101 protein-coding genes, 7 tRNA genes and 1 riboswitch (2 of these 109 running past the window's edge) are annotated in these 112,393 nt (G+C 67.7%); of the genes, 66 read left to right on the forward strand and 42 right to left on the reverse strand.

Annotated features, from left to right (window positions below):
- The 7 genes in view from sufD to ACWF4Z_RS01115 are tightly spaced (at most 38 nt apart) and all read left to right on the forward strand, a layout consistent with a single transcriptional unit that may run on beyond the window.
- On the forward strand, positions 1-833 hold the 3' portion of the coding sequence (gene sufD / locus ACWF4Z_RS01085; RefSeq protein ID WP_452240860.1) for a Fe-S cluster assembly protein SufD. The gene continues 370 nt to the left of window position 1, outside the view; only the last 833 of its 1,203 coding nucleotides appear in the window; the start codon falls outside the window, past its left edge; it ends in the stop codon at positions 831-833.
- A 10-nt stretch (positions 834-843) separates the two neighbouring features.
- A complete protein-coding gene (locus tag ACWF4Z_RS01090) occupies positions 844-1,182 on the forward strand; it encodes a non-heme iron oxygenase ferredoxin subunit (RefSeq protein WP_452240861.1) in 339 nt (112 codons plus the stop codon).
- A 38-nt stretch (positions 1,183-1,220) separates the two neighbouring features.
- A complete protein-coding gene (sufC, locus tag ACWF4Z_RS01095; RefSeq protein WP_452240862.1) occupies positions 1,221-1,982 on the forward strand; it encodes a Fe-S cluster assembly ATPase SufC in 762 nt (253 codons plus the stop codon).
- Entirely contained in the window at positions 1,979-3,235 is a 1,257-nt protein-coding gene (locus tag ACWF4Z_RS01100) for a cysteine desulfurase (protein WP_452240863.1), read from the forward strand. Before sufC ends, ACWF4Z_RS01100 begins: the two co-directional genes overlap by 4 nt.
- A 26-nt stretch (positions 3,236-3,261) precedes the next feature.
- Positions 3,262-3,741 (forward strand): Fe-S cluster assembly sulfur transfer protein SufU, encoded by a 480-nt coding sequence (gene sufU, locus ACWF4Z_RS01105; protein ID WP_452240864.1) that lies wholly within the window; start codon positions 3,262-3,264, stop codon positions 3,739-3,741.
- The gene (locus ACWF4Z_RS01110; RefSeq protein ID WP_452240865.1) at positions 3,734-4,120 is read left to right on the forward strand and encodes a metal-sulfur cluster assembly factor; all 387 of its coding nucleotides are present in this window, start codon (positions 3,734-3,736) and stop codon (positions 4,118-4,120) included. Before sufU ends, ACWF4Z_RS01110 begins: the two co-directional genes overlap by 8 nt.
- A complete protein-coding gene (locus tag ACWF4Z_RS01115) occupies positions 4,117-4,740 on the forward strand; it encodes an acVLRF1 family peptidyl-tRNA hydrolase (RefSeq protein WP_452240866.1) in 624 nt (207 codons plus the stop codon). The genes ACWF4Z_RS01110 and ACWF4Z_RS01115 overlap by 4 nt, the downstream gene beginning before the upstream one ends.
- Here the strand turns inward: ACWF4Z_RS01115 and ACWF4Z_RS01120 are convergent, their stop codons facing one another.
- The 4 genes from ACWF4Z_RS01120 to ACWF4Z_RS01135 all read right to left on the reverse strand — a co-directional run bounded on the left by ACWF4Z_RS01120 (position 4,741) and on the right by ACWF4Z_RS01135 (position 19,471).
- Positions 4,741-11,112 (reverse strand): hypothetical protein, encoded by a 6,372-nt coding sequence (locus tag ACWF4Z_RS01120; RefSeq protein WP_452240867.1) that lies wholly within the window; start codon positions 11,110-11,112, stop codon positions 4,741-4,743.
- Positions 11,113-11,243: 131 nt separating this feature from the next.
- On the reverse strand, positions 11,244-11,801 hold the full coding sequence (locus ACWF4Z_RS01125; protein WP_452240868.1) for a hypothetical protein: 558 nt from the start codon (positions 11,799-11,801) through the stop codon (positions 11,244-11,246).
- A 3-nt stretch (positions 11,802-11,804) separates the two neighbouring features.
- On the reverse strand, positions 11,805-12,323 hold the full coding sequence (locus ACWF4Z_RS01130) for a hypothetical protein (protein ID WP_452240869.1): 519 nt from the start codon (positions 12,321-12,323) through the stop codon (positions 11,805-11,807).
- A 92-nt stretch (positions 12,324-12,415) separates the two neighbouring features.
- Positions 12,416-19,471: a hypothetical protein gene (locus tag ACWF4Z_RS01135; protein ID WP_452240870.1), complete on the reverse strand. Its 7,056-nt coding sequence runs from the start codon at positions 19,469-19,471 to the stop codon at positions 12,416-12,418.
- Between the two features lie 145 nt (positions 19,472-19,616).
- Here ACWF4Z_RS01135 and ACWF4Z_RS01140 point away from each other — a divergent pair, with 145 nt between their 5' ends.
- The 13 genes from ACWF4Z_RS01140 to ACWF4Z_RS01200 all read left to right on the forward strand — a co-directional run bounded on the left by ACWF4Z_RS01140 (position 19,617) and on the right by ACWF4Z_RS01200 (position 31,584).
- On the forward strand, positions 19,617-20,078 hold the full coding sequence (locus tag ACWF4Z_RS01140; protein WP_452240871.1) for a hypothetical protein: 462 nt from the start codon (positions 19,617-19,619) through the stop codon (positions 20,076-20,078).
- Positions 20,079-20,130: 52 nt separating this feature from the next.
- Positions 20,131-20,868 (forward strand): hypothetical protein, encoded by a 738-nt coding sequence (locus ACWF4Z_RS01145; RefSeq protein WP_452240872.1) that lies wholly within the window; start codon positions 20,131-20,133, stop codon positions 20,866-20,868.
- A gap of 41 nt (positions 20,869-20,909) precedes the next feature.
- A complete protein-coding gene (locus ACWF4Z_RS01150; RefSeq protein WP_452240873.1) occupies positions 20,910-21,674 on the forward strand; it encodes a hypothetical protein in 765 nt (254 codons plus the stop codon).
- The gene (locus tag ACWF4Z_RS01155) at positions 21,671-22,981 is read left to right on the forward strand and encodes a CpaF family protein (RefSeq protein WP_452240874.1); all 1,311 of its coding nucleotides are present in this window, start codon (positions 21,671-21,673) and stop codon (positions 22,979-22,981) included. Before ACWF4Z_RS01150 ends, ACWF4Z_RS01155 begins: the two co-directional genes overlap by 4 nt.
- A 4-nt stretch (positions 22,982-22,985) precedes the next feature.
- The gene (locus tag ACWF4Z_RS01160) at positions 22,986-23,891 is read left to right on the forward strand and encodes a type II secretion system F family protein (RefSeq protein WP_452240875.1); all 906 of its coding nucleotides are present in this window, start codon (positions 22,986-22,988) and stop codon (positions 23,889-23,891) included.
- The gene (locus ACWF4Z_RS01165; protein WP_452240876.1) at positions 23,888-24,808 is read left to right on the forward strand and encodes a type II secretion system F family protein; all 921 of its coding nucleotides are present in this window, start codon (positions 23,888-23,890) and stop codon (positions 24,806-24,808) included. The genes ACWF4Z_RS01160 and ACWF4Z_RS01165 overlap by 4 nt, the downstream gene beginning before the upstream one ends.
- Before the next feature lie 100 nt (positions 24,809-24,908).
- Entirely contained in the window at positions 24,909-25,130 is a 222-nt protein-coding gene (locus ACWF4Z_RS01170; protein WP_452240877.1) for a hypothetical protein, read from the forward strand.
- Positions 25,131-25,162: 32 nt separating this feature from the next.
- Complete coding sequence (locus tag ACWF4Z_RS01175) at positions 25,163-25,576, forward strand: TadE/TadG family type IV pilus assembly protein (protein ID WP_452240878.1); 414 nt, start codon at positions 25,163-25,165, stop codon at positions 25,574-25,576.
- 8 nt (positions 25,577-25,584) lie between these two features.
- Positions 25,585-26,022 carry a TadE/TadG family type IV pilus assembly protein gene (locus ACWF4Z_RS01180; RefSeq protein WP_452240879.1) on the forward strand — a complete coding sequence of 146 codons (438 nt, stop codon included), beginning with the start codon at positions 25,585-25,587 and terminating at the stop codon, positions 26,020-26,022.
- Positions 26,022-26,783, forward strand: a complete 762-nt coding sequence (locus ACWF4Z_RS01185; protein ID WP_452240880.1) for a TadE/TadG family type IV pilus assembly protein — start codon at positions 26,022-26,024, stop codon at positions 26,781-26,783. Before ACWF4Z_RS01180 ends, ACWF4Z_RS01185 begins: the two co-directional genes overlap by 1 nt.
- A gap of 13 nt (positions 26,784-26,796) precedes the next feature.
- Positions 26,797-27,420: a hypothetical protein gene (locus ACWF4Z_RS01190; RefSeq protein WP_452240881.1), complete on the forward strand. Its 624-nt coding sequence runs from the start codon at positions 26,797-26,799 to the stop codon at positions 27,418-27,420.
- A gap of 108 nt (positions 27,421-27,528) precedes the next feature.
- On the forward strand, positions 27,529-28,461 hold the full coding sequence (locus ACWF4Z_RS01195; RefSeq protein WP_452240882.1) for a hypothetical protein: 933 nt from the start codon (positions 27,529-27,531) through the stop codon (positions 28,459-28,461).
- Between the two features lie 24 nt (positions 28,462-28,485).
- Positions 28,486-31,584: a hypothetical protein gene (locus tag ACWF4Z_RS01200; protein ID WP_452240883.1), complete on the forward strand. Its 3,099-nt coding sequence runs from the start codon at positions 28,486-28,488 to the stop codon at positions 31,582-31,584.
- A 74-nt stretch (positions 31,585-31,658) separates the two neighbouring features.
- Here ACWF4Z_RS01200 and ypfJ read toward each other — a convergent pair whose 3' ends face one another.
- Entirely contained in the window at positions 31,659-32,561 is a 903-nt protein-coding gene (ypfJ, locus tag ACWF4Z_RS01205) for a KPN_02809 family neutral zinc metallopeptidase (RefSeq protein WP_452240884.1), read from the reverse strand.
- A 147-nt stretch (positions 32,562-32,708) separates the two neighbouring features.
- Here ypfJ and abc-f point away from each other — a divergent pair, with 147 nt between their 5' ends.
- Positions 32,709-34,307, forward strand: coding sequence for a ribosomal protection-like ABC-F family protein (gene abc-f / locus ACWF4Z_RS01210; RefSeq protein ID WP_452240885.1), 1,599 nt, complete (start codon positions 32,709-32,711; stop codon positions 34,305-34,307).
- On the opposite strand, the gene ACWF4Z_RS01215 is transcribed toward abc-f, so the two are convergent.
- Entirely contained in the window at positions 34,304-35,842 is a 1,539-nt protein-coding gene (locus tag ACWF4Z_RS01215) for a beta-N-acetylhexosaminidase (protein WP_452240886.1), read from the reverse strand. The genes abc-f and ACWF4Z_RS01215 overlap by 4 nt on opposite strands.
- A gap of 189 nt (positions 35,843-36,031) precedes the next feature.
- Between ACWF4Z_RS01215 and ACWF4Z_RS01220 the strand changes: the two genes are divergently transcribed.
- From ACWF4Z_RS01220 to ACWF4Z_RS01245, 6 genes are read left to right on the forward strand one after another with little or no spacing between them, the layout of a single operon-like run.
- On the forward strand, positions 36,032-37,987 hold the full coding sequence (locus tag ACWF4Z_RS01220) for an ABC transporter substrate-binding protein (RefSeq protein WP_452240887.1): 1,956 nt from the start codon (positions 36,032-36,034) through the stop codon (positions 37,985-37,987).
- Between the two features lie 3 nt (positions 37,988-37,990).
- A complete protein-coding gene (locus ACWF4Z_RS01225; protein ID WP_452240888.1) occupies positions 37,991-38,983 on the forward strand; it encodes an ABC transporter permease in 993 nt (330 codons plus the stop codon).
- Positions 38,984-40,057 (forward strand): ABC transporter permease, encoded by a 1,074-nt coding sequence (locus ACWF4Z_RS01230; protein ID WP_452240889.1) that lies wholly within the window; start codon positions 38,984-38,986, stop codon positions 40,055-40,057.
- Positions 40,047-41,066 (forward strand): ABC transporter ATP-binding protein, encoded by a 1,020-nt coding sequence (locus ACWF4Z_RS01235; protein WP_452240890.1) that lies wholly within the window; start codon positions 40,047-40,049, stop codon positions 41,064-41,066. Before ACWF4Z_RS01230 ends, ACWF4Z_RS01235 begins: the two co-directional genes overlap by 11 nt.
- Positions 41,063-42,073 carry an ABC transporter ATP-binding protein gene (locus ACWF4Z_RS01240; RefSeq protein ID WP_452240891.1) on the forward strand — a complete coding sequence of 337 codons (1,011 nt, stop codon included), beginning with the start codon at positions 41,063-41,065 and terminating at the stop codon, positions 42,071-42,073. Before ACWF4Z_RS01235 ends, ACWF4Z_RS01240 begins: the two co-directional genes overlap by 4 nt.
- Before the next feature lie 25 nt (positions 42,074-42,098).
- Positions 42,099-42,863 (forward strand): enoyl-CoA hydratase/isomerase family protein, encoded by a 765-nt coding sequence (locus ACWF4Z_RS01245; protein ID WP_452240892.1) that lies wholly within the window; start codon positions 42,099-42,101, stop codon positions 42,861-42,863.
- 4 nt (positions 42,864-42,867) lie between these two features.
- On the opposite strand, the gene ACWF4Z_RS01250 is transcribed toward ACWF4Z_RS01245, so the two are convergent.
- The 3 genes from ACWF4Z_RS01250 to ACWF4Z_RS01260 are packed head-to-tail and all read right to left on the reverse strand — an operon-like array spanning position 42,868 to position 44,111.
- Positions 42,868-43,314 (reverse strand): SRPBCC family protein, encoded by a 447-nt coding sequence (locus tag ACWF4Z_RS01250; protein ID WP_452240893.1) that lies wholly within the window; start codon positions 43,312-43,314, stop codon positions 42,868-42,870.
- Between the two features lie 21 nt (positions 43,315-43,335).
- Positions 43,336-43,668: an ArsR/SmtB family transcription factor gene (locus tag ACWF4Z_RS01255; RefSeq protein WP_452240894.1), complete on the reverse strand. Its 333-nt coding sequence runs from the start codon at positions 43,666-43,668 to the stop codon at positions 43,336-43,338.
- Positions 43,665-44,111: an SRPBCC family protein gene (locus ACWF4Z_RS01260; RefSeq protein WP_452240895.1), complete on the reverse strand. Its 447-nt coding sequence runs from the start codon at positions 44,109-44,111 to the stop codon at positions 43,665-43,667. Before ACWF4Z_RS01260 ends, ACWF4Z_RS01255 begins: the two co-directional genes overlap by 4 nt.
- Before the next feature lie 124 nt (positions 44,112-44,235).
- Between ACWF4Z_RS01260 and ACWF4Z_RS01265 the strand changes: the two genes are divergently transcribed.
- Positions 44,236-46,122 carry an ABC transporter ATP-binding protein gene (locus ACWF4Z_RS01265; RefSeq protein ID WP_452240896.1) on the forward strand — a complete coding sequence of 629 codons (1,887 nt, stop codon included), beginning with the start codon at positions 44,236-44,238 and terminating at the stop codon, positions 46,120-46,122.
- A 29-nt stretch (positions 46,123-46,151) separates the two neighbouring features.
- Complete coding sequence (locus ACWF4Z_RS01270; RefSeq protein ID WP_452240897.1) at positions 46,152-46,328, forward strand: hypothetical protein; 177 nt, start codon at positions 46,152-46,154, stop codon at positions 46,326-46,328.
- Here the strand turns inward: ACWF4Z_RS01270 and ACWF4Z_RS01275 are convergent.
- Together ACWF4Z_RS01275 and ACWF4Z_RS01280 are read right to left on the reverse strand one after the other, a co-directional pair.
- Positions 46,314-46,820 (reverse strand): hypothetical protein, encoded by a 507-nt coding sequence (locus tag ACWF4Z_RS01275; protein WP_452240898.1) that lies wholly within the window; start codon positions 46,818-46,820, stop codon positions 46,314-46,316. The two genes, ACWF4Z_RS01270 and ACWF4Z_RS01275, sit on opposite strands and share 15 nt — an antisense overlap.
- A gap of 232 nt (positions 46,821-47,052) precedes the next feature.
- Positions 47,053-48,129: an ATP-dependent DNA ligase gene (locus ACWF4Z_RS01280; protein WP_452240899.1), complete on the reverse strand. Its 1,077-nt coding sequence runs from the start codon at positions 48,127-48,129 to the stop codon at positions 47,053-47,055.
- An 86-nt stretch (positions 48,130-48,215) separates the two neighbouring features.
- Here ACWF4Z_RS01280 and ACWF4Z_RS01285 point away from each other — a divergent pair, with 86 nt between their 5' ends.
- The 9 genes from ACWF4Z_RS01285 to ACWF4Z_RS01325 all read left to right on the forward strand — a co-directional run bounded on the left by ACWF4Z_RS01285 (position 48,216) and on the right by ACWF4Z_RS01325 (position 51,995).
- A complete protein-coding gene (locus ACWF4Z_RS01285; RefSeq protein ID WP_452240900.1) occupies positions 48,216-48,938 on the forward strand; it encodes a hypothetical protein in 723 nt (240 codons plus the stop codon).
- A 70-nt stretch (positions 48,939-49,008) separates the two neighbouring features.
- Positions 49,009-49,560, forward strand: a complete 552-nt coding sequence (locus tag ACWF4Z_RS01290; RefSeq protein WP_452240901.1) for an FHA domain-containing protein — start codon at positions 49,009-49,011, stop codon at positions 49,558-49,560.
- Between the two features lie 41 nt (positions 49,561-49,601).
- Entirely contained in the window at positions 49,602-49,931 is a 330-nt protein-coding gene (locus tag ACWF4Z_RS01295; protein WP_452240902.1) for a hypothetical protein, read from the forward strand.
- Positions 49,928-50,263 (forward strand): YnfA family protein, encoded by a 336-nt coding sequence (locus ACWF4Z_RS01300; protein WP_452240903.1) that lies wholly within the window; start codon positions 49,928-49,930, stop codon positions 50,261-50,263. The genes ACWF4Z_RS01295 and ACWF4Z_RS01300 overlap by 4 nt, the downstream gene beginning before the upstream one ends.
- Before the next feature lie 170 nt (positions 50,264-50,433).
- Positions 50,434-50,769, forward strand: coding sequence for a hypothetical protein (locus ACWF4Z_RS01305; RefSeq protein ID WP_452240904.1), 336 nt, complete (start codon positions 50,434-50,436; stop codon positions 50,767-50,769).
- Complete coding sequence (locus ACWF4Z_RS01310) at positions 50,766-51,062, forward strand: hypothetical protein (protein ID WP_452240905.1); 297 nt, start codon at positions 50,766-50,768, stop codon at positions 51,060-51,062. Before ACWF4Z_RS01305 ends, ACWF4Z_RS01310 begins: the two co-directional genes overlap by 4 nt.
- A complete protein-coding gene (locus ACWF4Z_RS01315) occupies positions 51,062-51,403 on the forward strand; it encodes a hypothetical protein (protein ID WP_452240906.1) in 342 nt (113 codons plus the stop codon). The genes ACWF4Z_RS01310 and ACWF4Z_RS01315 overlap by 1 nt, the downstream gene beginning before the upstream one ends.
- Positions 51,397-51,660, forward strand: a complete 264-nt coding sequence (locus ACWF4Z_RS01320; RefSeq protein ID WP_452240907.1) for a hypothetical protein — start codon at positions 51,397-51,399, stop codon at positions 51,658-51,660. The genes ACWF4Z_RS01315 and ACWF4Z_RS01320 overlap by 7 nt, the downstream gene beginning before the upstream one ends.
- Positions 51,661-51,812: 152 nt before the next feature.
- A complete protein-coding gene (locus tag ACWF4Z_RS01325; RefSeq protein ID WP_452240908.1) occupies positions 51,813-51,995 on the forward strand; it encodes a hypothetical protein in 183 nt (60 codons plus the stop codon).
- A gap of 60 nt (positions 51,996-52,055) precedes the next feature.
- Here ACWF4Z_RS01325 and ACWF4Z_RS01330 read toward each other — a convergent pair whose 3' ends face one another.
- Entirely contained in the window at positions 52,056-53,030 is a 975-nt protein-coding gene (locus ACWF4Z_RS01330; protein ID WP_452240909.1) for a zinc-binding dehydrogenase, read from the reverse strand.
- A gap of 93 nt (positions 53,031-53,123) precedes the next feature.
- On the opposite strand from ACWF4Z_RS01330, the gene ACWF4Z_RS01335 reads away from it, so the two are divergent.
- Positions 53,124-54,344 carry an ROK family protein gene (locus ACWF4Z_RS01335; RefSeq protein ID WP_452240910.1) on the forward strand — a complete coding sequence of 407 codons (1,221 nt, stop codon included), beginning with the start codon at positions 53,124-53,126 and terminating at the stop codon, positions 54,342-54,344.
- Between the two features lie 48 nt (positions 54,345-54,392).
- Here ACWF4Z_RS01335 and ACWF4Z_RS01340 read toward each other — a convergent pair whose 3' ends face one another.
- From ACWF4Z_RS01340 to ACWF4Z_RS01365, 6 genes are read right to left on the reverse strand one after another with little or no spacing between them, the layout of a single operon-like run.
- On the reverse strand, positions 54,393-55,742 hold the full coding sequence (locus ACWF4Z_RS01340) for a GH1 family beta-glucosidase (protein ID WP_452240911.1): 1,350 nt from the start codon (positions 55,740-55,742) through the stop codon (positions 54,393-54,395).
- Positions 55,739-56,683: an aldo/keto reductase gene (locus tag ACWF4Z_RS01345; RefSeq protein WP_452240912.1), complete on the reverse strand. Its 945-nt coding sequence runs from the start codon at positions 56,681-56,683 to the stop codon at positions 55,739-55,741. The genes ACWF4Z_RS01340 and ACWF4Z_RS01345 overlap by 4 nt, the downstream gene beginning before the upstream one ends.
- A complete protein-coding gene (locus tag ACWF4Z_RS01350) occupies positions 56,680-57,456 on the reverse strand; it encodes a VOC family protein (RefSeq protein WP_452240913.1) in 777 nt (258 codons plus the stop codon). Before ACWF4Z_RS01350 ends, ACWF4Z_RS01345 begins: the two co-directional genes overlap by 4 nt.
- Positions 57,457-57,495: 39 nt before the next feature.
- A complete protein-coding gene (locus ACWF4Z_RS01355) occupies positions 57,496-58,335 on the reverse strand; it encodes a carbohydrate ABC transporter permease (RefSeq protein WP_452240914.1) in 840 nt (279 codons plus the stop codon).
- Positions 58,332-59,306, reverse strand: a complete 975-nt coding sequence (locus ACWF4Z_RS01360) for a carbohydrate ABC transporter permease (RefSeq protein ID WP_452240915.1) — start codon at positions 59,304-59,306, stop codon at positions 58,332-58,334. Before ACWF4Z_RS01360 ends, ACWF4Z_RS01355 begins: the two co-directional genes overlap by 4 nt.
- 4 nt (positions 59,307-59,310) lie before the next feature.
- Positions 59,311-60,621: an ABC transporter substrate-binding protein gene (locus tag ACWF4Z_RS01365; RefSeq protein WP_452240916.1), complete on the reverse strand. Its 1,311-nt coding sequence runs from the start codon at positions 60,619-60,621 to the stop codon at positions 59,311-59,313.
- A gap of 443 nt (positions 60,622-61,064) precedes the next feature.
- Here ACWF4Z_RS01365 and zapE point away from each other — a divergent pair, with 443 nt between their 5' ends.
- Genes zapE through ACWF4Z_RS01380 form a run of 3 tightly spaced genes read left to right on the forward strand, consistent with a single transcriptional unit; the run spans position 61,065 to position 63,655 of the window.
- Positions 61,065-62,126 (forward strand): cell division protein ZapE, encoded by a 1,062-nt coding sequence (gene zapE / locus ACWF4Z_RS01370; RefSeq protein WP_452240917.1) that lies wholly within the window; start codon positions 61,065-61,067, stop codon positions 62,124-62,126.
- Between the two features lie 30 nt (positions 62,127-62,156).
- Positions 62,157-63,020, forward strand: coding sequence for a PPK2 family polyphosphate kinase (locus tag ACWF4Z_RS01375; protein ID WP_452240918.1), 864 nt, complete (start codon positions 62,157-62,159; stop codon positions 63,018-63,020).
- A 35-nt stretch (positions 63,021-63,055) separates the two neighbouring features.
- The gene (locus ACWF4Z_RS01380) at positions 63,056-63,655 is read left to right on the forward strand and encodes a DUF998 domain-containing protein (protein ID WP_452240919.1); all 600 of its coding nucleotides are present in this window, start codon (positions 63,056-63,058) and stop codon (positions 63,653-63,655) included.
- Here ACWF4Z_RS01380 and ACWF4Z_RS01385 read toward each other — a convergent pair.
- The 7 genes from ACWF4Z_RS01385 to ACWF4Z_RS01415 form a co-directional block, all read right to left on the reverse strand.
- Positions 63,652-64,818, reverse strand: a complete 1,167-nt coding sequence (locus ACWF4Z_RS01385; protein ID WP_452240920.1) for a Clp protease N-terminal domain-containing protein — start codon at positions 64,816-64,818, stop codon at positions 63,652-63,654. The two genes, ACWF4Z_RS01380 and ACWF4Z_RS01385, sit on opposite strands and share 4 nt — an antisense overlap.
- Positions 64,818-65,045, reverse strand: a complete 228-nt coding sequence (locus ACWF4Z_RS01390; protein ID WP_452240921.1) for a ribbon-helix-helix protein, CopG family — start codon at positions 65,043-65,045, stop codon at positions 64,818-64,820. Before ACWF4Z_RS01390 ends, ACWF4Z_RS01385 begins: the two co-directional genes overlap by 1 nt.
- Before the next feature lie 86 nt (positions 65,046-65,131).
- Complete coding sequence (locus ACWF4Z_RS01395; RefSeq protein WP_452240922.1) at positions 65,132-65,926, reverse strand: sirohydrochlorin chelatase; 795 nt, start codon at positions 65,924-65,926, stop codon at positions 65,132-65,134.
- Positions 65,923-67,215: a sulfate adenylyltransferase subunit 1 gene (locus ACWF4Z_RS01400; RefSeq protein WP_452240923.1), complete on the reverse strand. Its 1,293-nt coding sequence runs from the start codon at positions 67,213-67,215 to the stop codon at positions 65,923-65,925. The genes ACWF4Z_RS01395 and ACWF4Z_RS01400 overlap by 4 nt, the downstream gene beginning before the upstream one ends.
- Complete coding sequence (cysD, locus tag ACWF4Z_RS01405; protein ID WP_452240924.1) at positions 67,215-68,144, reverse strand: sulfate adenylyltransferase subunit CysD; 930 nt, start codon at positions 68,142-68,144, stop codon at positions 67,215-67,217. Before cysD ends, ACWF4Z_RS01400 begins: the two co-directional genes overlap by 1 nt.
- A complete protein-coding gene (locus tag ACWF4Z_RS01410) occupies positions 68,126-68,812 on the reverse strand; it encodes a phosphoadenylyl-sulfate reductase (protein WP_452240925.1) in 687 nt (228 codons plus the stop codon). The genes cysD and ACWF4Z_RS01410 overlap by 19 nt, the downstream gene beginning before the upstream one ends.
- 153 nt (positions 68,813-68,965) lie before the next feature.
- Positions 68,966-70,657, reverse strand: coding sequence for a nitrite/sulfite reductase (locus ACWF4Z_RS01415; protein ID WP_452240926.1), 1,692 nt, complete (start codon positions 70,655-70,657; stop codon positions 68,966-68,968).
- Between the two features lie 409 nt (positions 70,658-71,066).
- Here ACWF4Z_RS01415 and ACWF4Z_RS01420 point away from each other — a divergent pair, with 409 nt between their 5' ends.
- The 4 genes from ACWF4Z_RS01420 (at position 71,067) to ACWF4Z_RS01435 (ending at position 76,152) form a co-directional block, all read left to right on the forward strand.
- A complete protein-coding gene (locus ACWF4Z_RS01420; RefSeq protein ID WP_452240927.1) occupies positions 71,067-71,633 on the forward strand; it encodes a helix-turn-helix domain-containing protein in 567 nt (188 codons plus the stop codon).
- 8 nt (positions 71,634-71,641) lie between these two features.
- A complete protein-coding gene (locus tag ACWF4Z_RS01425) occupies positions 71,642-72,835 on the forward strand; it encodes an MFS transporter (protein WP_452240928.1) in 1,194 nt (397 codons plus the stop codon).
- 86 nt (positions 72,836-72,921) lie between these two features.
- The gene (locus tag ACWF4Z_RS01430) at positions 72,922-74,757 is read left to right on the forward strand and encodes a glycoside hydrolase family 9 protein (protein ID WP_452240929.1); all 1,836 of its coding nucleotides are present in this window, start codon (positions 72,922-72,924) and stop codon (positions 74,755-74,757) included.
- A gap of 354 nt (positions 74,758-75,111) precedes the next feature.
- Entirely contained in the window at positions 75,112-76,152 is a 1,041-nt protein-coding gene (locus ACWF4Z_RS01435; RefSeq protein ID WP_452240930.1) for an amidase family protein, read from the forward strand.
- A gap of 924 nt (positions 76,153-77,076) precedes the next feature.
- Here ACWF4Z_RS01435 and ACWF4Z_RS01440 read toward each other — a convergent pair.
- The 3 genes from ACWF4Z_RS01440 to ACWF4Z_RS01450 form a co-directional block, all read right to left on the reverse strand.
- Positions 77,077-77,382 carry a hypothetical protein gene (locus ACWF4Z_RS01440; RefSeq protein WP_452240931.1) on the reverse strand — a complete coding sequence of 102 codons (306 nt, stop codon included), beginning with the start codon at positions 77,380-77,382 and terminating at the stop codon, positions 77,077-77,079.
- Between the two features lie 814 nt (positions 77,383-78,196).
- A complete protein-coding gene (locus ACWF4Z_RS01445; protein ID WP_452240932.1) occupies positions 78,197-79,645 on the reverse strand; it encodes a glycine hydroxymethyltransferase in 1,449 nt (482 codons plus the stop codon).
- Positions 79,646-79,673: 28 nt separating this feature from the next.
- Positions 79,674-79,755: riboswitch (ZMP/ZTP riboswitch) on the reverse strand.
- A complete protein-coding gene (locus ACWF4Z_RS01450) occupies positions 79,752-81,368 on the reverse strand; it encodes an acyl-CoA dehydrogenase family protein (protein WP_452240933.1) in 1,617 nt (538 codons plus the stop codon). Its footprint overlaps the riboswitch before it by 4 nt.
- An 18-nt stretch (positions 81,369-81,386) precedes the next feature.
- Here ACWF4Z_RS01450 and ACWF4Z_RS01455 point away from each other — a divergent pair, with 18 nt between their 5' ends.
- The 3 genes from ACWF4Z_RS01455 to ACWF4Z_RS01465 all read left to right on the forward strand — a co-directional run bounded on the left by ACWF4Z_RS01455 (position 81,387) and on the right by ACWF4Z_RS01465 (position 84,706).
- The gene (locus tag ACWF4Z_RS01455) at positions 81,387-82,727 is read left to right on the forward strand and encodes a YihY/virulence factor BrkB family protein (RefSeq protein ID WP_452240934.1); all 1,341 of its coding nucleotides are present in this window, start codon (positions 81,387-81,389) and stop codon (positions 82,725-82,727) included.
- A 151-nt stretch (positions 82,728-82,878) separates the two neighbouring features.
- Positions 82,879-83,946: a ribosome small subunit-dependent GTPase A gene (gene rsgA, locus ACWF4Z_RS01460; RefSeq protein WP_452240935.1), complete on the forward strand. Its 1,068-nt coding sequence runs from the start codon at positions 82,879-82,881 to the stop codon at positions 83,944-83,946.
- Positions 83,947-83,962: 16 nt separating this feature from the next.
- Positions 83,963-84,706, forward strand: coding sequence for an SDR family NAD(P)-dependent oxidoreductase (locus tag ACWF4Z_RS01465; RefSeq protein ID WP_452240936.1), 744 nt, complete (start codon positions 83,963-83,965; stop codon positions 84,704-84,706).
- Positions 84,707-84,720: 14 nt separating this feature from the next.
- Here the strand turns inward: ACWF4Z_RS01465 and ACWF4Z_RS01470 are convergent, their stop codons facing one another.
- From ACWF4Z_RS01470 to ACWF4Z_RS01490, 5 genes are all read right to left on the reverse strand, one after another.
- Entirely contained in the window at positions 84,721-85,722 is a 1,002-nt protein-coding gene (locus ACWF4Z_RS01470; protein ID WP_452240937.1) for a MerR family DNA-binding transcriptional regulator, read from the reverse strand.
- Positions 85,722-86,198, reverse strand: coding sequence for a hypothetical protein (locus ACWF4Z_RS01475; RefSeq protein WP_452240938.1), 477 nt, complete (start codon positions 86,196-86,198; stop codon positions 85,722-85,724). Before ACWF4Z_RS01475 ends, ACWF4Z_RS01470 begins: the two co-directional genes overlap by 1 nt.
- A 763-nt stretch (positions 86,199-86,961) precedes the next feature.
- Positions 86,962-87,033: transfer RNA gene (locus tag ACWF4Z_RS01480), tRNA-Val, on the reverse strand.
- 44 nt (positions 87,034-87,077) lie between these two features.
- Positions 87,078-87,148 (reverse strand) — tRNA-Cys (locus tag ACWF4Z_RS01485).
- A gap of 47 nt (positions 87,149-87,195) precedes the next feature.
- Positions 87,196-87,268 (reverse strand) — tRNA-Gly (locus tag ACWF4Z_RS01490).
- Between the two features lie 250 nt (positions 87,269-87,518).
- Between ACWF4Z_RS01490 and ACWF4Z_RS01495 the strand changes: the two genes are divergently transcribed.
- Positions 87,519-87,965 (forward strand): pyridoxamine 5'-phosphate oxidase family protein, encoded by a 447-nt coding sequence (locus ACWF4Z_RS01495; protein ID WP_452240939.1) that lies wholly within the window; start codon positions 87,519-87,521, stop codon positions 87,963-87,965.
- On the opposite strand, the gene ACWF4Z_RS01500 is transcribed toward ACWF4Z_RS01495, so the two are convergent.
- A complete protein-coding gene (locus tag ACWF4Z_RS01500; RefSeq protein WP_452240940.1) occupies positions 87,962-88,540 on the reverse strand; it encodes a CGNR zinc finger domain-containing protein in 579 nt (192 codons plus the stop codon). The two genes, ACWF4Z_RS01495 and ACWF4Z_RS01500, sit on opposite strands and share 4 nt — an antisense overlap.
- A 103-nt stretch (positions 88,541-88,643) precedes the next feature.
- Here ACWF4Z_RS01500 and ACWF4Z_RS01505 point away from each other — a divergent pair, with 103 nt between their 5' ends.
- Entirely contained in the window at positions 88,644-89,633 is a 990-nt protein-coding gene (locus ACWF4Z_RS01505; RefSeq protein ID WP_452240941.1) for a quinone oxidoreductase family protein, read from the forward strand.
- Between the two features lie 375 nt (positions 89,634-90,008).
- Here ACWF4Z_RS01505 and ACWF4Z_RS01510 read toward each other — a convergent pair whose 3' ends face one another.
- The gene (locus ACWF4Z_RS01510; RefSeq protein ID WP_452240942.1) at positions 90,009-90,992 is read right to left on the reverse strand and encodes an aldo/keto reductase; all 984 of its coding nucleotides are present in this window, start codon (positions 90,990-90,992) and stop codon (positions 90,009-90,011) included.
- A 159-nt stretch (positions 90,993-91,151) separates the two neighbouring features.
- Between ACWF4Z_RS01510 and ACWF4Z_RS01515 the strand changes: the two genes are divergently transcribed.
- The 3 genes from ACWF4Z_RS01515 to ACWF4Z_RS01525 all read left to right on the forward strand — a co-directional run bounded on the left by ACWF4Z_RS01515 (position 91,152) and on the right by ACWF4Z_RS01525 (position 94,641).
- Positions 91,152-92,009 carry a helix-turn-helix transcriptional regulator gene (locus ACWF4Z_RS01515; protein WP_452240943.1) on the forward strand — a complete coding sequence of 286 codons (858 nt, stop codon included), beginning with the start codon at positions 91,152-91,154 and terminating at the stop codon, positions 92,007-92,009.
- Positions 92,010-92,049: 40 nt separating this feature from the next.
- Entirely contained in the window at positions 92,050-93,621 is a 1,572-nt protein-coding gene (locus ACWF4Z_RS01520; protein ID WP_452240944.1) for a serine hydrolase domain-containing protein, read from the forward strand.
- 108 nt (positions 93,622-93,729) lie between these two features.
- Positions 93,730-94,641 carry a cyclase family protein gene (locus ACWF4Z_RS01525; protein ID WP_452240945.1) on the forward strand — a complete coding sequence of 304 codons (912 nt, stop codon included), beginning with the start codon at positions 93,730-93,732 and terminating at the stop codon, positions 94,639-94,641.
- Positions 94,642-95,280: 639 nt separating this feature from the next.
- Here ACWF4Z_RS01525 and ACWF4Z_RS01530 read toward each other — a convergent pair.
- Positions 95,281-95,352 (reverse strand) — tRNA-Val (locus ACWF4Z_RS01530).
- A 122-nt stretch (positions 95,353-95,474) separates the two neighbouring features.
- Between ACWF4Z_RS01530 and ACWF4Z_RS01535 the strand changes: the two genes are divergently transcribed.
- Entirely contained in the window at positions 95,475-96,035 is a 561-nt protein-coding gene (locus ACWF4Z_RS01535; RefSeq protein WP_452240946.1) for a CGNR zinc finger domain-containing protein, read from the forward strand.
- A 43-nt stretch (positions 96,036-96,078) separates the two neighbouring features.
- Here the strand turns inward: ACWF4Z_RS01535 and ACWF4Z_RS01540 are convergent, their stop codons facing one another.
- Complete coding sequence (locus ACWF4Z_RS01540) at positions 96,079-96,897, reverse strand: aminotransferase class IV (protein WP_452240947.1); 819 nt, start codon at positions 96,895-96,897, stop codon at positions 96,079-96,081.
- A 178-nt stretch (positions 96,898-97,075) separates the two neighbouring features.
- Here ACWF4Z_RS01540 and ACWF4Z_RS01545 point away from each other — a divergent pair.
- The 4 genes from ACWF4Z_RS01545 (at position 97,076) to ACWF4Z_RS01560 (ending at position 98,992) form a co-directional block, all read left to right on the forward strand.
- A tRNA-Gly gene (locus ACWF4Z_RS01545) sits at positions 97,076-97,148 on the forward strand.
- A gap of 47 nt (positions 97,149-97,195) precedes the next feature.
- A tRNA-Cys gene (locus tag ACWF4Z_RS01550) sits at positions 97,196-97,266 on the forward strand.
- 45 nt (positions 97,267-97,311) lie between these two features.
- Positions 97,312-97,383: transfer RNA gene (locus tag ACWF4Z_RS01555), tRNA-Val, on the forward strand.
- Positions 97,384-98,014: 631 nt separating this feature from the next.
- Positions 98,015-98,992 carry an NADPH:quinone oxidoreductase family protein gene (locus ACWF4Z_RS01560; protein ID WP_452241303.1) on the forward strand — a complete coding sequence of 326 codons (978 nt, stop codon included), beginning with the start codon at positions 98,015-98,017 and terminating at the stop codon, positions 98,990-98,992.
- Positions 98,993-99,181: 189 nt separating this feature from the next.
- On the opposite strand, the gene ACWF4Z_RS01565 is transcribed toward ACWF4Z_RS01560, so the two are convergent.
- The 3 genes from ACWF4Z_RS01565 to ACWF4Z_RS01575 all read right to left on the reverse strand — a co-directional run bounded on the left by ACWF4Z_RS01565 (position 99,182) and on the right by ACWF4Z_RS01575 (position 102,060).
- Complete coding sequence (locus ACWF4Z_RS01565; protein WP_452240948.1) at positions 99,182-99,784, reverse strand: formylglycine-generating enzyme family protein; 603 nt, start codon at positions 99,782-99,784, stop codon at positions 99,182-99,184.
- Positions 99,785-99,802: 18 nt separating this feature from the next.
- Entirely contained in the window at positions 99,803-101,263 is a 1,461-nt protein-coding gene (locus tag ACWF4Z_RS01570) for an ArnT family glycosyltransferase (protein ID WP_452240949.1), read from the reverse strand.
- An 86-nt stretch (positions 101,264-101,349) separates the two neighbouring features.
- Complete coding sequence (locus tag ACWF4Z_RS01575) at positions 101,350-102,060, reverse strand: SDR family NAD(P)-dependent oxidoreductase (RefSeq protein ID WP_452240950.1); 711 nt, start codon at positions 102,058-102,060, stop codon at positions 101,350-101,352.
- Positions 102,061-102,272: 212 nt separating this feature from the next.
- On the opposite strand from ACWF4Z_RS01575, the gene ACWF4Z_RS01580 reads away from it, so the two are divergent.
- The 4 genes from ACWF4Z_RS01580 (at position 102,273) to ACWF4Z_RS01595 (ending at position 107,353) form a co-directional block, all read left to right on the forward strand.
- A complete protein-coding gene (locus tag ACWF4Z_RS01580) occupies positions 102,273-103,343 on the forward strand; it encodes a GntR family transcriptional regulator (RefSeq protein WP_452240951.1) in 1,071 nt (356 codons plus the stop codon).
- A 47-nt stretch (positions 103,344-103,390) separates the two neighbouring features.
- Positions 103,391-104,956, forward strand: a complete 1,566-nt coding sequence (locus ACWF4Z_RS01585; RefSeq protein ID WP_452240952.1) for a sensor histidine kinase — start codon at positions 103,391-103,393, stop codon at positions 104,954-104,956.
- Complete coding sequence (locus ACWF4Z_RS01590; protein ID WP_452240953.1) at positions 104,953-105,618, forward strand: response regulator; 666 nt, start codon at positions 104,953-104,955, stop codon at positions 105,616-105,618. The genes ACWF4Z_RS01585 and ACWF4Z_RS01590 overlap by 4 nt, the downstream gene beginning before the upstream one ends.
- 154 nt (positions 105,619-105,772) lie before the next feature.
- Complete coding sequence (locus ACWF4Z_RS01595; protein WP_452240954.1) at positions 105,773-107,353, forward strand: AAA family ATPase; 1,581 nt, start codon at positions 105,773-105,775, stop codon at positions 107,351-107,353.
- 99 nt (positions 107,354-107,452) lie between these two features.
- Here the strand turns inward: ACWF4Z_RS01595 and ACWF4Z_RS01600 are convergent, their stop codons facing one another.
- Positions 107,453-108,103 (reverse strand): DedA family protein, encoded by a 651-nt coding sequence (locus ACWF4Z_RS01600; protein WP_452240955.1) that lies wholly within the window; start codon positions 108,101-108,103, stop codon positions 107,453-107,455.
- A 177-nt stretch (positions 108,104-108,280) separates the two neighbouring features.
- Here ACWF4Z_RS01600 and thrS point away from each other — a divergent pair, with 177 nt between their 5' ends.
- Both thrS and ACWF4Z_RS01610 read left to right on the forward strand, forming a co-directional pair.
- Positions 108,281-110,302, forward strand: coding sequence for a threonine--tRNA ligase (thrS, locus tag ACWF4Z_RS01605; protein WP_452240956.1), 2,022 nt, complete (start codon positions 108,281-108,283; stop codon positions 110,300-110,302).
- Complete coding sequence (locus ACWF4Z_RS01610; RefSeq protein ID WP_452240957.1) at positions 110,299-110,886, forward strand: HIT family protein; 588 nt, start codon at positions 110,299-110,301, stop codon at positions 110,884-110,886. Before thrS ends, ACWF4Z_RS01610 begins: the two co-directional genes overlap by 4 nt.
- A gap of 21 nt (positions 110,887-110,907) precedes the next feature.
- Here ACWF4Z_RS01610 and ACWF4Z_RS01615 read toward each other — a convergent pair whose 3' ends face one another.
- A complete protein-coding gene (locus ACWF4Z_RS01615) occupies positions 110,908-111,858 on the reverse strand; it encodes a hypothetical protein (protein WP_452240958.1) in 951 nt (316 codons plus the stop codon).
- 110 nt (positions 111,859-111,968) lie between these two features.
- On the opposite strand from ACWF4Z_RS01615, the gene pgsA reads away from it, so the two are divergent.
- A protein-coding gene (pgsA, locus tag ACWF4Z_RS01620) for a phosphatidylinositol phosphate synthase (protein WP_452240959.1) crosses the window boundary here: on the forward strand, positions 111,969-112,393 show its 5' portion. The gene runs 250 nt beyond the window's last position; the window shows 425 of its 675 coding nt (coding positions 1-425); its start codon is at positions 111,969-111,971; its stop codon lies beyond the right edge, outside the window.

Consider the following 112,393-nt stretch of genomic DNA (forward strand, 5'->3'; position numbering starts at 1 on the left):
AGCCCGTGCACGTGAACATCGCGAGCCTCGGCGCCCGTGGCTTCAGCCATGTCATCGTCGAGTCCGGCCGGCACAGCAAGGCGATCGTGATCATCGATCACACCGGTGCCGGTGAGCTCGGCGCGACCGTCGAGGTCAAGGTCGGCGACGGGTCCGAGCTGCGGGTCGTCAGCATCCAGCAGGGCGACCGAGAGTCGATCCACCTGGCTCAGCACGACGCGGTCGTCGGCCGGGACGCCAAGCTGCACCACGTCGTGGTGACGCTGGGCGGCAAGATCGTCCGCATCGGCACCAACGTCCGGTACGCCGGTCCCGGTGGCGACGCGGAGTTGCTCGGGGTCTACTTCGCCGAGTCCGGTCAGCATCACGAGAACCGGTTGTTCGTCGACCACGAGGCCACGAACTGCAAGAGCAACGTGCTCTACAAGGGCGCGCTGGCCGGTGACCAGGCTCGTTCGGTGTGGATCGGCGACGTGCTGATCCGGGCCGCGGCCGAAGGCACCGACACCTTCGAGCTGAACCGGAACCTGGTCCTGACCGAGGGCGCCCGCGCCGACTCGGTGCCGAACCTGGAGATCGAGACCGGCGAGATCGAGGGCGCCGGACACGCGTCCGCGACCGGCCGGTTCGACGACGAGCAGCTGTTCTACCTGCAGGCCCGCGGGATCCCCGAGGACGCGGCCCGGCGGCTGGTCGTCTCCGGCTTCTTCAACGACATCATCGGCAAGATCGGTGTCCCCGAGGTCACCGAGCACCTGCACGAGGTGATCGAGGAGAAGCTGGCGCGCACCGCGGAGCTCAGTGTGAAGGCCAAGGCGGCAACGGGCCAGTGAGGCAGACACCGTGAGCGATACGTTCGAGCGCGCCTGCGCCGTCGCCGATGTCCCCGACGAGGGAGTGATCCCGGTCGAGGTCGGCGGCGTGGAGGTCGCGGTGGTGAAGAGCGAAGGGCAGTTCTTCGCGGTGCGGGACGAGTGCTCGCACGCGCAGATCCAGCTGTCCGAGGGCGAGGTGGGCGAGTGCGAGATCGAGTGCTGGCTGCACGGGTCCCGCTTCGACCTGCGCACCGGCGAGCCGACCAGCTTGCCCGCGTACGACCCGGTGCCGATCTACCCGGTCCGGCTGGACGGCGACGACGTACTCGTCGACGTGAAGAACCCCTTGAACCAGCCATCCCTTTAAACGGATGGCCTTGTAAAGCAAACGGAGACGACAACCTCATGGCGACACTCGAGATCCGCGACCTGCACGTGTCGGTCGACACCGAGAACGGCCCGAAGCAGATCCTGCGCGGCGTCGACCTGACCATCGCCGGTGGTCAGACGCACGCGATCATGGGCCCGAACGGTTCCGGCAAGTCCACGCTGGCGTACTCGATCGCCGGCCACCCGAAGTACAACGTCACCTCCGGCACCGTCACCCTCGACGGTGAGGACGTGCTCGACATGAAGGTCGACGAGCGCGCCCGGGCCGGCCTGTTCCTGGCCATGCAGTACCCGGTCGAGGTTCCCGGCGTCTCGGTCGCGAACTTCCTCCGTACGGCGAAGACCGCGATCGACGGCGAGGCCCCGAAGCTGCGGACCTGGGTCAAGGACGTCAACAAGGCGCTCGGTGACCTGGAGATGGACCCGGACTTCGGCACCCGCAACGTCAACGAGGGCTTCTCCGGTGGTGAGAAGAAGCGCCACGAGATCGTCCAGCTGGAGCTGCTCGACCCGAAGATCGCGATCCTCGACGAGACCGACTCCGGCCTCGACATCGACGCGCTGAAGATCGTCTCCACCGGCGTGAACCGATTCGCGGAGAAGGGTGACAAGGGCGTTCTGCTGATCACCCACTACACGCGGATCCTGCGCTACATCAAGCCGGACTTCGTGCACGTGTTCGTCGACGGCCGGGTGGCCGAAGAGGGCGGTCCGGAGCTGGCCGAAGAGCTCGAGGCCAACGGCTACGAGCGCTTCCTCAAGGCAGGCGCGAAGTGACGGCCGCCCGGACGTTCAGCAGTCCGTTGGACCTGCAGTCGGTCCGGGCGGACTTCCCCATCCTGTCGCGCGAGCTGGCCGACGGATATCCCTTGGTCTACCTGGATTCGGCGAACTCCTCGCAGAAGCCGCTCCAGGTGGTCCAGGCGATGGAGGAGCACTACCTCAAGCACAACGCGAACGTCGCCCGGGCCATGCACCAACTCGGTGCCGAGGCGACCGCGGCGTACGAAGGCGGTCGGGACAAGGTCGCGGCCTTCATCGGCGCGCCGTCGCGGGACGAGATCGTCTTCACCAAGAACGCGTCCGAAGCGCTGAACCTCGCCGCCCACACGCTGGGTGCGTCGTTGAAACCGGGCGATGTCGTGGTGGTCTCCGAGATGGAGCACCACAGCAACATCGTTCCGTGGCAGCTCGCCTGCGAGCGGACCGGCGCGACACTGAAGTGGTTCGGCGTGACCGACGAGGGTCGGCTCGATTTGAGCAACATCGACGAGCTGCTGACCGAGCGGACCAAGGTCGTCGCGGTGACCTGGGTGTCGAATGCGCTTGGCACGATCAACCCGATCACCGACATCGCCGCCAAGGCGCACGCGGTCGGCGCGACCGTGGTCGTGGACGCGTCCCAGGCGGTGCCGCAGCTCCCGGTCGACGTCTCGGCGCTCGGTGCGGACCTGGTCGCCTTCACCGGCCACAAGGTCGTCGGCCCGACCGGTATCGGCGTGCTCTGGGGCCGGTACGACCTGCTCGCCGAGCTGCCGCCGTTCCTGGGTGGTGGCGAGATGATCGAGATCGTGCGGATGACCGGCTCGACGTACGCGCCGCCGCCGGCCCGGTTCGAAGCCGGGACGCCGCCGATCGCGCAGGCGGTCGGGCTGGGAGCGGCCGTGGACTACCTGTCCGGGATCGGGATGGACAAGATCGCGGCGCACGAGCACGCGATCGTCGAGTATGCGCTCGAAGGGCTGAAGACGGTCCCCGGATTGAAGATCCTGGGCCCGGCCGAGGCGGTCGACCGCGGCGGCGCGATCAGCTTCGAGCTCGACGGTGTGCACCCGCACGATGTGGCCACGGTCCTGGACACGCGCGGCATCGCCGTACGGGCCGGGCACCACTGCGCGCGGCCGGTGCACGAGCGGTTCGGAATGCAATCGTCGACCAGAGCGTCTTTCTATCTGTACACGACACCCGAGGAGATCGAGGCGCTGATCGACGGCCTCGGTTTCGTCCGTTCGTTCTTCAAGCTTGCTTGAGATTAGATACAGCAAGGTGGACTGATATGCAGCTGGAGAGCTTGTACCAGGAGATCATCCTGGATCACTACCGCAGCCCGCACCACGCGGGTCTCGCGGAGCCGTACGACGTGGAGGTGCACCACGTGAACCCGTCCTGCGGGGACGAGGTCACGCTCCGGGTCGAGCTCGACGGCGACACCGTCACCGGCGTGACGCACCAGAGCGTCGGCTGCTCGATCAGCCAGGCCGCGACGTCGGTGATGACCGATCTGGTCATCGGCAAGCCGGTCACCGAGGCGATGGCGACGTACGAGAAGTTCCACGAGATGATGCTCGGCCGCGGGAAGGTCGAACCGGACGAGGACGTGCTGGAGGACGCGATCGCGTTCGCCGGTACGGCGCAGTTCCCGGCCCGGGTGAAGTGTGCACTGCTGGGCTGGTCGGCCTGGCGCGACGCCACCGCCCAAGCCGTCGCCCAGGGTGCACAGCGTGCGGCCGCCAACGAAGGAGCGAACAATGCCTGACCAGACCGACGAGAAGATCGAGCTCCCCGAGGTCGACCTGGAGGCAGCGGGTGCGCAACCGGGCACCAGCCCGGCCGCGGTCGAGGACGTGACCGAGGCGCTGAAGGACGTTGTCGACCCCGAGCTCGGCATCAACGTGGTCGACCTCGGCCTGATCTACGGGATCACCGTCGACGACACGAGCACGGCGATCATCGACATGACGCTGACGTCCGCGGCCTGCCCGCTGACCGACGTGATCGAGGACCAGACGCGGATGGCGCTCGACGGCCTGGTGAACGACTTCCGGATCAACTGGGTCTGGATGCCGCCGTGGGGTCCGGAGAAGATCACCGACGACGGCCGCGACCAGCTGCGGGCGCTCGGCTTCAACGTGTGAGTCGCCGCATCGCGGTGGCACCGGAGCGGCTGGACAGGTGGCTGGCCGGCTTCGGTGACCGCCACGGCGAGCTCGCGTACGACGTGACGCCGGACCGCGCGACCGTGTCCGCGGCGGACGGGTCGGTCGCGGTTGTCGACGTACCGTTCGCGCCGCTGGCCGAGCTGACCCGGGACGGGTTGATCGCGCATGTGCTGGCCGATCACCGGCTCGGCGTGCTGCTCGTCCGGCGTGGTGGATACGGTGCCGGAGTGTTTGCCGGCGGCAAGCTTGTCGATTCGAAGGTCGGCTCGCGCCACGTGCAAGGCACGACCAAGGCCGGTGGCTGGTCGCAGCAACGGTTCGCGCGGCGCCGGGAGAACCAGGCCCGGGAGGCCTTCGCCGCCGCCACCGAGGTCGCAGTCCGGATTCTCGGGTCGGCGCGGCTCGAGGCATTGGTTTGCGGGGGAGACCGCCGTGCCGTCGACACCGTGCTCGAGGATCCCCGCCTGAAAGATCTCGTCCCGCTGGTGCGGCCGCCGTTCCTCGGCGTCCCCGACCCGAAACAGAAGGTCCTGGAACAGGCCGGCACCGACGCCCGCGCCGTCCGAATCGAGCTGACCGAGCCCGAACCCGAGTAGTTACTCGATGGCGACGCCGCCGCCGGAGGCGGCGCTGCGGCGGTGAGCTTCCTCGACGGACGGCTGGTGCGTGGCGAGCTGCCGGATCTGGTGCAGTGTGCCGGAGTCGGCCGCCGCGATCACCGACGCCGGGATCCCTTGCTCCTGCAGGGCTGTGGCCACGGCCCGGCTGAACCGTTCGCCCGGCTCGACCGTCGCGAACACCTCGCGAAGATCGACCCCGGTCGCTTCGGCGAGGCGGGGGAGATCCGGGTGCAGCGTCGCGAACGCCGCACCGAACCGGTCGTTGCCCGGCCCGGTCATCGTCCCGTCCTCGACGACGTACGTCTCGGCCTTCCCGTCCTCGGACCGCAGGGTCAGCTCGATCCGGACCCGCTCCGCCTTGGAACGGACGAGTGCATCCGACAGCGGCTGGTAGGGGTGCGCCGGGTCGAGCAGTTCCGTCGCACGGACCTTTCGGGCTGCCGGGACGGGTCCAAGCGCCGACGGCACCCGCTTGCCGGCCTCCATGTCGGCCATCATCGCCTCGTAGTCGGCCAGCGCCATGCTCACGGTCAGCGTGCCCGAGCCGAGGTCGTGCGCCTGGTCGGAGCGAACCACCTTGCCCCGCCGGAGGAGCTCGGTACGCACGGACGCCGTAGCGGTCACCTGTACGGTCACATGCTGGGACGACCCGAGCAGGCCGACCTCGTGCCGCGCACCAGTGCCGCTGCTGTCCTTCTCGGTCATCCGTTCGCTGCTGGTGGTGCCTGCGCTGAAGCCGGTAGTTGGGTCAGTCCCGCCGACCGTGTAGTCGGTCGGAACGCGCCGGTTGCTCTCGGTGCCCCACGACCAGCTGTTCGTCTGCCGAGTGCTCTCACCGGCCTGCACCAGGTTGTCGGTGATGGGGTTCGAGACGATCCGGGCATTCGTCACCTTGAGGAACAACGAGGCCTGGACGGCCTCCCGGGTGCTGCCGGGCAGGGCCAGCGGGGGAGTGGTGAAACCGCCGCTGACGAGCTCGTGCATCTTCGTGATCAAGGCCGATCCGCCGAAGAGGTTGCGCAGTGCCTGGTCGTGCATCCGCACGCCCCGCTCGGTCAGGAAGCCTCTCCGGCCGAGCTGCTGCACCACGGCCTGATGGAACTCGTTGACCGGAACGGCGTGATCGGATACCTGCTGTTCCGGGTGCGGAACGATGCTGGCCGGGATGAACAGATGCGGGAGCCGCGCCTCGCGGTGGTCGACGATGCCTGGACCGTCCGGCAGCGGCGGGTTGAGCTCGGCCCTGGGGATGAGCGCGGTCATCCGGCCGGTGACGACGTGTCTGGTGGCCTGGGTCGGCGGGCCGGGACTGCGGCGCGGCGGCTTTCCAGGGGTCAGGGGTTCGTCCCAGGTCTCGATGATCACCCGGAACCAGCGGAGCACGCGCTCGTTGTGCAGGCTCGCGCCCGCGGTGACGTGATAGCCCGTGCCGGCGCTGCCCGCGGTCGACGAGGTGGCGAACTCGGTCCCGGCGCCGACGTCGAGTCCGCCGTCGGCGGTCCCGCTGCCGCCGAGCGAGGCGTCGTACTCCTTGGTGCTCGTGGCGCTGTTGGCGTCGGTCCGGAGCCGCCAGTCCTGGCGCAGGGTGATCGCGTCCTCCGGCAGACCCTCGTTCGGGTCGCCGCCGTCGATCGTGCTCGGTCCGAAGAACTCCTGCCGGATCCGGAAGCACTGGTTCCACTGCGCGCCGGGAGGGCCGGCCCGGAACGAGCGGGTGAAACCCAGTGGGTCGGTGAAGTCGTGACTGTGTGCCCAGCCGCGCCTCTCGGCCAGGATGCCGTTCAGCGCGGCCGACAGGTCCGGATCCTCGTCCGGCAGCTGCGGATGCTGTCGCGTGATGGCGGTACTGACCTCCGCGAAGAGATCGAGGATCCGTCCGTCGCCGTGCCGCCAGGGACCATCGAGCCCGCCGAGGCCCATCGTGGTCTGGTAGTTGGACGGCAGCTGGACCGTGCTGCGCTGCCGGACGAGCTCGTCAGCGTCGGTCAGGACGTCCTGGAGCCGCCGATCCACGACCTCTTCCAGGCCGGTGACGCGGCGCGCGATCGCCGCGAGCTGATCGGGGGTGTGGGACGCGGCGCGCTCGTCGCCGCCTTCGTACTGATGCCAGCTGTAACGCCGCAGCAGCGAGACCGTGGTCGACCGCGGCAGACTCAGGTTGCCGTCACGCAACCGGGTGACGACGTCGGACACCTTGGACAGCGGCAGGTTCAGCCGGCCTCCGCCGTACGCGGCCAAGGCATCGGGTTCCGGGATCGTGATGACCATGCCGCCGCCGTCGACCTCGAACGTCTGCGCCTTGGCCCCACCTTCCTGCAGTCGCACGGCCAGAGCCAGGTCGCCGCGGAACTGGTAGTGCCGGCCCTTCCGCAGCACACTCTGCTCCGGACCGTCGGCGACGGCTCGGGTCGAGCTCCACGACGTGCTGGTGGCTCGGACCAGGCCGACGGTGCCGGCGGCCGACGTTCCATCGGCACCGGTGCCGCCACCTCCGGCGCTGACGCCGATCGACGCTCCGGCGAAGGTGCGTTCGGTGGAGCTCGCGTTGACCAAGGGGATCATCAGCTGGCCGATGAACGCGGCCGTGTCGTCGAGGTACTCGAGGTTGCTGACGCGGGCTCGCACCCCGACCGTGATTCGCCGCGGGGTGAGGCCGCGATGCACGAGCAGAGCCATCGGGTCCTCCGGCGGCCGGACCGCGAGGCTGTCGACGTGCTCGCTGGTCAGCAGCGACGGCCGGGTGGAGAGATTCCGGACCGCGAGGTGACCCGCGATCTGCTGGAGGACCGAGCTGTTGCCGCGGGCAAGCTCCGGCGCGGCGGCGATCACCTTGCCGAGCGGGTCGCGTCCGTCGAGCAGGTGGATCGTGGCGGTCGCGAGCAGGTCGGGTGCGACCTCGCCGGCGACGGCCATCGTCGGCGGCTTGCCGCGGTCGCACATCCGGCTGTCCAGGTAGATGGTGGCGGCGCCCTGCTGCGTCGACACCAGCCTGAACTCGCCGTCGGCCGTCTTCTCGGCGATGCTCTGCGTGTGCGGGATGCGGAACGCCGCGAGCCGCGTCTGCGACTCCGAAACCCACATCTCGTACTCTTCGTCGCCGGTCGAGGAGCTCGCGGATTCGCCCTGGGACGTCCGGCCGGCCTTGAAACCGGCCTGGGCGGTACCGCCACCGTGTCCGGACGTCGGTCCGATCCCGAGGCCGAGCTTGGCTGCCCACGGCACGCTCCGGGAGATGCCTTGCGAGCGGTTCACCGCGTTCTCCGCGAAGTCGACGTTGCCGATCACGTCGGCATCGGTCAGGCCGAGCAGCCGGCTCTGCTCGAAGTGCTGGTCGATCGTCAGACGGTAGATGTGGACCGACGGGGTCTCGCCCGAGCGGTGCCGAATCAGTTCGAACAGGACACCACCACCGGGCGGCTGCCCCTGGCTGGACGAGGAAATTTGGCCGGACGGGGAGATCTGGGCGGCGTGGTCGTAGCCGGTGGCCTGACGCCGGTCGTCCAGCGCGTGGCCGATCCGGGCCAGGTTCTGCAACATGCTGCGGACCAGCACCGGGTCCTTGCCGACCAGCCCGTGCAGGGACGGCCAGCCGGTCGCTTCGTCGATGGGCGGAATCAGCTCTTCGTCGGCCAGCTTCCGGTAGAAGGGAATCAGGTCCCGGTCGTCGTCCTGAACGTCGCGAACCATGGCCGGACCGGCGCCGCGCAGCTGCTTCGGTCCTGAGCCCAGCCAGATCGGGAGCCCGACCTGCTCGTCGGTCGGGACCGGATCACCACGCAGCAACACGCGGCCGTCCACGCCGCGCCGCAGCTCGCCCTGCTCGTCGCGGAGCACGGCGTCGGCCGGCACCGGCATCCCGTAGCGGAACGCGTCCCGCTCGACCAGCCGCATGGTCGCGTAGCCGTCCGATTCGATCGCGAAGCTCTCGTCGCGGTCCAGCCGCTGCACGGTGACGCGGTGGCGGACCGGTAGGCCGGCCGCGAGCGTGAAGCCGCGGCGCTGGGTGCTCCACCGGCTGCCCATGCTGTCGATGGTCAACGTGTCGTCGGTGCCGGAGCTGCGGCTGAATTGAGCAGACGGCCCGAGGGATGCGCCGCTGGAGTTCGTCAGGCCGGAACCGGCGTACCCGAGCGAGGCACCGAGCGAGCCGGAGGTGTCCATGCTGTAGCTGCCGGACGTACCCGAGCTGCCGACTCGCCACATCTCGACCATGTGCCGGCGCGAGGTGTCGCTCAACAGCTTGGCCGATTCGGGAGCCGGGAACGACTCGACCACGACGTACGCGACCAATCTGCCGCCCTCGGCGACCAGACCGTACATCCCACCGGGTCGGCTGGTTTCGTCCAGCCTGGTCAGGCCTTCGTCGGTGATCAGGCCGGACAGCTGGTTGTAGCCGACTCGGTCGAGTGAGCCGAGCCGCCGCTGCAGCTCGGCCAGTGCGGCGTCGCGGAGCTCGTTCAGGCCGTCGACGCGCAGACCGACGTGCTCCGGCATCGCCGACCTGCGCTCTGCGGCCAGGCCGAGCGTGTCCAGGCTGACCGTGTCGGTCGGTGCCGGCACGGTGTAGCTGTGGCTGTACGCCAGGGTGAGGGTCTGTGCGTCGTGCGGTTCGCCGGCCGCGACGATGTGCTCGGGGGACCACTCCGCGAGAGCGGACCGGCGTGAGCGCCAGCCGAACTTCGACGAGCGGGAGCTGTACGGCAGTAGCTCACCGAACAACGCCTCCACGGCACCAGGCTGATCGCTCTCCTTGCCGGTGCCGGTGATGGTGCCGCTCGTGCCCCGCTGCACCGAGACGTTCACGTCGACGAATCTGGACACCACTCGGGCCGGGTTGGATTCCGGCAACGGGTCCAGCAGCTGACCGGTACGCGATCCGGCGTTGACCGAGGATCCGGCACTGGCGCTGCTGCCAACGGTGAACGTGGTCTGCAACAGCTGGCCGCTGCGGGCCTCGTCGAAGTCGATCGCGTGGCCGAGCTGTTCGCGCAGCTCCCCGGGGTCCAGCTTCAGCTCGAACTGCATCAGGCCGTCGCTGCGATCGCCGGCTCCACCGCGGACGGTCAGGACCAGCCCGTCCGGCGCCAGCAGGCGGTGCGTCTCGCCGCGCAGCAGCCGGTGCATGGCGTCGGTGCTGAAGCGGAACGACGTACGCGAGCCGCCATTCCGCTCGAGTTCGTCGTTCAGGTCCCGGCACAGGGCCGACAGGTAGGGAAACGCGCCGTACGAATGAGCGGCGTTCTGCACCTCCTTGCGCGGCACGGCCGCGGCCGCGGCGGCCCGGAACGTTTCAGCCGCGCTCTGCGCGCGGTACGTCTGAGCCGCGAGCCCGGGACCCGGCTGCTCGCCGGTGGTCTGCAGCCGGTCGAGCTCGGGCAGCAAGGCGCGGTAGCTCGCGGCCGCCTCGCCGGCTCGTTCGGCGGCCGTCGTGGCCAGGGCTGCAATCGTGAGGTGGCGCTCCGACAGTGCGAGCCGCTCTTCACCCCACCGGCGAAGTGCATCGGCGCGTTCGTCCTTGGAGTCGTCCGTGCCGGCCTCTTGTTCCGCTGCGAGCCGCTGCGACTCCGTTGCGTCGCGTTGGGCCGTGGCGGCGCTCTTGGTACGTGCCTCGGCCCGTTCGACGTCCGCCGCGGCCGATGCTTCCAAGCCAGAGATCTGGAGCTCGATGTCCCGGCGGAGCCGCTCCAGGGGTGGCATGGCGGTCTGCTGCCGGAACTCGGCGTATCGGAGCTGGGCCTGCTGCTCGCGGGCGGCGCGGCGTTCGGCCCGGAAGGCGGCGAGGAACCCGGCCGGCGTCTGCTCCTGGGCCGCCGGCGCGGGGCCGACCGGTGTGGTGAGGGCCTCGGCCTGGCGGTGGATCGACTGCGCCGAAGCGATGCTGTCGGCGATGAGCGGCGGCGCATCCCGTGGCACGTCGGATCCCGCCGACAGGACCCGCGCGAGGCCGGACTCGGCCAGCCGCGGGTCGCCTTCCAGCACGAGCCGCAGCAGTGCCTGAGCGTTGGACCGCATGCGGTCCGATACGCCGGGAAGATCGAGCAGCCGGTCGAGTGCCTCGGTCGCGCCGTGGACCGGAACGCCACCGCGGGAGCGATGGAGCTCCGCACCCAGCAAGGCGACGGCCTCGACGGTCAGCCGTTCGTCGGTGACCTGTTGCTCGGCCCGCCGGGCCAATCGCTTGACGAAGCGGTGCACGATGCGGCGACCGAGACGGTCGCGCGAGTCCGGCAACCGGACCCGGCCGTCGGCCAGCGTGATGGCTCCGGGTGCGACCAGGCCGAGTGCACGGCCGATGGCCAGCTCGGCCCGCACTTCAGGATCGTCGGCGGAGGCGGTCGCTCGAGCCAATCCTGCATCTCCTCCCCCCTCGTCGTCGTGAGGCCACGACGGGCAATAGCTGCTGAGAGGGAAGGTAGCAAACAAACGGTTAACAGACGGCCACGGTTGTGACCCCTAATGTCTCATTCTTGCTAACAGTGTCACGCCGGGCCGTAGAGGGCACGGAAGTCGTTGAGGGTGCCTCGATAGGTTTGGAGGTCGTCGGTCAGCTTGGCTCGGGTCAGGAGGTAGGGGTCGTTGGTGCGGGCTTCGGTGCCGGAGGGGGTCCAGACCGCTGCCGCGGGGGCGTCGTTCGCACCATCGGGGAGGAACTTGAGCGCCTCGGCGACTGCGTCGGCGGCGAACTCCCAGTTCGCCTCGACCACGCGGCGGGCGTCGCCGGGCTCGCCGTTGTAGGCGAGGTCGGCGTCCAGCGCGCGCCGGGCGAACGTCGCGGCGACCATCGCCCACTGGGCGGCGTCGACCAGCTCTGACACACCGAGGCCGAAGTGCGCGCCCACTCGGCGGGCGGCGTCCTCGCTGGCGTACGGGATCGTCAGCTCGCCCGCGGACGTGGTGTAGGTCCAGGCATCCTGGCCCTCCGTGAGGTTCTCGCCGGGCTCGGGCTGCGGTGGCTCGATCGCCGGCGCGGCCGGATCGGCCGCCGTCGTCAGGCTCACATAGATCTGCGCCTCGGCCAGCGTCCTCGCGGTCAGCATCGCTTATCTCGCTCCTGTTTCTCGCGCCTGGTTGTCATAGCTGTCGCGGACCAGCAGCAACCGCTCGAGCCGGAACCGTCCTGGATCCGCGTCCCGGACCTCCCGGCCCGCAGGCGTCCAGAACTCGTCCTCCGGTACGGCGTCCTGCCCGGCGGGCACGAACTTGATCACCTCGTCGAGCGCCGCCCGTGCGACGCTCAGAACCCTACCCGCCTCGGCCGCACCCAAGGGCACCGCCGACGCGGCCCGCTCCGCCACATCCATCCACTCACCTGCGTCGAGCAGCTCGGACGGCTCCGGACCGCCGAACGTCGGCCAACCATCGACCCTGGTCTCGTGGGCCGGCAACCCGAACAGGTACTCGCGTTCAGCCTGGCAGCCCGCGCAGATCCCGGCGTAGCTGATCGTCAGCTCACCATCGACCTCGATGATCGCGTGCTCCCAGGGTGTATCGATCGAGCCGCAGTCCGGACAAGGACGCAGCTCCAGGTACAACTGCGCCTCGTCCCGAGTGCGCGCCACCGCGAACGCCACCCCGCCCCCTCTCGTCGTCCCATCACCCCGTGCCCCATCACCCGGCGCCCTATCACCCGGTGCCGCCATATCGCCCCGGCTCACATCGACTGTCCGGCACCGCCGTGCCCGGAGGGCGTGATGGTTCGGTTGGCGCCGGCGCTGAGGGCGCTGTTCGCCTCATGGCTCGACGGCGCCGACAGCAGCCGCTTGGTGGTCGCGTAGTCCAGGCCCTTCAGGACAGCGGCCGGCACACCCTGCTTCTCCAGTGCGGCGGCCACCCGGGCGCTGAAGTTGCCGTCCTGCGGCGTCGTGTTGAAGAGGTCCCGCAGCGGAACGTCATGGCTCTCGGCCCACCACACGAGCCGCCGGTCGAGGCTGAGCACCGCTGAAGCGAAGCCACCGTCGTGCTCGCCGGCCATCGTGCCGTTGGGGAACGCCCAGTACTTGCGGTCAGGCCCGTTGACCTCGTGCACCAGCAACGCCACGACCCGCTCCTCGGCCACGGCCTTGTCGACCGCGTCCAGCAGCGGCTGGTACGGCTGATGGACCAACCCGGTCAGGCCCTGCCGATAGTCCGACGTCTCCTCCACCGGGCCGAGGTCCGGCGGCACAGCCTGCAGCTGCATCCCAGCCAGTACGGCGTCGTTCGAGGCGCCGGCCTCCATCCGGCTGAGGCCTTCGAGGTACTCGTGTTTGAGCATCTTGACGTAGAACTCGCCCTTGGCCACCTTCGGCAACTGGGTCCGTTCCTTGAGCTTGGGGTCCCCGCGGCCCGTGTCGACGAGCTCGTCGACGGTCACGGTGTACTCGACCGGGATCCGGACCGTGACGAGCTGGCCTTCCTCGATCTTGAGCGTCTCCAGCCGCGTGCCGTACGCGTTCGACGACTGCTCCTTGGCCTGCTCGCCGAACGAGGCGGACGCCGAGGCGACACCGGCGTTGAAGCCACCGGTCACAGTCGCCGGCCCGAGGTGGTTGCCGCTCGACGAGTTCGACACGGTGTGCTGGCTTCGCTCGGAGGTGCCGACCTGCCCCTCGACCAGGCCGTCCTCGAGCTTGGAGATGAGTGGCGTGGCGTGGATCGTCACCTCGAACCGGGTAGCGCTGTTGCCGGTCGCCGCCAGCTTCGGCAGCGTGTACCCACCCGCGCTCATCAGTTGCCCGAATCTCGCCTTCAACGCCGGCTCCTTCAGCCGGTCGCTGATCATCCGCTCGTACTCGGCCAGACCCGCCAGGCCGAGCTGTGCAGGCTCGCCGAGGTGTCCGGTGATCTGGTCGTACAGCCGGTCGCTGGGCGGCTCGCCCGCCAGGTACGTCGCGGCCCGGTCGGGGACTGCGCTCTGCGGCAGCCGGAACGGGCGATGCTCCGGCGGACTCGCACCGACCTCGACCGCGGGTGCCGGTCCGTCCTTGAGCAACTCGTGCGGAACGATCGCGCTCAACTCCGCGCGCAGCTCCTGAGGCGCGGAGATCGACTTGATCTCGCTCGGATCGACCTCCCCGCGCTGCCACCGCAGCCTCGTCAGCTCGGCGGACCCGGCGTTGTGCAGCCGGACGACCCGGGTCCTGAAAACCAGTGACCGCTTCGTCATGGCCATCTTGATCAGGGTGGTCCGGTCGATGCCGGTGTGCTGGTGACCGTCGGCCGCAGTGTCCTGCCGGGTCCGATCGGTGCCCACGCCCCCCGACGCCGACACCCCGTCGGCACCGGCACCGCCGGCCGTGGCGCTGCCGGAGTAGGTCGTCGTATGCGTGACCGAGCTGTCGACCTGGTTGTAGTTGTAGGCCTGGATCGCACCGACGACGTCGAGCCGGGGGATGTCCGGCGTACCGTCCGGCAGCAGCGGGACGTCCTCGATCGTGATCTCGTCCTCGAAGTGCGCGTCGACCAACTGGAGCAGGACGTCGGGCTTCGCCTGACCCTGGACAGGCACCTCGATCGAGCCGATGTAGCCGCGTACGCCGAGCATCTCCTCGAGGCGTCCCCGAAACGCGCTCTTGCTCAGGTTCACGTCCAGGGCGGCGTCGAGCAGGAGGCTCTGCGGACGACCCTCCGGGTAGACCTCGTCGATCTGCGGGTCGATCAGTCCGAGCAGGTCGACCTCCTCGGACGGCAAGCCCTCGGGGGCGATCCACTCGATCTGCGAAGACCCGAGGCTGTTGTCGTACGAGCCGCCGGCCATGTGCATCGGGCGGCGACGGTCCGCCATCTGATCGGCTTGGGACAGCAGCTCCTGCAGACGTTCCTGCGTGGTCGTGGCCTGCGACTCAGGAGCCCGGAGCTGCCGGCGCAGTTTCGCGGCCAGGTCGTCATCGGAGTGTTCGGCCGCCAACCCGTCCGTAGCGCCGCGCTTGTCCTGCCGGTACCGGCGGACGAAACCACGGGCGGTCTGGGTGCTGAGCACCAACCGGTCGGTCTGCCAGCGCTCGGCGGCGTCCGCGACGACCTCGAGCGGCAGGTCGAGCTCGTTGCTCGCGTAGAGCTCGAGCGCCCGGCGTTCGGCCATCGTGGAGTGGACCAGCGCGTCGTCGAGCTCGATTTTCTGGACGACCTCGCCGTTCTGGTGGATCTCCGCGACCAGCTTGTGCCGGTCGATGAAGTCGTAGTGCGCACCGGTGTTGATCAGCAGGCGCTCTTCACCGGTGGTCTGGCCTTCGGTCGTGGACTGCGACGTACCGCCGGTCCGGCCGACCGAAACCCCACCCGACCGGCTGGAGCCGTCGGCCCGCGCCGGACCGAGCGACCCGTCCACACCGACACCGCCGGAGACGCTCGTACCGGAGGTGTAGCTGGCATCGCTCATCGTGAAGTTGATGTCGCCGGTGGTCCGCTGACTCGTCGCGACGTAGGTCCGGTCGACGGCAACACCGCGGATGACGACCTTGAACTCCTGCGGCAGCAGTGTGCCGTCCGCGCGTGCGCGGGTCACGTTCCTCGGGCCGGGTACGACGCTCATCGGCAGCTCGAAGGTGCCGTTCATCCACTCCGGGTTCGAGAGCAGGCTGTTCGGCGAGAGCTGCGTGTGCAGCTGCAGGAACGCGCTCGAGTCGGTCCGGATAGCGCTCACAGCCTTCGCGATCCGGTCGGCCGGTTCGCCCGCGTCGACCGCGAGCGCGATCGAGCGCCGGAGCGCGACCTGCGCGGGCGCCTTCGGATCCGCCGCGAACACCGGCTCCTTGGCCCTGGTGAGCGCGCTGTCGTACTTGACGTCGTAGCTGCCGGGCGCCGTCGCGATCGGCTCGGCGTCGCCAGTGTCGGTGATCTCCGCGAACGTGATCTCGACATCCTGCGTGAGCCGGTCCAGCGGCGCGGTGGGCTCGGCCAGCCAGACCCGGTTGACCCGTCCGCCGGTTGCCCAACTGACGCTCCGGCCGAGCGCGGTGCGGTTCAGCCGCCCGCCGATCCGGCCGGCCAGACCCCGGAGTCCCTTGCCCGGTCCGTCGCTGGCACCGGCCCCTGCGCCGACCGGCACCGACTTCGAGCGTCCGGAGGTTCGCTGGGTCGCCCGCGAACTGATACCGAGACCGACGCCGGTCTCGTCCTCCGTGGTCCCGCCCGGCGTGACGCCGCCGGCGACCGGGGTGACCAGCAGCCGGAACGGGCGAACCCGTGGCGTCCGGCCCATCGCCTCCTCGTCCAGCGGCACGACCAGGCCGCCCTGGACGGCCTGGTTGATCCCGGTCTCGATCCGCTGCGCGAGGAACGCCTGCCGGACCCGCTCGTAGTTCCGCTGCTGCGCGCCGCGACGAAGCCGATCGCCGCCGCGCTTGCCCCACTGTGGCTTGAGCGTGACCGGGTCGAGCGGCGGAACCAGTCCCAGGTCGCTCAACTCGAGCAGAGCCTGCCGCTGGGCGTCGTCGGCACCCTGCAGGTTCTGGACCATGCCCGTGCCGGGGCCGCGCAGCTTGTTCGCGCCGATGCCGTGGAACGGCGGCAGATGCTGATCCTGCTTGGGAGCCGGCGGATTGCCGTCGCCGCGCAGCAGGACCCGGCCCTGCTGGTCGAGTTTCAGGCTGTCGTCCGGGTTCCGCCGTACGGCGTTCTTGTCGGCCCGGGCGCCTGTGCGGAGCAGATCGTTCTCCGGGACCCGGAGCCGGCCCTCGCAGGTGCCCTCGACGACGATCGGCGCAGAGACTCGACCACTGACCTTCCGCAGGGAGGCCTTGACCTGAAGGCCGACCAACACACCCTGGGTCGGGCCCTTGTAGCGCTGCACCGACGGCACGATCGACGTCGTACTGACGTTCTGGCCGCCCTGGCGGCTGACGTTGCGTCCGACCGAAACGCTCGGTCCGCCGGGGACGGGCAGGGTGAGCGCTCCGGTGCCGGTGAGCGAAGCGGAGTACGTCTGGCTCGCGTTCGCACCGGCGAAGTCGACCAGGACCTCTTCCATCCCGATCTCGGGGCTCGACTCACCGTCGAGCGTGGCGTCGCGCCAGATCGGCACCACCTCGAGGGTCAGCTCGTAGTCCGGCTCGCCGCCGGCCCCGATCTGCCGGGTGATGCCTCCCGGCGCGGCGGCATCGCGCAGCAACCGGTACGGATCCTTGGTGATGAGCTGACTGATCTGGTTGTAGCTCGTCCGGTCGAGGTCGCCGAACCTTGCCTCGGCTTGCGCGACCAGCCGGTCGTTGATGCTCTGCAGCCCATTGATCCTGGTCACGGTGTGCCGCGGGAACTCGGTGGTGCAGTCCGCGGCGTGCCCGAGCTCTTCCAGCGACACCGTTTCGGTCGTCGCCTTGACCGAGTACGGACTCGGGACCCAGCTCAGCCGGCGACCGATGTCGACGGTTTCGACGGCGGACCACGGCTCGGTCGGGGACTTGCGGACCTCGATCTCGAGCTCGCCGTCGAACTCCGCCAGGACGGACTCGCCGCCGGCGACCTCGACCCACCCGTGCTGGTCGTACGCGCTGGCGCCGCCGGTCTCGGCCAGGCTGCGATTGCGCGACGCTTCACCGCGGACCGACACCGGCACGCCCGCCATCGCCAGGAGCGGGCCACCGTTGAAACCGGCGGTGAGACTCGACGCGTGCGTGTCAGTGGTGGCGATACTGATGCCGCCCTCGCCGAGCGTTCCGTTGTTCTGCTCGGCCAGGGCATAGTCGTGGTCGACGACCTCGGTGAGGTTCCGCGGCCGGAGTCGGATCCGGACCTCGGCGACCTCGGTGAGGGCGTCGTCCGCGTCGCCTCCAAGCGTGTATGTCATGCCGTCGGCCGAGAGCAGCCGGCGGTACTCCGCCATCGGCATCGCCAGGTCCGCCCCGGAACCGATCCGGGCCTGGATGCCGTGCGCGGCGAGCGCCGCGTTGATCTCCTGCCTCGGCCGCTGCAGCGTCTCGCCGGTCGGTACGCCGGTCTCGAGCGCGGCCTCGACCGGGAAGGCCCAGTCCAGGCTGTACTCGAAGGCCGCGACCCGGTGGCCGGCCTGCTTGGCGAGATCGGCGATCCGGCCCTCCGGCACGCCGCCGTCGAGCTCGGCCAGAAGGGTCTGGTAACCGTCCAGTGCGTGCCGGGCGCTGATCGCTGCCACCCGGTAGCCACTGGCGAGCTGCTCGTTCCGCTGCGCCATGGCGAGGGCGGTGACCGCTTCGGCACGCAGCGCTCGAGCTCGCTCGGCGGCAGCGCCGTCTTTCGCGCGCTCCTCGGTCTTGGCCGTCGACTCCTTGTCGTCGGCCGTCCCGCGCGCCTCTGCGGCGCCCTGCATCTTGGCGGCAGCCTTGGTGTCGAGATCCGTCGCTGACGCCTCCAGCTTTGCGATCTGCGCGACGACCTGCTGCCGGAGGTGAGCCGGGGTGCGCGGTGCCGGTATCGCCGCCGCCTGGGCGCGGCCGGCGGCGAAGCCTGCCTGGGACGCACCGGGCATCGCGATCGAATTCGCCACCCAGGGGAGCGCGGGCTCGCGGCCGCTGCGGCGGCGGATCGTCTTTGCCATGCCCTGGATGTCGCGTTCGAGCTCGGCCATCCGCCGTGAGCCGGCCGTCTGCTCATTGGGCTGATGAGTCGACGCGAACGTCGCCGCTCGCACCTGCTGCCAGTCGTTGACCAGCAACTGGTAAACGGCGTTGTCTGCGCGCAGCCTTCGATCCTGCCGGTCGGTGCTGAACGCGGACCGCAGTCGGTCCAGGACTCCGGCCGGCCGCTCGGCGCGAGCGGCAGCGAGCTGCTGTGTCATCAGCGAGAGCTGATGGGTCCAGACGCTCCGGAGCTGCTCGTCGTCGAGCTGGGGTGAGATCCGCAGGATGTGCGGCTGGTTGGCATCGCCCGTGCCGAGTCGGCCCTGCGCGACCACGCCGCCGACCGTCGGCTCGATCTCGACGCGGATGTGCTGCGGTACGTCGGTGCCCGCCATCATCACCACGGCCTGGAGCCCTTGCTCGTCCACGACCGGTGGCGCGGTGAGGGACGAGCCAAGGTCATCCTGCGTCATCCGTGCCAGGGCAGCGAGTGCCGTGCGCTGGTCGAGGGGTCGAGCGTTACTCGGACGGCCACCAGGCCCGGTCACGAGTCCGGTGCCGCGGGCTACCCGGGTGACGGTCTGACGGCGTGACGCGCGGCGATGGCTGGTGCCGACGCGGGCGCGTGCGCGCGTGGTCGGTGCTGGCGGGCCGGACGGCGTCGTCGTACCCAGGAGTTGGGCGTCGCGACCGATCTCCTGCGAGGCGGAGCGAATCTCGGCCTGGCGGACCGGTTGCGGAGTACCCGGGAGGGTCCTGAGGCGGGCGGCTGCTTCGGGGGAGTCCGCGGCCGCGTTGACCAGGGCGACACGGAGCTGGGCCTGGGCTTCGTCGCGCCTCGATTGGTCCACGCCTGGGGCATGGAGGAACCGGTCCAGGGCCGCGGCCGCACCCAGACCGAGGGAGGCGCCGCGCACGCGGGCGACCTCGGCGCCGAGGGACGCGACGGCTTCGGCCAGCAGCCGGTCGTCGCGCACGTGGTCGTCGGCTCGCCGGGTGAGCTTGGCCTCCAGGGCCTGGACGACGTCGACCGCCAGCAGGTCACGCCTGCTGGTCAGCCAGATCCGGCCGTCGCGCAGTGGGACGGCGGTGGGGAAGACAATGCCGAGAGCGGTACCGAGCGCGAGCCGGGCTCGGTCGGCCGGGGTACGGCCGGGTGTTGGGGCGGCATTTGCGGGTGCGGTCAGCAAAACCACCCCTCCCGTTACGTGCCTTGGTGCTCACCAGTTGTCACCAAGACCTGTTAGTTACGGAATTTAGCAAACTATCGGTTACTCGCCAGCAACTCGCACCACGCGAACTGTTAACAATTTTCGCCGGGTATCCACCTAGGATCGCCGCATGGACGACCGGTTGGGCTCATCGGAGTGGACCGTGCTCGAGGCCCGGAGCATGGTGGCGCAGCTGCGCCACGTGGCCTCGGACGGTCCGGAGTACGACGCTGTGGAGCTGTTCCTGGCGCTGTGCGACTACCTCGATGAGCTGTACGGCGGGTACGGGTTCGACCAGATCTATACCGGTGCGGAGCGGGCGGCGCTGGCAGACGTCGTACGGCGGGTTCGCGGGCCTGCCGTCGTACCGGATCCGGATGGTGAGCGGCTGGTGCAGCCAGTTAACGCCGCGGTCACATTGGTCCAAGGACGTGTGCTGGCCGTCGAGCTGGAGCGGCTGGGGGAGTGGCAGCGGGAGCTCGGACGGGCGCTGCAGGGGCTGTACAACTATCTAGACCAGTTGTACGGCGGACCCGGTGCCTTCAGCGAGTTGCTGACCACTCTCGAACGAGACCGGGTCGCGAGCCGGTAACGGCACCGCCCTTCTGGCTCGGTTGGCACCTAGCTGCCATTACGGTAGGCGCGTGAGTCTCTCGTCCTCCACGCGTACTTCCCCCCAAGGCACCCGCGGAGCGGGCCGATCGGCGGCTGGCGGTCCTACCCGCCTCCCCAGCAGCCGAGAGCGCCGGCCCGCGCTGGCCGCGCTGGCGGTGATCCTGATCCTGCTCGGCGCCGCCGGCTCGGCCCTGATCGCGCTGAACAGCGGAAACCGATCAGACTTCGTCGCGATCGGTGCCAACAGCCTCGAGCCCGGCCACAAGCTCGAGGCCAAGGACCTGTCCCGCGGCGACCTGGCCGGCGCGACCGGTGGTCTGATCCCGTGGTCGGAGGCGAGTAAGTACATCGGCCACTACACCACGACCTGGCTCTACAAGGACCAGTTCGTCACCCCGCAGAACTTCACCAAGGACACCAACAACCCCATCCCCGCCAGCGGCGCACTCGTCGGCATCACCCTGGAGGCCGGCCGGGCCCCGGCGGACGGGATCGACGTCGGTGACATCGTCCGGATCGTCAAGGTTCCCACCAGCAGCGACGGCGGCGCGGCCGTGCCCTTGGTCAGCGCGGCCGAAGTCACGTCGAGCGTCGGCGCTGTCGCCGGCGACAAGACGACCTCGACTCCGACCCTGAACGTGACAGTCCTGGTTCCGACCGAGAAGTCGACCAGCGTTGCCGCGGCCGCGGCGTCCAAGACGCTGGCGCTGGTGAAGCTCGCGGTCAGCACGAAGCCAGAGGTCTCGCGTACCGACGGGACGAACTGATGGCACTGGTGGCTTTTGCGAGCGCAAAGGGGTCGCCCGGCGTGACCACCGCAGGCCTGGTCATCGGTGCGCTCTGGCCGCGGCAGGTGCTGATGGCCGAGTGCGACCCGGCTGGTAGCGATGTGGCGATCCGGATGACCGGACCGGGCGGTACGGCGCTCAACTCCGACCGCGGCCTGGTCAGCCTGGCCGCCGCCAGTCGTAAGGGGCTGGGCGACGAGGTGATCCTTGCGCACAGCCAACAGCTCGACGGTGGGCTGGACGTACTGCTCGGCGTCCGTTCGCCCGAGCAGGTCGGTGGCATGGGCGGTCTGTGGCATCCGCTCGGCATCACGTTCAATCAGATGCAGAACGGCGACGTACTGGCCGACTGTGGCCGGATCGGTGCCTCGTCGCCGCAACTTCCGGTCATTCAGTCCGCGCGGCTCGTGGTGATGGTCTGCACGGCGACTGGGTCCTCGGTTGCACACCTGCGCGAGCGACTCTCGTCTTTGGTGCACCACGTCGACGCACAGCTCGGTGTGATCGTTGTGGCCGACCCGAAGCGCCGGGACGGGGTCAAGCAGGTGTGGACCGTGCTGGACGCGATGTCCGTGCCGGTGCGGCACCGGTGGCACCTGGCCTACGACCCGGCCGGTGCGGCGTTCTTCGACGGACGTGGTCACGGACGGCTCGAGAAGACACCGCTGATCCGTTCGGCGACCGACATCACCGCGGAGATGGCAGCGATCGTTTCGTCGCCGCAGGCGCATGACTTCGACATGGCAGAGGCCGCGTTCCCGCCGCTGCCCGGTGATCTGCGATGAGCGCTGATCAGGAGCTGGTCCGGAAGCTGCGGGTGCAGGTTGCGGAGCGGCTGAACGAACAACGCCGTCGCGACCAGGTCAACGGTGTGGCGCCGATGAGCGCCGACGACGAGCGCGAGTACGCGCGCTCGCTCATCGTCCAGGTGCTCGAGGACCACGCCCGCTACGAGCTTGCCGAGGGACGGACGCCGCCGACCCCGGACGACGATGCCCAGATCGCCGGCGCGATCCACTCGGCGCTGTTCGGTGTCGGCCGGCTGCAGCCGCTGATCGACGATCCCGAGGTCGAGAACATCGACATCAACGGCTGCGACCAGGTCTTCGTCCAGTACGGCGACGGCCGCGAGGAAATGCTGGGCGCGGTCGCCGAGAGCGATGACGAACTGGTCGAACTGATTCAGGTTCTGGCTGCCCATGCCGGCCTGACCAGCCGTCCGTTCGACACGGCCAACCCACAGCTGGACCTGCGGCTTCCGGACGGCTCCCGGCTGTCGGCCGTCATGGGCGTCACGTCGCGTCCTGCGGTGTCGATCCGGCGGGCGCGGCTCGGCCGGGTGTTCCTCCGCGATCTGGTCACCAACGGCACCATGACCGACGATGTCGGCTCGTTCCTGGCGGCCGCGGTCAGGGCCCGGAAGAACATCATGATCGCGGGTGCGACCAACTCCGGAAAGACGACGCTGCTGCGTGCCCTCGCGAACGAGATCGGCCCGAGCGAGCGGCTGATCACGGTCGAGCGCTCGTTGGAGCTCGGCCTCGGCGAGTTCAAGGACCTGCACCCGAACGTGGTCGCGTTCGAGGAGCGCCTGCCGAACTCCGAAGGGGTCGGCCAGGTCGACATGGCCGATCTGGTCCGCCGCTCGCTGCGGATGAACCCGAGCCGGGTGATCGTCGGCGAGGTGCTCGGCGACGAGATCGTCACGATGCTGAACGCGATGAGCCAGGGCAACGACGGCTCGCTGTCGACGATCCACTCGAACAGCTCGATGGAGGTGTTCAACCGGATCAGCACCTACGCGATCCAGGCCCGGGAGCGGCTGCCGATGGACGCCACCCAGATGCTGATCTCCGGCGCGCTCGACTTTGTCGTGTTCGTCCGCAAACACAACGACTACCAGCACGGTGGCACGCTGAGCCGCTACATCGAGAGTGTCCGCGAGGTCACCGGCTGGGACGGCCGGGTGCTGTCCGGCGAGGTGTTCGCACCCGGGCCGGACGGTCGCGCGGCCGCGCACGCGCCGATCGCCTGCATGGACGAGCTAGAGCACTTCGGGTACCAGCCGCTCGTGCACGGAACGTGGGCGTGAGCCGATGAGCACCCAGACCCTGCTGTCGCTGCTGTGCGGAGCCGTGGTGGGCGGCGCTGTCATGCTGCTGATCGTCGCGATCCGCGGCACCGAGCCGCGGGACGAGACACCGTCGATCTTCCATCGCACGAACGCCGACGGCCGCCGGATGCTGATCCGGCTGGGTGCCGGCCTCGGCGTCGGTCTGATCGTGCTGGTGGTCACCCGCTGGCTGGTCCTGGCCATCGCCTTGGCCCTGCTGGCGGCGATGGCCGACCGCTTCTTCGGCGGTACCGGTGAGGAACGCCGGGCGATCGATCGCCTCGATGCCCTCGCCACCTGGACCGAAGCCTTGCGCGACACCATCGCGGGTGCGGTCGGCCTGGAACAGGCGATCCCGGCCACCGCCGTGAACGCGGCCCCGGCGATCAAGCCCGGCTTGAACCTGCTGGTCGACCGGCTGCGCATCCGCGAACCGTTGCCCTCGGCACTCATGCGGTTCGCCGACGACCTGGACGACCCGTCGGCCGACCTGATCGTCGCGGCCCTGGTCCTCAACGCCCGGCTGCGCGGACCGGGTCTGCGTGAGGTGCTGAGCGCGCTCGCGGACTCGGCCCGCGAGGAACTCGACGTACGCCGAAAGGTCGCGGCGGAACGGCGATCCACCCGGCGCAGTGTGCAGGTGGTCGTCGCGATCACGCTCGTCATGGCGGCCGGTCTGGTGCTGTTCAATCCGACGTACATGGCGCCGTACCGCAGCTTCATCGGGCAGGTCGTGTTGACCGTCGTGATCGGGCTGTACGCGCTCGGTCTGATCTGGCTGCGACGGCTGGCCAAGATCGAGGTTCCGGAGCGGTTCCTGATCCGCGCCGGCGAGACGCAGCGGACCAGTCGGGCCGTCGATCAGCGGATGGAGGTGGTGGACCGATGACGTGGGCCTTCATCACCGGCGGCCTGGTCGGTCTTGGCGCGTACCTGCTGGTGCGGTTGTTCATCAAGCCACAGGTGAACGTGCTGTCGACCATCGCCCGGATCGACGCCGGCCGCGGTGGCTACACCAGCGGCGCGACGGCCAGCGCGGCCGGCGAGCGGGTGCTCGGCGGCGTGGACCGGGCCCGGCAGACCCTGGGCCGGCGGCTCGAGGCCGAAGCCAACGCGCGCGGCTGGGCGTTCGGCAAGCTCCGCCGCGACCTCGCGGTGATGAACCAGCCGTTCGCCGCGATGCTCGCCACCAAGGTGTTCTTCGCGCTCGGTGCGTTGATCCTCGTTCCGATCGTGCTGTTCCTGTTCTCCGCCATCGGGTTCTCCGCCCCGGGCGTGGCGCCGGCGATCGTTACGCTGGCGTTCATGACGCTGGCGTTCTTCCTGCCGGACCTGGCGTTGCGGCAGGAAGCGGAGAAGCGGCGCCGCGACTTCCGGCACGTGGTCGGCAGCTTCCTCGACCTCGTCGCGATGAACCTGGCCGGCGGCCGCGGCCTGCCCGAGGCGTTGATGACCGCGTCGACGATCGGCGACCACTGGGCGATGGCCAGGATCCGGCAGGCGCTCGCGAACGCGCGACTGATCGGCATCACGCCGTGGGACGCGATGGCGCTGCTCGGCGAGGACCTCGGCGTCGAGGAGTTGCGCGACCTCGCGTCGGCGCTCGCACTGGCCGGCGACGAGGGCGCGAAGATCCGCTCGTCGCTGCTCGCCCGGGCGGCATCGCTGCGGCGTAAGGAGCTGGCCGACGTGGAAGGCAAGGCGGGTGAGCGCTCTCAGTCGATGCTGGTTGCGCAGCTGGTCATGATCTCGGCGTTCTTCCTTTTCCTGGCCTTCCCGGCCGGTATGGCCATCCTCGGGAGTTAGGGAAAACGATGACGAGGGCACGGGATCCACAGGGCAGAGTTGCCCGTCGTACAAGGCATACTGAGGCCTCCTTCGACCTCACGATCTGGAAGGCAAACCGATGACCTCGGAGTTGATGTTCTGGCGGGCGATGGCCCGGTACGCGCTGGTACGGGCGCAGGCCCAGCGGGCCCGGGCGCGGCAGGGGCACACCGAGCTGGGCGCGTCCGCGCTGGAGTGGGCGATCATCTCGGGGATCCTGGTCGTCGCCGCCCTGGCGATCGGCGTCGTGGTGAAGAACGTCATCAGCAAGCACACCGCCGAAATCGACACCGGCAACTGACGGTTGCACCCATGCGTTCGGTGTGGAAGAGGATGTGGCGCAGACGCCGGGAGCGGGGTGTCAGCTCGATCGAGCTGGCGATCCTGGCGCCGGCGATCCTTGCGCTGATCTTCGTGTCCATCCAGACCGCCCTCTGGTTGTACGGACGATCGGTCGCGCTGAACGCTGCCCAGGAAGGTGTCTCCCGGCTCCGGCTGGTCCAGCCCCAGCTGTACACGACCGGGCTGGGGGAGGAGGTCCGCGCGGACATCGAGTCGTACGCGACCCAGATCGGCGGTACGTCGTTGCAGCATGCCGATGTCGCGCCACCGTCGTACAACAGTCCCGAAGGCATGGTGTCCTTCACCGTCACCGGTGAGACCGTCTCCCTGGTCCCCGGCCTGACGTTCAAGGTGAGTCGTACCGCCACCGGCCCGATCGAGCAGTTCGAGGCCGACGACAAGTGAGGCCGGAGATGACGCGGAAACTGGGGATCCGCTCGAGGCGTCCGGACGAGCGCGGTGCCTTGGCACTGGAACTCGCGATCCTGGCGCCGGTGCTGCTCGCCCTGTTCATGTTCCTGCTGGCGTGCGGCCGGTACTTCCAGACGAGTTCGTTGCTGGAGAGCGCGGCCCGCGACGGTGCGCGCTCGGCCAGCCAGGCGCGGTCGCTGAACGACGCCCAGGGCCGGGTCGACGAAGCGGTCGGCAACACGATGAGCCAGGCGATCAAGTCCTGCAAGGACAGCGCCTCCGGAACCATCACCACCGCGTTCACGGCTGGTTCGCCGTTGTCGGTCGAGGTCACCTGCACGATCAACTACCGAGATCTCGGCCTGCTCGGACTCGGCGGGGACACGACGATCACCAAGCGATTCACCTCTTCACTGGATCCCTACCGGGGAGTGCGCTGATGGCACCTCACGACCGGCACCGCTCCCGGATCGTCGAGTTCTTCCGGATCGATGCCCCCGGCAACCAACGCCCGATCCTGGGGCGCGGTGCGTTGAGCCCCGCGGTGGCGATTCTCGCGGTGATGATCTTCACGCTGGCCGGCCTGGTGATCGACGGCGGCCGCCAGCTCGGCGCCCGCTCGCGCGCCGTCGGCTACGCGCAGGAGGCGGCCCGCGTCGGTGCGGCCGCGATCCAGCTGAACTCGCCCGAGGCGAAGATCGACCCGGCCAAGGCCGCGATCGCGATCGCCGGGTTCTGCCAGCAGGTGATCGCGAACGATCCGAGCGTGAAGTCGTGTGCGCCGACCATCCTCAACGAGAAGACCGTCGACATCTCGGTCCGGATCGAGAACAAGACCACCTTCCTCGGCCTCATCGGCAAGACCACGCTGGGCGCCGCCGGCACCGGCCAGGCCCACGCCGAACAGGGCATCAAAAAAGCCGACGACAGCCCCACCATCCCCCCGATCGTCGTCGAGTCCCAACTCCCCGGCAAACCCGGCGCACCGGTCAGCACCGCCCGCCCCCCGATCGACTTCCCGTGCCCGACGTGGACCACGGGCTCACCCACGCCGACGTGGACGCTGTCGCCGTTCCCGTTCCCCGCCACCTGCTCCCCGAACGCGTCCCCAACACCGGACCCGACCGACACCGAGTCGCCGACTCCGACTCCGACTCCGACTCCCACCCCGACTCCAAGTCCGACCCCCAAGCGCCGCTGAAGGATCCTCACCTATGCGAAAACTCGCACTCCTCCTGGCCGGCGCCCTCCTCCTGACCAGTTGCGGCGGCAAAGACTCCAACGACGGCAGCCTGCCGGTCCCGGTAGGTGGCGACTCCGGTACGACGACCTCCACCACGCCGACCCCGAGTACATCCACCACGGCACCCACGACAGCAGCCACCACCAAACCCGCAGCCGGCCAGCAGGTCTACGTCGTAGCAGGGAACTACGCCGGCAACCCCGCCGTCCAAGGTCTCGTGGACAAGTACCCCCTGTACTTCCAAGCCCTGGTAACCAAGGACGACACGATCCTGAAGAAGTCGTTCCCGTCGTTCTTCTACGCCGATGTCTCGCAGGGGATCGTGGATGCCAAGCGCAACGGCTGGGTCATGCGCCCGCCGGGCAGTGTGGTGGTCGTCGGTACGCAGAGCCAGCCGGACGGCACAGTTCGCGTGAAGACGTGCCGCTCGCAGACCACCCAGTACTGGGATCCGAAGGCGAAGAACTGGGCATTCGTCACGCCGAAGGGTTCGGCGGAGGCGATCGACATGATCCGGACCGGGGTCGGCTGGCTGCCGTACAAGTTGGCGCCGGCGACCGGCGTGAACTGCGCGGGAGTGCACTATCCGGCCTAGATCAGAACGGTCGAATTCACATTCCGAATAGGTGACGGGCCACTGGGCAACGGGCATGATGCACCTGGTCGAAGATAACCTGCGGGTAGACAAGTCTGGGGAGTGAGGATGCACAACCGAGTGGGACGTGGACTGCTCGTGCTGAGCGCCGTACTCGCACTGCTGATGGCCGGACCTGCCGCCACAGCGTCTGCGGACACCATCCAGACCGGTAATTCGGTCTGCAGCATGTACGTGAACTCGATCGGTTTCGGCGCGTACTGCAGCTCTGGCAGCCCGTATCTTGGTGAGGGACCGCCCCCGCCGAGCTGGCGAATGAGACTTGCAGGCAGACCGTTCGTTCCCTGCCGTGACTTTGAGATCCCACTGGGAGTCCACCTGCCACCGGCGCCCGAGGGGAAGACCTGGTCGCTGCGGATCACGATCACGGACTACGACCTGGACACTTACAACGGTGGCGAGAACGCTCACCTCGAACGTGCCTACGTACCGGTGGACGCGGCCGATCGGGCCCAGTGTCCGTTCCCGCCGTACATGGTCCAGTTCTGGTGGCCGTTCAAGAGCACTTACCCAGCGCCGGCGCTCCAGATCATGCCTACCTATACGCCGCGCGTGAACGTACCGGCGTTCTTCACGCTGACGCCGGAGAGCGCGCAGGCAGTCAATGAGGACGGTCCGCAGAGCGGGTACTACAGCCCGGACCACAACCTGACCATGCGCGGCATAGTCATCCACATGAAAGTCGATCCCGGCGACGGGACCGCTCCGTTCGTATGCCCGGGAGGCGTGACCCCGATAGACGATCCCGATGGTTACGACCAGTCGCAGGATCCAGAGCACCAGATCAACACGTGCAAGCACACGTACAAGAAGTCCAGCGCGACGCAGCCGGACGGGATGTACACCGTCAAGCTGACCATCACCTGGGAGGTCTCGTACTGGATCGGACGGGACCTGGGTGAGTGGCACTCGATCGGGACAGCGAACGTTACGGCGGTGCAGCGGTTGCCGGTGCAGGAAGTTCAGGCCATTGGTGGCTGACGGTGGGGGTATGGAGGAGCAGCGATGGTAAGGACGAATGAACCGGTGCGGGCGGCGCGGTTGCCGCAGCGGCGGTCGGGGAGCCCGGGCGCGGACCGGCTGAAGGGCTTCGTTGCGCTGCTCGCGATCCTGGCGATCGTCGGTGGCGTCCCGTACATCCTGCTGCGTTTCTTCGGTACGCCGTGGCCCGGCACGATGCCGAACCGCGATCTGCTGTTCAGCGAACTGAGCATCCGGACCGTCCTCGGCATCATCGCGTTCTTCATCTGGATCGCCTGGCTGCACTTCGTGATCTGTCTGATCGCCGAGGCGGTCGCCGAGGCCCGCGGTCATGGGCTGTCGCCACGCATTCCGTTCGGCGGTGGGTCGCAGAGCCTGGCCCGCCGGCTGATCGGCACCGTCGTACTGATCGCCGCCGGAGCCGGTGTCAGCCTTCCCGTCGCCAGCGCGGTCACGACCAACCCGGTGATGCCGGTTTCGGTGTCGGTGGCGCAGGGCGGCGATCAGAGCACCCGGGACCAGTTCCGTCAGACCGAGGCCCGCAGCAGTGTCCTGAGCGGCAACCAGACCAAGCCGACGACGACGCACACCGGTGTCCGGACCAACAGCGACGAGACGGGCACGGTGATCAAGTACACCGAGGTCCGTCCGCCGGCAGGCCGGAATTATGACTGCCTGTGGGACATCGCCGAGCGGTACCTGGGTGAGGGCCGTCGGTACAAGGAGATCTACGACCTCAACAAGAACAAGCTGCAGCCGGACGGTCGCCGGCTCACGAACCCCGACCTGATCCTGCCGGGCTGGCAGGTCCGGCTGCCGCAGGACGCCAAGGGTCCGGGCGTGCACACGGTCCGCGTCAAGATCGACGACCACAGCACCGGGACGAAGCTCACGACCGGCACCACCACCACGGGTACGAAGACCACGAACGGCACCAAGACTACGAACGGCACCAAGACGACGACCGGCGGCACGACGACCACCGAGTCGGGCACCAAGACGCACACGGGGTCCAAGCCCACGGTCGGAGGCAAGACGACGACCGGGCCGACGGGGTCTCACACGACGACGCAGGGTCCGAGCCGCTGGTCCGAGCAGGGCGTCGAGGCCGGTTCGTCCGTCGTCATCGGCAGCGTGAAGGGCGACCCGGGCGCGAAGAACATCAAGCCGACCGAGCCAGGCGTCACGGTCAACCCGCACGGCCCCGGTACGGCGGTGTCCGAGCCGGGCGACCCCGCAGCCGGCGGCACCAAGGTTCCCGTGGCTGCACCTGTCGCGGCCGACGATGGCTTCAGCCTGAGGGACGCCGGGATCTACGGCTTCGGCGCGACGCTGCTCGCGGCCGGCCTGGCGCTGGCGCTGAAGCGGCGCCGCGGCTGGGCGCTCGGCCCGGGTCCGAAGGCGGCCAGCCACCGGCAGACCGAGATCGGTCTGCGGTTGGCCTCCGACATCCCGACCGCCCAGTTCGTCGACAACTCGTTGCGCAAGCTCGGTGCCGACATGACACAGATCGAGCGGCCGATGCCGCGGGTCGTCGCCGCCCTGGTGACGGACCGCGCGCTGACCCTCGTGCTCGACCCGTACGAGGCGCAGTCCCCGCCGCCGGCCCCGTGGCAGGCGATTGCCGAGGGCACCCGGTGGACACTTCGCCGCGCGTACGGCCCGACGAGTGACGTCAACGCGCCCGCGCCGTACCCGACGCTGGTGACGATCGGTCAGAACGCCGATGGTGCGACCGTGCTGGTCGACCTCGACACCGCGAACGGCATCGTCAGCTTCGGGGGCATGAACACCCAGTCCCGCGATGTGGTCGGTTCGCTCGCGGTCGAGCTCGCGACGAACCAGTGGTCCGAGGGTGCGCACGTCAGCATGGTCGGGTTCGGTGACGACCTGTCGACGCTGTCGCCGAAACGGCTGAGCTACTGGGTCCGTCTCGACGACGCGATCGCGCAGGTGGCTCGTCGTACCGATGCTCAGGTTCAGGCCTGTGCGCGGCGGAACGTCACCTCGGTCGCCGACGCGCGGATGGCCTATCCGGACGCGGCGTTGTGGGGGGCGGAGATCATCTTCGTGTCCGCCCCGCCGTCACCGGAGGAGCAGGACCAGCTGAACCGGCTGGCCTCGGACCAGAAGCGCAGCATCGCGGTCGTCGTGGTCGGCGACGTGATCAGCTCGCCGTGGCGGTTCGTGGTCGACGAGAAGAACCAGGCGGTCTGCCGGCTGCTCGGCCTCGAGGTCGATGCCCACAGCATCAATCCGGAGCAGTTCGCCGACCTGGTCGGGCTGTTCGACGCGGCCGAGTCGGATGCGCGGGACAAGCGCAGGGCCGAGCAGGACATGCCGGCGTACGAGTTCTCGACCACCGATCTCACCCGGTCGGCGCCGGTCGAGGTCGATCTGCTCGGGCCGGTCGAGGTGGATGCGCGGGGCGCGATCGACGACGGGCGGATTGCACTGTCGACGGAGATCATCGCGTTCCTGGCGAGCCAGGACTACGGCGTTCACCCGAACGTGCTGGCCGGCTCGATCTGGCCGCGCGGCATCAGCGACGAGCTGCGCGACGCGGCGTTGGAGCACACCCGCCGGTGGGTGGGTGTCGATGCGATGTACTCCGACGAGTCCGGCCGCTGGATGCTGAACCGCAGTGTGGTCCGGGTCGACTGGGACGTGTTCCGCACGCTGGCCAAGCAGGCCACGATGATGGACGACCCGCGCGGTCCGCTGTCGACGGCGCTCAGCCTGGTCCACGGCCCGGCCTGGTCCAACCTGCCGGCCGGTCGCTACTCCTGGCTCGCCGCCTCGGGTATCGAGCGGAAGATGGTCGAGGCGGTGGTCGACGCCGCGCTGCGCCTGGCAGAGGCCTCTCTCAACCACAACGACGGCAACCTGGCCCGCACTGCCCTCCAGACCGGCCTCAGCTTCTCGCCGGCCTCGGAGGACCTCTGGCGAGCCACCCTCCGCCTGGCCTCGCACTTCGGCACCACGGCCGACGTCAACAACGTCGCCGGCCAGATGTACGCCGCCCTGGCCAAGCACGGCGCCCCCCGAGGCGCCGAACCAGAAACCGACGCCCTGGTCGACGACCTCCTCCCGGGCTACCACCGCCCGGCCGCAGTCGCCTGACGAACACAGAACACGGAACCGCCCTGTGCCTTGAGCACAGGGCGGTTCTGTTTGACGTCCGTCGAGACTGAGGCTCAGAGTGGGTTGGCGGACCAGGTGTCGCAGGCGGTGAGGTCGCCGGAGTCCATGCCGCGTTTGAACCAGCTCATGCGTTGGTCGGCGGTGCCGTGGGTGAAGGACTCGGGGGTGACCTGGCCTTGGGTTTTGGACTGGATGCGGTCGTCGCCGACGGCTGCGGCTGCGTCGAGGCCGCGGGCGATGTCGTCTTCGGAGAGCTCGGTGATGAGTGGCTTGCCGCTCTTGTCGGGGACCGTGGTGGCGTGGTTGGTCCAGACACCGGCCAGGCAGTCGGCCTGCAGCTCGGAGCGGACCGAGTCCGACGACGGGCCCTGGCGGGTCTTGATGCGGTCCAGGTAGCCGTACAGGTTCTGGATGTGGTGACCGTATTCGTGGGCGATCACATAGGCCTCGGCGAAGTCCCCACCGCGAGCGCCCAGATCCGTCTGCAGCGTCTTGAAGAACCCGAGCTCCAGGTACACCTTGTGGTCCGGCGGGCAGTAGAACGGGCCGACCGCGCTGGTCGCAGGCCCGCAGCCGGTGTTCACCGAGCCGTCGAAGACCCGCATCGGCGCCGAGGTGTACTTCTTGCCACGCCGGGGGAGCTCAGCGGCCCAGAAGCTCTGGATCGAGTTCTGGTAGAAGACGAACCGGCAGTCCGAGTTCGACTGCAGGTCCGAGCCCTTCTTGCAGGAGTCCAGGTTCCCGGCTGCGGTGTTGCGGACGGCCGGATCCTCTCCGCCGCTCCCGCCGGGCAGACCGCCGTTCAGCAGCAGGATGACGACGAGCAGGATGATGCCGCCGATGCCACCGCCGACCGGGATCACCCCGCCGGGCAGGCCACCGCCGCCGCCACCACCGCTACCACGAGTGTCCTCGACACCGCTGGTGTCGAGATCCGCGTCCGGGTTGAATTTCACGCCACCTACACTAGTACCGAGGGCGGGGTATTTCGGCGTGCCGTGACACTGCGCCGTAACAGTACGCAGCCACGGCACCGACACCGCGTGCCCGACGCCCTCCGATCCGCTTGATCCCCCTGAGCTTAAGGACACCTGCGAACCCCGATGATCACTGTCTCCAATCTCGAGGTCCGCGTCGGTGCCCGTCAGTTGCTCGCACCCGCCTCGTTCCGGGTCGGCCCGGGCGACAAGGTGGGGCTGGTCGGGCGCAACGGCGCCGGCAAGACGACCCTGACCAAGATCCTGGCCGGTGAGGGCCTCCCGGCGTCCGGCTCCGTCAACACCTCCGGCCAGATCGGCTATCTCCCGCAGGACCCGCGCACCGGCGACCTCGAGATACTCGCGCGGGACCGGATCCTGTCCGCGCGCGGTCTGGACGACGTCGTACGGCGGATGCGCAGTGCGGAGAAGGCCATGGCGGCGGCTGACGAGAAGACTCGCGCAAAGGGCATGCGGCGGTACGAGCGCGCCGAGGCCGACCTGCACGCCGCCGGTGGGTATGCCGCTGAGGCCGAAGCGGCCCGGATCGCGGCGAACCTGGGCTTGCCGGACCGCGTCCTCGGCCAGCCGCTGGGCACGCTGTCGGGTGGTCAGCGCCGCCGGGTCGAGCTGGCCCGCATCCTGTTCGCGCAGGCCGAGATGCTGCTGCTGGACGAGCCGACCAACCACCTGGATGCCGACTCGATCGTCTGGCTGCGCGACTTCCTCAAGTCGTACTCCGGTGGCGTGATCATGATCAGCCACGACGTGAACCTGCTCGAGGAGACCGTCACCCGCGTCTTCCACCTGGATGCGAACCGGGCCGAGATCGACATCTACAACGTCGGCTGGAAGGCCTACCTGACTCAGCGCGAGACCGACGAACGGCGGCGTAAGCGCGAGCGGGCGAACGCCGAGAAGAAGGCGACCCAGCTCGTCGACCAGGCGAACAAGATGCGCGCCAAGGCGACCAAGGCGACGGCGGCGCAGCAGATGCTCCGGCGGGCCGAGCAGTTGATGTCGTCGCTCGAGGACACCCGCAAGTCGGATCGCGTCGCGAAGATCGCGTTCCCGACTCCGGCGCCCTGCGGCAAGACGCCGTTGATGGCCCGCGAACTGTCGAAGTCGTACGGTTCGCTGGAGATCTTCACCGACGTGGATCTCGCGATCGACAAGGGCTCGCGCGTCGTCGTTCTCGGACTGAACGGCGCCGGCAAGACCACGCTGCTGCGCGTGCTGTCCGGGATCGAGAAGTCGGACACGGGCGAGGTGATCGACGGACACGGCCTCAAGCTCGGGTACTACGCGCAGGAGCACGAGACCCTCGACGTCAACCGGACCGTGATCGAGAACATGAAGTCCGCTGCACCGGATCTGAACGAGACACAGGCCCGTAGCGTGCTCGGCTCGTTCCTGTTTACCGGCGACGACGCCGACAAGCCGGCGCGAGTGCTGTCGGGTGGCGAGAAGACCCGGCTCGCGCTGGCCACGCTCGTCGTGTCGGCCGCCAACGTCCTGCTCCTCGACGAGCCGACCAACAACCTGGACCCGGCGTCGCGCGCGGAGGTGCTGAACGCGATCCGTTCGTACACCGGGGCCATCGTCCTCGTCACCCACGACGAGGGCGCGGTCGAAGCGCTCGAGCCAGAGCGCGTCCTGTTGCTCCCGGATGGCGTCGAAGACCTGTGGACGCAGGACTACGCCGACCTGGTGTCTTTGGCCTAGTCCAGCCGTTTCAGTCTGCCGGTACCACCGGCCTGCCATGGATGCGGCCCGTCCAGCGGGCGGTAGCCGACTCCGAGCGCGTCGAGGCGATCCAGGTGCGGCCGCAGCCGCTCGAGGAACTCCGGGTACGAGCGGTTCCGGTCCGCGCGCCAAGCGGTCTCCGCGAACGCGCAGATCCGGGGAAACGCCATGTACTCGACGCGTTCCGGTGTCGGCATGTACTCGGTCCACAGCTCGCATTGCGTGCCGAGGACCCGAGCGGCTTCCTCGGTCGACAGCTCGGCCGGCACGGGCTCATGGCCGAGGATCACCTCGACCGTATTCGGACCGCCCATCGCCACCGGCTCGTCCGGGCTGTCCGACTGGTAGTAGTCGAGGTACGTCGACGTGTGCGGTGCCATCACCGTGTCCCGGCCGGCGCGAGCCGCCGCGATCCCGCCGACGGTGTCGCGCCAGGACATCACCACGGCCCCCGGCGTCAGGTCGGTGGGGTCGATGTCGTGCCAGCACACCATCCGACGACCGCGGTCGGCCAGCCAGCGGTCGACGTTCCCCATGAACCATGCCTGCAGTTGGACCGGCTGGGTCAGACCGAGTTCGCGCATCTTCGCCTGCGCGCGGGAATCGCGGAGCCAGGGTTCCGGTGGGACCTCGTCACCGCCGATGTGGACGAACTCGCTCGGGAAGATCTCGAGCACCTCCTCGAGCACCCCGAAGACGAACTCGAACGTGGTGTCCTCGACGTTCACGGTGGCCTGCCCGGGTGGCGTCGAATCGTTGCCCTGAGCATCCGGATCGGTACTGAGGACCGGATAGGCGTTGATCGCGGCCAGCGAGTGGGCCGGCATCTCGATCTCCGGTACGACGGTCACGAACCGGCGAGCGGCGTACGCGACGATCTCGGCAAGGTCGGCCTTGGTGTAGAAGCCACCGTGCGGGGTGCCGTCACCTGCCTCCACCCGGTACATCTTGGTCTCCTGGCGCCACCCACCGACCTCGGTCAGCCGCGGATAGCGGTCTGACTGGAACCGCCAGCCTTCGTCGTCGGTCAGGTGCAGTTGCAGCACGTTCAGCTTGTGGAACGCGAGGAGGTCGATCAGCTTGAAAACAAAGGTCTTCGGCAGGAAATGTCGTGCGACATCGAGCATGCACCCGCGCCAGCCGAAGGTCGGAGCGTCCTCGATCAGACCGGTCGGCATCGACCAGACCTGACCGGGGATCCGAGCGCGGCGGCACGCGTCGGCCGGAAGTAGTTGCTTCATCGTCTGAATCGCGTAGAAGGCGCCGGCGTCGGAGCCGGCCTCGATCGTGACGATCGTCGGCTCGACCCGTAATCGGTAGCCCTCGGCAACCAATCCGGAGTCCAGCGCCAGGATCACGTCCGGCCGGTCGTCCACCAGAACCTGTGACCAGACCAGACTCGGGAGCTCCTGGCGGACCAACTGGACCAATTCGGTCGGGCCGGCGATCCGTGGGGTGGCGGGGAGTTCGAACCTTCCGGCAGTGCCGGCGAACCGGTGCGGGAACGGGATCATCCGGCGACCCTAACGCCCTGATCACGGCCCCGGTCAGGGGTGGTTCCCGATCGGGCAGCCTTGGCCAAACCTTCGGGCAAGCGGCGATCAGGGTGAGTGCGCGGACCTAAGGTCGAGACCTCTTGTGCGAGTCGTGTTCGCTCTTCGAGGTCCCCCCAATTTTCTCGAACGCGAAGGAGTGTGGCCGCGGTGGAAATCGATATCCCACGCCGATCGATCCTGACGGCAGGCTTGCTGCTCGGTGGGTCGGCCCTCAGTTCGACACTGACCGGCTGCTCGTTCTTCTCCACCACTCCGGACAACGCCGACAAGGACGGTCAGACCGCGATCAGCGGCGCCAAGGAGTCCCCGATGCTGGCCGCGCTGGTCCAGCAGGGCAAGCTGCCGCCGTTGGCCGAGCGACTCCCGAAGAACCCGGCAGTGGTCCACCCGCTGACCAAGACGGGGGCGTTCGGCGGGACGTTCCGCAAGGCGCATGTCGAGCCGGCCGATGCCTTCCCCATGCGCAGCTACGGCCGGTCGTGCCTGGCGGAGTGGAACCTGGAGACGACCGGGCCGCAGCCCGGGCTGGCCGAATCGTGGGACATCGAGAACGGCGGACGCCGCTATGTCTTCCATCTTCGGCAGGGGGTGAAGTGGTCCGACGGCAAGCCGTTCACGACCGACGACCTGATGTTCGTCTATCAGCACGTCTTCCAGAACAAGATCCTGACACCGGTGCCGTGGGGCTGGTTGTCGCCGAAGGGTAAGCCGGCGGTCTTCGAGCAGATCGACGACCACACGATCGCCTTCTCCTTCGCGGACCCGCACGGCCTGCTGCTGAAGTTCTTCTGCTTCCCGGACCTCGGTCTCGGCCTGATGCTGCCCAAGCACTACCTGAGCCAGTTCCACCCCGACTTCACGAAGGCCGCCGACCTCGCGCAGCAGGCGAAGGCCGGTGGCTACAACAGCTGGAACGACCTGTTCGCCGCGAAGAACGACATCTGGCTGAACCCGGACCGCCCGGTTCTCGGTGCCTGGAAGGTCGCCCGCCCCGCCCGCGCCGGTGGTACGGCGATCGCCGAGCGCAACCCGTACTACTGGAAGGTCGACCCGGACGGCAGGCAACTCCCGTACGTCGACAAGATCAGCTTCTTCTTCGCGCAGCCGGAGACGATTGTGCTCCGCGCGGCGAACGGCGATCTCGATCTCGGCACCATCGCGCTGACGTTCCGGGACATGCCCGTGCTGCTGCGCACTGCCGAGGCCAAGAAGTACAAGGTGTATCGCTGGAAGGACGACGCCGCGCTGCCGGCGATCAGCCTGAACCAGAACCATCCGGACGAGGTGCTCCGCAAACTCTTCGGCGAGCTCGACTTCCGGGCCGCCCTCTCGCACGCGATCAACCGTCCCGAGCTGAACGAGACCCTGTACGTCGGTCAGGGCATCATCCAGCACCCGTGCGGTCAGGCCGAGGACATCTACTTCGAGAAGGGCATGGGTCAGCGCTTCATCGAGTTCGACCTCGCCAAGGCCAATGAGTTGCTCGACGGGCTCGGGCTGACCGAACGCGACGCCCAAGGCTTCCGGCTCCGACCGGACGGCAAGAAGCTCCGGCTCGAGTTGATGATCCAGGATCAGCAGTTGGTCGAGCTCTATCAGTTGATCGTGGGGTACTGGGCCAAGGCGGGCATCGACGCGTTCGCGCATTTGATCGCCGGTGAACTGTGGTGGCAACGGTTGCCGCAGGCAAAGTACGACATCGCGTGCAGCACCACCGAGACGTACATCTGGGACATCGACCCGGGATCCGTCGTACCGGCCGGGCTGAGTGCTTTCTGGGCACCGCTGTACGGGACCTGGTATCAGACGAACGGACAGTCCGGCGTCGAGCCGACCGGTGACATCCGCAAGCTGCAGACGTTGTACGACCAGCTGAAGCAGGAGATCGACGACAAGGCCCGGCTGGAGGTCGGTCGGCAGATCCTGCGGCTGCACGACCAGAACGTCTGGATCCTGGGGACGGTGATGACGCCGGCGCATCCACTGGTGGCGAACGCGGACCTGATCAACATCCGCGAGCACGCGATGGAGAGCTATCACGTGGGCAGCGAGATGGCCACGCTGATGGAGCAGGTCTCGTACCAGGACCCGGCGAAGCACTGACCGATGGGACCGTTCCTTCTGCGCCGGCTGGCGTACATGGTGCTGACGGTGTTCGGCATCTCGGTGGTCTCGTTCGTGATCATCCAGCTGCCGCCCGGCGACTACCTGACCACCCTGGCCGCGAACCTGCAGAAGTCCGGGCAGGGCGCGGATCCGGCCTACCTGGCCGCGTTGCGGGTGCGGTACGGGCTCGACCAGTCGGTGTTCGAGCAGTACGTCAAGTGGATCGGCAACATCGTCCTGCACGGCGACTTCGGGCAGTCGTTCAAGTACGGCCGGCCGGTGTCGGCGCTGCTCGCCGAACGGCTGCCGTGGACCCTCGTGCTCGGGATCTCGACCCTGGTGTTCGGCTGGCTCATCGCCTTGCCCGCCGGGATCTACTCGGCGGTGCGCAAGTACTCGGTCGGCGACTACGTGCTGACCGGACTGGCGTTCCTGGGCATCGCCGTACCAGGCTTCATGGTCGCGCTGACCGTGTCGTACCTGATGTTCCGGTACGCCGGGGTCTCGGTCGGCGGGCTGTTCTCACCCGAATGGGTGGACGCGCCATGGAATCTCGGCAAGGTCCTGGACCTGCTCGCGCATCTGTGGCTGCCGGTGCTGGTTCTCTCGCTGGAGGGCGTGGGCGGCACGATCCGGGTCCTTCGCGCCAACCTGCTCGACGAGCTGCACAAGCCGTACGTCGTGACCGCGCGCAGCCGGGGTTTGTCCGAACGGCGGCTCTTGCTCCGCTACCCGGTCCGGGTCGCGCTCAACCCGTTCATCTCGACGGCCGGTTGGGTGCTGCCGGGCCTGTTCGGCGGCGAGGTCATCGTGGCGCAGGTGCTCGGCCTGCCGAGTACGGGCCCGTTGCTGCTCGGGGCTTTGGAGGCCCAGGACATGTACCTGGCCGGCTCGATCATCCTGATCGTCTCGGTGCTGACGGTGATCGGGACGCTGCTGTCCGACGTACTGCTCGCGCTGGTCGACCCGCGGATCCGGATGGGGATGCTGTAGATGACCGAGGTCTCCTTCGCTTCGCCCCGGCGGCTGATGTGGATGCGCTTCCGCCGGCACCGGCTTGCCGTGGTGTGCCTGGTCGTCATCGGGGTCGCCTACGTCGTTGCCGCGACCTGTGAGTTCTGGGCGCCGGCGACCCAGCAGGCCTACCACTCCACCTACGCGTACGCACCGCCGCAACGTCTCCACCTGAGCTTCGACGGCCTGTATGTCAACGGCTACAAGTCCTCGGCGGACCCCACGACGATGGAACGACGGTTCACGGTGGATCCGGCCGACCGGACCGAACTGCGGTTCTTCGCCAAGGGGGACAAGTACCGGTTGTTCGGCCTGATCCCGTCCGACCGGCACTTCCTGGCGCCGGCCGAGGTGGGCCGTCCGTTCTACCTGTGGGGTGCGGATGCGCAGGGCCGCGACCTGTTCAGCCGCATCCTGTACGGCGCCAGAATCTCCTTGTCCGTAGGGCTTTTCGGCGTGGTCGTCGGACTGGTCCTCGGTGTCCTGCTGGGTGGTCTGTCCGGCTATCTCGGGGGAGCGCCGGACACGATCATCCAGCGGGCGATCGAGTTCATCATGTCGATCCCGACGCTGCCGTTGTGGCTCGGTCTTGCCGCCGCAGTGCCACCCGGCTGGGGCCCCATCAAGACGTACGCCGCAATCACGATCATCCTCTCGTTGATCGGCTGGACCGGTCTCGCCCGGGTGATCCGCGGCAAGTTCCTTGAGTTGCGTACGGAGGACTATGTGCTGGCGGCCGAGTTCGACGGCGCGAGTCGCGGCCGGATCATCGTGCGCTACCTGCTGCCCGGCATGACCAGCTACATCATCACCACCCTCACCCTCGCGATTCCTTCAGTGATCCTCGCGGAGACCGCCTTGTCGTTCCTCGGTCTCGGGTTGGTGCCGCCGGCGGTGTCGTGGGGAGTGCTGCTCAGTGACGCGCAGAACATCCGGGTGCTGGCCAGTGCGCCGTGGCTGCTGCTCCCGGGCGCGGCGGTCGTGGTGACGGTGATGGCGTTCAACTTCTTCGGCGACGGACTGCGTGATGCGGCGGATCCCTATGGCACCTGATCAAGAGCCACTCCTTCGCATCACCGGATTGGCGACACACTTCGAAGGCCCGGAAGGACTGGTCCGGGCGGTCGACGGCGTCGACCTGAGCGTTGAGCGCGGCGAGACGGTGGCGATCGTCGGCGAGTCGGGCTGTGGCAAGTCCGCGACCGCGCGGTCGATCCTGCGACTCGTCCAGCCGCCCGGCCGGATCGTGGCCGGAGAGATCCGCTACACCGGGACTCCGGCTCCGGTGGACATCGCCGCCTTGAATCCCCGCAGCGAGGAGCTCCGGCAGTTGCGTGGTGGCGAGATCGGGATGATCTTCCAGGAACCGATGAGTTCGTTGTCGCCGGTGCACACGATCGGTGCGCAGATCATCGAGAACATCAGGAATCACGAGCCCGTCAGCAAGACCGAGGCCCGCGACCGGGCGATCGACGGTCTGCGCCGGGTCGGCATTCCCCGGCCCGAGCGCCGGGTCGACAGCTATCCGTTCGAGCTCTCCGGTGGGATGCGGCAGCGGGCCATGATCGCGATGGCGCTGGCCTGCGGCCCGAAGCTGCTGATCGCGGACGAGCCGACCACCGCGCTGGACGTCACCACGCAGGCGCAGATCCTCGACCTGCTGCGCGAGTTGCGGGAGCAGCTGCAGATGGCCGTGCTGTTCATCACCCATGACCTCGGGGTGGTCGCGGAGATCGCGGACCGGGTCTCGGTGATGTACCTCGGCACGGTCGTCGAGCAGTGCGACGTCGACGAGTTGTTCCACAGCCCACGGCATCCGTACACCCGGGCGCTGCTCCGATCCGTGCCGGTGATCGGGGCTCGGTCGAAACAGCGGCTCGACACGATCGCCGGGACGGTCCCGAATCCGTACCAGCGGCCGACCGGCTGCCCGTTCCACCCGCGCTGCGACCGGTTCATCCCCGACCGGTGTGACACCGAGGTGCCGCTCGTCCTGTCCAGCCCGGGCGGCGACAGGTCGGTGCGCTGCCATCTCTACGACACCACGGAGGCCTGGGAGTGACGACACTGCTCGAGGTGAGCGGACTGTCCATGCGGTTCCGTTCGACGCGGGGTCTGGTCCGGCGACGCGTGCACACGGTCGATGCCTTGTCCGACGTATCGCTGACCGTGAACCGTGGCGAGACGCTGGGCCTGGTGGGGGAGTCAGGCTGTGGCAAGACCACCCTGGGCCGCTGTGTGCTCCGCGGGTACGAACCGACCGCCGGGAGCATCGTCTATCACCGTCCCGACGGTGATCCGGTGGATCTCGTCAAGCTCGGCCGGGACCAGCTTCGTCCGTACCGGCGGGAGATCCGGACCGTGTTCCAGGACCCGACCTCGTCGCTCAGCCCGCGCATGACCGTCCAGCAGATCGTGGCCGAGCCGCTCAAGATCAATGGGATGGCGTCCGGCACCGAGCTGGTCGACCGGGTGGAGGAGACGCTGCGGCTGGTCGGGCTGCGGCCCGAAGCGATGCGGCGCTACCCGCATGCGTTCTCGGGCGGCGAGCGACAGCGCATCGGGATCGCACGGGCCTTGGTGACCCGGCCGCGGCTGGTTGTCGCGGACGAGGCCGTCTCCGCCCTGGACGTGTCGATCCGCTCCCAGATTCTCAACCTGCTGGAGGATCTGCAGGAACAGCTGGATCTCACCTACCTCTTCATCTCGCACGATCTCTCGGTGATCCAGCACCTGTGTGACCGGGTGGCGGTGATGTACCTCGGTAGGGTCGTCGAGCTCGCCCCGACGGACGAGCTCTTCGCCGCGCCACAGCATCCGTACACCGAGAGTCTGCTGCGCGCCGTACCGCGCCCGGACCCCCGGATCCGTCGCGAATGGGTGCCGCTGGCCGGTGAGGTGCCGGATCCGTCGGAGCCTCCCAGCGGCTGTACGTTTCACCCGCGCTGCCCGTACGCCGAGGATCGCTGTGCTGTGGATCCGCCGGAACTCCGCACGCTCCAGCAGGGGCAGCTCTCGCGCTGTCACTTCGCCGACGAGCTGGAGCTGGCCGGCGTCTCGCTCATTTAAGTTAATCGCGGGTAATGTTCGCCGTATGGACGGACTGCGGCTGACAGTGGAAGGCCCGATCGCGCGGGTAGTGCTGGACCGGCCGGAGGTGCGGAACGCGCAGACGCCGGCGATGTGGAGTGCACTGGCGGAGTTCGGTACGACGTTGCCGTCCGACGTTCGCGTGGTGATCCTGTCCGGGGAAGGGCCGTCGTTCTCGGCCGGCCTCGACACGCGGCTGATCATGGGTGAGAACCCGGGCGGCGAGGAGCCGCTGCTCAGCCTGGGCGCGAAGCCGACCGCTGAGGTGCACGAGCTGATCGCCCGGTTCCAGGCCGGGTTCTCCTGGCTGCGGCGACCCGAGATCATCAGCATCGCCGCCGTCCAAGGACATGCGATCGGCGCCGGCTTTCAGCTCGCGTTGGCCTGCGACCTGCGGGTGGTCACGCCCGACGTGCGGTTCAGCATGCGTGAGGTCGGCCTCGGTCTGGTCCCGGATCTCGGAGGGACCCAGCCGCTCGTGCAGTTGGTCGGCTACTCGCGGGCGCTCGAGCTCTGCGCGACCACGCGCTGGGTGGAGGCCGATGAGGCGAAGGAGCTCGGCCTGGCGAACATCGTCGTACCGGCCGAGGAGCTGGCCGATACGGTCAAGGATTTGAGTGAGGCGTTGCTGACGCCGCTCGTGGGTGCGGTCCGCGAGACCAAGGCGTTGCTGCTTGGTGCCGCGGACCGCTCGTACGAAGAGCAGTTGAAGGCCGAGCGCGAGGCGCAGGAGCGTCGGCTGAAGGAGCTCATCGCGAGTCTGGGCTGAGCGCCTAGTGCCAGTTGCTGATCTGGAGGTCGCGCGGGGCCGGGTCGCCCTGGCCGGTTTCGGCGTACTTCTTCAGGCTCAGCAGGTACGAGCCCCACTTGGTGCTGCAGTGGTACATGAACTCGACCGGCTCCTTCCAGCCCTCGTGCTTGAACAGGACGATCGTGTAGTCGCCGTCGGTGCTGAGGTCGAAGCGGATCTCGGTGCCGATCCACTCGGCCGGACCGTCCACGACCTCCCAGCGGACGAGCTCGCCGGGCTTGATCTCCAGGACCTTCATGTCGAACCCGCCGCCGGCGACGGGGAACTGGAACCGGATCACGCCGCCGACGGACTCGTCGCCGTCGGTGTCGTCGGTCCACCAGCCGGAGAGCCCGGGGACCGTGGTGAGGGCCTTGGTGACGTCCTCGGGGGACGCCGTGATGCCGATGCGGTGCAGGATGTCGACCATTGGAGTGCCTTTCGTTGTGATTCAGGTGTTGTCGCGGGTGCGTTGAATGGTTTCGGCGATGCGCTTGATCCGCTGCAGCCGCCGGTCCCAGGCATCGGTGACGGTGGTGAGCTGCGTGATCGCCTCGGAGAGCTGTGATTCGTCCACGGTGTAGCGGCGTTCGCGACCCGCGGCCTTGGCGTGGACCAGGCCGGCGCGATCGAGAACGGCGAGGTGCTTGGCCACGGCCTGCCGCGTCACCGGGAGTTGTTCGCTGAGGCTGGTGGCGGTGCCGCCGCCGTTCGCGAGGAGCAGATCGAGCATCCGTCGCCGGGTCGGATCACCGACCGCGGACCAGAGCTCGTCGTCGATCACGGCCTCGACACCAGCCGGTCGACGTACGGCGCGATCCGGGGGAGGAAGTAGTCCCAGCCGCTGACGTGATCGTTGTAGACCGCGTCGGACTTGCCGGCTTCGTCGAATCCGGTCTCGGTGAAGCGCAACAGCGTGCCGTCGCCCTTCGGGATCAGGTCGAACGTCACCAGCGCCGAGTTGGCCGGCGTCGCGGCCTCGCCGTCGTAGTCCCAGCGGAACGAGAACCGGCGCGGCGGGTCGGCCTCGAGGACGGTGAGCGCGACGACGTTCTTCTCGTCCTTCCCGTTGAACGTGACGCTGCCGACTGCTCCCGGGGTGGCGTCCACGTCCGCGTCGTCCGGCCACCACTCGCGCAGGTGCTCCGGCGAGCTGACCACCTCGTAGACCACGCCGGGCGTAGCGTCTACCTGGATCTCGCGCTCGATGCTTCTCATCTCATTCATCCCTTTCGCAACCTTTGGTTGCCTATGACAGTAGCTCGGTCCGGCATCATGCGCAACCATTGGTTGCGGGAAGTTCGGGATGACCTCGAGTGTTGTGACGGTTCACGAAGAGAGAGGGGCCTGAATGTCAGGCATGGGGCGTCCCGCCATGGGCGCGATGAACTGGCGGCGGCAGGACTCGTCGGTGACGAGCCAGAAGCTGGCGAAGGGCACGCTGCCGCGGATCGCGAGATTCGCCAAGCCGTATCGCGTGCACATCACGCTGTTCCTGCTGCTCGTGATCGCGTCGGCGTTCCTGGTGATCGCGTCGCCGCTGCTGTTCAAGAAGATCGTCGACGACGGGATCAGCAAGGGCAACGCCGGCCTGGTGACCGCGCTCGCTCTGGTGGTCGCGCTGCTCGCCGTGTTCGACGCCGGGCTCGGTTTGGTGCAGCGCTGGTTCTCCGCGCGCATCGGCGAAGGGCTGATCTACGACCTCCGCACCAAGGTGTTCTCGCACGTCCAGCGGATGCCGGTCGCGTTCTTCACCCGGACGCAGACGGGCGCGCTCGTCTCCCGGCTGAACAACGACGTCATCGGCGCCCAGCAGGCCTTCACCTCCACACTGTCCGGGGTGGTCTCCAACGTCATCAGCCTGATCCTCGTGGTCGGCGCGATGCTCGTGCTGAGCTGGCAGTTGACCGTGGTGGCGATCCTGATGCTGCCGGTCTTCCTGCTTCCCGCCCGTATCCTCGGCCGCCGGCTGGCCGCGATGACCCGCGAGCAGATGAACCTGAACGCCGAGATGTCGACCGGCATGACCGAGCGGTTCAGCGTCGGGGGAGCGCTGCTGGTCACGCTCTTCGGCCGTCCCTCGATCGAGGACCGGGACTTCGGTGAACGCGCCGGCCGCGTTCGCGACCTGGGCATCCGGATCGCGATGCTCGGCCGGGTGTTCTTCACCGCTCTCACCCTGGTCGCCGCGCTGGCGACGGCTCTAGTGTACGGCGTTGGCGGCAACCTCGCGGTCCGCGAGACCCTGACCGTCGGGACGCTGCTCGCGCTGGTCGCACTGTTGGGTCGGCTCTACGGTCCGCTGACCGCGCTGTCGAACATCCGGGTCGACGTGATGACGGCGCTGATCTCGTTCGAGCGGGTCTTCGAGGTCCTCGACCTCGAGCCGATGATCAAGGACGCGCCCGAGGCGAAGGACCTGCCGAAGGGTTCTGCGAGCGTGGAGTTCGAGCACGTCGCGTTCGCCTACCCGACAGCGGAACAGGTGTCGTTGGCGAGCCTCGAGTCGGTCGCGGTCCTCGACAAGCGCGTGTCGGCGCAGGTGCTCGAGGACGTGAGCTTCGTCGTACGGCCCGGCCAGATGGTCGCGCTCGTCGGCCCGTCCGGTGCCGGCAAGACCACGATCACCAACCTCGTCGCGCGTCTGTACGACGTGACCGGTGGCGCGGTGCGGATCGGCGGGCACGACGTCCGGGACGTGACGCTGCAGTCGTTGCACGACACGATCGGGTACGTGACGCAGGACGCGCACATGTTCCACGACTCGATCCGGGCGAACCTGATGTACGCCAAGCCCGAGGCGACCGAGGACGAGATGACCGACGCGTTGAAGGCGGCGCAGATCTGGGCGCTCGTGTCGTCACTGCCGGACGGACTCGACACGGTCGTGGGGGATCGCGGTCACCGGCTGTCCGGCGGCGAACGGCAGCGGCTCGCGATTGCACGGTTGTTGCTGAAGGCACCGCAGATCGTCGTACTCGACGAGGCCACGGCTCACCTGGACTCCGAGTCGGAGGTCGCCGTTCAGCAGGCGCTCGACACAGCGCTCGAAGGGCGGACGTCGCTGGTGATCGCGCACCGGCTCTCGACCGTACGGAACGCCGATCTGATCCTGGTCGTTGACCACGGCAACATCGTCGAGCGCGGCACGCATGAGCAATTGCTCGCCGCCGGTGGCGAGTACGCCGATCTCTATCACACCCAGTTCACCGAATCAGGCACTGCCGCCGGGGTCTGATCGCGTACCGTTGTTCTGGAGGAGGGACCGTGATCAGATTCGGCTTGGTCCTCGCCGCGGGGTACGCGGGGTACAAACTCGCGTATCACTCCGAGGACGGACGACACTACGGTGAGACCGGCGAGCGCGCGGTCCGGCTCACCCTGTCCCTCCTGATCGCAGCCCTCGTCGGCGGCGTCACGTACGCGGCACTACTCTCGCACTGAGCTCGCTTGCGAGTCGTACTCGAGCAGGTGTAGCACCGGTACACCGAGGTGCCGGCGCGCCGAGTTCGTCCAGTCCAGGTGGAAGAACTCCGCCACGACGTGCGGACGGGTCAGAATGATGACTTCCTGTCCCTGCACGTGTTTGACGGTCTCGACCAGTGCGTCGATCGCGCGGTCGTGGGAGATCCCACCCTCGGCGGTTTGACCGAGGTCGCGAAGGCGTTGCACACTGCGCCCGCTGCAACTCTTGGCCTCGCTGTCGATCGCCTGCTGCGCCTCGGCGAGGTCTTCCCGCTGAGTGGCCAGCCCTGGTCCGTAGAGATCCGCGGTACCGAGCGCGCTGATCGAGGCCTCGACCCCGGCCTCCGCGTTGTGGCACGGCACGAGCACGTGATATTTCACCGGCTCAGCCATGTCCTCATGGAGCTCGACGACGCGTTTCGCGTCCGGCTCGGACAGCTCCTGTTCGACGAGCAGTACGACGTCGTACATCGCGCACCTCCGGTTCTTACCAGTCGGTACCCCCATGATGCCTCGCCAACACCCCACCGTCAGCTAGAACGATCCAGTTTCCTCCGGCCGTACGTCCGCAACGCCCGAAGCAGGTCAATCTCCCGGACGGCCTCTTTGAGGGATCGAGCCGTTGCATCAGGCAACAAGTCGAGCTGCCCGGCCACATGCAGCCGCCACCGCGAGTCACGCCGTACGTGCTCGGCGAGGAGTCTCAGCGTTTGGCGCTTGAGAGGACGTCGGCGAGGTCGAACTTCACTGCTTCCTCCAGTTGCTCGTACGTGCAGGACTCGGGCGTGCGGTCCGGGCGCCAACGGACGAACTGGGCCGTGTGGCGGAAGCGGAGGCCTTCCATGTGGTCGTAGCGGACCTCGACGACGAGCTCGGGCCGCAGCGGGGTGAATGAGAGGTCCTTGCCCGCCTGCCAACGGCTGCCCTCGGCGTTGCGCGGCGTACGAACGCCTTCCTCCTGCTTGGCCCACGCCCACGGATGGTCGTCGAACGTGGTCACGAGTGGCTGCATCTCCTCGAACAGCTCCTTGCGCCGCTCAAGCGGGAACGCACCGATCACGCCGACGCTCGCCAACGTCCCGTCCTCGTTGTAGAGCCCGAGCAGCAGCGACCCGATCCGGTCCGGGCCGCTCTTGTGCAGCCGATACCCGGCCACCACGCAGTCCGCCGTACGCTCCGGCTTCACCTTGAACATCGTCCGCTTGTCCGGCACGTAGAGCCCGTCGAGCGGCTTCGCGATCAGCCCGTCCAGACCAGCGCCCTCGAACTGCTCGAACCACCGCCCGGCGGTCGCATGGTCGGTCGTCGCGGGCGTGACATGGATCGGCGCCTTCGCACCGGCGAGCGCGTCGATCAACGCCGTACGACGCTCCGCGAACGGGCGCTCCATGTAATCTTCGTCACCCAGAGCGAGCAGGTCGAACGCGACGAAGCGGGCCGGAGTCTTCTCCGACAGCATGTTCACCCGGCTCGCAGCGGGGTGGATCCGCTGCTGCAGCACCTCGAAATCGAGCCGGTCGCCGGACTCACCGATCACGATGATCTCGCCGTCGACGGCGCAGCGTTCGGGCAGATTCGCCTTCACTGCTTCGACAAGCTCGGGGAAGTACCGGGTCATCGGCTTCTCGTTCCGGCTGCCGATCTCCACCTCGTCGCCGTCGCGGAAGATGATCGACCGGAACCCGTCCCACTTGGGTTCGTAGCTCAGGTTCCCGTGGGGAATCTCCTTCACCGGCTTGGCAAGCATCGGCTTCACCGGCGGCATGACAGGCAGTCGCATCCCGTCATTCTGACCCAACCCCAACTCTTGGGCGACCGGGCGCGTCGCACAAGCAGGAACGAATTGACCAACTCGGGAGGTTGATCATGAAGATCAAGGGTCTTACCAGGGCCGGCGGAATGGCGGCCGCACTCGCGGTCGCTACGCCGTTCGTGCTCGGTGGTTCGGCGGCGCCTGCCGCTGCGGCCTCCACGCAGACGGCGGCCTCGTGCGGGGCTTCCGTCGTACGGCTCGATCCCGGTACTTATGCGGACCGGTTGGTCCGTGCCTGGGGTCGCGGCGACACGAAGACTACGGCCTGTTACGGAACGTCGGCGACCGTCAAGGCGCTGTTCGGGCAGGCGACGCCGGGCGGCATCCACTGGCGCCGGGTCTCGTCTGAAGGCGCGGCCGGGACAATCTATGTGACGTATCACGACGACGCCCGCGGTGGGAATCTCGTCATCGGCGTGACGAACGCCGCGCCGGAGCTTCGCGGTCCGGGTGGCTGGCATGCCGCCCACTCCGTGCAGTTCGTCAACGAGCCGCGCGCCTGGAACGCGGTGCAGTGGTCCGACAACCTGATCCGCGCCTGGGGCCGTGGCGACACCAAGTGGACGTCGTACTACGCGACACCGGCGGCCGTGAAGGCGCTGCGTTCGGTGTCCACCAAGGGCGGCTGGCAGCGGATCGCCTCCGAGGGCGCCGCGGGGACGACGTACGTCACGTACAAGAACCTGAAGACCGGCCACCGCCTGGTCGTCGGGGTTTCGAACCTCGGGCTGTCGCAGGGTGACGCCCACGCCGCGTACCGGATTCAGTACCGCTGACCGTGATTCCCCCGGCCGCCCCCGGGGGTTCGGTGGACAGGTGAACCAGGTCGCACCGACAATTCGAGGTATGACATCGGTGCCGATGGAGGGGACGCGTCCGTCGGACGCCGAGCGGGACCGTGCCCTCGCCGTCCTGCGCGAAGGCGCCGGATCGGGCCGGCTGTCCCACGACACCTTCATCCGCCGGATGAACTTCGTCCTCCGCGCCCAAAGCCGCGGCGAACTCGCCGACGCCGTCCGCGACCTGCCCCGCACCGAACCACGCTTCACGCTGTGGGCCCGCAGTCTCCGCTCGCGGATTACCTCTCATGCTTGGGTCGCTGAGCTCATACGTCGGACTCCAGCCGTTCCGCTACCCGGTCTCGCACTACCGGCACCTGGTACGCCGACCGTCCGCATCGGACGCGGCCCCGGCGCGACCCTACGCATGGCCGACATCTCCGTCTCGCGTTTCCACGCCGAGCTGCGACACGTCGACGACGGCTGGATGCTCCGAGACCTGGGCTCTATGAACGGCACCTGCGTCAACGGCCTCCGCATCACCACCACAGTCCGGGTCCGCCCAGGCGACCGAGTCAGCTTCGGCGCCGTCGAGTACACCCTCATCTCGACCGACTGACCCTTGCATCCCGTACCCAGGTCCAGGTTTACCGTCGACCCATGACCGACGACTGGGTCCCGGAGTCCTGCACCCTCCCGACCGCGGACCGACCGCTGCGAGTCCTTGAGTTCGACCAGCTCTTTGCCGACCACCTCCGCAACGCTGCCCGGGTCGACCCGCAGACCCTAGACCTCACCCTCGACGCCTCGTCCCGCGCTGCGGCGGCCGACCTCATCGCTCGCGAAACCAAGTGCTGCTCGTTCTTCGACTTCACCCTCTCGCCGATTCCCGACCACGTACTTATGCCCAGCCACGTTCTTTTACGGATCAGCGTCCCGCCGACGCAGACCGCCGTACTAGACGCCCTCGCCGATAGTCTCCCGCGGTGACCGTAGTCCGCTCGATCGTCCTCTTCCTCGTCGCTGCCGTCGCCGAGATCGGTGGAGCCTGGCTCATCTGGCAGGGCTGGCGCGAACACCGCGGCCTCCTCTGGATCGCCGCCGGAATAGTTGCCCTAGGCGCCTACGGCTTCGTAGCCACCTTCCAGCCCGACCCCAACTTCGGCCGAATCCTCGCCGCCTACGGAGGTATCTTCGTAGCCGGCTCCCTCACCTGGGGCGTCCTCCTGGACTACTACAAACCAGACCGCTACGACCTCCTAGGAGCAGCTCTCTGCCTAGTAGGCGTAGCCGTCATCATGTACGCCCCTCGCACCCAATAACCCGGGCTCTGGCAACCCCCACCGGCGAGTTCTGCAACAAGCTGCGCGAACGACACCGGGCGCACGTATCGTTGCCGCGAACGGCCCAAATGCCGGGCCGTATCTTGGCGACCTGTGCCGGACCCGGATCTGCCCGATCTGCACCCTCCAAGTATCCCTAGGAGCGCCTTGTGAGTACGGACTTCGCCTTCTGGAAGGCGGCACTCGGAGATCCGGGGGAGATTTTCGACGACCTCGCCGAGGGTGTAGCTGACAGTCTTTCGGACAGCAGCGACGTGGTCCGGTTCCGGGAGGAGCTGCTGCATCGGCTGCCGGACGTCGTAGACGTGCTGGAGCCGGACAAGTTCGACCTCGAGAAGAGCCCGGAGAAGGTACAGAGGTACGTCCTGTTGACGCTTTCGTACCGGCAATTGGACTATCTCGACGAGATCCTGGACCTCGCCAAGGCCCACCGCCTAGTCGGCTTCAGCGGCGTAGCCGGCGAACCAATGTCGTTCGAGGAGTGACGCCGATCCCTGCGGACAAAGCCATCGAGCCGTTTCTGGTACTGGCGGAGGCGACCGCTCAAGGGCGGCTGGCGGCTGGTGAATTCATGCGGTTGTGCTTGCCGTTGTTCAAGCGCGGAACAGAGTCGTTCGAGTCGCGTGAGCGATTCGAGGCAGCGAAGGATCTTTTCTTTGTCGCGGACGACTATTGGGAGAGTCCGGGGGAGAGGCCGGCGGACTTGTTGACGGCTGAGCAGGTGCGGGAGAAGGCCGGGGCCATCGCCGTACGGATACGTGCGTTGCTGGAGGTTTGATGCGGGAAGCCGAATCGTTTGTGTCGCTTGCGGAAGCGGTGGGGGAGGGGCGGCTGTCGGCGCGGGAGTTCAAGGTGTTGTGTCGGCCGCTGTTCAGGAACTCATGGTGTCAATTTCTGGCGCGCGAAGAGTACGTGGCGGCGCGGGACTTGTTCTTCGTGTCGGATGAGTACTGGGATGGCGAAGGAGATCCGCCACCGGATCGACTGACGGCCGACGAGGTCCGCGCCAAGGCCGCGGAGATCGGCGTACGCCTGCGATCGAGAATGAACGAAGACGACGAGCGAATCCGCCTCCAGGAAGAGTCAGAAGCTCCTGATGTGGATGACGACGAATGGTGAAGTCCTTGGAGCCATTCCTCATTCTGGCCGAGGCGGTTGCGGAGAGCCGGCTGACGGCAGGCGAGTTCATGCGACTGTTGTCCCCGGCGGAATACGAGCTGGAGGACAATCCGGGAGACGCAGAGAAGTACGTTCTGCTCACACCGTCGTACGGACGCCTGCGCAACGACTTCGGTAAGGTCCTGGATCTGGCCAAGGCACATGGACTGGTCGGCTACAGCGGCGTGGGCGGCGAGCCCATCGCGTTTGGGGAGTGACGGGCGTGGGGGTTGATGTCGTGCTGGTGGAGGTGAGTCAGCCGGGGACCAATTCGAGGCGACGACGGGTGAGGCAGTTGGATGTTGTGTCGGATCGGGGTGAGGTGTTTGTGCGGATTTGTTCGCGGAGTTCGTTGCCGATGTTGGGGCGGGTGGATCCGTACAGCGATTTGATTCTGACGGCGGTGGAGATGGCGCAGTTCATTGCTGAGGTTGATGAGGAGCTGGCTGCAGCTGACACGAGCTCGGATCGCGAGTTCTTGAAGGACGCCCGACGACTGGCTGAGCGTTGTGCGGCCGGCCCGTCGATGGAACTGCATCTGGTTGGAGACTGAGCACGTGGCAGGCGGCGTGCGAAGGGAAGTGTCCAGGGAACAGCTCGCGGATTGCAGTGTTCAGGTGGTGAGGACGACTTTGCCGGTGGTTTCGCGGGTCTCTAGGGCTCGGTGGGCTGCGGCGGCTTCGGGGAGGGGGAAGGGGGTGATGAGGGCGTGCCAGCGGCCGGTGATTGTTTCTTCTAGGGCGGCGGATTCGAGGGTGCGGAGTTGGGCGGCTAGTTTGGGGCCGATGGCCCAGCCGGCGGTGAGGTTGCGCGAGCGCAGGTCGTCGTCCGTGTACTGGATGGCGCCGCCTGCCGACCAGCCGAACATGTGCACGCGGCCGCCGTTGGCCAGCAGATCGAAGGCGCGTTGGCCGTTTTCGCCGCCGACTCCGTCGAGGAGGGCGGTGATCGGGCGGTCGCCGAGGTCGGCCTTCAGTACGTTGGTCCAGTCGGGGTCCCGGTAGTCCACCGCGAAGTGCGCGCCGAGGGAGCGAACGAGTTCGACCTTTGCGGAGCCGCCGGCCAGGCCGATGACTGTTGCTCCGGTGTTGCGGGCGGCTTGGATCAGGTAGCTGCCGATTCCGCCTGCGGCGGCGGTGATGAGTACGACGTCGTCTGCGGTTAGTTGTGCTTCGCTCAGGATCCCGGCGGTGGTCCGGCCGGTGCCGATGGTGGCGACGGCTTGGGCGGCGTCTACGTGGTCGGGGAGTTCGTACAGCGATTCCACCTTGGCGACTGCGAGTTCGGCGTACCCGCCTGGGACCATGCCGAGGTGGACCACGACCCGCTTGCCGATCCATGCTGGGTCGACCTCCGGGCCGACGGCTGTCACTCGGCCGGCGACCTCGCGGCCGGGGATCGTCGGCAGCTCGGGGACCGGGATTGGGCTGCCGCCCGAGTTGCCCGCGCGGATCACCGTGTCGACGAGGTGGACGCCCGCAGCCTCGACCTGGACGAGTACTGTCCCTGCACCAGGGACGGGGTCCGGCACCTCCTCGTAGACCAGGTTCTCGGCCGGACCGAACGCATGCAATCTGATCGCCTTCACGTCCACCGACGCTATGACCTCAACAATAGTTGAGGTCAACACATCCCACTTTCTTACGTTGTGTATTAAAGTGCCAACCAAGGGAGGGGTGTCGTGGCGAGGATTCTGAAGGGCGCGAACGCACAGGAGACGCACAGCGCGATCCTGGACCTGATCCGCTCCAGCGGCACGGTCACCCGGGTCGACCTGGCGGACCGGTCCGGCCTGACCGGTGCGTCGATCTCTCGAGTGGTGAAGCAGTTGCTTGCCGACGGCCTCATCATCGAGACCGGGTACGGCGACCCCACCGGCGGCAAACGCGCGACGCTCCTGCAGTTCAACCCACGCGCCCGGCACGCCGTCGGGATCTCGATCGATACGCCGAGCACGACGTACGTCGTCACCGATATGAGCGGCCGCGTGATCGAGCAGTTGCAGTCACGGGGGATCGGCAAGGACGCACCGGTGACCGCGGTCAAGCGGATCACGGAGGAGCTGGAAGACCTGATCGTCAAGGCGGAGGTCGAGCCGTCGACGCTGGTCGGAGTCGGGGTCGCGTTGGCCGGACGCCAAGGCCGGGGCGGGACGCGGTTGTTGCGGACCGACTCCGAGAAGTACGCCTGGGAGCCATTCGCGGTCCGGGACACACTGCAGGCGGCGATCGACCACCCGATAGTGGTGGAGAACGACTCGACCTGCGCGGCGATCGGTGAGTTCTGGGCCGGGCGGATCCCGTCGGCAAACGACTTCGCGACTGTGTACATGGCGGCCGGCTTCGGGCTGGGCCTGGTGACGAACGGCGACGTGTACCGCGGCTCGTCCTCCAACGTCGGCGAGATCGGCCACATGGTCATCGACGCCGACGGACCGGATTGCTGGTGCGGTGGTCGCGGCTGTCTGGAGAGCCTCGCGGCGCCGGCCGCCGTCGTACGGCGTGCCGAGCATGACGGGATCCTGGTCGGTCGACTCGGCCTGCGTGGCCGGCCGCTGTCGGTGCGGTCCGACTTCGCCAAGATCGCGCGGTTCGCAGCGACCGGCGATCCCAAGTGCCTGGAGCTGATCGAGGAATCGGCAACGTATCTGGCAAAAGCCCTGCTGTCGATCACGAACTTGCTCGACCTGGACCAGATCATCCTGGCCGGGCCCGGCTTCAGTGAGGCGGGTGACATCTACATGCGGGTCGCGGCGGCCGAGATCAACCGGCTGTCGTTCGTTCGCGCGATGCATCCGACGCGCGTCGAGCTGTCGAAACTCGGCCCGAGCGCCGCTGCGCTCGGGGCCGCCTCACTGGTCCTGCACACCCAACTGACCCCACACCAGAAACTCGGCCGCTAACCAGAACGCCGCGGCCGAGCCGGATCGCACCCTCGACGCGAGTCGCGCTCAGCTGGTGAGGAAGTCCCTCAGCCACAGGCCGCTCTTCTTGATGATGCGCTTCTGGCTGGTGTAGTCGACGTACACGAGTCCGAAGCGACGACTGTGACCCCAGGCCCACTCGAAGTTGTCCATCAGCGTCCACGCGAAGTACCCCTTCAGCGGAAAGCCTTCGGACACAAGCTCCTGGCAGACCGCGACGTGCTGCTGCAGGTAGTCCAGCCGCTCGTCGTCCTCGACGGTCCGATCGGCAGTCAGAACATCCGGGTACGCCGAACCGTTCTCGGTCACGTACAGCGGCAGCTCCGGCGCCATCTTGTTGATCGTCTCCAAGATGTCCCGCAGCCCGCGCGGCTGAATTGGCCAACCCATCTGCGTTTTCGGCAGACCGGTGTCAACGGCAACAACATTCTCGCTACCGGGCTGCGTCGAAGGACGATCCGCGGAGATCGATCCGGCCGGGGCGGCGACGGTCGTCGGGCAGTAGTAGTTGACGCCGATGAAGTCCAGCGGTGCCGAGATCGACGTGAGATCGCCCTCCTGCTCGGCGAACCACTCCGACATCCCGGTGTCCTCGAGAACATCTGCCGGATATGTCCCGGTCAGCAACGGGTCCAGGAACATCCGGTTCCGCAGCCCGTCCACCCGTCGCGCCGCATCGACATCCGCGGCCGAATCCGACGCCGCGTGGATCGGCGCAGGGTTGAGCGCGATCCCATAGGTGCCCTGGTCCGACCGAATCGCGTCGAGCGTCAGACCGTGTCCAAGCAGCAGATGGTGGACCGCCTTGAGCGCGCCTGCGCCTTCAGTCCGTCCGGGAGCGTGTTCGCCATTTCCGTAACCCAGGAACGCCGAACACCACGGCTCGTTCAGCGTCATCCAGTGCTTGATGACGCCCGACAGCGCCGAGTGCGTGATCGCCGCATAGTCGCGGAACCGCTCGGCGGTGTCCCGCACGAGCCAGCCGCCCGTGTCCTCGAGCGCCTGCGGCAGATCCCAGTGATACAGCGTCGCGTACGGCGTCACGCCGTTCGCCAAGCAGGTCTCGGCAAGTCGCCGGTAGAAGTCGAGTCCGGCCGGATTGGTCGCGCCGGAGCCGTCCGGAACGATGCGCGACCACGCGATCGAGAACCGGTATGCCTTCAGCCCCAGGCCGGCCAGCAACTCGATGTCCTGGGCAAACAAGTGATAGTGGTCGTCGGCAACATCCCCGTTGGTCCCGTCGGCGATCTTGCCGGGTGTGTGCGCGAACGTGTCCCAGATGCTCGGACCGCGCCCGTCGGTCGCGACCGCGCCTTCCACCTGGTACGACGCGGTCGCCGCGCCCCAGGCGAAGTCGGCCGGAAAGCCGTTCGTCATCGTGTCCCCTCGCCTTCGACCCAGTACTGCTCCGACGGAAGAAGGCTACCTAACCGGTTAAGTAGCTCGTCCGGAAGGTCCGCGTTCACCGCTTCGAGCAGCGCGTCGACGCGTGCGGGTTTGGTGATGCCGACCACCGTCCCGGCGATCTGCGGGTTGTCGACCGAGTGCCGCAGGGCCGCGGTGGCGAGGTCGGTGCCGAACTCGCGGCAGGCCTTGTCCATCGCGTCGACAGCGTCCAGTACGGCGGGAGCCGCCTCGCGATACGCGTACTTCGTCGCGCCCTGCGGGTTGGCGAGAATCCCGCCGCCGTAGATGGCCGCGTTGATCACGCCGAGGCCGGCGTCGGCCGCTCGCTGGAACAGGGGACCAGCCGAGTGATCGGCCAGGCTCCATCGGTTGTGGACGAGCAACACCTCGAACCCGCCGAGGTCGAGGTACCGACCGAGCTCGGTCGTGTCCCCGCCGGCGAGTCCGACATGCCCGATCTCACCGTCGGCCCGCAGTTGCATCAGCGTGTCGACGGCATCCCGCATCGACTCGAAGTCGTGGAACTCGGGATCGTGCAGCTGAACCAGCGGCAGCTCGTCGAGTCCGAGCCGCTCCTTGCTCTCGGCAACACTCGCGCGGACCCGGGCGCCAGAGTAGTCGTTGCCACGAGCATCGACCTTGGTCGCGACCAGGAATCCGTCCGGGAGACCGCCGTACTCCTTGATGGCTTGGCCGATCCGCAGTTCGCTCTCTCCATCGCCGTACCCGTTCGAGGTGTCGATCCAGGTCAGGGGGCTCTCGAAGACGCGGAGGACGAGGTCGACGGCCTCCTGCCGGGTTACGTCGTACCCGAAGACCGCAGGCATGCCGGCGATCCCGCTGCCGCCGGCGCAGACCGCGGACACAGTCAGGCCGGTGGAACCGAGGGGGCGCAGCCAGTCGTCTCTCATGCCTCGGAGCCTACGGCGAACGCGAAGCCGTCGGGATCGACGTACACCTTGGTCCCGTCGGGTGCCGTCTCCGCGGTCAGGTCGGGCGGGTCGCCCGCGAGCTCGGCGTACGCGAAGCCGGCCACGTCGAGTTGCGGCGTTCGGGAGCTCTTCTCCACCTCGTACGTGAACACCTCGAGGACCGTGTCTCCGCCCTTGAGATAGCCGATGTGGAAGCCGCGGGAGTCGTGCGGCTGCTCGATCGTCCCGATGAACGAGAATCCGTAGTTGTCCCGGTAGAACGAGCTGGTCGCGTCCCGGTCCTCGATTGTGACCGCGACATGGTCGAACCGCGGCCGCTGCGGCACGCCGAGCGCGCGCTCCTTCGCAACCCCGTCGGCGTCAAGCACCTCGGCGTACTGAAGGTCGCCCTCGATCATCTCCAGCAGCGTGCCGTCCGGGTCGTAGAAGAAGCAGATCCGGACCTTGCCCTCGGCATCGAGTGGATCCAGCTTGAACTCGACACCGGCCGCTTTCAGTCCGTCGGCACGCTCGTCGACCCGGCCGACCTTGAAGCCGATGTGGCGAAACCCTTTTTGCAGATCGTCGGGAGACCAGGTGGTCCGGTCCCGGCCGTTGCCCACGGCCCGCAACTCGACGGTCGCCGTCACGGCGTCCAGGAGTGCACCTTCGAGCGTTGGCTCGCCGATGACGCGGAGCTCCAGGGACTTGGTGTAGAACTCGACCGAGCGCTGCACGTCCGTGCAGTTGACCACGACGTTCTTGATCGGCATAGGACCTCTCTCAGGTGAGTTGGTTCTTGATCGCGGGAGTCAGTTCTTGACGGCGCCGAGCATCATCCCGGCGACGAACTGCCGTTGCATCCGCACGTAGACGAGGATCACCGGTACGACGGACAGCGTGAGACCGGCCGTGAGCGCCGGCCAGTTGGAGGAGTACTGCCCCATCAGCGTGAACAAGACCGGCTGCAGGGGGAGTGAGTCGGTGTCGCGGAGCACGGTGTTGGCGATCAGGAACTCGTTCCAGGTTTGCAGGAACTGGAAGATCACCACCGTGGCGATCCCTGGCCGGGTCAGCGGCAGGATGACGCGGCGGAAGATGGTCAGCTCGCTGCCGCCATCCACCCGCGCCGCCTCGATCAGCTCATCGGGGAGCGTCTGGAAGAACGCACGCATCAGGAACATCGAGAACGGCGCCGACCCGGAGATGTAGAGGATCACCAGACCGGCCTGCGAGTCGAGCAGTCCGAGCGACTTGAGCTCGAGGTAGAGCGGGATGATCAGCGCCGTCGACGGCATCATCAAGGTTGTTAGCAATAAGACGAAAAGCGTGTTGCGGAAGGGGAAATCGAGTTTGGCGAACGCGTATCCGCTGAGGGTCGCGAACACGAGTACGCCGATCACTGTCACCGAGGTGATCCACAGGCTGTTCCAGAAGTGCAGTGGGAACTCGATCGACGTCCACACGCTGCTGTAGGCCTTGGCGGTGAAGTGCCGGGGGATCGTGGGGCCGTTGAAGATCGTGTTCTGATCGCGCAACGAGGTGAGCAGCATCCACACGAACGGGAACGCCATCAGCACGCAGAACGGCACCAGGATGAAGGTGGCGAACGACTTCCCAACCCAGGGGCGTCGTGCGTTGGTGATACTCATCGATCCGCCCTCCGGGTCAGCCAGAGTTGGGCGAGGACGGCCAGCGTGCACAGGATCATGGTCACGACGCTGAACGCGCTGGCGTAGCCGAGCTGTGGGATCGAGCCCGAGGTCGAGCCGAAGGCAAGCGAGTAGAGGTACGTGCCGAGCACCTCGCTCGCGTGATTCGGCCCGCCGCCGGTCATCACGAAGATCACGTCGAAGGCTTTGAATCCGTTCAGCAGACCCAGGCTGACGATCAGGCCGGTGACGACGCGCAGGCTCGGGACGGTGATGTGGCGGAACTGCTGGACGGTGTTCGCTCCGTCCATCGCGGCCGCCTCGTACAGGTTCGGGTCGATGCTCTGCAGGCCGGCGAAGTAGATCAGCATGTTGAAGCCGAGCCCGCCCCAGACCGTCACCACGACGATTGCCGCGAGCACGGTTTTGTGGTCGGCAAGCCAGGGGTGCTGCAGGCCGCCCAAACCGATTGCGTCGAGCAACCGGTTGAGGGTGCCGATGTTCGGGTCGTAGATCAGCTTCCACAACACGGCCGACACGACGAACGAGACGATGCCCGGGATGAAGAGGATCGTCCGGACCACGACGCCGACTTTCGACCAGACCACATTCACCAGTACGGCGGTGACCAGGCCGAGGAACGTGAGCACGACAGTGGTCACCGCGGTCAGCGCGAGCGTGATGATCATGGCTCGGCGGGCGACCGGATCGCCGAGCATCCGGCTGTAGTTGTCAAAGGCAACGAACCTCGGCGCGCCGAAGCCGCCCCAGGAGGTGAGACTCAGGTACGCCGTGTAGAGGATCGGCCAGAGCACGAAGCCCAGGAACAGCACGAACGTCGGTGCGACGAAGACGAACCCGGCGACCCGCTGGGATTTGCGCAGCGGTGAACCGAACCGATAGCGGGGTCCCCGCGAGAGCCTGTCCTGATCGCTCGCGGGGACGTTCTTGCTGGTGAGCGCTGTCGCCATCCGATCAGCCGCCCTTGGCGTTTTGCACGGCCTGCTGCATCTCCTTGGCGACCGCGGCCGGATCCCCCTTGCCGTCGAAGATCTTCGCGAGGGGGTCGCCGGCCGCGACCGAGCCCGGCCCGAACGGGATGTGCGGGCAACCATCGCCCTCGAGCAGCCAGGACGTCAGCTGCTTCATGATCGGCAGCTCGATCCGGGTCGCCGCGCTCTTGGTGGCCGGCATCGACTTCGAGTCGTTCATCGTGGGGGAGTACTGGTCGGCGGCGTACAGGAACTTCAGGAACTCGAGCGCGGCGTCCTTGTTCTTGCTGTTCGCCGAGACCGCCCAGCCGGCGCCGGCCTGGTTCGCGGTCCAGTGCCGCTTGCCCGCGGCGATCGCCGGTGTCTTCATCACCTTGTACGTCTTGTTGAACGCCGGGGTGGCGTTCTTGCTCAGCCCTTGCGGCGTCCAACTGCCATCGAACAGCATCGCGGACTTGCCCGTGTAGAAGATCTGCGGCGCTTGGTCGCCGCTGGTGCCCGTCGTACCGGGCTGGAAGACACCGCCGTCGACGATCTTCTTCTGCAGCTCGATCGCCTTGACGACGTTCGGGTCCTCGTAATTCGCGCCGTCCTTCAGCTGGTCGAGCTTGAGGTAGAAGGTCGGGTCGTCGGCAACTTGCGTTACGAGTGGAAGGAAGAAGTCCAGCGAGCTCGTTGTCGGGTTGCAGCTCAGCGCCACCGGGAACTTCCCGGTCGCCTTGATCTTCGCCGCGGCCGCGATCAGGTCGTCCCAGGTCTCGATCTCGTCCTCGCCGACCCCGGCCGCCTTCAGCACCGCCGGTTGGTAGAACAGGCCGAACGTCTGCGCCATCCAGCCGACCGCGTACTGCTTGCCGTCCAGGGTGTACTCCTGGTTGGCCGAGTCGAAGAAGTCCTTCAGGAAGTCGTCGCCGAGCTCCTTCTTCAGGTCGGCAGAGATGCCGCCGGTGCCGTACGTCAGCGCCCGCGTGTGCGGCGCGAAGATCTCCGGTACGTCGCCGCCCGCCACCGCGGCCTGGAGAGCCGGCAGGTACTGGTCCGGGGTGCCGAAGATCCGGTTCTCGATCGTGATGTTGCTGTTCGCCGCCTGGAACTTCTCGATCAGCTTCGGGAACTGGTCCTCCTGGTCGCTGTACCACGACCACATCCGGACCACGGCCTTCCCGCCGCTCGTGGTGCCGCCGCTGTCGCTTCCACCGCAGGCGGCCAAGGTGGTGCCGAGCGCGGAGCCCAGCCCGAGCGCGCCCACTGCTCCCTTGAGTACCGTCCGCCGCCGCACGTGCTGTTCGCCCATCGCCGACTCCCTAGTCGCTCACCTCGCGTACCTCACCCCAACTTCCTAACTGAAAGTAAGAAAGTGGTCAAGGTCATACTCACCTTTCCCTCCATTTCCGGATAAACCCCACCAACATCTCCGGATACTCCGGTGCCGGGGGTGCCGGGGGTGCCGGGGGTGCCGGGGGTGCCGGGGGTGCCGGGGGTGCCGGGGGTGCCGGGGGTGCCGGGGGTGCCGGGGGTGCAGATGCTCGAGCCGGTTCGGGGGGTGAGGTGGTTGGGGTTGGACCGGCTTGGGGACGCGGAGCTGGGGTGGTGAGCGTCCGGGTGGTGGAAGGGCTTGAGTTGGGTGGCGGGTGCTGAAGAGCGTCGGGGTGGTGGAGGGCTTGGGCCGGTTGGGGTGCTTCGGGCGGGTTGGGGTGGTTGGGCGGGTTGGGGTGGGTGGGCTCATAGGGTGGGGGCATGGTGGTGCGGTTGAGTGGGCGGTGGCCGGAGGTTGGGGCTGATCGGTTGCTGTCGGATTGTGTGCCGCCGCCTCGGTTCTCGGAGGTTCGGTTCGAGACGTACCGGCCGGATCCGGACGAGCCGTCTCAGCGGGAAGCGCTTGCGGTGTTGATCGAGCGGGCTCAGTACCTTGCTCAGCCGCGGTCGGCGCCGAGCATTTGGTCCCGTCTGCGCAGATCCACCAGGCCGGCACTGGGTAAGCCCGGGAAGCCTGAAAGGTCGGGGGAGGCGCGGAAGCCGGGGATTTATTTGGATGGTGCGTTTGGGGTGGGGAAGACGCACTTGCTTGCTTCGTTGTGGCATGTGGCGGCTGGGCCGAAGATGTACTGCACGTTTGTGGAGTTGACCAACCTTGTCGGGGCGTTGGGGCTGCGGGCGGCTGTTGAGGCGTTGTCGTCGTACCGGCTGATTTGTATCGACGAGTTCGAGCTCGACGATCCTGGGGACACGATGCTGATCTCGCGGCTGCTCGGGCAGTTGGTTGCCGCCGGGGTCGAGCTGGCGGCGACCTCGAACACGCTGCCGGACAAGCTGGGAGAGGGCAGGTTCCAGGCGCTCGACTTCCTTCGTGAGATCCAGGCGCTCGCCGCGCACTTCGACGTACGGCGGATCGACGGGCCGGACTACCGCCATCGCGGCCTCCCGCAGGCTCCCGAGCCGTGGTCGGACGAGCAAGTGGAACAGGCGGCCGCCGAACGACCCGGCGCATCCTGCGACCACTTCGTCGACCTGCACCGGCATCTGGCCGAGCTGCACCCCAGCAAGTACGGCGCTCTCCTCGACGACATCACGACCGTCGGCATCACCGACATCCGCCCGCTCACCGACGAGAACGTCGCACTCCGGATGGTGGTGCTCGCCGACCGGATGTACGACCGGAACCTTCCCCTGCTGGCCAGCGGCGTGCCTCTCGACCACCTGTTCTCCGACGACATGCTCAAGGGCGGCTATCGGAAGAAGTACCTCAGAGCGCTGTCCCGCCTGATCGCGTTGACCCGCGAAGCGACTGACCTCCGCTGAATCCCGGCGCGGATGAGGCACGATGGGTTGATGGCGAAGCAGAAGAAGGGTCAGAAGGACGGCGGGCTGCTCGAACAACTGCGGGTGCCGGCCGGCCCGGTGGACCTGACGAACTACGACACGCGGGCCACGACCGGGTTCGGCGGGAGCAAGGACGACGGTCGGGTGGCGATGGAGGCTCTCGGCACCGAGATCTCGGACTGGCAGGAGCGGCTCTTCGCCGAGGGGCGTAAGGGTGGTGAGCGCAGCGTGCTGCTGGTGCTGCAGGGGATGGACACGTCCGGCAAGGGCGGGGTGATCAGGCACGGCGCGGGGCTGATGGATCCGCAGGGGCTGAAGATCACGTCGTTCAAGGCGCCGACGCCGGCTGAAAAGCGGCGGGGGTTCCTGTGGCGGATCCGGCAGGCGGTGCCGTCGCACGGGCTGATCGGGATCTTCGACCGATCGCATTACGAGGACGTGCTGATCGCGCGGGTGCGTGAGCTGGTGACGCCGACCGTGTGGAACAAGCGCTACGGCCAGATCAACGACTTCGAGGCGCAGCTCGCCGCGAGCGGTGTGACGATCCTGAAGTGCTACCTGCACATCTCGCCGGAGGAGCAGAAGATCCGGCTGCAGGAGCGGCTCGACAACCCGACCAAGTACTGGAAGTACAACCCCGGGGACGTCGACGAGCGCGAGCTCTGGCCGGACTACATGGACGCGTACCACGCGGCGATCGAGCGGTGTAACACGCCCGAGGCGCCGTGGTACGTCATCCCCAGCGATCGCAAGTGGTACCGCAACTGGGCCATCACCACGCTGCTGCTCGAGACTCTCAAGTCGCTCAACCCGGAGTGGCCCGAGGCCGACTTCAACGTCGAGACCGAGAAGAAGCGCCTCGCCGAAACCTGAGTCGGCTGACACCCCAGGGTGCTTGAGTTGGCCGCATGGAAACGCTCTTCGCGGTCGTGGCCGCCCTGGGGATGGCCGGTTACCTGTGCATCTTCGTCACGCTGCATGTCCTGCCGACCGGGTACAGCCCGATCGGTCATGCCGTCAGCGACTACGGCGTCGGCCGCTACGCCGGCCTGTTCCGGATCGCCGGCGCGGCGTCGTCAGTCGGCATCCTGTGCCTGGCTGTCGCCCTCACGCTGGAGCCCGGTACGCCGACGGTCTCCGTCTTCGAGCTGGTCTGCCTCTACCTCATCCCGGTCTTCCGGATCGCCATCCTCCGCTTCCCGACCGACCTCGAAGGGCAGCGGCTGACCCGGAACGGTCGGCTGCACTACCTGTTCGCGATCCTCGCCTTCGCCGCCACCTACTCGGCCATCGCGGGCATGACCCCCGAGCTCACATCGATCGACCCGTGGAACTCCATCCACGGCCTGCTGCACGTGCTGCAGTTGATCGCCATGGTGTCGCTGATCCTGTTGGTCATCGCGATGATCCCGCAGCTGCGCAGGGTCTTCGGCCTGTTCGAGCGGCTGTTCCTCACCAGCACCAACCTGTGGTTTCTGCTCGTCGCCGCCTACCTGACCTTCAGCTAGCCCGGATCGATGTCATGCCTGCGCAGCAGGTCGCGGAGTCGCGCGACCTGCTCGTGCAGCCGTTCGTTCTCGTCGAGCACGGCGTTCAGCTCGGCCAGCAGGTGGTGGCGACGGCCGAACGCGGCCCAGCCGGGATTGTCGTCGGCGAGCATGCCGGTGACCGCGGTCTCGACGCGCTGCCGGTGGTCGATCCAGTCCTGGACCTTCCGGCGCAGCTGGTCGGGATCCGAGATGAGCTTCGTCAGGATCTGTACGGCGACGCCCTCGCCGTCCCGCAGGAGCCCGAGCAGCAGGTGCTCGGTGTCGAGCTTCTCGCAGTCGCGCCGCCGGGCCTCGTCCCACGCATACTCGAGCGTGGTCTTCGCTCGCGGCGTGAACGGGACCGCCCTGCCTGACCCGCGGCCACGCCCCAACATCTCCACGATCAGGTCGCGGACCGCGGGAGCGGTGATCCCGCTCGCGGCGCTGATCCCACTCTCCGCCGTGATCCCACCCGCCGCGGAGTGCGACGACCGCGGTTCCTCCCCGGCGAGCACCTTCGCGGCGATGCCGTGACGCTCTTCGATCAACGCGACCAGCAGATGCTCGGTCCCGATGTAGTCGTGCCCGAGCCCGCGCGCTTCCTCCTGAGCCAGGACCACGACGTGCCGCGCCGGCTCACTGAACCTCTCGAACATCTGCACCCCTCCGTACCACTCGTCCTCGATGTCCTGCACCGCGTTCTCGATCATCAGGTCGAGGTCGAGCCGGAGATGGTCCTGCAGCTCCCCGGCCGACACCGATCTGGACGACGCCGATCCGGACGACAGCCGGGCCGCGATGAACGCACCGACCTCCCGATCCGTGAGGCCCCCAGCGACAACGCCGTCCAGCAACTCGTCGACTTCCGCGACCGGCTCCAACCGCAGCTCGGCCCGGTTCAGCGAGACGAACTGCAGCACCACCGCCATCGCCACGACCCGATTCGCCCCGCCGAACGGTCGTCGCCGTACCAGTCCCGCCAGTAACACCCCAGCCGCCTCGGCCAACCCGCCGGCCAGTCGTACGTCGTCCAGGACACGGGTGACCGTGTCCAGATCGGTTCGTCGTACGGCGTCCTCCGACTCGCACTGCAAGATGCGAGCCACCACCGCGAGCACGTCGTACCGACTGAGGTATCGCATCAGTCGTCTCCACGGAGCCGCCGCAGCGACTCCTCGTGCCGCGCGAGATTCTCCTCCAGCAGCCGACTGAACTGCGTGTCCTGCCGTCGCTGGTCGACCAGCGCGATGATCGCCTCCCGCGCGACGTCCGACACCGACCGCCCTTCCACCGACGCCACCGTCTGCAGCCGGTCCGCCAACTCCGGATCCAGCCGCAACAGAATGTTCTTGGTCCCGTCCTTCGCCATAGCTAGCAAGATATCACGCTATCGAAGCCAGAAAAGACGAAGGAGGCGCCCCGTAAGGGACGCCTCCTTCAGTCAAGCAAGAGCGACTATGCAGTGCGGACCAACTCCGGCCGAGCGATGACCGGACGCGGCGCAGGCGCCAGCGTGAGCAGGTCCAGGCCCGCGACGCCGTACCGGAGCAGAACCAGCCGGGCGACCTCGGCACTCACGCCCAATGGCCGCGAGACCGCCACCGCCCCAGCGCGGCGGGCGGTCGACTCGGCGCGGTCCGGCAGTACGCCGGGAGCCAGGAAGAGCGACCCGACGGCCACGTGCCGGCGACCCTCGAGGCGCCACTGCAGCACGGCTTCGGCGGGCGACGGCGACGCGGCGCAGACGAAGGCCGCCGTCACCGGCAGCTTGTGCCGCTGACCCCACAGCCGCGCGAGCCGGGTGACGCTCGCGTTCGCCTGCGAGTCGCTCGATCCGGCGCATGCCAGCACGAGCGCGTCCAGTTCGCGCACGCGACCGTCCTTGAGCTCGGCGCGCATCCGGCGATCCAGTACGTCGAGCAGCGTCGCGTCGTACCCGAGCACGTCCGAAGCAATGATCTGCAGCCCCGGGAACCGCGAACGCGCCTCGTCCACGACGGCCGGGACGTCGACGCGGGCGTGGAACGCGGACGACAGCAGCAACGGCAGGACGACGACTTCCTCCACGCCCTCGGCGGCGAGCTTGCCGATCACCTGGTACGGCGTGGGCGGGCAGTGGTCGAGGAAGGAGGCTTCGATCCGGAGGTCGTCACGCATGTCACGCAGGCACTTGACCAGGGCGTGGACGGTGGCGGCCGACCGCGGATCGCGGCTGCCGTGAGCGAGGACTACGAGAGCTGGCGCAGTCATAGCAGTTCCCCTTCTTCGTCGTCGATCATTCCGGCTGCGAGTGTCCATCCGTCGTGGGCGTCGATGAGCAGGAACGATCCGGTGATGGTGTTGCTGGAGTACGGGTCGGCGGCGAGCGGTGCGGCGACCTTGAGCTGCACCTTGCCGATGTCGTTCAGTGCGAGCTCGGCGGCGTCGATGACGCCGAGCGTGTCCAGATCCAGCGCCCCGGTGATCTTGGTGACGATCGCCTGGGCAGTGGTGGTGGTGTGCTTGATCAGCACGCGGGCACCCACGGTCAGTGGGCGGTCCGCGAGCCAGCACACGGTGGCGGCGAGTTCGCGGCGGGTGCCGGGGGAGGCCTCGGCGGCCACGATCACCGAGCCGCGGGCGACGTCGATGTCGTCGGCGAGCCGCACGGTGACCGCCTCGCCGGCGACCGCGGACGGTCGTTCGGCGACCGCGGTCGTGGTCGCGGTGACGACGGGCCGGTCGATGCCGGCGATCGACGTACGCCGGCCGGCCGGCAGCACGATCACCTCGTCACCGACCGAAACGGTGCCGGAGGCAACGGTTCCCGTGTAGCCCCGGTAGTCGCGGTAGGCATCGGTCTGCGGCCGGATCACGTACTGGACCGGGAACCGCAGCGGCTGGTGCGAGTTGTCGATCCGGCCGGAGGCGTTCTCGAGCAGCTCGAGCAGCGTCGGTCCGTCGTACCAGCGGGTCCGATCGGAGCGCTCCACCACGTTGTCCCCGCCGAGCGCGGAGACCGGGATCGCCTGGACATCGGCGATGCCGAGCTGGTCGGCGACCTCGTTGACGTCTGCCGCGATCTTGGTGAAGACGGCCTCGTCGTAGCCGACGAGGTCGATCTTGTTCACCGCGAGGACGACGTGTGGCACGCGGAGCAGACCGGCTACGGCCAGGTGCCGCCGGGTCTGCTCGAGGACACCGTGGCGAGCATCGACCAGGATGATCACCACGTCCGCGGTGGACGCGCCGGTCACGGTGTTCCGGGTGTACTGCACGTGCCCCGGGCAGTCGGCCAGGATGAACGAGCGCTTGTCGGTCGCGAAGTACCGGTAGGCGACGTCGATCGTGATGCCCTGCTCGCGTTCGGCCCGCAGGCCGTCGGTGAGCAGCGCGAAGTCGAAGTCACCACCGCGTGCCTCGGACACCGTCTTCACGTGCGCGAGCTGGTCGGCCAGGATCGCCTTGCAGTCGTGCAGCAGCCGGCCGACCAGGGTGGACTTGCCGTCGTCGACCGACCCCGCGGTGGCGAGGCGGACGAGCTGTCGCTGGGTGCTCATCAGAAGTACCCCTCGCGCTTGCGGTCTTCCATGGCGGCCTCGCTGACCCGGTCGTCGGCGCGGGTGGCGCCGCGTTCGGTCAGCTCGCTGGCCGCGACCTCGACGACCACCTCGGCCGGCGACGCCGCGGTCGAGGCGACCGCGCCGGTGCAGGACATGTCACCCACGGTCCGGTAGCGGACGATTCGCCGTACGACGGTCTCGTCCGCGCGCGGCTGCGAGTAGGGGCCGACGGCAAGCAACATGCCGTCGCGCTCGAACACGTCCCGCTCATGGGCGTAGTAGATGCTCGGCAGCTCGATGCCTTCGCGGTCGATGTAGTTCCACACGTCCAGCTCGGTCCAGTTGGACAGCGGGAACACCCGCACGTGCTCACCGGGCTTGTGCTTGCCGTTGTACAGCGACCACAACTCGGGCCGCTGGTTGCGCGGGTCCCACTGGCCGAACTCGTCGCGCAGGCTGAAGATCCGCTCCTTCGCGCGAGCCCGCTCCTCGTCGCGGCGGCCGCCGCCGAAGACCGCGTCGAACCGGTGCCCGTTGATTGCATCGAGCAACGGAATCGTCTGCAGCGGGTTGCGCGTGCCGTCGGTGCGCTCGCGCAGCCGGCCGTCGGCGATGTAGTCCTCGACGCTCGCGACCTCGAGCCGCAGGCCCAAGGCCTTGACGGTCGCGTCGCGGTAGTCCAGGACCTCGGCGAAGTTGTGACCGGTGTCCACGTGCAGCAGCGTGAACGGCACCGCGGCCGGCGCGAACGCCTTCCGGGCCAGGTGCAGCATGACGATCGAGTCCTTGCCGCCGGAGAAGAGAATCACCGGCCGCTCGAACTCCGCCGCCACCTCACGAAACACGAAGATGGACTCGCTCTCGAGGGCATCCAGCTCGGTGACCGGCGGCACCTCGACGACGGCGGTCACGTGTGGAGCCCGCATTCGACCTTGCCCTGACCGGCCCAGCGGCCGCTGCGGGGATCCTCGCCCGGGGCGACGCGTTGGGTGCACGGCTCGCAGCCGATGGACGGGTAACCGTCGTACTGGAGCAGGTTGACCAGTACGCCGTTGTCCGTGATGTAGGTGTCCAGGTCGTCCTGGGTCCACGGAGCGATCGGGTTGAGCTTGACCATGTCCCGCTTGGCGTCGTACTCGATCACTGGGGTGTTGGCGCGGGTCGGCGCCTCTTCGCGGCGGATGCCGGTGACCCAGGCCTTGTAGCCGGACAGGTACCGGTTCAGCGGCTCGACCTTGCGGAGTGCGCAGCACTTGTCGGGCTCGCGCTCGTACAGCTTCTCGCCGTACTCCGCGTTCTGCTCCTCGACGGTCTGCTTGGGAGTGCCGTTGATCAGGTGGATCGGCAGCGTCGCCGCCACCGCGTCCCGGGTGCCGATCGTCTCGGCGAAGTGGTAACCCGTGTCGAGGAACAGCACGTCGACACCGGGGGCCGCCTCGGCCGCGAGGTGGGGCAGTGCCCCGTCTGCCATCGAGGCGGTCACCACCAGTTCGTCACCGAAGGTCTCCCGCGCCCACGCCAGCACTTCCTGCGCCGAGGCGTCGGCTAGTCGTTCGTTGGCCTCCTCGGCCAAGGTCTTCAGATCTGCGCTCATTGGATACTCACTCAACATTCACCCGCAGTCCGATCATCTTCAGCTGGAACACCCGTGCACACGGCCGGCACTCCCACGCGCCATGGCCTTCCTCGGCAGGACGAAGGTCCTCGTCCCCGCAGTAAGGGCAGTAAAGAGGTGCAGCGCGCTCGCTCATTGCAAAGCCTCCTCGTCAGCTCGGGTGACCCACTCGGCGAAGCGCTCGCCGTCGGTGCGCTCCTTCAGGTAGTTCTGGGTGAGGCGTTCCACGTAGTCGGTCAGGCCGTCGGCGGTGACCTTGTGGCCGCGCAGCTTCCGGCCGAAGCCGGCGTCCAGCCCGAGCCCACCGCCGAGGTGGACCTGGTAGCCGGGAACCTGCTTGCCCTCGGCATCCATCACCAGCTGGCCTTTCAGGCCGATGTCGGCGACCTGGATACGGGCGCACGAGTTCGGGCAGCCGTTCACGTTCACGGTGATCGGTACGTCGAGGTCCGGGATGCGCTCCTCGAGCTCGTCGATCAGCTGGGCCGCCTTCGCCTTGGTCTCGACGATCGCCAGCTTGCAGAACTCGATCCCCGTGCAGGCCATCGTGTTCCGCCGCCACGCGGACGGCCTCGCCTGGAAGCCGAGCGAGGCGAGCTCCGCGATGAGTGACTCGACCCGCGACTCCTCGACGTCGAGGACGAGCAGCTTCTGCTGTGCCGTCGTACGGATCCGGTCCGATCCGTGCGCCGCGACGACGTCCGCCACCTGTGCGAGCTTCTCGCCCGAGACGCGCCCGACGACCGGGGCGACACCGATGTAGTACTTCCCGTCCTTCTGCCGGTGCACGCCGACGTGATCACCCTGTACGGCGGGGACCTCGGGCGCGGGCCCGTCGATCAGCTTCCGCTTGAGGTACTTGTCCTCCAGCACCTCACGGAACTTCTCGACACCCCAGTCGGCCAGCAGGAACTTCAGCCGCGCGCGCGTCCGCAGCCGCCGGTACCCGTAGTCGCGGAAGATGCTCACCACACCCCACCAGGCCAGGTGCACTTCCTCGAGCGGAATCCAGGCACCGAGCCGCTGCGCGAGCATCGGGTTGGTCGACAACCCGCCGCCGACCCACAGGTCGAACCCCGGCCCGTGCTCCGGGTGGACGACGCCGACGAAGGCGATGTCGTTCACCTCGGGGACGACGTCGTGCGACGGGTGACCGGTGAGTGCGGTCTTGAACTTCCGCGGCAGGTTGGAGAACTCGGTCGAGCCGATGTACTTCTCGACGATGTCGTTGATGGCCGGCGTCGGGTCGATGATCTCGTCCGCCGCGATCCCCGCGACCGGGCTGGCGATGACCACGCGCGGCACGTCACCGCACGCCTCGGTGGTGTAGAGGCCGACCGCCTCCAGCTTCTGCCAGATCGCCGGCACGTCCTCGATCCGGATCCAGTGCAGCTGGATGTTCTGCCGGTCGGTGATGTCGGCCGTGTCCCGCGCGTACGTCGTCGAGATCTCGGCGATCACCCGGAGCTGTTCGGTGCTGAGCTGGCCGCCCTCGACCCGGATCCGGAGCATGAAGAACTTGTCGTCCAGCTCCTCCGGCTCCAGCGTCGCAGTCTTGCCGCCGTCGATGCCGGGCTTGCGCTGGGTGTACAGACCCCACCAACGGAACCGCCCGCGCAGGTCGGCCGGGTCGATCGAGTCGAACCCGCGGTGCGCATAGACGTTCTCGATCCGGGCCCGGACGTTCAGGCCGTCGTCGTTCTTCTTGTTCTCTTCGTTCTTGTTGAGTGGCTCGCGGTACCCGAGCGCCCACTGGCCTTCGCCCTTGCCCTTGCGGGGCCGGGCGGGTTTGCGGGCGGCGGGAGGGGACGTGACGCCAGTCATCGTGGGCGTGTCCTTGTCTTCGTGACAGGTGCTCACTCGCAGCGGCAGGATCGAAGCGTCGTCGATTCGATGCGTTCCGCGCGGTGCGCACCCAGCGGTGATCGGGGGAGATCAGGGGCCTTGGTCGGGCCCGGCGGGGTCGCTGTCAGAACGTCGAAGGACAACAGATGGCGCTGCGCATCCGCCCGAGGTCGACATGAATCCGACCTACGAGGTGAGTGGAGCGGGCAGCGAGCATGTCCACAAGCGTCAGCGCCAGAGCCGGACATTGCAACTGTCAATCCTACATCCTGAGATCGAATCTCACGATGTGGCTAACCCTAGCAGTCTGGTGTTCTTTGATTCGCGCCTGAAACGTGATCCACAAGAACTCTTGCACAAGAGCTCTTGTGTAATTTAGTCTGCCGTCATGACACCCGCCAACCGCCGCCATGCCGAGCCCTCGGTCATCGCCGCCATTCACCACCCGCTCCGTCGCCGCCTGCTCGACCTGCTCGGCGTCGAGGGGCCCGCCACCGCGTCCCAGCTGGCCGAGCGCACCGGTGAGCTGGTCGGCAACGTGAGTCACCACCTGAAGGTGCTGGCCGCGGCCGGCGTCATCGAGGAAGCCCCGGAGCTGGCCAAGGACCGCCGTGAGCGTTGGTGGCGCAGTGTCCGCAGTTCCTACTCCTGGTCGGTTGCGGACGCGGCGGGGGAGCCAGCCGGTGAGCTGGTCGCCACAGTCGCCGAGGAGAGGAATCTCACGTACCACGCGGACAAGGTCCGGCAATGGTTCGAGATCCGTTCGGAGTACGACGAGGACTGGGTCCGCGCGGCTTTCGCCACAGAGAGCTGGCTGACCCTGACGCCGGAGCGGCTGACCGAGCTGTCCGAGCGGATCGGTGCGCTCGTCCAGGAGTACTACGAGAGTCCGTCGGAGGAGCCCGCCGCGATTCCGGTGTACGTCTTCGCCCACGGCGTTCCGGCCCGGCCATGAGCGCCACGATGACTGCCCTCGACCTCCCGCCGCTGCGGCGCGACCGGCGCGTCCTCGCCTGGATTCTGTCCGCCGCGGTGTCTGAGGCCGGTGACGTCGCCTGGTACATCGGGCTGGCGTGGAGCGCGGCCCAGATCTCGACGCCGGCCGGTGCCGGTCTGGTGATGGGGATCGGCGCGGTGCCGCGGGCGCTGGTGCTGCTGTTCGGTGGAGCGCTCGCCGATCGCCTCGACGCGCGGCGGACGATGATCGTGGCCAACCTCGGCCGGATCCTCGTCCTCGGCTTGGCGGCCGGCTTGGTCGCGACGCGCGGGCTGTCGATGGCACTGCTGATCACGGTCGCGGTCCTCTTCGGCGTGATGGACGCGCTCTACAGCCCGGCTGCGGGCACCCTCCCGCGCCGGATGGTGGCCAAGGACGACCTCGTCCGGCTCGCCGCGGCTCGTCAGCTCACCAGTCGGCTGGCCGTGTTCGTCGGCGCACCGCTCGGTGGCCTGCTGGTCGCGCAAGGCGGTCTGGTGGCGGTGATGATCGCGGATGCGGCGTCGTTCGCGGCGATCGGACTGGCGCTCGCATTCGTCGTACGCCCTCGATTTCCGCGGCCGGCGCCGAGTGGCGAGTCGCTGCGCCGCGACCTCGTGGCCGGCTTCGGGTACCTGCGTCGCGATGCGGTCGCCCGGACGTTGGTGATCGCGCTGTTCGGGCTGAACCTGTGTGTTGCTCCGGTCCTGGCGGTCGGTCTGGTGCAGCGGACTCACCTGGATGGATGGGGGTCGTCGGCGCTTGGCTGGTTCCAGGCCTGTTTGGGGATTTCCGCGGCGGTCGGTGCGATCGTGGCGATGCGGTGGAAGCCGCAGCGGCCGGCTCGGACCGGGATGCTCCTGCTGATCGTGCAGGCGGCAGGGTGTGTGCTGATCGGTTCGGTGCCGCGCAACGGGATGTTCGTCGCGATGGCGATGATCGGCTTCACCGCCGGGCTCGCGTCGGCGCAGTTGTCCGGTGCCTTCCAGCAGACGATCGATCCGGCGTACCTCGGTCGGATGTCGAGCATGGTCAGCCTGTCCGACGACGCGCTGATGCCGGTGGCGATGACCGGGTTCGGCGCATTGATCTCGCTGTCCGACGTGGCCGTCGCATGTGGGCTGGTCGGGGGCGTGTTCGCCGCGCTGATGGTGTGGACAGCGTGGCGGTTGCGGGGCTGAGGCCTGTACTCCGGGGCGTGACCTGCGTTAGGTTGCGGCAACCAATAGGAAACATTCCTAACGGTTAGTCCGGGGAGGAGACGCCGGTGAAGTCCATACGTCGGGTCGGAAGTGTCGTGGTGGCCGCCGGCCTGGTGGTTGGGCCGGTCACCTCGGTCGAGGCGACGTCGGGTGGGCTGGTGCGGGTCAACCAGCTCGGGTACGGCGCTTTCGACGGGAAGTCGGCCTACGTGATGACGCAGGCTGCCGCGTCCGGAGCTCGCTATCAGGTCGTGGACAAGCACGGGCACCGGGTCCTGAGCGGGCGGGTCGGCGGTGACGTGGGGGCGTGGAATGCGACGTACCAGCACGTCTATCAGCTGGATCTGACCGCGCTGCGGGTGCCGGGGACGTATCGGTTGGAGGTGCCCGGCGCGGCGTCGGCGTCGTTCTCGGTCAAGGCCGATGTGGACGGTCTGCTGACGAGTGCGAAGGACAAGGCGGTCACGTTCTTCACGGAGCAGCGGGACGGGGCGAACGTCGGACCGGGGTCTCTTGGTCGGAAGCCCGCGCATCTGACGGATCGTTCTGCGCAGGTGTACGAGACGCCGGTGTTCGTTGATCCGGACAGTGATCAGACCGTGGGTGAGCTCCGCCGGATCGGTGGCCCGGTGGATGTCGAGGGCGGCTGGTACGACGCGGGGGACTACCTGAAGTTCACCCACATCGCGGCGTACTCGGAATCGTTGCTGTGGGCATCGACCCGGGATGCGCGCAGGCCGGACCGACGGGTACTCGACGAGGCTCGGCACGGGCTGAAGTGGCTCGACAAGATGTGGGACTCGAAGACGCGGACGCTGTACATCCAGGTGGGTGCTGGGGCCGGCAACGTCGAGGAGACGTTCGTCGGGGATCACGACGTGTGGCGGTTGCCGGAAGTCGATGATCATTTGACTGACCCGACGGAGCGGTTCCTGCGGAATCGGCCGGTGTTCCGGGCGGCGGCTCCTGGGCAGCCGATCAGTCCTAATCTGGCTGGGCGTACGGCGGCGGCGTTCGCGTTGGCCGCGCAGGTCGAGACGAATCGGGCGGATGCTCGGCGTCACCTTGCGACGGCTGCGCAGATCTACGCGCAGGCGAAGACCACGAACGTCGGGCAGCTCGTCACGTCGCTGCCGTTCGCCTTCTACCCGGAGTCGGCGTGGCGGGACGACATGGAGTTGGGTGCGACGGAGCTCGCGCTTGCTGCTCGGCGGTTGGGTGATCCGCGGGGTGGCGCTTGGCTCAAGCAGGCTGGGTATTGGGCTTCGCAGTACCTGCAGCACGAGGCTGGTGGCGACACGCTCAACCTGTACGACGTGAGCGCGTTGGCGCATGCGGATCTGATCAAGGCGGCGCGGTCGGATCGGCCGTTGGTGCGTCGGTTGGTGGGGGATCTGCGGGCGCAGCTCGAGGTCGGTGCCGGTCGGGCGGCGGCGGATCCGTTCCGGGCCGGAGCGCAGTACGACAACTTCGACGCCGTACCGCATGCGTTCGGGCTGGCTGCGACGGCTCGGCTCTACCGTCAGGCGACGGGGGATCGGCGGTACGACAACTTCGGCAATCAGCAGTTGGCGTGGAACTTCGGGGCCAACGCGTGGGGCGTCTCGTTCATGGTCGGTGTCGGCACCAACGCCGAACGCTGCCCGCACCACCAGATCGCCAACATCACCGGCAAACAACTCGTCGGTGCGGTAGTCAACGGCCCCAACTCGGCAGACCTCTTCGACGAAGGCCTGGGCGACCACCTCGACGGCATGACCCCCTGCCCAGCCGACGGCACCGACCGGTACGCCGCCTTCACCGGCCACAATTCCCGCTACGTCGACGACGTCCGCTCCTGGCAAGCCTCAGAACCAGCCGACGACTTCGCCGCCATAGCCGTCTACGCCCTAACCCGCTAACCGCACAGCGGACCTGCGCCACTCATCAACCGGCCGGGCCGGGAGCGCGTTGAGCCAACGTGAGCCTTGACCACCCCAGTTGGTGAGTGCCGGAGGTCCGCCATCGCCCTCGACCCGCTGCCCCCGACCAGCGAGCTGCGGGCCAGCCACGCCCTAAACTCGTCGAGTGGCCTTTCCTTTCCTGTCCTTCGTGTGTTCAGAGGAGGCCTGGTGGTTGGTGAGCGTGTGACTGCTCGGGAGATTGCTGCGGACGTGCTCGCTGGTGTTCGGACTGCAGCAGATGTTGTTGAGGAGGCGCTTGAGGCGGCGGTTCGGCTTGATCCTGTGTTGCACTTTCTTGATGAGCTGGATGTTGTGAGGGCTCGGACGGCGGCGCGGCGGGTGGATCTGGGTGGGGTGCTGGCCGGGGTTCCGTTTCTGATCAAGGGGCAGACGCCGTTGCACGCGCCGATCGTGACCCGGTTGGTTGCAGCCGGCGCCGTACCGATCGGGCGGTCGACGCGAGCCGGACCGGGTGCGGTATCGCAGACATTCGGCTGGAACGGTCACGACTACACCCGCAATCCGTGGGATCTGACCCGATCGCCAGGCGGCTCGACCGCCGGGGGCGCGGCCGCGGTCGCCGCCGGCGTCGTACCGCTCGCAACGGGCGGCGACTCGGGCGGCTCATTGCGCATCCCGGCCGCGTTCTCGGGCGTGATCGGCTTCAAAGGAACGATCGGCCGCATCCCGCGACCGGGCGGCCGGCCTCTCGGTGGTCTGACGACCATCGGCCTGATCGGCGCCGACCTCGACGACGTGATCCTGGCGACGAGTATCGCCAGCGGCCCGGATCGCCTCGATCCGACGGCTCTACCGCACTGGCCGGTGCCGATCGAGTCCGAGCGGTCGTGGCGGGTGGCGTACCACTCCACCCTCGGTCCCTATCCGACCAACCCTGGCGTCGATCAGGTAGTGCGTGATCGGCTCAGTACAGCCGATGTCACGGTGGTCGGCGTACCGCTCGACCTGATCCCGACCGAGGCGGCGTGGCTGGCGCTGTCAGGGCTGGACAACGGCCGAGGTGCAGAGGCGGCGGCAGCGAACCGAGCTCGCGAGATCCGCGACCACAACAACACCGCACTCGCTGACTTGTTCGCCGAGGTGGACGTGCTCGTCACGCCGACGACGCTGGATGTTGCCCACGGCTACGACCAGCATGAGCCGAACCTCGTCATCGGTGATCCGTGCTGGGTGTTCAACGTCACCGGCCATCCCGCGGTGAGTGTGCCCGTTGGACTGGTGGGCGGGCTGCCGGTGGGTGCTCAGGTGGTCGCGCCCCATCAGGCTGATGCTGCTGCGCTGGCTGTGGCGCGGCGGGTCCAGGTGGAGCTGCCGCGGCCACCGGTCCGGTGATCGGCGGCGGGAGGGCTTTGGCCAGCGTGTTGGCCACGTCGTTCGCCGCCGCTCGCCTTGGACTGGGCGTGGTTTCACCGCGTGCGGTCGGTGAGCGGAGCGGCTCAGGCTTGGTGAAGTCGGAGATCGCGGCAACGATCTCCGGCGTATAGGCATCGGCCGGTGCGGCTGTAGGCGATGAGGTACTCGGCGGGCGGACGGCCTCCTGCACTTCGGCGCGGAGGAACTTCACCAGTTCCTTGGCGCGAAGGACTCGGGTGTGTCGGAGTACGCGGCGTTCCGCGGACAGCGTTGCCTTCGACCTCCAGCCGACGTCGAACGTGATCCGGCCGAGGCGGAAGCCCGGATTGGTCTCCCCACCGGGATATCCCCGAGCGTTGCCGTCGGCAAAGAACTCGCTCACGAACGCACCGTTGTCGGTGTACTTCAGCCCCTGCCAATCCCGGTAGAGGTCCGTCGGCAGCTCACCCCGCACCCACGCGCGGTCCATCAGCTCGTGCGACTCCTGGTTCAGCGGCCGATGCCCGACATAGTGGTACTGCGGTTTCTCGCCACGTTTGCGTCGTTCGTACTCGGCGATCATCTGCGGCCACTCGTCCGCCGAGATCGCCCGCGCCAGCCGCGACGCGAACGTGGTCCTCGACCGCAGCTCAGCGCGGGAGGTGACCGGATGATCGGTCCGACCGGTCATAGTCGCGAGCTTGTCCATCACGAAGGTCCCGCCGTACGGCGCCGCCCGATCCCACTGCGTGACCCGCAGGGACGGGCGGTTCGGTCCGCCCGTGGTCGCGTTGAGGAGCCGGAGAGCGGCGATTCCCGCCGTGTAGAGCGGGACGCGACGGCGCATGATCCGCGTCTCCCACTGGACCCGGTACTCGCTGTCGAGCCACGCCGTACCGACGAGGCGCTTGGCCTGACGGCGGTTCACCGCGAGCGATCCGCTCGCCAGTTCTTGATCATCTGATCCATGTCGGCGTGGATGAAGGCGAAGAAGTCGGCGGCCTCGGCCAGTCGGCGACCGACGGGAGTGTCTGCACCGAAGAGCGCTGCACCCGCGCGGCTGATCTTCAGCGATTCCGCCAGCTCAGCAGCGGTCAGGGCCCCGTCCGGGCTGACCAGCATCGCGCCCATCACCCGAGCCGACATCGACGGCATACCACTGTTCGTCAGGATGCCGGCGAACCGCTCGACGAACTGGCTGACCTCTTCGGGAGTGGGTTCGGGCGCCATAGCTGAACCTTACAGTCATTAGCTGTATCACAAAGTTATGATAAAAGAACAAAAGCAGGGAAAGACAGGGACAGAAGAAATAAGAGGAGGCCGGGTCCCTGGCTGGGGTCGGCGGCGGGAAGGAGCTTTGGGAGGATATCGCGCCTGATGTGGGGAGAGATCCTCCCGAAGCTGACTATTTCACACCGACTATAAGGGACAGGTAAAGAAGAGACAGAGTGGCTGGGGTCGGCGTCATGGTGGCGGCCAGTGGTGGTTGAACCGACGGTCGGCCGAGGTCGCGCACCGGACTGTGTTCCGCTGGTTGATCGACGCCCTCGGCTCGTCAGGCGAGCGTTCACAGCGGCTGCACCCGACCGCCAGGCCATCACAATCGTCGTCCAGCAGGCAACTCACGCCTGATACCCGCCGGGACCGTGGATTGTGATGGCCTGGAGATCCGGTCACTCAGTGGCTGGTCCTCGGCAGGCCCGGGCCCTCGCATGTGGTGAGTCGATGCACTCCTCACCCGCCGGCCACCGACTGGCCGCACCTACGCACCAAGCCCCGCCAGGCACCCAGCCACTTTATCTTTCCTGTCCCTGCTTTTTTCTTTCCCTTGCTCTTCTTCGCTGGGGTTATGAATAACCCTCTAATGTGAATTGCATGACCTCCACCTCCCACGCCGAGGGCCGACGCTGCGAAGACGGGATCGGCTGAGCTGCTGAACGACGTACGCGATGCCTCATGACGAGCCTCGACGCGACCATGTGGGTCTCGGCCGGGATTGCGATCTGATGCCGAGGCGCGCCACGGAGGCACCGCGAACGATCGATCAGTTGAGTACGAGCCCCGGGTAGAGCGGGTGCTTGTCGAGCATCTCGGCCGAGGCGGCCTTGGTCTTGTCCGCGACGCCGTCGGCGAGCACGTACTTCGCCTTCGATGCCGCACCGGCCGACGTCGTCGTCGGGGTGGTCGCCGACAGCACGTCGACGATCAGCCCGGCGACCTTGTCGAACTCGTCGGCGCCGAACCCGCGCGTGGTCAGCGCCGGCGTACCGATCCGGACACCCGAGGTGTACCAGGCGCCGTTCGGGTCGCGCGGTACGGCGTTCCGGTTCGTCACGATGCCCGCGTCGAGCAGCGCGGACTCGGCCTGCCGGCCGGTGATCCCGTACGACGAGACATCGAGCAGGACGAGGTGGTTCTCGGTGCCGTCCGTCACGAGCTTCACGCCACGCTTCATCAGGCCCTCGGCCAGCACGACCGCGTTGTCGGCGACGGCCTGTGCGTACTCACGGAACGACGGCTGCCGGGCCTCGGCGAGCGCGACCGCCTTGGCCGCCATCGTCTGGCTGAGCGGACCGCCGAGCACCATCGGGCACCCGCGGTCGACCGACTCCGCGTACTCCGGCTGGCACAGCACCATCCCGCCGCGCGGCCCGCGCAGCGACTTGTGCGTGGTGGTCGTCGTGACATGCGCGTGCGGAACCGGGTCGAAGTCGCCGGTGAAGACCTTGCCCGCGACCAGACCGGCGAAGTGCGCCATGTCGACCATCAGCGTCGCGCCGACCTCGTCGGCGATCTCGCGCATCTTCGCGAAGTCGACCTTGCGCGGGTACGCCGAGTAGCCGGCGATCAGGATCAGCGGCTTGAACTCGCGGGCCTTGCGGGCGACCTCGTCGTAGTCGAGCAGCCCGGTCTCCGGGTTGGTCCCGTAGGAGTGCTGGTTGAACATCTTGCCGGAGATGTTCGGCCGGAAACCGTGGGTCAGGTGACCGCCGGCGTCCAGTGACATGCCGAGCATCTTCTGGTCGCCGAGCGCCTTGCGCAGCTGGCTCCAGTCGTCCTCGGACAGGTCGTTGACGTGTTTCGCGCCCGCCTCGGCCAGCGCCGGGGACTCGATCCGCTGGGCCAGGATCGCCCAGAAGGCGACGAGGTTCGCGTCGATACCGGAGTGCGGCTGGACGTAGGCGTGCGGTGCGTCGAACAGCGCCTGTGCGTGGTCGGCCGCGGCCTGCTCGACGGTGTCGACGTTCTGGCAGCCGGCGTAGAAGCGGTGGCCGACCGTGCCCTCGGCGTACTTGTCCGAGAGCCAGTTGCCCATTGTCAGCAGGGTGGCGGGGGAGGCGTAGTTCTCGCTGGCGATCAGCTTGAGCGAGGAGCGCTGGTCGGCGAGCTCGGCCTTGATCGCGCCGGCGATCGTCGGCTCCACCGCCGCGATCACCTCGAGGGCGTTGTTGTACGCGGCCGACGCGGCAGCGGCATCGAAGGATTGAGTCATCTTTGTCTCTCCTGCGGTTGCAGTGGGTCGAGGGCACCCAGGCGCACGGTGCCGACGGTTTTCGCTCCCCGGTGGTTCTCCACCTCAGCGCGCCAGTCGCGACGCCTCACCCTACCGCGCGATCGACGATCGGCTGGAACGGTGTCGTGCGCGGAAGCGTGCCGTAGACGCCGCCCCAATCTCCGGCCAACCGGGACGCCACGAACGCGTCGGCCACCTCGGGTGTCGAGTGCCGCACGAGCAGCGACGCTTGCAGGCACAACGCCATCCGCGCGGCCAGCCGCCGGGCACCGGCCTCGGCGTTGTCCACGTCTGCAAGCGCCTGCAGTACGTCGTTCACCGCGGCATCCAAGCGCTCGTCGGCACCTCGGGCCGCACCGACCTCGAGCAGCCAGCCCTCCAGCGCCTCCGGCCGGCGAAGGGCGCGCAACACATCCAGCGCGTTGACGTTGCCGGATCCTTCCCAGATCGAGTTCAGCGGCGATTCCCGGAACAGCAACGGCATCCCGGACTCCTCGACGAACCCGTTCCCGCCGAGACACTCGAGCGCCTCGGCGACCATGAACGACGTCCTCTTACTCACCCAGAACTTCGCGAGCGGCAGCGCGATCCGTCGGAAGGCAGCGCCTTCATCGCCGGCATCGACCGCTGCTGCCAGACGCATGGCGAGCGCGGTGGCTGCCTCGCTCTCCAGCGCAAGGTCCGCGAGCACGTTCTGCATGGCGGGCTTGTCGGCGAGCAGTCCGCCGAAGGCCGAGCGATGGCGGGTGTGCCAGACCGCCTCGACCAGGGCTCGCCGTTGGAGTGCGGCCGAACCCAGGACGCAGTCCAACCGGGTCGCAGCGACCATCTCGATGATCGTGCGGACCCCGGCGCCCTCGTCGCCGAGCCGGTAACCGATGGTGCCGTGGAACTCGACCTCGCTGGACGCATTCGACCGGTTCCCGAGCTTGTCCTTCAGGCGTTGCAGCGCGAACGCGTTCCGGTTGCCATCGGCAAGCACCCGGGGCACGACGAAGCAACTCAGTCCGTCCGGGGCCTGCGCCAGTACGAGAAAGACGTCCACCTGCGGCGCCGAGCAGAACCACTTGTGTCCGTTGAGCTGGTACTCGCCATCGGCACCGACCGGAATGGCGGTGGTGAGATTGGCCCGGACATCGGACCCACCCTGCTTCTCCGTCATCCCCATCCCGGCGAGTACCCCGTTCTTCGCGGCCGCCGGCAACCGTCGTACGTCGTAGGTCGTGGACGCGAGCTGTGGGATCCACTCCTTCGCCAGGCGCTCGTCCGCCTTGAGGGCGGGAACGGCGGCGTACGTCATCGAGATCGGACATCCGTGGCCCGGCTCGACCTGCGACCAGACGTAGAACCCCGCGGCCCGGGTCAGATGCGGTGTGGGCCGATCGCTCGTCCACGGTGCGGCCTGCAACCCGAACCCGACCGCCCGCTGCATCAGCCAGTGCCACGACGGATGGAACTCGACCTCGTCGATCCGGTTGCCGTAGCGGTCGTGCGTGCGCAGGACCGGCGGGTTCTGGTTCGCCGGGAGGGCCTGGGACAGGGCCTCCTCCGAGCCGGCGACCTCGCCGATCTGCTGGAGACCGGGGTCGTCCAGGAGGTCGGCGTACGGGCGCAGAGCGTCACCAAGGGGCCGGTCGAGGGTGAAGAAGTTCACGCCCCGCAGTGGGGGAGCCTGATTCGTTACCGCAAAAGGGTCCGCCATGTCAGTACCGTAAGCGGTATGGCACGCTCAGGGGCAGAATCCGGCGATGGGAGCTCGCTCTCATTGGCATGGGTCCGCAAAGTCCCCGGTACGACCTGGAAGTTGCTCACCCAGACGATCGGGGTGTGTCTGCGCTACCGGGTCACTGGCCTCGCAGCGGAGGGGGCGTTCTTCGCCATCCTCTCGCTGCCGCCGCTGATCTTCGGGCTGGCCGGATCGCTCGGTTACATCGCGAGCAAGTGGTTCGAGGTCGAGACGATCAACGACATCAAGGGGCAGATCGTCGATCTCGCCGCCCGGGCGCTGACCGACGACTCGATCAAGAACGTGATCGCGCCGACGCTGGACCAGGTCCTCAACGGCGGCCGGCCCGATGTCATCTCGATCGGGTTCGTGCTGGCGCTGTGGTCGGGCAGCCGCGCGCTGAACGTGTTCGTCGACACCATCACGATCATGTACGGGATGGGCGGTAAGCGCGGCATCGTCCGGACCCGCGCGCTGTCGTTCAGCCTGTACTGCGCTGCCCTCATCATCGGCGTGATCGTCCTGCCGCTGGTGCTGGCCGGCCCGGACGCGGTGGAGGCGCTGCTGCCGCACCGGCTGGACTTCCTCAACCAGCTGTACTGGCCCGTCGTGACGATCCTGTCCGCGGGCTTCTTGAACACGCTCTACCACCTGTCGGTGCCGGTGCGGACGCCCTGGGTGTCGGACCTGCCCGGGTCGTTCCTGGCGCTGTCGATCTGGATCCTGGGCAGCTTCGTGCTGCGGTGGGTCTTGCAGAGCACAGTCGGCGGTACGTCGATCTACGGTCCGCTGGCCGCGCCTATCGCCGTACTGATGTGGCTCTACATGACCGCGATCGCCGTACTCATCGGGGCGGCGTTGAACGCGGTGGTCGACCGGCTCTGGCCGCACAAGGCGCGGGTGGAACACCGGGAAGCCGAGGCGCGGGCGGCGGGGGAGACCGGCGAGGACGAGGTCGAGCCGGTGATGAAGGCGGAGCCGGATCCGCATCATGAGGAGGTCCCGCTGACGCCGGTTGAGCAGGAGCGGCCGGAGGTCCAGTTGGCGGAGAAGGTCGAGGGGCTCGGCGAGGGCGACGACGTTGCTCCGTCCGGGGTCGACGTGCCGCGGGCGGCGGGGTTGCCGCTGTCGCGGCGTCAACGCGCGGCGCGGAAGGCTGCTGCTGGGAACAGTGCTGCCGGGAACAGTGCGGCCGGGAACGGTGCTGCTTCGGTCGGTGCGGCTGCGGTCGAGGCGGGTGCGGTTGAGGAGGGTGCGGCCGGTGCGGAGGCGGAGCGGAAGCCGGCGCCGGTCGGAAAATCTGGTGCGCAAACCGAGCACGACGACCTACGCTGACGGCATCGCGACAAGCGGTCCTCGATCAGGACCGCAGGACTGGAAGGGAGGCGCCGCCATGACCCTCGAACGGGCCCACTGGGCCGCTGTCTCCCACACTGTCCGGCCGCTGAGCTGATCCCGCGGCCGGACCCTCCGAAAGGTTCGCCGCATGTCAGCCACACTCCAGGCCCTGGGACTCGACAGTTTCACGGCTGATTTCCTGCAGTCTCTTCCCGGCGACCTCGAGCCGGGACGCGTCGCCCGGGTCGACAAGGGCCTGGCGACTGTACTCACCTCGAACGGACCGGTCCGCGCGACCTGGTCCGGCGCACTCCTGGCCGCGATCGCCACTGACCCCCAGGCCGGCCCCTGCACAGGGGATTGGGTCGGACTGCGGTTCTGGCCGGACGACCGGATCACGCTGGAGTCGGTGGCCCCACGCCGTACGACGATCGTCCGTGCGGAGGTCGGTGGGTCGTCCCGAGGCCAGGTGCTCGCCGCCAACGTCGATGTGATCGCGATCGTGGTCGGACTGCATCCCGAGCCGAACATCGGCCGGATCGAACGCTTCCTCGCGCTGGCGTGGGAGAGCGGTGCCCGTCCGGTCGTCGTACTGACCAAAGCCGACCTGGTTGGTGACGCCGATGCCATCGCCGAGGACGTCGCAGTTGCTGCGCCGGGTGCCGACGTACTGGTCTGCAGTGCGACCACTGGCCAAGGCATCGAGACAATCCGGTCGCTGCTGGACGGTGACGCGACTATGGCGCTGCTCGGGTCGAGTGGTGCCGGAAAGTCCTCACTGGTGAACGCACTGGCCGGTGTGGAGCTTCTGGACGTGCAGGAGATCCGTGACGACGGCAAAGGCCGCCACACCTCGGTACGGCGGGAGCTGATCGCCCTCCCGAATGGTGGCGTCGTTATCGACACGCCTGGGCTGCGGGGGATCGGTCTGCAGGAGTCGGGCGAGGGACTGGCCGCGGCGTTCCCGGATATCACCGAGCTGGCCGAGCACTGCAAGTTCAAGGACTGTGTGCACGTCACAGAGCCGGGGTGCGCTGTTCAGGCTGCGCTGGCGGACGGTTCGCTGCCGATCCGCCGGTACGAGAGCTGGACGAAGCTGCAGCGCGAGGCCGCGTTCATGGCGCGGCGGTCCGACGCCCGGCTGCGCGCCGAGGCGAAGAAGGAGTGGGCCCGCGCGTCCAAGTCGTACCGCCGTGACATCAAGCCGCGGGGCTGATGAAAAGATCGGACGCATGAACCGTTCGGTGCTGGTGACTGGGGCTTCACGGGGAATCGGTGCGGCGACCGCACGGGCGTTCGCCGCCGCGGGGGACCGGGTAGCCGTGCACTACAGCGCATCCGCCGACGCGGCAGCCCAAGTGCTGAAGGAACTGCCCGGGACCGGACACGTCCTCGCGCCCGCGGATCTGGCTGACCCAGTGGCGATCCAGACGATGGTGGACGACGCTGCGAGCGCTCTGGGCGGCATCGACGTACTGGTGAACAACGCCGGCGTCTACCACCCACATCGGATCCGGGAGACGACGTACGCGGAATGGCAGCAGGCCTGGACGGACACGCTCGCTGTGAACCTGGTTGGCCCGTCCAACGTGACCTGGTGCGCCGTTCGGCACATGTCCCGCGGCGGTCGGATCGTGAATGTCTCATCCCGTGGCGCATTCCGCGGTGAGCCCAATCAGCCTGCGTACGGCGCTTCCAAGGCTGCCATCGTGTCCTTCACGCAGTCCCTGGCCCGCGCGCTCGGGCCTGAAGGTATCGCCGTCACCGCGATCGCTCCCGGCTGGACCGAGACGGACATGGCCGCCGTCAACCTGGCCGGCGACGGCTACGAACGCCGCCGGATGGAGAGCCCGCTGGAGCGCATCGCCGCGCCCTCGGAGGTCGCGGACGCGATTATCTACCTCGCGTCGCCGGAGGCCGAGTTCGCTACCGGGACGGTCCTTGACTTCAACGGCGGCTCTCAGCTGCGGATGTGACCATGTAGCTCGACTCAGCTGGTGGATCGGGTTTCGACGACCGTTCGTAGCGCGGAAGCGACGCGGGCAACGGCCCGGTCGTCGTCTTCGCTCAGCTCCCGCAGGATTCGGAGGGCGACGGCTGACGGTAGCTCAACCACTGCCTGCGCCAGGCGGATCCGCGCGGCGGCGCTAGCGGTAGCCAGTTCGTCGGTCAACGCGGCGGCGACGAGGTCTGCGCGGCTCGGGTCCCGGGAGAGTGCGCCCAGGATCTCGGCCGCCTCGACGTCGTTCGCGCCGGCGACGATCATCTCGACGAGTACGGGCACGGCCGCGATCACCCCGCGGGCGCCGACCGCTCGGGCAGCATGTCTACGCACGGTCGTATCCGGGTCGTCGAGCGAGTCCGCGAGTACGGCGGTCGCTTCATCGCCTGGAATCGCGGTGATCGCCTCGACCGCGCGACGCCGTACGTCGACGTCGTCCGACGCCAGCCCGGCCGCCACCTCGGCCACGCCATCGCCCCCGGCTCGGGCGAGGGCCCAGCGCAGGGCGCCAGCGACATGAGGGTCCTTCTCGGTGAGGATTGCGCGGGCCAGTACGTCGGTGGGCATGTCCTCGGTCGGAGTGAGGACGGCCTGCTGGCGGCTCGCGGCGCTGGGGGAGTTGAGGCCGTGGAGGAGCGCGACGATGCGGAGTACGCCGTACCAATCGAAGGGCTCGGAGGCATCGATCGTCCGGAGTCGCTCGAGCAGCTCCTGGTCGCGTTTGAGCCGTTCTTCGGTTCGTCGGATCAGGTCGCCGAGCAGAGCGGACGGCGCGAAGGCGGGATCCTCCAACGCCTGTCCGATCTGCCGCAGTGACAACCTGAGAGCTCGCAGGCCTTCGACGTGGAACGTACGGCGGATGTCGTCCTCGGAGTACTCGCGATAGTTGCCCACGGTCCGACCCGTGGGCCGTACCAGCCCGAGAGCGTCGTAATGCCTGAGCATCCGGGTGCTCACCCCCGAACGCCGCGACAGTTCACCAATCAGCACTAAGTCCCCTTGACCTGCTCCGGGCTGAGCACGACGGCCCGCTTCGCCTCATCAAGCGCGAGATCAAACCCTGCCTCCGGATCCCTCAACAACTGCTCGGTCGCCTTCGCATGAGCCTGTACCTCAGGCGCAGCCGCCGCGTTGTGCAGCACCGGCTCGATCACGTCTCCCAGCGCAACCAACGCCTGACTAAGACTCAACTGCACCTGCCGATCCCCACGACCCAGCTGGGTCGCCAGCTCAGCAGCCAACTCCCGCTTCTCGTTGTCAGGCACCAAAATCACCGCAGCCCGCCACGCACTCCGCGCCACCTCGTCATCCGCATCCCGCAGCAGTTCGGTCGTGATCGCCGGCCACACACTCGTGTCCCCGATCTTCGACAACGTGTGCAACGCCTGACTCCGCGCCTGCGCCACCCCCGACCCAAGCTCCGCCACCACCCGAGGCACCACAACGTCCCGAGGCAACTGCGTCAACGCCCAAGTCAACATGTCCCGCACAAAAAAGTCCGGCTCCACCCCACACCGCTCCACCAAGACCTCAACTACCCCCGCACCCCCCACCAAAGACCCAGCCCCCAAAGCCGCCCGCAACCGCACAGAAGAATCCCCCGCCCCCAAAGCCCGCCTAAGCTCCACAACCCCAGTCAAAACCTTCACACCATGTCAACGTCAAGCCCGCCACCGTGCCTGTCGTCCCGAGACGCCGCCCGACCCGCCAGCCGACGCCTGGCCCCGGCCCGAAACCGCCCAACCCCCGGCCGGGACCGCAACGGCGGCGCTCAGCCGTCGGCCGGCACCATAACTGCGCCCAGCCCGCCCTGCACCGTGCTCAACCTACCGAGCCCAGCGCAGAACCATCCCGCGACGCTAACCCCAGCCGCAAGCACGTCTGCGACGCCCAGCCGCAGCGCAGAACCATCCCCGCGACGCCCGACCACAGCCGGAAGCATCCGCGACGCCCAGCTCTCACCCGGGACTGTGGTCACTCTGCCCAGCCCGAGCCCGGAACCATCCCCGCGACGCCTAACCCCCAGCCGGAACCGTGCCCCACCCGCTCATCCCGAGCGCAAACCGTCCCCGCGATGCCCAGCCCCAGCCAACCCCGCCGAGCGAAGCGAAGGCGAAAGGGGGTGCGGGTGGCGAAGCCCCCGCCCGCGGCAAGCGAAGCGCCGCCGCACAAACAACGAAGGCGAGGCGCCCGACGCTTTCCGTCGGCACACCCCGCCCATCGCCTTCGTGGACGATACTGGGATCGAACCAGTGACCTCTTCCGTGTCAGGGAAGCGCGCTACCGCTGCGCCAATCGTCCAAAACCACAACACCCACAACCACCAACAACATCACGGGCATCTGAGGTGGAGACGGGATTCGAACCCGTGTACACGGCTTTGCAGGCCGTTGCCTCGCCTCTCGGCCACTCCACCACGAAGGGCCAACCAAGAAAGACCCCGGGCCTGCCGAACCCTCTCCGAGCGGACGACCGGGTTCGAACCGGCGACCTCAACCTTGGCAAGGTTGCGCTCTACCAACTGAGCTACGTCCGCATCGCCCCGAGCAGTTTCGCTCGATGCGAGAGCAGAACAGTAGCGCACTTTTCGCCCACGCAAAAACCAGATTCCGACCTGCCACGATGCGGACCCGTGAGCGTGAATCCGGCCCCATCCGCCACAGTGGTACCACCCGTTCTGTCCACTCGCCACGCCGGGAACCAGCGACGTACGGCGACTTGTCACACCCCCGGCCCGGTACCGTCGTCCGATCGACGGAACCACCTGTGACGCAAGGAGTCTCACCGTGACGGACCCTGCCGCCCGCCCCCTCGCAGTCCGCAAGCAGGACACGATCCGCCGCCTGACCGAAGACATCGACGCCTGGGTATCCACGGCATCCCTGGACGGAACGCCGTACCTGATGCCGTTGTCGTTCCTGTGGACCGACGGGACGCTGCTCATGTCGACGACCGTCACCAACCCGACCGCGCGCAACCTCGAGCACAACCCCCAGCTCCAGCTCACCCTCGGCGAGCTCCGAGACGTCATCCACATCACCGCGACCTGCGAAACCCGCGCGGACGCGTCAGACGCCGAGGCCGAAGCCTTCGCCGAGAAGGCCGGCTTCGATCCCCGCCCGCTCAAGAACTACCCGTTCTACCGAGCCACCCCCACCAAGATCCAAGCCTGGCGAGAAGTCAACGAAATCAAGGACCGAGTCCTGATGGACGCAGGTATCTGGCTCGTCTAGGCGAGCGGCTCGCCTCCGCGGTACTTCGCGAGTTTGGCGAGGTTGCCGCAGCGTTCCATCGAACACCATCGACGCCTGCGCGCCTGTGAATCATCCAGAAACACCAGTGTGCACTCGGGATTCTCACACTCCTTCACCCGGTCGGCCAGCGGTCCAGTGAGCAGGTCGATGGCATCCCGCGCGATGGTGGACAGGGCAGCGCCAACCGGCGTCGCGCCCCGCCAGGCAGCGGCCAATCCATCGGGTCCGACCTGTAACTGCGGGATGAGATCCGCCTTGTGGGCCAGGCGATTGACGACATCCGCGTCCTGATCCTGCGGATCTCGATCGTCCAAGATGCTGCGAACCAGGCTGTAGACGGCCTCGCGCAGCTCACGAGCTCGTCGTACGTCGGACTCCGAGACGGCCGGGGACGATTCGGCCAGGCCGACCTCGGTCAGCCAGTCAGCGAGACGCCCTCGATCGGCCAGCCGCTCGACATTCTCCGTCGCGCGTTTGCCCACAGTGTCGACCAGATCCAGGCACACTCTGCCGCCGACGAAGACGAATGCCGGAGGCTCGGTCGCGGTTTCCATGGACCCACTCTATCAGTTTGACACCGGCTCAACAGGTGTCGCATGCTGACACTTGTTGAACCAGTGTCAGGCGATCCGGCTGCGGTGCCGGTTGGGAGGAATCGTGCGTGCTGTCGTCGTACAAGAGTTCGGAGGCCCCGAGGTCCTGCGCGTTGCCGAGGTGCCCGACCCGTCACCGGCCGAGGGGCAGGTCCTGATCGACATCGCAGCCGCCGGCGTGAACCGGGCCGATGCGCTCACCCGCGCGGGGAAGTATCACCGCGCCGGCCGGCCGCCCATCATCCCTGGGCTCGAGGCGGCAGGCACCGTCCGCGCGCTGGGGGAGGGGACGACAGGATTCCGGGTCGGCCAGAAGGTCGTCGCGATGGGTGCGGCCAATGCTCCGGGTTTCTACGCCGAGCAGGCCGCGGTTTCTGTCGAGCGGGTTGTGGCGCTGCCCGACGGTATCGACCTCACGCACGCCGCGGCGCTCCCGGTCGCCTGGCATAGCGCTTGGTATTGCCTGCAGACGTTGGGACGCGTTCGACCGGGCGACACCGTGCTGATCCACGCTGCGGCGAGTGGAGTGGGCAGTGCCGCCGTGCAGATCGCCGCCGCCGCGGGCGCCCGCGTGATCGCCGCAGCCGGGACGCCGGCCAAGACCGCCTGGGTCGCGACCCTGGGCGCCCATGAAGTCCTCGACTCCCACGCCCTCTCCACTGACGAACTGCTAGGCCAAGTCATAGAACTAACCGACGGTCGCGGCGCGGACGTCGTACTGGACACTGTGGGCGGCGAGACCTTTGCCCTCAGCCTGAAAGCCGCTGCCCAAGCCGGCAGAGTCGTTGCCCTGGCCAACGTTGCCCTTGCCCCGAGCACCATCGATACCCGCGACTTCTACCCAAAGAATGTGACCATCTACGGCTACCAATCCACCAACCTGATCGAGAACGGCTACGACCCCCGCCCCGACCTGGAACAACTCATCACCAAAGTTGCCGAAGCCGAACTGCACGTCCCGATCGATTCGACCTTCCCCCTGGCCGAGGCTCCCGCCGCCCACCGCCACCTGGAATCCCGAACCACCCAAGGCAAAATCATCCTCACCCCGTGACGAGCAGGGCCGGAGGCTGACACCGATCTCGGTGGGCCGGCCAGCCTCATAGCTAGGTGAGCTGGTTGATAGAGGTGGCGGTGACTCGTCACTTTTCTGCGTCCAGCGTGCGCCGTCGCACAACCCGTCATAGCCGCTGGGCCGACGCCAGCCGGTCCTCCCACAGGATCGCAACGCTCGTCGGGGTTTAGATCGCCGTTCGCCGTCATCGATGGAGCGATGGCGGCGGTGAGTAGGTAGGCCTGACCTCGAGCCCGTTCGATCTGGTCGACAACGCCCTTGCCGCGGGCGGCCTCGCAGGCGCTGCCGGCGGCCTCTACCCGACGGCTGATGACGCCGGCAGCGGCGTACGGCGAGGTGGTTAGAAGGAGGTGGTTAGAAGAAGGTGGGCTGGCGGGTGACGTATGGCGCTTCGAGGGAGTCGATCTCTTCGGCAGTGAGTTCGAGGTCGAGCGCGGCGGCGGCGTCGGACAGGTGGTGCGGCTTGGTCGCGCCGACGATCGGGGCGGAGACGACCGGGTTCTTCAGCACCCACGCGAGTGCGACCTGCGCCATCGGTACGCCGCGTGACTCGGCGATGCGCTGGACGGCCTCGACGATCGCCCTGTCGGTGTCGACGACGATCGGCCGCCCCTGCGGGTCGACTCTCCGGTCCTCGGCCTCGGCGCGCCGCGTGACGCGTTCGCCCCAGGGCCGGGTGACCCGGCCGCCGCTCAGCGGACTCCAGGGAATGCTGCCCACACCCTGGTCGGCGAGCAGACCGAACATCTCGCGCTCCTCTTCGCGGCTGAGCAGGCTGTACTGGTCCTGCATGGACACGAACTTGGTCCATCCGTTGACCTGCGCGGCATGCTGCAGCTTCGCGAACTGCCAGGCCCACATCGACGACGCACCGATATAACGAACCTTGCCCGCCTTGACGACATCGTGCAGCGCTTCCATCGTCTCCTCGACCGGCGTGTACGGATCGAAGCGGTGAATTTGATAGAGGTCCACGAAGTCGGTGTCGAGCCGTCGCAGCGAGGCGTCGATCTGTTCCATCACGGCCTTGCGGGAGAGACCGGATCCGCCGGGTCCGTCATGCATCGGTGCCCACAGCTTGGTGGCCAGCACGATCTCCTCCCGCTGGGTGTACTTGCGCAGTGCTCGGCCGACAACTTCCTCCGACGTGCCCAGGCCGTAGATGTTCGCGGTGTCCCAGAACGTGATGCCGAGCTCGAGGGCCTGGCGGAAGATCGGCTCGGCCGCGGCGTCGTCGAGGGCCCAGGCCGCGCGCTTGGCGGGGTCGCCGAAGCCCATGCAGCCCAAGGCGATCCGGCTGATTTCGAGCCCTGACGTTCCCAACCGGGTGTATTTCATGACTTGCTCCTGCTCACTGGTGTCTTGATCGGGAAGGCAGCTGCCTTCCTCTCCACCGTGGCACGATCTGCCGCCAATCCTCTTCCAGTAAGGGATCCCTGCTGTTACAGGTACTGCCAGACCCCCTCACGCGCGCGGAAACGTCTCTATCTTGGACCTATGGACGCCCGTACCGAGTTCCACGACTTCCTCACCTCGCGTCGCGCCAGAATCACCCCTGAGCAGGCCGGCCTGCCCCTGAACGGCGGGAACCGCCGGGTGACCGGTCTGCGCCGCGAAGAGGTCGCGCTCCTGGCCGGCGTCAGCGCGGACTACTACATCAAACTCGAACGTGGCAACGCCCGCGGCGTCTCCGCAAGCGTCCTCGAGGCCCTGGCCCGCGCTCTCCAGCTGGACGACGCCGAACGCGCCCACCTGTTCCATCTGGCCGATGCCGCGAACGCCGGTAGCCGGGCTCCCGCGCGTACGCCCAAACCCCGAGTCCGGCCCACGATCCAGCGCATCCTCGACTCCATGACCACGACTCCGGCGTACGTCCGCAACCGGCGCCTGGACATCCTGGCCACCAATCAACTCGCCAGGGCTCTCCTCAGCCCGATCCTCACCAGCCCCTGCCAGCCGCCGAACACGGCCCGCTTCCTGTTCCTGGACCCCGCGGCGTCGGACTTCTACCTCGACTGGGACCGCATAGCCGGCGGCGCCGTGGCAGTCCTACGCGCCGAAGCCGGCCGCGACCCACACGACAAGGCCCTGACCGAACTGGTCGGCGAACTCAGCACCCAGAGCGACGAGTTCCGCACCCGCTGGGCCGCCCATAACGTCCTCCAGCACCGCGGCGGCGTCAAACGCCTCCACCACCCCATCGTCGGCGACCTTGCCCTCGCCTACGACGCTCTAGAACTCCCAGCCGACACCGGCCTGACCCTCATGGCCTACACCGCCGACCCCAACACCCCCGCCGAGCAAGCCCTAAACCTCCTAGCCAGCTGGACAGCAACCCCCACCCCAACCCCGTAGAACGCCACCGCCACACCGGCTACCGCTGTAGAAAAGGGGCATGGTGCATAGCGGCAGTGACGCGGTCCGGAGGGTGGCGGATGGCCTGGTGCGGCGGGTGCCCGGGCTTCTGGACGACCATGGGGTTCCGGGGATGGCGATCGCGGTGTGTGATTCGGAGTCAGTGTTGTGGTCGGCCGGCTTTGGGACGACTCGGGTGGGTGATGGGGACCCGGTCGACGGCGAGACGATGTTCGGGGTGCAGTCGTGTTCCAAGATGTACACGGCGACCGCGGTGCTTTTAGCTGTTCAGGAAGGGCTGGTGGAGCTCGACGTTCCGATTACGCGTTATCTGCCGGAGTTCCGGGTCAACAGTGCCTTTGAAGAGCATCCCGAACGCCGCATCACACTGCTTCACCTGCTGAGCCACACTGCTGGATTCACGCACGAGGCTCCGGTGGGCTCCAACTACTTGGTTGGCAAGGAGTCGTTTCGGGCGCACTGCGAGAGCATCTCCACCACGTGGCTGCGCTTCCCAGTCGGCCACCACTACGAATACTCCAACCTCGGCATCGACCTGGCCGGCTCCATCCTGCAGCGGATCAGTGGCCAGCCGTTCCACGAGTTCGTACGCCGGGTGCTGCTCGAGCCGCTAGGACTACGCCGTACGACGTTCAGCCCGCGCGAGATCACGCGCGCCCCGAACCGGGCTATCGGTCATGCCGCCAGCTCATCACGCGTACCGCTCCGAGTCCCGATGGTCGCCGCCGGCGGCCTCTACACCAGCGCGAACGACGCCTGCCGCTACATACAACTCCACCTCAGCGGGGGAGCGTCCCTGGTCGATCCTGCGTTGCTGGCTCAGATGTACGGCGTACCCGGTGCGCACCACCGCGATCAGGGCTACGGTCTCGGGCTGGGGCTGGCCCGTGCCGGTGACGTCCCGGTGCGGGGCCATGGCGGTGGCGGGTTCGGATTCCTGTCGGACATCTACTGGGCTCCGCACGCGGAGGTCGGTGTCGTCGTACTGACCAACTCGACGAATCACCCACTCCAGTGGCAGTTGGTCGCCGAGATCCTCAAAGACCTCATCCCAACCCACCCACAGCAGCGCAAGCGCACCAAGAAGGCTGCCACCGTGCCCGCGACCTCGATGGCTGCGATGGCCGGCGAATACGTCGGTGGGAACGAGAGCCTGACCTTCGCCCTCAACGGCAACCAGCCGACGCTCATCCGCGGGGGCACTCAGTATGCCGTCGAGTTCACAGCGCCGCACGAGTTCCGCGCTGAGCACGAGCAGTTCAGGTTCCGGGACCTCTCCGATGGACGTCCGGCGTACCTGGAAAACACCACCGATGGCTTCACCCGCTACCGCAACGACATCCCCGGCCCTAACCCGTCCAGCCCGGACGGCCCCTGGAACCGCACCTACACCGTCCGGGCCAACGGCATCCCTCTCGCCACCACCAAGTTACGCAAAGAAGACGACGTGCATCTGCTGGATCACTGGTCCAACAAAACCCTCCGCCTGCAGAAGCATGCCCCGGGCATCTATTTGTCGTCGACAGGAGAGGTCCTGAACCTGACCCAATCCCCACCCACCTACGCCAACATTAAGCTCCACCCTCACTAACCCGAGCCGTGCAGCTGCTTACTCGTGTCATCGGCGGCCTCACCGTGGAGTACGTCGACCAGGGCGCAAACGCCAGCGCGTCGGCGTCGAGTGGGTGAGGATGGCGGCATGACGAGTTATCGCGCGCGTTTCGATGCCTCTGTCACCTTCACCAACGGTGGCGGCCTGCAGGCACAGGGTTTCTTCGTCGATGTTCCTTCCCCGGACGTGTCCGCCGTACAGGTCGGTGAGTTGTTCCTGGATTCGCTCGGGTTGCTGATGGCGGGCGAGGTGGTCTTGGCGAACCTGCAGATCATCGAGGCGCCGCACAAAGGGACGCGCGGCGGTCCGGCCGCGACGGGCCAGGCCAACGGCGGCCCCGTGCAATACGTCGAGCTCAATCACGTGATCCGGTCCGGCATGGTGACGTTGCCCGGGCTACCGGCTCCGGAGTTCGGCAAGCACCTGACCCGCGAGGCATCGCGCGAGATCTACGCCCCAGGCACCGAGTTCGAAATCGGCTCCCTGACGATGGTGACGAACACCGGCACCTACATGGATAGCCCGTACCACCGCTTCCCCGACGGCCACGACCTAACCGGCTTCAGACTCGAGCGCACCGTGAACCTGCCAGCCGTCGTCGTCCGACTAGAAGACAGCGCCAGCCGCGCGATCGATGCAGCCGCCCTGGCGACGTACGACGTACGCGACAAAGCAGTCCTCCTCCACACCGGCGACGACACCCACTTCGGCACCCCGCAGTACGTCGAGACCCCGCACTACCTCACCCGCAACGGCGCCCAATGGCTGGTCGACGACGGCGCAACCCTAGTAGGCATCGACGCACCCAACATCGACGACATGACCGACCCCACCCGCCCCGCCCACACCCTCCTACTGAACGCCAACATAGCCATAGTCGAACACCTGACAAACCTCGCCCAAGTCCCACCCACCACCGCAACCTTCACAGCCACCACCCCCCGAATAGAAGCCCTAGGCACCTTCCCCACCAGAGCCTTCGCCACCATCCCCACCTGAAAATCCAGTACCCAAACAGCCACCCACAACAGCCGACCGAACCGAGGGCGGAGGAACAGAGGGCGTGAACCAGTTGGGGCAGCGCAGCCACTCACGCCCCGACTGGTGTGGGCCGACGGGAATCAGGTGAGGTAGGTGACGGACGGCGAGCGCCGCTCGCACCGACCCGACGCACGAGCCGAGTTGGCCCAAACCCCGACCGCCATGCCCAGCCACAACAGCCGACCAAAGCGAAGCCCCAAAGCCCGACCCCGGCGGCAAGCCACAACAGCCGAGCGAAGCGAAGGCGAAGCGCGCGACCGCGGCGGCTAGCAACGATAGCCGAGCGAAGCGGCCCGAAGCCCGACCGTAGTGGTCAGCCAGAGCGGCCGAGCGAAGCGAAGGCGAAACACACCCGACCGCGGCGGCCAGCCACCGCAGCCGAGCGAAGCGAAGGCGGCCGAGCGAAGCGAAGGCGAAACGCCCGACCGCGGCGGCCAGCCACAACAGCCGAGCGAAGCGAAGGCCGCCGAGCGAAGCGAAGGCGCAGGGGGTGCGGGTGGCGAAGCCCCCGCCCGCGGCAAGCGAAGCGCAGCCGCACAAACGACGAAGGCGACCCGCTCTGCGCTTTCCGCAGACACGGGTCGCCTATCGCCTTCGTGGGCGATACTGGGTTCGAACCAGTGACCTCTTCGGTGTGAACGAAGCGCGCTACCACTGCGCCAATCGCCCGGACTGGTGGTGCTGGTGTTGCTAGGTGGGTGAAACCTTAGCGCATCATCCGGCGACGATTCTAATCGGGCCGGGCTACTCTTGCTGCAGGACGGAGACCCCGTCGCGTTGGAGACGTGATTGTGACTTTCTCGCACGACACCGAGCAGGCGCTCGGCACGCTGGTCCGGCTGGTCAATACGCTGCCCGGACCGAACAGCCAGGTCGACACGATGGAGACCCTCGAGGAGCTGGAGAAGTTCGTCCAGGAGCGGGAGTTCAGCGCGGTCGGGACGCTGTCGGAGAAGGATCTTGCGGAGGTTCGTGATCTGCGGCCGCTGTTCGCGCCGCTGTTCACCACGGAGTCCGACGCCACCGCGGCGACGATGGTCAACGCGATCGTCGCCCGCGGTACGACGACGCCGCGGCTGACGAATCACGACGGCCACCCGTGGCACATCCACTACTCCCGCGACGGTGCGTCGCTGGCGTGCCGGATCACGGTGGAGTGCGGGATCGCGCTGGCCCAGGTCATCTCCGCCGGCGAACGCGAACGGCTCCGCCGCTGCGAGGCCCCGGACTGCGACGACGCCCTGATTGACCTGTCGCGTAACCGCTCCAAGCGCTACTGCGACGCCCGTACGTGTGGCAACCGTTTGCACGTGGCCGCTTACCGCGAACGCCGGAAGGCTTCGGGGGAGTAGTTCGCTGCCCAGAAGGCCCCGACCGCGGCCCTCTGTGCGGCCGCTAGGGGTTGAGGTCGTCGGCGGAACGGTCGGCGAAGATCTTGGCTGTCTGGGCGGTGATCGTGCCGGGCGCGGGGAGGTCGCGGTCGTCGACGCGATGGATGGCTTGGATGTCGCGCGTCGTCGAGGTGAGGAAGATCTCGTCGGCTTCGAACAGCTGAGTCAGCGGTACGTCGCGCTCGGTGGCGCCGAACCACTCGAGGACCAGCGCGCGGGTGACGCCGGCCAGAGCACCGGACTCAAGCGTGGGAGTGACGAGCTCCCCGTCGTACACGCAGAAAATGTTGGTGCCGGTGCCCTCGCAGAGGTTGCCGATGATGTTCGCGAAGATCGCTTCGCTGCCGCCGCGCTCCTTGGCGTAGGCGAGGGCGCGGACGTTCTCGGCGTACGACGTCGTCTTCAGGCCGGCCACGGCGCTGCGCTCGTTGCGGATCCATGGGACGGTGACGATCGCTGCCGTCGGCGCGGGATGCTGGATCGCTTGTGCGGCGACGACGATCGTGGGCGTCGACGTACCGCGATCGGAAGACAGCGGCGAGACACCACCCGTGTACGTGACCCGCAGCCGACCGAACGGGATGTCCGGATCGGCCTTCACGACGGCAGCGATGCCCTCCTCGATGCGGGCCACGTCCGGTGCCGGGAGTCCGAGGCCGACCGCGGACCGAACCAGCCGATCGAGATGCCTCGTCACCGCGAACGGGCGACCGTCGACGATCTTGATCGTCTCGAACACCCCGTCACCGGTGGTGAGACCGTGGTCCAGAACCGAGACGGTCGCCGCGTCGTCGTGCAGCGCGCCGTTGAGCCAGATACGCATGTGTGGTGCTCCTTCCGCGGAACACCTTAGTGCTAAGGCGTTCCGGTCCGGCCGCGCAGTCCCGAAGGTGACCAGAGGATGACCGTACGTCGACGTCCGGGGGACCCCGATTTTTGAACTGACGTGGAGATGGGCTACTGTTCTTCTCGCGTCCGGGGCACGAAACGCCGGGCGCGATGCGGACGTAGCTCAGTTGGTAGAGCGCAACCTTGCCAAGGTTGAGGTCGCCGGTTCGAACCCGGTCGTCCGCTCGGAGAGGGTTCGGCAGGCCCGGGGTCTTTCTTGGTTGGCCCTTCGTGGTGGAGTGGCCGAGAGGCGAGGCAACGGCCTGCAAAGCCGTGTACACGGGTTCGAATCCCGTCTCCACCTCAGATGCCCGTGATGCTGTTGGTGGTTGTGGGTGTTGTGGTTTTTGGACGATTGGCGCAGCGGTAGCGCGCTTCCCTGACACGGAAGAGGTCACTGGTTCGATCCCAGTATCGTCCACGAAGGCGATGGGCGGGGTGTGCCGACGGAAAGCGTCGGCGGCCTCGCCTTCGTTGTTTGTGCGGCTGCGCTTCGCTTGCCGCGGGCGGGGGCTTCGCCACCCGCACCCCCTTTCGCCTTCGCTTCGCTCGGCGGGGTTGGCGGGGGCTGGGCATTCCGGGGACGGGGCTGGGGCTGGGGCTGGGCGGGGTGACCACAGTCCTGGGTGAGAGTTGGGTGCCGCGGAAATGTTTCCGGCTGTGGTCGGGCGTCGCGGGGCTGGATCTGCGCTGGGGCTGGGCGGCGCGGAGATGCTTCCGGCTGGGGCTGGGTGGGTTGAGCACGGTTCCGGCTGGGGTTAGGCGCCTCGGGGGCGGATCTGTGCTGGGGTTGGGTGCCGCGGCGGGGGTTCTGCCCTGGGGTGGGCGTCATGGGGATGGTTGTGTGTTGTGGCTTGGTGGGTTGGTGATGGTCCCGGATGGGGCTGGGGAAGTGTTCTCGGGTGGGCGTCGGGCGGAGGGTCGGTGCGGGCGGCGGGGTGTGCTGATGCCGGTGGCGGTTTGGCTGGGTGGACGCCGCTGGGGTGCTGCGGGGGCGCGTTGTACGATCCTGGTCTAATTTGATGGGGATCGTAGGAGGTGCGGTGGGGGTTATGCGGGCGTTGTGGCTGGAGGCATTGGAAGGGCCTTGGGGGCTGCGGGTGGTGGAGGTTCCGGTGCCGGTGGCTAGTGCTGGGCAGGTGTTGGTTCGGGTTGGCGCTGCTGGGGTGAACTTCGCGGATGTCATGCAGACGCGGGGGACGTACGACGGAGGGCCGGAGGCGCCTTATCTGGCTGGGTTTGAGGGTGCTGGGGAAGTGGTTGCCGTCGGCGACGAGGTGAGCTCGGTTGCGGTGGGCGACAGAGTGGTCGGGACTGGGTACGGGGCGTTCGCGGAGTACATGGTGATGGGGGTGGACTCGCTCGCCCCGGTGCCGGCGGGTTGGACCGACGGGCAAGCTCTGGGGTTGGTGTTGAACTGGGCTACCGCGCTGGCGGCGTTGCGGCCGCTGGGGCGGTTGAGTGCGGGAGAGACGGTGCTGGTTCATGCTGCCGCGGGCGCGGTGGGGCAGGCGGCCGTGCGGTTGGCGACGCACTACGGGGCGACCGTGATCGGGACCGCATCGGCGGCTAAGCATGACGTCGTACGGCGGCTTGGTGCCGATCATGTGATCGACTACCGGACTGCGGATCTTACCGACGAGGTGTTTCGGATCACGGGCGGCCGCGGGGTGGACGTCGTACTGGAATCCGTTGGAGGCAAGACTTTCCAGCACAGTGTCGCGGTGGCGAAGCGGGTGACGGGCAGGGTCATCGTGTACGGCGTCGCCGACGGAGAAGCCTCGATCAGCAACTGGGAACTGAACTTCAAGCATCAGATCCACGTGATCGGATTGCACATCGGCGTACTGGCTCAGGAGGCCCCGCAGATTTTTGCTGACCTGATGGGCGAACTCTCGAACCTCATCAAGGCCGGCGTCTATCCGCCCGGCGAACTAACTCTCTACGACCTGGCCGACGGCCCGAAAGCCTTAGCAGACCTCGAGGCGCGTACCACCACCGGGAAGCTCGGTCTGAGACCCACACATTGAGACCGACCCGTTGAGACCCGCACGCTGGGACCGCGGAGGAGCTGTTCCGGGTCGAGTTGACGGTCCGAACGGCGAGAGCTGGGTCTGGGGTCCAGGAGACGCCAAGCAACGGATCCAGGGGAGTGCACTCGACTCGATGATGCCGATCAGTGGATAGATATTGCTCGCGTCGTCTGAGCAGAGGATCCGTCAGCTGGACTGGGCCAACCGGAGTCCCAGGTCCTCGATAGCGAAGGTTGGATGCGAGCGGCGACGGACCGTGGAGCCGACGGAACGTTCTGGGTCATCGAAGCCGCCTCCCCGGAAGATGCGATAGGAGCCGTAGGTGGCGGGATCGTAGAGGTCCCAGCACCACTCCCACACGTTGCCGAGCAGGTCGTGAAGACCCCAGGCATTAGGCGCCTTCTGGCCGACCGGATGCGAGTGCCCGTTGGCGTTCTCGGCGTACCAGGCGATCTCGTCGAGCGGACCATAGCGGTACGACGGAATCCCAGCGGTGCACGCGTATTGCCACTCGGCCTCGGTCGGCAACCTGTAGCCGGGCGAATCCCAGTCGCACGTCACGTCCTCGCCGTCGAGCTCGTACGCCGCCGCAAGCCCGTCGGCGGCTGACAACTTGTTGCACAAGGCAACGGCGTCGTACCAGCTCAAGTTTGTCAGGGGTCGGCCGTCCGCCCCGGTGACCGGGTATCTGCCCAGCCGGTAGGGCGACAGCGCGACCTGCCACCGGGTGCCGAGGCGATCGTCTCGGAGGGCGATCGTGCCCGCGGGGAGGTCGACCATCGGCTGCATCGTGCCACCGTACGGGGGTTAGTAGTACCTCCTCAGCTTCGGCCATAGCGTGGACCAGGACTCGGTCGGTCCGGCGCACTGGACGATCGCGGCGCCGTCCTCGTCGTTCGAGACGATGTTGTCGACCGTGCCGACTTGGGTGCAGGTCCCGAAGTGCTCCTCGAATCCGAGTGATCGCTCGATCTCGACCAACAGGACCGGGCCGGTGTTGGCGTCCGGCGGTTGCTGCCAGTCAGCGAAGCTCATGTGGCTCGAGTACACCTGGGGAAGTCCGTGCGATGGCCCGTAGCGAACCAGCGCCCCGGCTTCGCCGTAGTTGCCGGCGAAGAGTGTCGCCGACGAGCGCTGATCCGATGGGATCCGCTCCCACGCGGTGGCCACCGCGGATGCCATGGTTGGCCAGCCGATCTGTTCGCCTTGCTCCTTGTTGACCGGGATGACGAAGTCGACTGCCGACGCCGGCAGCACGGGGAGTGTGAACAGGGCGGACGTCAGAGCGGTGAGCACGAGGCCCGTGATCGCGACGGGTCGATGGCGAGAGATCCACGCCAGCGCAGGCTCGCTCCCGGCCGCGACGAGCACCAACAGCAAAGGCAGCGCGTAGTAGGACTTCCCACCGACAGCGAGCACAACGACGCACAGCACTGGATAGGCCAACGCCACGGAGCGCGCCCACGGCATCCGCCACAGTCGGAGGAATCCGGCCACCCAGATCGGAACCAGGAACGGCGACAGTTGCAGGATCTGCAGCGGGACGAACATGATGCGGTTCTCGGTGCCGTCGTCCTCGCTGATCCCGCCCGCGACCGTGAGCTGTGGCCAGTCGTGCTGGAACTGCCAGATCACGTTCGGCAGGGCGATGAGGCCGGCCACGGCGACGCCCGCGAGCAGCCACCACGATCGCAACACCGCGCGTGGACCGACGATCAGCAGCGAGATCAGCAACGCGCCGATCGGGAGGACGACCAGGTACTTGTTCTCCAAGGCGATCCCGGCCGTGAGACCCAGCGCGAGCCACCACCGTCCGTCGCCGGTCCGCAACAGCTTGACCACGAACAGCCCGATCAGCATCCAGGCCAGCAGGTCGTACGTCGCTGTCGACACCATGTGCCCGACCCCGAGCACGAACCCGGACACCGCGGCGCACACCGCAGCCAGGACCTGGGCGCGCCGATCGCTGCCGAACTCCCGCGCGATCAGCGCGACCACGATGACCGTGACCACGCTGGAGATCGTGGAGAAGACGCGCAGTCCCATCACGGTGTCGCCGAAGACGGCGGGTGAGATTCGTGCGATGAAGGGTGTCAGTGGCGGCTGGTCGACGTACCCCCAGGCGAGGTGACGGCCGGCGGCGAGGAAATAGAGCTCGTCGCGATGGAATCCGTACCGTCCGGACAGAGCCGTCAGCACGAGCCCGACGGCGATCGCGATGGACGCGACGGGGCGAGCTGCGAAGGCGGACACCGATGGGCGGGTCATGCGGGAATGTTGTCAGTTCGACGGGTCCCCCCACCAGGACCTGAGCTGGAACTGAACCGGCATTCTGCCTGCACTCGATCGGGTGGCTAGTTCAGGAAGCGGGGTTCGGCTTCGCGGTCCAGGAGGATGACCTGACCGGCCAGGCTGTCGTCCTCGACGAAGCGGACCACCGCGTCGGTCACGGTCTCGAGTGGAACCTGCTCCGGGCCGCGGTCAGCCTCTGGCAGCGCCGCGCGCTCGCGCTTCCCGCGCTCGGTCGCGACCCAGTCAGGCACGACGCAGTTGACTCGCACGCCGTGGGTAGAGCTAAGCGGTGCAAGCGTTGCCGTGAGTCGGATCAGCGCGGCCTTGGCGGCGCTGTACTCGGGGGAGACGTGTGCACCGAAACCCACGCCCGCGGTTGAGCCGATGTTGATGACGGCACCTTCGCCGGCGGCTTGCATCGCTGGGAGCGCGAGGTGGGTCGTGAGCATCGGTGCGCGCAGGTTGAGGGCGAGTGACTTTGACCATCGATCAACTGACGCGTCGGGGAAGCAGGGTTGCAGGACCGCGCCGCCGCCGGCGTTGTTGACCAGGATCTGAGGTTGACATGCCATCAGCTCCTCGACCGCGGTGTCATCGGTCAGGTCGACCTCGGCGAAGCGGACGTTGGGCGAGTTGTGGGTCCACGCTGCGCCGTTTGCGTCGATGTCGGCGACGACTACCTCCGCGCCGGCGGCGGCCAGGCGTTCCGCGATCCCGCGGCCGATTCCGACCGAACCGCCGGTCACCACTGCGAGCTTTCCGTCGATTCGCATGAGCCCCACGCTGCCAGTGCCCACCGACAGAAAGAACCGCCCCTCGCTCCGCTCGGGGCGGGGAGGAGGAAAAGCCCGCGCCGGGCGGTAGGCGGGAGGTGGTCGGGCCAGGGCGGTAAGGCGGGAGGTTGGTCGCGCCTGGGCGGGGAGGTGGTTGGGATGGGGAGGGATGATTTGATATGTCAACTGGGTGAAGGGTTGGGTGGCGGGCTGTGGGGTTGCTGTACGAGCGGATCTGTGCGGACGTGCTCGAGCGGATTCGCCGGGGTGTTCTGCAGCCGGGGGACCGGGTGCCGTCCGAGATGGAGTTGGCCGGTCAGTTCGGCGTCAGTCGGATTACCTCTAAGCGCGCGCTCGAGGTGTTGCGGGAGGCCGGGCTGGTTGAGCGGATTCGTGGCAAGGGGACGTTCGTCGTACGGCGGTTGCCGGATCTGACCGGTGTCACGGTGCCGCTCCGGGGGCGCCCGCGGGATGAGGCGCGGTCGATCGCGCTGATCATGCCGGACATGTCCGAGGCGTACGGCCTGGATCTGATGAACGCCATCGAAGAGCGGTGCGCGGAGTATGGCGCCCACCTGGTCGTACGGCGGACGCACGGACGCCAATCCGATGAGGAGAAGGCCGTGGACTCGCTGGTGGCGTCCGTGGACGGCCTGATCGTGTTCCCGGTCCACGGTGACTTCTACAACGCCAGCCTGCTCCGGCAGGTGCTCAGCGGCTATCCAGTGGTGCTCGTCGACCGGCACCTGTCCGGTATCCCGGTCGCTGCGGTCCACACAGATAATGTTGCGGCCGCACGGGCGCTGACGTCGCGCCTGCTGGACCAAGGGCATCAGGACATCGCCTTCCTCTCCCCACCGCCGGTGAACACGTCGTCGATCGAGGAACGCCTGGAAGGGTTCCGCTCTGCGTTCGGAGACCGCGGAAAGCCTCATGAGCTGACCGATCTGCGCAGCACACTGCCCGGGTCGACGACCACCGACAGTGTCCAGGCGGACATGGATGTGATCCGCGCGTTCCGCGAGCGGACGCCCGAGGTGACCGCGTATTTCGCCTGTGAGTACAACCTGGCCCGGATGGTCGACCGTGCGCTCCAAAATGACCACGTGATTGCCTGCTTCGACTCACCAGGGGACTCCATCGGCGGACCGCCGTACCTGCATGTCAAGCAGAACCAGACCGAGATGGGGCGTCGCGCAGTTGACCTGTTGCTCGCTCAGTTGCGGGGCGAGGCCGTGCCGAACCTCTCGCTGGTCCCGTTCGAAATAGTCGAGGCCACCTGACTTTCGGCAGTACGGCGGCGCCCGCGCGACTGTGTAGCGTCTACGCCATGACGTGGCGGCGCCTGAGAGACGCCGGCCTGTGGGCCGTGATGAGTCTCCTCGTGCTCGCTGAGAGCGGGGCCCGCCATGATCCGATCTGGACGCGTGCCCTCAGCGTCGGCGTACTGGCTCTCGCGATCTTCGGTCGACGCAGATGGCCGCTGGCCGCGCTCGCGGTGGTCGCCTGGGCGGAGATAGCCCTACTCGTCCGCGGTCTGGGTACGACGAACGGCGTACAGGTCGCTCTGGTGCGAGCAGTCAGTTTGCTGAGCTATCTGGCCGGGCGACGCGAGACACAGGTCAAACACTTCGTCCTGCTCTGCACGGTGTCCCTCGTCGGCATGCTTGCCCCCGCATTGCTGATTGGTCGGCAAACGCAGATCGCGGAAGCGATTCTGACCTGGCTGATCATGCTTCTGCTCGCCCTGCTGATCGTGGTGTTGCCGTGGCTCATCGGCCGCTACCGCACGCAGCAGGTCTGGCTGGCATCCGCCGGCTGGGAGCGGGCCGAGCGGATCGAGCACGAGCAGCGCATGGCGATCGACCAGGAGCGGTTGCGAGAACGGTCACGCATTGCCGAGGACATGCACGATTCGGTCGGTCACGAGCTCAGCCTGATCGCACTACAGGCGGCTGCGCTCGAGCTCGATCCCTCACTCCCCAAGGAGTATCGGGAGGCCGCGACCTCGCTCAGGGAGTCAGCCGGCACCGCCACCGAGCGACTGGGTGAAATCGTCAACGTCCTCAGAGACGCTGGCGCCCCAGTGATGCCCCACGACGAGACCGTGGCCGCATTGGTCGAGCGCGCGGCCGCATCTGGTCTGGCTGTGCGACTGACAGAGGACGGGGACACCGAGTTGTCCCCGATGGTCGACCGGGCCGTGCACCGCGTCGTACAGGAGTCGTTGACCAACGCAAGCAAACACGCCCCTGGCGGGTCCGTGACAGTCACGACCACCAAAACGACAGACGACGTACGAGTCCACATCGTCAACACTGCCTCGACCCGGCCAGTGCCGTCAGCAACCACCGGCGGCCGCGGTCTGGATGGCCTGCGCGAGCGGGTCCGGCTGGCCGGTGGATCGTTGATGGCACAGCAGCGATCCGACGGTGGCTTCGAGGTGATCGCCACAATGCCCCGAGCAGGTGGCCGTCCCGAACCACCACTGGAGACAGCGGCCGTGGAACGCGACACCGTACGGCGAAGCGCGCGGCGCGGCCTGATCACCGCGATCGCGGCACCGGTACTCCTCGGCGCGGTCATCGGGGTAGTGGCCCTCGGCTACTACCTGATCGCCGGCTACCGGTCGATCCTGCCGCCCGGCCGGTACGACGCTCTGACCGTCGGCCAGCCCGAGAACGACGTACGCGAATCGCTTCCTCCTGTCCAGATGCTCGACCCGCCGGACGAGGCGTACCGTCCACCGTCCGGCTGGACCTGTCACTACTACCTGCCGGATGCACCCTTCTCGGTCACCTACGCGTACCGCCTGTGTTTCAGCCACGGCACCTTGGTGGCCAAGGCAATCGTCCAGACCGGATCCGTGCAGCCGACCCCCGAGGAGGACCGATGATCCGGGTACTGCTGGCCGACGACGAGGCGATGGTGCGGGCCGGTGTCCGGGCGATCCTGGGTACCGAGGACGACATCGAAGTCGTTGCCGAGGCAGCCGATGGTGTCGAGGCCGTGGAGGCCGTACGTCGGCATCGGCCGGACGTCGCCGTACTCGACATCCGGATGCCGCGGATGGACGGCTTGGCGGCCGGCGCCGAGATCCGGCGGACCGTGCCGGAGACGGCTGTGGTCGTGCTGACGACGTTCTCCGAGGACGCGTACATTGCCCGGGCGCTCGGTGACGGTGCGAGTGGGTTCCTGCTCAAGTCGGGGGATCCGCGTGAGCTGATCGCCGGGCTGAAGGCAGTCGCGGATGGTGCCGCGTACCTGTCACCGCGCGTTGCGCACCGCGTGATCGCTGAGCTCAGCGCCGGGACCGGCGGGGGAGCGATGGCCCGGGCCGCGGCTGCCAAGGAGCAGGTCGCCGTACTGAGTCCACGTGAGCTGGACGTGCTCGGACTGGTCGGAGCCGGCCTCTCGAACGCCGAGATCGCAGCCCGGCTGTACCTGGTCGAAGGCACCGTGAAGGCCTATGTCAGTGCGATTCTGCAGCGGCTCGCGGTCAAGAACCGGGTCCAGGCGGCGATAGTTGCCTATGAAGCCGGACTGGTCGCCAGGTGAGGGGTGTCCGGCATCCGTGCGACGCTCCGGGTGGTGACACCGTGTGGACACCCGGTCATGGGATAGTGGACCTCTCCCGGGGACCTCACCTCCGGAATCGAACCAGCAGCCGGTAGGGGCGCCCGTCCCTCTGACAGAATCGGGGATCCAGGTCGTGACCGACTCGCACAACTCCGGACAGCACAAGGACCGGGAAGCGGCGGCGGCCGAGGTCCGGAGAATGTGGCAGCCGACCCCCTCCTGGACCCAGCCGGACCCGAATCAGGCCGATCCGAACCAGAGCGCCGATCCCGAGCCCGTCGAGACCGACGAGAAGCCGGACGCGCTCGGTGGCCAGGACTTCCCCGGCGACTCGTGGACCCGTCCGCCGGCGCAGCCGGCCCCTTGGACCCAGCCCCAGAATCAGGCCCAGAACCAGCCGCAGGCAGGCCCTTCTTGGTCTCAGCCGGCGGAGCCCACGAGTTCGTGGGCCCAGCCCGCGACCGAGTCGGATGACTTCGACGAGGCCGAGGACGACGAGCCGGAGACCACCAGCCAGGCCGAGGCCGGTACGACGCCGCCCGCAAGCCAGCCTGGTCCCGTCGCTCCGCAGGAGGCACCCACCACTCCGGTGTTCGGCGGCGCGTCCTTCCAAGCCCCGGGCTTCGGATCCGGCCAGCCCGCACCCCAGCCCGGACAGCCCGGGCAGGTCGCACAGCCCGGCCAGCCAGGCGGACCAGTGGGTGGTCAGCAGCTGTCACCGGCCGCACAGCACTTCTTCCCGCAGGGCGTCCCCGGTCAGAACGTCCCGCAGGAGCGCAACCTCTCCTACCGCACCGACGAGCTGATGCACGCCCTGCCGTTGCCACGTGAGGCTCCGGCCGAGCGGGGTGTCCGCAGCGTGCTGCGGCTACGTCCCGGCACCACCGAGCGCTCGGAGCGGATCGCCCGCGCGACCGCGGCGACCGCGTTCCGCCGTCCGGTCACCATCGTGGTCGCCAACCCGAAGGGTGGCTCGGGCAAGACGCCGACCACCCTCCTGCTCGCTGGTGCGCTCGGTCAGGCCCGCGGCGGCGGGGTAGTGGCTTGGGACAACAACGAACTGCGCGGCAACATGCACCTGCGCACGCACGACACGAACGCCCGGTCCACCGTGACGGACATGCTGCAGGCGATGGCGATGCTGACCCAGCCGGATGCCCGGCTCGGTGACGTCGCGGCGTACCTGCGGCACCAGGTGGCGGGTCAGTACGACGTGCTGACGTCGGCGACGACGACGTACGCGCAGATCGAAGCGAAGGACTTCGATCAGATCCACCGGCTGCTGAGCCGCTTCTACAAGGTGCTGGTGATCGACACCGGTAACAACGAGGGCTCCAGCAACTGGCGTGAGGCGATGAAGGCTGCGGACGCACTCGTCATCCCGATCAAGTGGAAGAGCCTGTCGTGCGCGGCCGCGGTCCAGATGCTCGAGGAGCTCGACAACCAAGGTCCCGAGGCGCAGCGCCTGATCCGCCGTGCGGTGATCGCGGTCTCCAACGGTCCCGGCGACGTGAACAAGGAGGTCGAGAAGCAGCTCCGCCCGTACTTCGAGTCCCGTGCGGCCGCCGTGATCGACATTCCGACCGACATGCACATCGCCGCTGAGGGTCCGCTGGATCACTCAGCCCTGCAGCCGGCCACCCGCCGGGCCGGACTCGAGCTGGCCGCCAAGGTGTCCGAACAGATCACCATCGCCCTCAACGTTCCGCGCTGAGGACAACCGGTCCACTCGGCTCGGGCGCAACTCAAGCATCACGGCGCCCGAGCACGCAGGCGTCCAGGCGCGCATGCGCCAGTCCGATAACTGCTGTGCTCACCGCCTACCTGTTCCCACGAGCTCAGGGTCTACCTCAGCTTGAGTGTTCCGACGCTTACGGAGCCGGTGCCGAACCAGCTCGACGATCGCGGTGACTGCGAGCGCCAGACCGATTCCGAGGATCACGCCCTTCAGCGGATTGTCCTCGAACGCCTTCCCGCCGATATAGCCGACCAGCGAGCAGTAAAGCGCCCAGCTGACCGCCGCGAGCGCGGCAAACGGCGAGAACTGCCGCAGTGGGTACCGCACCGACCCCATCGTCAGCGTGACCGCGGTGCGACCTCCTGGCACGTACCGGGCGACCACGAGGACCAGTCCGCCGCGTTCAGCGAGTGACCGCCGAGCCCACCTCACAGCGGCGTGCCGCTTGGTTCCGGGCTTCACCCGATCGAGCAGCCGCCCGCCGGCGCCGCGGCCGAGCGCATAGGAGACGTGATCCCCGATGAATGCTCCGATCGCGGCGACCACGACGACGACGTACAGATTGGGCTCACCGCTCGCGGCCGCGAACACTCCGGCCGTGACGATCAGAGTCTCTGAGGGGATGACTGGAAAGAACCCGTCCAGCGCAGCGAACCCCCACAGCGCCAGGTAGATCCACCCCGAGGACATCAACTCGTTGGCCAGGTGCAGGATGGATTCACTCATGACTCGAACCTAGAAAGTGCGACCCCCTCCACACATCCGACCATCGGTGGGACCGCACCCCGACTTTCGTTAGGGGCCGGTGGCTGTGGATACCGCGTCAGGCCGACGGCCGGAAGTCGATACCATCTGTGACGTGACCGGCAATCGGCCGATCGCAGGCAGCTGAAGGAGCGTACCGTGTCGGAAGTCAAGGTTCATCTGGTCGGCGTCGAGGGCGAGGCTGAGCGGAGTGTGACCGAGACGACGACGATCGGGGAGCTGTTCGCCGAGATCTTCGGTCAGGACCGCTCCGCCATCGCCGCGCGCGTCAACGGTGAGCTGCGGGATCTGTCCCGGGTCGTCTCCGACGGCGACAAGATCGAGCCGGTGAAGGCCGCGTCCGCGGACGGCCGCGCGATCATCCGGCACTCGACCGCGCACGTGCTGGCGCAGGCAGTGCAGGACCTGTTCCCGGAGGCCAAGCTCGGCATCGGGCCGCCGGTGGAGAACGGGTTCTACTACGACTTCGACGTACCGACGCCGTTCACGCCGGACGATCTGGGCAAGCTCGAGAAGAAGATGCAGCAGATCATCAAGGAGCGGCAGCGGTTCAGCCGCCGGGTGGTCACCGACGACGACGCGCGGGCCGAGCTGGCCACCGAGCCGTACAAGCTCGAGCTGATCGGCATCAAGGGGTCGGCGGCCGACGCTGCCGAGGGCGCGTCGGTCGAGGTCGGCGGTGGCGAGCTGACGATCTACGACAACGTCCGGCGTGACGACACCGTCGCCTGGAAGGACCTCTGCCGGGGTCCGCACGTGCCGGCGACCGGCTACCTGGGCAACTTCAAGCTGATGCGGACGGCGGCGGCGTACTGGCGGGGAAGCGAGAAGAACCCGCAGTTGCAGCGCATCTACGGGACCGCCTGGGAAAGCAGGGACGAGCTCAAGGCGTACCTGAACCGGCTCGAGGAGGCGGCCAAGCGCGACCACCGCAAGCTCGGCACCGAGCTCGACCTGTTCAGCTTCCCGGACGAGATCGGCTCGGGCCTGGCGGTGTTCCACCCGAAGGGCGGCGTGCTGCGGAAGGTGATGGAGGACTACTCCCGTCAGCGGCACGTCGAGGACGGCTACGAGTTCGTCTACTCACCACACATCACCAAGGCGCAGCTGTTCGAGACCTCGGGCCACCTGGACTGGTACGCCGACGGCATGTACCCGCCCATGCACCTGGACGAGGAGCGTGGCGCGGACGGGCAGATCCGCAAGCAGGGCCAGGACTACTACCTGAAGCCGATGAACTGCCCGATGCACAACCTGATCTTCGCTGCCCGTGGCCGGTCCTACCGCGAGCTGCCGCTGCGGTTGTTCGAGTTCGGCACGGTCTACCGGCTGGAGAAGTCCGGGGTCGTGCACGGTATGACGCGGGCGCGCGGTTTCACCCAGGACGACGCGCACATCTACTGCACCCGCGAGCAGATGCGCGACGAGCTGCGCAACCTGCTCACGTTCGTGCTCGGTCTGCTCCACGACTACGGCCTCGACGACTTCTACCTCGAGCTCTCCACCAAGAACCCGGACAAGTTCGTCGGCTCGGACGAGGTTTGGGAGGAGGCGACCGAGACCCTGCGTGAGGTCGCCGAGGGATCCGGCCTCGAGCTGGTCCCGGACCCGGGCGGCGCCGCGTTCTACGGCCCGAAGATCTCGGTCCAGGCGAAGGACGCGATCGGCCGGACCTGGCAGATGTCGACGATCCAGCTGGACTTCAACCTGCCGGAGCGGTTCGAGCTGGAGTACACCGCGCCGGACGGCTCGCGGCAACGGCCGGTGATGATTCACCGCGCACTGTTCGGCTCGATCGAGCGGTTCGTCGCTGTGCTCACCGAGCACTACGCCGGCGCGTTCCCGCCCTGGCTGGCCCCGGTCCAGGTCGTCGGCATCCCGATCACCGACGGCCATGTCGACTACCTGTACGACGTTGCCGCGCAGCTGAAGGCGCAGGGGATCCGGGTCGAGATCGACTCGTCCGACGACCGGATGCAGAAGAAGATCCGGAACGCGCAGAAGTCGAAGGTGCCGTTCATGCTGATCGCCGGTGACGACGACATGGCCGCCGGCTCGGTGTCGTTCCGCTACCGCGACGGCGAGCAGAAGAACGGCATCCCGATCGCCGACGCCGTCACCGAGATCGTCGAAGCCGTCCAGAAGCGCGTCCAGGTATGACGGATACCCCCGATCCCGTCGGCGTGCCGGAGTCGCCGTACGTGCCGGATGAGCTGGTGGTGCAGGACGGGGTCGGGGATCCGGATGCGTTCATGCGGCTGTGGACGCCGCATCGGATGGTGTACATCGAAGGGGAGAACAAACCGACCAGCTCGGAGGCCGGCGCGGGCTGCCCGTTCTGCCGGCTGCCCGGGTTGCCGGACGCCGAGGCGCTGATCGTGCATCGGGGTGAAGCGGCGTACGCGGTGCTGAACCTGTACCCGTACAACCCTGGTCACCTCATGGTCGTGCCCTACCGGCATGTGGCCGACTACACCGAGCTGACCGACGACGAGGTCAGCGATGTCGCCGCGCTCACCCAGCAAGCGATGCAGGCGGTGCGCACGGTGTCCGGGGCGCACGGTTTCAACATCGGCATGAATCAAGGCGAGATCGCCGGCGCCGGTATCGCCGCCCACCTCCACCAGCACGTCGTGCCGAGGTGGGCCGGCGATACCAACTTCATGCCCGCGATCGCCCACACGAAGGTCCTGCCGCAACTCCTCCCGGACACCCGCGCCCTGCTGGCCAAGTCCTGGCCGTAGCCGACGCCGCCCGGAAGTTGGTCAGCGGAGGAAAAGTGGTAGCAGTGGGTCCACGATGCCCTCGAGTGTTGCCAGTGGGACCTCGCGCGGCGGGTTGGTCAGGCCGGTGACCCGGACGACGCGGCGGCCTTGGCGGAAGACCAGTTCGCCTTGCTCCGGCAGGTAATAGCCGGGCTGCCCGATCGGCGCGTTCTGCGGCGGTGGGGTTCGTTGCGCTTCCGGGATGGTCGGCTGGTCGAAGGCCTCGACGATCGACACCGTCGCGTCGAAGGATCCCCAGATGCAGGTCAAAGCGCCCTTCAACCGGTAGTCCCGCCGTAACTGCACATGCAGGCCGACGAACCGCTCGGCCGCCGAGTTCGACACCTGACACGCTGCATCCGACTGCCGCGCCGCCCGAAGAGTCTTCGGTACGGCGTCCCGCGCGGCAACCGCGATTGCGACCGCCTTGGCCCGGTCGATGCCGTCGGCGTTCCCACGGTCGATCCCGCCGATCGGAGTGACCCGCACGGCGCGGTCACCAACCGGGAACGCCAGCCGGGACTCGGCGATTCGGGCATCCGGTCCAAGCTCCGGCAGCGGCGAGACAGCGCCCGCGCCGATCATCAGCCGACTCAGCGAATCGGCCTGACTCGGGAGAGCGGTCACACCGACCGTCACGACCCGGTCCTCGACGAGCAGCGTGCACAGGTCCATCGATGGGAGGCCGCCGTCGTTCCAGGCGTTCGGCTTCGCGGCGACCGGGACACGGAGCTGTTGGGTGAGCGTGCGGGTGATCGCCGTACAGACCTGTGGTCCGGGTGCGCCCGCCGTACCGTCGAGGCCTTCGGCTTGTGGGGGAGCAATGGCCGTGGGCACGACCGCGGGTGCCGGGACGATCGGTGGCCGGGACTCGTTCGCGCGGCGCGCGACGCCGCATCCGGACGTGGCCAGCAGGAGGGCGAGGGCGCCCGCGAGGACTCTGTGCCGCATGCACCCACCTCCTCACTGGCTCCAGCATGGCTCGAATACCCGGACTCCGCAGTCCGAACCGAGAGCCTTGTCATCGTTTGGTGATGGGTCTGGACTACGATCGCGTCGCCATGCTTAACAGATTCCGGCAGTTCTGGACCAAGGTGATCACGCCGATCGCCAACCTCCTGCTCAAGCTCGGCGTGAGCGCCGATGCGGTCACGCTTGTGGGCACGATCGGGGTGGTCGCGGCCGCGCTGATCTTCTTCCCCCGCGGTCAGCTCTGGCTGGGCGTGGTGATCATCACCTGCTTCGTCTTCTCCGACCTGCTCGACGGCACCATGGCCCGGACCTCGGGCACCTCGTCGAAGTGGGGTTCGTACCTGGACTCCACGCTGGATCGCCTCGGTGACGGCGCGATCTTCGGTGGCCTCGTGATCTACTACGCCAACTCCGACGAGGGCGGTTCCAAGCTCATGGCGGCGGTGACGCTGTGGGCGCTGGTGATGGGCGCGACCACGTCGTACGCGCGGGCCAAGGCCGAAAGCCTCGGCCT

The sequence above is a fragment of the Kribbella sp. NPDC055071 genome (assembly GCF_053608045.1).

Excerpts from the sequence above, each read along its gene's own strand:
- ACWF4Z_RS01200 (WP_452240883.1), top strand. The coding sequence starts at position 28,486 with ATGGTAAGGACGAATGAACCGGTGCGGGCGGCGCGGTTGCCGCAGCGG.
- ACWF4Z_RS01375 (WP_452240918.1), top strand. The coding sequence starts at position 62,157 with ATGGCGAAGCAGAAGAAGGGTCAGAAGGACGGCGGGCTGCTCGAACAA.
- ACWF4Z_RS01515 (WP_452240943.1), top strand. The coding sequence starts at position 91,152 with ATGGACGCCCGTACCGAGTTCCACGACTTCCTCACCTCGCGTCGCGCC.
- ACWF4Z_RS01165 (WP_452240876.1), top strand. The coding sequence starts at position 23,888 with ATGACGTGGGCCTTCATCACCGGCGGCCTGGTCGGTCTTGGCGCGTAC.
- ACWF4Z_RS01520 (WP_452240944.1), top strand. The coding sequence starts at position 92,050 with ATGGTGCATAGCGGCAGTGACGCGGTCCGGAGGGTGGCGGATGGCCTG.
- ACWF4Z_RS01360 (WP_452240915.1), bottom strand. The coding sequence starts at position 59,306 with ATGGCGACAGCGCTCACCAGCAAGAACGTCCCCGCGAGCGATCAGGAC.
- ACWF4Z_RS01590 (WP_452240953.1), top strand. The coding sequence starts at position 104,953 with ATGATCCGGGTACTGCTGGCCGACGACGAGGCGATGGTGCGGGCCGGT.
- ACWF4Z_RS01175 (WP_452240878.1), top strand. The coding sequence starts at position 25,163 with ATGTGGCGCAGACGCCGGGAGCGGGGTGTCAGCTCGATCGAGCTGGCG.
- ACWF4Z_RS01160 (WP_452240875.1), top strand. The coding sequence starts at position 22,986 with ATGAGCACCCAGACCCTGCTGTCGCTGCTGTGCGGAGCCGTGGTGGGC.
- ACWF4Z_RS01285 (WP_452240900.1), top strand. The coding sequence starts at position 48,216 with ATGAAGATCAAGGGTCTTACCAGGGCCGGCGGAATGGCGGCCGCACTC.
- ACWF4Z_RS01275 (WP_452240898.1), bottom strand. The coding sequence starts at position 46,820 with ATGTACGACGTCGTACTGCTCGTCGAACAGGAGCTGTCCGAGCCGGAC.
- ACWF4Z_RS01245 (WP_452240892.1), top strand. The coding sequence starts at position 42,099 with ATGGACGGACTGCGGCTGACAGTGGAAGGCCCGATCGCGCGGGTAGTG.
- ACWF4Z_RS01140 (WP_452240871.1), top strand. The coding sequence starts at position 19,617 with ATGGACGACCGGTTGGGCTCATCGGAGTGGACCGTGCTCGAGGCCCGG.
- ACWF4Z_RS01265 (WP_452240896.1), top strand. The coding sequence starts at position 44,236 with ATGTCAGGCATGGGGCGTCCCGCCATGGGCGCGATGAACTGGCGGCGG.
- ACWF4Z_RS01180 (WP_452240879.1), top strand. The coding sequence starts at position 25,585 with ATGACGCGGAAACTGGGGATCCGCTCGAGGCGTCCGGACGAGCGCGGT.
- ACWF4Z_RS01340 (WP_452240911.1), bottom strand. The coding sequence starts at position 55,742 with ATGACGAACGGCTTTCCGGCCGACTTCGCCTGGGGCGCGGCGACCGCG.
- ACWF4Z_RS01465 (WP_452240936.1), top strand. The coding sequence starts at position 83,963 with ATGAACCGTTCGGTGCTGGTGACTGGGGCTTCACGGGGAATCGGTGCG.
- ACWF4Z_RS01455 (WP_452240934.1), top strand. The coding sequence starts at position 81,387 with ATGGCACGCTCAGGGGCAGAATCCGGCGATGGGAGCTCGCTCTCATTG.
- ACWF4Z_RS01355 (WP_452240914.1), bottom strand. The coding sequence starts at position 58,335 with ATGAGTATCACCAACGCACGACGCCCCTGGGTTGGGAAGTCGTTCGCC.
- ACWF4Z_RS01260 (WP_452240895.1), bottom strand. The coding sequence starts at position 44,111 with ATGAATGAGATGAGAAGCATCGAGCGCGAGATCCAGGTAGACGCTACG.
- ACWF4Z_RS01225 (WP_452240888.1), top strand. The coding sequence starts at position 37,991 with ATGGGACCGTTCCTTCTGCGCCGGCTGGCGTACATGGTGCTGACGGTG.
- ACWF4Z_RS01560 (WP_452241303.1), top strand. The coding sequence starts at position 98,015 with ATGCGGGCGTTGTGGCTGGAGGCATTGGAAGGGCCTTGGGGGCTGCGG.
- ACWF4Z_RS01250 (WP_452240893.1), bottom strand. The coding sequence starts at position 43,314 with ATGGTCGACATCCTGCACCGCATCGGCATCACGGCGTCCCCCGAGGAC.
- rsgA (WP_452240935.1), top strand. The coding sequence starts at position 82,879 with ATGTCAGCCACACTCCAGGCCCTGGGACTCGACAGTTTCACGGCTGAT.
- ACWF4Z_RS01600 (WP_452240955.1), bottom strand. The coding sequence starts at position 108,103 with ATGAGTGAATCCATCCTGCACCTGGCCAACGAGTTGATGTCCTCGGGG.
- ACWF4Z_RS01295 (WP_452240902.1), top strand. The coding sequence starts at position 49,602 with ATGACCGACGACTGGGTCCCGGAGTCCTGCACCCTCCCGACCGCGGAC.
- ACWF4Z_RS01570 (WP_452240949.1), bottom strand. The coding sequence starts at position 101,263 with ATGACCCGCCCATCGGTGTCCGCCTTCGCAGCTCGCCCCGTCGCGTCC.
- ACWF4Z_RS01565 (WP_452240948.1), bottom strand. The coding sequence starts at position 99,784 with ATGCAGCCGATGGTCGACCTCCCCGCGGGCACGATCGCCCTCCGAGAC.
- ACWF4Z_RS01215 (WP_452240886.1), bottom strand. The coding sequence starts at position 35,842 with ATGATCCCGTTCCCGCACCGGTTCGCCGGCACTGCCGGAAGGTTCGAA.
- ACWF4Z_RS01445 (WP_452240932.1), bottom strand. The coding sequence starts at position 79,645 with ATGACTCAATCCTTCGATGCCGCTGCCGCGTCGGCCGCGTACAACAAC.
- ACWF4Z_RS01290 (WP_452240901.1), top strand. The coding sequence starts at position 49,009 with ATGACATCGGTGCCGATGGAGGGGACGCGTCCGTCGGACGCCGAGCGG.
- ACWF4Z_RS01320 (WP_452240907.1), top strand. The coding sequence starts at position 51,397 with ATGGTGAAGTCCTTGGAGCCATTCCTCATTCTGGCCGAGGCGGTTGCG.
- ACWF4Z_RS01230 (WP_452240889.1), top strand. The coding sequence starts at position 38,984 with ATGACCGAGGTCTCCTTCGCTTCGCCCCGGCGGCTGATGTGGATGCGC.
- cysD (WP_452240924.1), bottom strand. The coding sequence starts at position 68,144 with ATGCGGGCTCCACACGTGACCGCCGTCGTCGAGGTGCCGCCGGTCACC.
- zapE (WP_452240917.1), top strand. The coding sequence starts at position 61,065 with ATGGTGGTGCGGTTGAGTGGGCGGTGGCCGGAGGTTGGGGCTGATCGG.
- ACWF4Z_RS01195 (WP_452240882.1), top strand. The coding sequence starts at position 27,529 with ATGCACAACCGAGTGGGACGTGGACTGCTCGTGCTGAGCGCCGTACTC.
- ACWF4Z_RS01415 (WP_452240926.1), bottom strand. The coding sequence starts at position 70,657 with ATGACTGGCGTCACGTCCCCTCCCGCCGCCCGCAAACCCGCCCGGCCC.
- abc-f (WP_452240885.1), top strand. The coding sequence starts at position 32,709 with ATGATCACTGTCTCCAATCTCGAGGTCCGCGTCGGTGCCCGTCAGTTG.
- ACWF4Z_RS01390 (WP_452240921.1), bottom strand. The coding sequence starts at position 65,045 with ATGGCGAAGGACGGGACCAAGAACATTCTGTTGCGGCTGGATCCGGAG.
- sufU (WP_452240864.1), top strand. The coding sequence starts at position 3,262 with ATGCAGCTGGAGAGCTTGTACCAGGAGATCATCCTGGATCACTACCGC.
- ACWF4Z_RS01395 (WP_452240922.1), bottom strand. The coding sequence starts at position 65,926 with ATGACTGCGCCAGCTCTCGTAGTCCTCGCTCACGGCAGCCGCGATCCG.
- ACWF4Z_RS01385 (WP_452240920.1), bottom strand. The coding sequence starts at position 64,818 with ATGCGATACCTCAGTCGGTACGACGTGCTCGCGGTGGTGGCTCGCATC.
- ACWF4Z_RS01510 (WP_452240942.1), bottom strand. The coding sequence starts at position 90,992 with ATGAAATACACCCGGTTGGGAACGTCAGGGCTCGAAATCAGCCGGATC.
- ACWF4Z_RS01540 (WP_452240947.1), bottom strand. The coding sequence starts at position 96,897 with ATGCGTATCTGGCTCAACGGCGCGCTGCACGACGACGCGGCGACCGTC.
- ACWF4Z_RS01615 (WP_452240958.1), bottom strand. The coding sequence starts at position 111,858 with ATGCGGCACAGAGTCCTCGCGGGCGCCCTCGCCCTCCTGCTGGCCACG.
- ACWF4Z_RS01365 (WP_452240916.1), bottom strand. The coding sequence starts at position 60,621 with ATGGGCGAACAGCACGTGCGGCGGCGGACGGTACTCAAGGGAGCAGTG.
- ACWF4Z_RS01410 (WP_452240925.1), bottom strand. The coding sequence starts at position 68,812 with ATGAGCGCAGATCTGAAGACCTTGGCCGAGGAGGCCAACGAACGACTA.
- ACWF4Z_RS01525 (WP_452240945.1), top strand. The coding sequence starts at position 93,730 with ATGACGAGTTATCGCGCGCGTTTCGATGCCTCTGTCACCTTCACCAAC.
- sufC (WP_452240862.1), top strand. The coding sequence starts at position 1,221 with ATGGCGACACTCGAGATCCGCGACCTGCACGTGTCGGTCGACACCGAG.
- ACWF4Z_RS01315 (WP_452240906.1), top strand. The coding sequence starts at position 51,062 with ATGCGGGAAGCCGAATCGTTTGTGTCGCTTGCGGAAGCGGTGGGGGAG.
- ACWF4Z_RS01610 (WP_452240957.1), top strand. The coding sequence starts at position 110,299 with ATGACGGATACCCCCGATCCCGTCGGCGTGCCGGAGTCGCCGTACGTG.
- ACWF4Z_RS01425 (WP_452240928.1), top strand. The coding sequence starts at position 71,642 with ATGACTGCCCTCGACCTCCCGCCGCTGCGGCGCGACCGGCGCGTCCTC.
- ACWF4Z_RS01185 (WP_452240880.1), top strand. The coding sequence starts at position 26,022 with ATGGCACCTCACGACCGGCACCGCTCCCGGATCGTCGAGTTCTTCCGG.
- ACWF4Z_RS01155 (WP_452240874.1), top strand. The coding sequence starts at position 21,671 with ATGAGCGCTGATCAGGAGCTGGTCCGGAAGCTGCGGGTGCAGGTTGCG.
- ACWF4Z_RS01350 (WP_452240913.1), bottom strand. The coding sequence starts at position 57,456 with ATGCCGATCAAGAACGTCGTGGTCAACTGCACGGACGTGCAGCGCTCG.
- ACWF4Z_RS01345 (WP_452240912.1), bottom strand. The coding sequence starts at position 56,683 with ATGAGAGACGACTGGCTGCGCCCCCTCGGTTCCACCGGCCTGACTGTG.
- ACWF4Z_RS01125 (WP_452240868.1), bottom strand. The coding sequence starts at position 11,801 with ATGCTGACCGCGAGGACGCTGGCCGAGGCGCAGATCTATGTGAGCCTG.
- ACWF4Z_RS01280 (WP_452240899.1), bottom strand. The coding sequence starts at position 48,129 with ATGCGACTGCCTGTCATGCCGCCGGTGAAGCCGATGCTTGCCAAGCCG.
- ACWF4Z_RS01235 (WP_452240890.1), top strand. The coding sequence starts at position 40,047 with ATGGCACCTGATCAAGAGCCACTCCTTCGCATCACCGGATTGGCGACA.
- ACWF4Z_RS01170 (WP_452240877.1), top strand. The coding sequence starts at position 24,909 with ATGACCTCGGAGTTGATGTTCTGGCGGGCGATGGCCCGGTACGCGCTG.
- ACWF4Z_RS01450 (WP_452240933.1), bottom strand. The coding sequence starts at position 81,368 with ATGGCGGACCCTTTTGCGGTAACGAATCAGGCTCCCCCACTGCGGGGC.
- ACWF4Z_RS01110 (WP_452240865.1), top strand. The coding sequence starts at position 3,734 with ATGCCTGACCAGACCGACGAGAAGATCGAGCTCCCCGAGGTCGACCTG.
- ACWF4Z_RS01585 (WP_452240952.1), top strand. The coding sequence starts at position 103,391 with ATGACGTGGCGGCGCCTGAGAGACGCCGGCCTGTGGGCCGTGATGAGT.
- ACWF4Z_RS01500 (WP_452240940.1), bottom strand. The coding sequence starts at position 88,540 with ATGGAAACCGCGACCGAGCCTCCGGCATTCGTCTTCGTCGGCGGCAGA.
- ACWF4Z_RS01400 (WP_452240923.1), bottom strand. The coding sequence starts at position 67,215 with ATGAGCACCCAGCGACAGCTCGTCCGCCTCGCCACCGCGGGGTCGGTC.
- ACWF4Z_RS01420 (WP_452240927.1), top strand. The coding sequence starts at position 71,067 with ATGACACCCGCCAACCGCCGCCATGCCGAGCCCTCGGTCATCGCCGCC.
- ACWF4Z_RS01575 (WP_452240950.1), bottom strand. The coding sequence starts at position 102,060 with ATGCGAATCGACGGAAAGCTCGCAGTGGTGACCGGCGGTTCGGTCGGA.
- ACWF4Z_RS01380 (WP_452240919.1), top strand. The coding sequence starts at position 63,056 with ATGGAAACGCTCTTCGCGGTCGTGGCCGCCCTGGGGATGGCCGGTTAC.
- ACWF4Z_RS01190 (WP_452240881.1), top strand. The coding sequence starts at position 26,797 with ATGCGAAAACTCGCACTCCTCCTGGCCGGCGCCCTCCTCCTGACCAGT.
- ACWF4Z_RS01440 (WP_452240931.1), bottom strand. The coding sequence starts at position 77,382 with ATGGCGCCCGAACCCACTCCCGAAGAGGTCAGCCAGTTCGTCGAGCGG.